The sequence below is a fragment of the Flavobacteriales bacterium genome, from assembly GCA_025210295.1.
Lineage (GTDB): Bacteria > Bacteroidota > Bacteroidia > Flavobacteriales_D > Parvicellaceae > S010-51.
The window spans coordinates 57672-173014 of sequence record JAOASC010000048.1 but is presented as its reverse complement, the minus strand read 5'-3'; the positions used below and the strand labels follow the sequence as shown (position 1 = coordinate 173014).

The 115343-nt window shown below is 34.1% G+C and carries 101 protein-coding genes and 3 pseudogenes (2 of these 104 cut by a window edge); 58 read left to right on the top strand and 46 right to left on the bottom strand.

All coding sequences use genetic code 11. The annotated features are described in order from the left end of the window. The 6 genes from N4A35_16995 to N4A35_16970 form a co-directional block, all read left to right on the top strand. Positions 1-648 carry the 3' portion of an ATP-binding protein gene (locus N4A35_16995; protein ID MCT4583111.1) on the top strand. The gene continues 237 nt to the left of window position 1, outside the view, so 648 of the gene's 885 nt are visible here — the last part of the coding sequence; the start codon falls outside the window, past its left edge; it ends in the stop codon at positions 646-648. Continuing rightward, positions 645-1466 carry a hypothetical protein gene (locus N4A35_16990; GenBank protein ID MCT4583110.1) on the top strand — a complete coding sequence of 274 codons (822 nt, stop codon included), beginning with the start codon at positions 645-647 and terminating at the stop codon, positions 1464-1466. The genes N4A35_16995 and N4A35_16990 overlap by 4 nt, the downstream gene beginning before the upstream one ends. A gap of 138 nt (positions 1467-1604) precedes the next feature. Further along, entirely contained in the window at positions 1605-2159 is a 555-nt protein-coding gene (locus N4A35_16985) for a hypothetical protein (protein MCT4583109.1), read from the top strand. A 3-nt stretch (positions 2160-2162) separates the two neighbouring features. Beyond that, on the top strand, positions 2163-2702 hold the full coding sequence (locus N4A35_16980) for a hypothetical protein (protein ID MCT4583108.1): 540 nt from the start codon (positions 2163-2165) through the stop codon (positions 2700-2702). A gap of 367 nt (positions 2703-3069) precedes the next feature. Further along, positions 3070-3372, top strand: coding sequence for a S24 family peptidase (locus N4A35_16975; GenBank protein ID MCT4583107.1), 303 nt, complete (start codon positions 3070-3072; stop codon positions 3370-3372). A gap of 98 nt (positions 3373-3470) precedes the next feature. Further along, complete coding sequence (locus N4A35_16970) at positions 3471-4232, top strand: hypothetical protein (protein MCT4583106.1); 762 nt, start codon at positions 3471-3473, stop codon at positions 4230-4232. Between the two features lie 188 nt (positions 4233-4420). Here the strand turns inward: N4A35_16970 and N4A35_16965 are convergent, their stop codons facing one another. Further along, positions 4421-4609 carry a hypothetical protein gene (locus N4A35_16965; protein MCT4583105.1) on the bottom strand — a complete coding sequence of 63 codons (189 nt, stop codon included), beginning with the start codon at positions 4607-4609 and terminating at the stop codon, positions 4421-4423. 361 nt (positions 4610-4970) lie between these two features. Between N4A35_16965 and N4A35_16960 the strand changes: the two genes are divergently transcribed. After that, positions 4971-6125, top strand: a complete 1155-nt coding sequence (locus tag N4A35_16960; protein MCT4583104.1) for a DNA adenine methylase — start codon at positions 4971-4973, stop codon at positions 6123-6125. Here N4A35_16960 and N4A35_16955 read toward each other — a convergent pair. From N4A35_16955 to N4A35_16900, 12 genes are all read right to left on the bottom strand, one after another. Then, on the bottom strand, positions 6122-6712 hold the full coding sequence (locus tag N4A35_16955; protein MCT4583103.1) for a hypothetical protein: 591 nt from the start codon (positions 6710-6712) through the stop codon (positions 6122-6124). The two genes, N4A35_16960 and N4A35_16955, sit on opposite strands and share 4 nt — an antisense overlap. Next, positions 6699-6926: a helix-turn-helix transcriptional regulator gene (locus N4A35_16950; protein MCT4583102.1), complete on the bottom strand. Its 228-nt coding sequence runs from the start codon at positions 6924-6926 to the stop codon at positions 6699-6701. The genes N4A35_16955 and N4A35_16950 overlap by 14 nt, the downstream gene beginning before the upstream one ends. A gap of 271 nt (positions 6927-7197) precedes the next feature. After that, positions 7198-7890, bottom strand: coding sequence for a hypothetical protein (locus N4A35_16945; GenBank protein MCT4583101.1), 693 nt, complete (start codon positions 7888-7890; stop codon positions 7198-7200). Positions 7891-8306: 416 nt separating this feature from the next. Continuing rightward, entirely contained in the window at positions 8307-9032 is a 726-nt protein-coding gene (locus N4A35_16940) for an SMI1/KNR4 family protein (GenBank protein ID MCT4583100.1), read from the bottom strand. Positions 9033-9125: 93 nt separating this feature from the next. After that, positions 9126-10100: a hypothetical protein gene (locus tag N4A35_16935; GenBank protein MCT4583099.1), complete on the bottom strand. Its 975-nt coding sequence runs from the start codon at positions 10098-10100 to the stop codon at positions 9126-9128. A gap of 411 nt (positions 10101-10511) precedes the next feature. Next, positions 10512-11459, bottom strand: a complete 948-nt coding sequence (locus N4A35_16930) for a hypothetical protein (protein MCT4583098.1) — start codon at positions 11457-11459, stop codon at positions 10512-10514. A gap of 278 nt (positions 11460-11737) precedes the next feature. Next, on the bottom strand, positions 11738-12310 hold the full coding sequence (locus tag N4A35_16925) for a cytochrome c oxidase assembly factor 1 family protein (protein MCT4583097.1): 573 nt from the start codon (positions 12308-12310) through the stop codon (positions 11738-11740). An 81-nt stretch (positions 12311-12391) separates the two neighbouring features. After that, a complete protein-coding gene (locus N4A35_16920) occupies positions 12392-12802 on the bottom strand; it encodes a hypothetical protein (GenBank protein ID MCT4583096.1) in 411 nt (136 codons plus the stop codon). 300 nt (positions 12803-13102) lie between these two features. Beyond that, complete coding sequence (locus N4A35_16915; protein MCT4583095.1) at positions 13103-13570, bottom strand: GNAT family N-acetyltransferase; 468 nt, start codon at positions 13568-13570, stop codon at positions 13103-13105. 56 nt (positions 13571-13626) lie between these two features. Next, positions 13627-15387, bottom strand: coding sequence for a hypothetical protein (locus N4A35_16910; GenBank protein ID MCT4583094.1), 1761 nt, complete (start codon positions 15385-15387; stop codon positions 13627-13629). 58 nt (positions 15388-15445) lie between these two features. Then, on the bottom strand, positions 15446-16207 hold the full coding sequence (locus N4A35_16905) for a hypothetical protein (protein ID MCT4583093.1): 762 nt from the start codon (positions 16205-16207) through the stop codon (positions 15446-15448). 73 nt (positions 16208-16280) lie between these two features. Next, positions 16281-16742, bottom strand: a complete 462-nt coding sequence (locus N4A35_16900) for a nuclear transport factor 2 family protein (protein MCT4583092.1) — start codon at positions 16740-16742, stop codon at positions 16281-16283. 281 nt (positions 16743-17023) lie between these two features. Here N4A35_16900 and N4A35_16895 point away from each other — a divergent pair, with 281 nt between their 5' ends. From N4A35_16895 to N4A35_16870, 6 genes are all read left to right on the top strand, one after another. Then, complete coding sequence (locus tag N4A35_16895; GenBank protein ID MCT4583091.1) at positions 17024-17401, top strand: hypothetical protein; 378 nt, start codon at positions 17024-17026, stop codon at positions 17399-17401. A 273-nt stretch (positions 17402-17674) separates the two neighbouring features. Next, on the top strand, positions 17675-20167 hold the full coding sequence (locus N4A35_16890; GenBank protein MCT4583090.1) for a DNA cytosine methyltransferase: 2493 nt from the start codon (positions 17675-17677) through the stop codon (positions 20165-20167). An 8-nt stretch (positions 20168-20175) separates the two neighbouring features. After that, positions 20176-21378, top strand: a complete 1203-nt coding sequence (locus N4A35_16885; protein ID MCT4583089.1) for a hypothetical protein — start codon at positions 20176-20178, stop codon at positions 21376-21378. Between the two features lie 167 nt (positions 21379-21545). Next, positions 21546-22751, top strand: a complete 1206-nt coding sequence (locus N4A35_16880) for a GTP-binding protein (protein ID MCT4583088.1) — start codon at positions 21546-21548, stop codon at positions 22749-22751. Positions 22752-22773: 22 nt separating this feature from the next. Beyond that, complete coding sequence (locus N4A35_16875; GenBank protein ID MCT4583087.1) at positions 22774-23235, top strand: hypothetical protein; 462 nt, start codon at positions 22774-22776, stop codon at positions 23233-23235. An 11-nt stretch (positions 23236-23246) separates the two neighbouring features. After that, entirely contained in the window at positions 23247-23744 is a 498-nt protein-coding gene (locus N4A35_16870) for a hypothetical protein (GenBank protein MCT4583086.1), read from the top strand. A 25-nt stretch (positions 23745-23769) separates the two neighbouring features. Here the strand turns inward: N4A35_16870 and N4A35_16865 are convergent, their stop codons facing one another. The 7 genes from N4A35_16865 to prfB all read right to left on the bottom strand — a co-directional run bounded on the left by N4A35_16865 (position 23770) and on the right by prfB (position 30176). Then, entirely contained in the window at positions 23770-24642 is an 873-nt protein-coding gene (locus N4A35_16865) for an SDR family oxidoreductase (protein ID MCT4583085.1), read from the bottom strand. A gap of 272 nt (positions 24643-24914) precedes the next feature. Then, positions 24915-25487 carry a Crp/Fnr family transcriptional regulator gene (locus N4A35_16860; GenBank protein ID MCT4583084.1) on the bottom strand — a complete coding sequence of 191 codons (573 nt, stop codon included), beginning with the start codon at positions 25485-25487 and terminating at the stop codon, positions 24915-24917. A gap of 5 nt (positions 25488-25492) precedes the next feature. Continuing rightward, the gene (locus tag N4A35_16855; protein MCT4583083.1) at positions 25493-26761 is read right to left on the bottom strand and encodes a DUF819 family protein; all 1269 of its coding nucleotides are present in this window, start codon (positions 26759-26761) and stop codon (positions 25493-25495) included. A gap of 394 nt (positions 26762-27155) precedes the next feature. Beyond that, entirely contained in the window at positions 27156-28178 is a 1023-nt protein-coding gene (locus tag N4A35_16850; protein MCT4583082.1) for a zinc-binding dehydrogenase, read from the bottom strand. Positions 28179-28198: 20 nt separating this feature from the next. Beyond that, positions 28199-28678 carry a ribonuclease HI gene (gene rnhA, locus N4A35_16845; GenBank protein ID MCT4583081.1) on the bottom strand — a complete coding sequence of 160 codons (480 nt, stop codon included), beginning with the start codon at positions 28676-28678 and terminating at the stop codon, positions 28199-28201. A 36-nt stretch (positions 28679-28714) separates the two neighbouring features. Then, a complete protein-coding gene (arsC, locus tag N4A35_16840; GenBank protein MCT4583080.1) occupies positions 28715-29056 on the bottom strand; it encodes an arsenate reductase (glutaredoxin) in 342 nt (113 codons plus the stop codon). Positions 29057-29093: 37 nt separating this feature from the next. Beyond that, on the bottom strand, positions 29094-30176 hold the full coding sequence (prfB, locus tag N4A35_16835; protein MCT4583079.1) for a peptide chain release factor 2: 1083 nt from the start codon (positions 30174-30176) through the stop codon (positions 29094-29096). Positions 30177-30453: 277 nt separating this feature from the next. On the opposite strand from prfB, the gene N4A35_16830 reads away from it, so the two are divergent. From N4A35_16830 to N4A35_16805, 6 genes are all read left to right on the top strand, one after another. Then, the gene (locus N4A35_16830) at positions 30454-31047 is read left to right on the top strand and encodes an LON peptidase substrate-binding domain-containing protein (GenBank protein ID MCT4583078.1); all 594 of its coding nucleotides are present in this window, start codon (positions 30454-30456) and stop codon (positions 31045-31047) included. Positions 31048-31096: 49 nt separating this feature from the next. Continuing rightward, positions 31097-31984: a hypothetical protein gene (locus tag N4A35_16825; GenBank protein MCT4583077.1), complete on the top strand. Its 888-nt coding sequence runs from the start codon at positions 31097-31099 to the stop codon at positions 31982-31984. An 84-nt stretch (positions 31985-32068) separates the two neighbouring features. Further along, the gene (locus tag N4A35_16820; protein MCT4583076.1) at positions 32069-32584 is read left to right on the top strand and encodes a ferritin; all 516 of its coding nucleotides are present in this window, start codon (positions 32069-32071) and stop codon (positions 32582-32584) included. 485 nt (positions 32585-33069) lie between these two features. Next, positions 33070-33594, top strand: coding sequence for a YfiR family protein (locus N4A35_16815; GenBank protein ID MCT4583075.1), 525 nt, complete (start codon positions 33070-33072; stop codon positions 33592-33594). A gap of 4 nt (positions 33595-33598) precedes the next feature. Next, positions 33599-34528 carry a hypothetical protein gene (locus N4A35_16810; GenBank protein MCT4583074.1) on the top strand — a complete coding sequence of 310 codons (930 nt, stop codon included), beginning with the start codon at positions 33599-33601 and terminating at the stop codon, positions 34526-34528. Between the two features lie 9 nt (positions 34529-34537). Then, a complete protein-coding gene (locus tag N4A35_16805) occupies positions 34538-36370 on the top strand; it encodes a SpoIIE family protein phosphatase (protein MCT4583073.1) in 1833 nt (610 codons plus the stop codon). 115 nt (positions 36371-36485) lie between these two features. On the opposite strand, the gene N4A35_16800 is transcribed toward N4A35_16805, so the two are convergent. Continuing rightward, positions 36486-39155 (bottom strand): gliding motility-associated C-terminal domain-containing protein, encoded by a 2670-nt coding sequence (locus N4A35_16800; protein ID MCT4583072.1) that lies wholly within the window; start codon positions 39153-39155, stop codon positions 36486-36488. Positions 39156-39217: 62 nt separating this feature from the next. After that, positions 39218-39775, bottom strand: a complete 558-nt coding sequence (locus N4A35_16795) for a hypothetical protein (protein ID MCT4583071.1) — start codon at positions 39773-39775, stop codon at positions 39218-39220. Between the two features lie 154 nt (positions 39776-39929). Between N4A35_16795 and N4A35_16790 the strand changes: the two genes are divergently transcribed. The 4 genes from N4A35_16790 to N4A35_16775 are packed head-to-tail and all read left to right on the top strand — an operon-like array spanning position 39930 to position 48985. Continuing rightward, a complete protein-coding gene (locus N4A35_16790) occupies positions 39930-40412 on the top strand; it encodes a hypothetical protein (GenBank protein ID MCT4583070.1) in 483 nt (160 codons plus the stop codon). 9 nt (positions 40413-40421) lie between these two features. Next, positions 40422-44936 (top strand): gliding motility-associated C-terminal domain-containing protein, encoded by a 4515-nt coding sequence (locus N4A35_16785; GenBank protein ID MCT4583069.1) that lies wholly within the window; start codon positions 40422-40424, stop codon positions 44934-44936. Beyond that, positions 44936-48049, top strand: a complete 3114-nt coding sequence (locus N4A35_16780; protein MCT4583068.1) for a gliding motility-associated C-terminal domain-containing protein — start codon at positions 44936-44938, stop codon at positions 48047-48049. The genes N4A35_16785 and N4A35_16780 overlap by 1 nt, the downstream gene beginning before the upstream one ends. Positions 48050-48052: 3 nt before the next feature. Further along, complete coding sequence (locus tag N4A35_16775; GenBank protein ID MCT4583067.1) at positions 48053-48985, top strand: type IX secretion system membrane protein PorP/SprF; 933 nt, start codon at positions 48053-48055, stop codon at positions 48983-48985. Positions 48986-49095: 110 nt separating this feature from the next. Here N4A35_16775 and N4A35_16770 read toward each other — a convergent pair whose 3' ends face one another. Further along, complete coding sequence (locus tag N4A35_16770; protein MCT4583066.1) at positions 49096-49761, bottom strand: YceI family protein; 666 nt, start codon at positions 49759-49761, stop codon at positions 49096-49098. A 214-nt stretch (positions 49762-49975) separates the two neighbouring features. On the opposite strand from N4A35_16770, the gene N4A35_16765 reads away from it, so the two are divergent. The 4 genes from N4A35_16765 to N4A35_16750 are packed head-to-tail and all read left to right on the top strand — an operon-like array spanning position 49976 to position 55294. Beyond that, entirely contained in the window at positions 49976-53116 is a 3141-nt protein-coding gene (locus tag N4A35_16765; GenBank protein MCT4583065.1) for a tetratricopeptide repeat protein, read from the top strand. A gap of 10 nt (positions 53117-53126) precedes the next feature. Next, positions 53127-54878: a hypothetical protein gene (locus N4A35_16760; GenBank protein MCT4583064.1), complete on the top strand. Its 1752-nt coding sequence runs from the start codon at positions 53127-53129 to the stop codon at positions 54876-54878. An 11-nt stretch (positions 54879-54889) separates the two neighbouring features. After that, positions 54890-55117: a YgjV family protein gene (locus N4A35_16755; protein MCT4583063.1), complete on the top strand. Its 228-nt coding sequence runs from the start codon at positions 54890-54892 to the stop codon at positions 55115-55117. A 9-nt stretch (positions 55118-55126) separates the two neighbouring features. Continuing rightward, entirely contained in the window at positions 55127-55294 is a 168-nt protein-coding gene (locus N4A35_16750; GenBank protein MCT4583062.1) for a hypothetical protein, read from the top strand. Here N4A35_16750 and N4A35_16745 read toward each other — a convergent pair. The 3 genes from N4A35_16745 to N4A35_16735 all read right to left on the bottom strand — a co-directional run bounded on the left by N4A35_16745 (position 55291) and on the right by N4A35_16735 (position 59329). Then, positions 55291-56112: a hypothetical protein gene (locus N4A35_16745; protein MCT4583061.1), complete on the bottom strand. Its 822-nt coding sequence runs from the start codon at positions 56110-56112 to the stop codon at positions 55291-55293. The two genes, N4A35_16750 and N4A35_16745, sit on opposite strands and share 4 nt — an antisense overlap. A 31-nt stretch (positions 56113-56143) precedes the next feature. Then, positions 56144-56617 carry a hypothetical protein gene (locus tag N4A35_16740; protein ID MCT4583060.1) on the bottom strand — a complete coding sequence of 158 codons (474 nt, stop codon included), beginning with the start codon at positions 56615-56617 and terminating at the stop codon, positions 56144-56146. Positions 56618-56695: 78 nt separating this feature from the next. Next, a complete protein-coding gene (locus N4A35_16735; GenBank protein MCT4583059.1) occupies positions 56696-59329 on the bottom strand; it encodes a T9SS type A sorting domain-containing protein in 2634 nt (877 codons plus the stop codon). Between the two features lie 152 nt (positions 59330-59481). Here N4A35_16735 and N4A35_16730 point away from each other — a divergent pair, with 152 nt between their 5' ends. The 14 genes from N4A35_16730 (at position 59482) to N4A35_16665 (ending at position 81482) form a co-directional block, all read left to right on the top strand. Further along, positions 59482-60411, top strand: a complete 930-nt coding sequence (locus N4A35_16730; GenBank protein MCT4583058.1) for a succinylglutamate desuccinylase/aspartoacylase family protein — start codon at positions 59482-59484, stop codon at positions 60409-60411. A gap of 76 nt (positions 60412-60487) precedes the next feature. Then, entirely contained in the window at positions 60488-62425 is a 1938-nt protein-coding gene (locus tag N4A35_16725) for a glycosyltransferase (GenBank protein MCT4583057.1), read from the top strand. Between the two features lie 117 nt (positions 62426-62542). Further along, positions 62543-63859, top strand: a complete 1317-nt coding sequence (locus tag N4A35_16720; GenBank protein ID MCT4583056.1) for a 2-oxo acid dehydrogenase subunit E2 — start codon at positions 62543-62545, stop codon at positions 63857-63859. Positions 63860-64101: 242 nt separating this feature from the next. Beyond that, positions 64102-66525: a hypothetical protein gene (locus N4A35_16715; GenBank protein ID MCT4583055.1), complete on the top strand. Its 2424-nt coding sequence runs from the start codon at positions 64102-64104 to the stop codon at positions 66523-66525. Between the two features lie 9 nt (positions 66526-66534). After that, positions 66535-70041 (top strand): OmpA family protein, encoded by a 3507-nt coding sequence (locus N4A35_16710; protein MCT4583054.1) that lies wholly within the window; start codon positions 66535-66537, stop codon positions 70039-70041. A gap of 125 nt (positions 70042-70166) precedes the next feature. Continuing rightward, entirely contained in the window at positions 70167-71690 is a 1524-nt protein-coding gene (locus N4A35_16705; GenBank protein ID MCT4583053.1) for a tetratricopeptide repeat protein, read from the top strand. A gap of 62 nt (positions 71691-71752) precedes the next feature. Beyond that, the gene (locus N4A35_16700) at positions 71753-72523 is read left to right on the top strand and encodes an exonuclease domain-containing protein (protein ID MCT4583052.1); all 771 of its coding nucleotides are present in this window, start codon (positions 71753-71755) and stop codon (positions 72521-72523) included. 56 nt (positions 72524-72579) lie between these two features. Beyond that, positions 72580-74355: a hypothetical protein gene (locus tag N4A35_16695; protein MCT4583051.1), complete on the top strand. Its 1776-nt coding sequence runs from the start codon at positions 72580-72582 to the stop codon at positions 74353-74355. 58 nt (positions 74356-74413) lie between these two features. Then, positions 74414-75211: a hypothetical protein gene (locus N4A35_16690; GenBank protein ID MCT4583050.1), complete on the top strand. Its 798-nt coding sequence runs from the start codon at positions 74414-74416 to the stop codon at positions 75209-75211. 95 nt (positions 75212-75306) lie between these two features. Then, the gene (locus N4A35_16685; protein ID MCT4583049.1) at positions 75307-76347 is read left to right on the top strand and encodes a cytochrome-c peroxidase; all 1041 of its coding nucleotides are present in this window, start codon (positions 75307-75309) and stop codon (positions 76345-76347) included. Positions 76348-76486: 139 nt separating this feature from the next. Continuing rightward, the gene (gene rseP / locus N4A35_16680; GenBank protein ID MCT4583048.1) at positions 76487-77818 is read left to right on the top strand and encodes an RIP metalloprotease RseP; all 1332 of its coding nucleotides are present in this window, start codon (positions 76487-76489) and stop codon (positions 77816-77818) included. Positions 77819-77955: 137 nt separating this feature from the next. Next, positions 77956-79389, top strand: a complete 1434-nt coding sequence (locus N4A35_16675; protein ID MCT4583047.1) for a hypothetical protein — start codon at positions 77956-77958, stop codon at positions 79387-79389. After that, positions 79364-79852 (top strand): gliding motility lipoprotein GldH, encoded by a 489-nt coding sequence (locus tag N4A35_16670; protein ID MCT4583046.1) that lies wholly within the window; start codon positions 79364-79366, stop codon positions 79850-79852. Before N4A35_16675 ends, N4A35_16670 begins: the two co-directional genes overlap by 26 nt. 28 nt (positions 79853-79880) lie before the next feature. Further along, the gene (locus N4A35_16665; protein ID MCT4583045.1) at positions 79881-81482 is read left to right on the top strand and encodes a hypothetical protein; all 1602 of its coding nucleotides are present in this window, start codon (positions 79881-79883) and stop codon (positions 81480-81482) included. On the opposite strand, the gene N4A35_16660 is transcribed toward N4A35_16665, so the two are convergent. The 8 genes from N4A35_16660 to N4A35_16625 all read right to left on the bottom strand — a co-directional run bounded on the left by N4A35_16660 (position 81479) and on the right by N4A35_16625 (position 89934). Continuing rightward, positions 81479-82222, bottom strand: coding sequence for a hypothetical protein (locus tag N4A35_16660; protein MCT4583044.1), 744 nt, complete (start codon positions 82220-82222; stop codon positions 81479-81481). The genes N4A35_16665 and N4A35_16660 overlap by 4 nt on opposite strands. A 10-nt stretch (positions 82223-82232) precedes the next feature. Continuing rightward, a complete protein-coding gene (locus tag N4A35_16655; GenBank protein MCT4583043.1) occupies positions 82233-83156 on the bottom strand; it encodes an SPFH domain-containing protein in 924 nt (307 codons plus the stop codon). A gap of 35 nt (positions 83157-83191) precedes the next feature. After that, a complete protein-coding gene (locus N4A35_16650; GenBank protein MCT4583042.1) occupies positions 83192-84220 on the bottom strand; it encodes a hypothetical protein in 1029 nt (342 codons plus the stop codon). Between the two features lie 4 nt (positions 84221-84224). Next, positions 84225-84830, bottom strand: coding sequence for a hypothetical protein (locus N4A35_16645; GenBank protein MCT4583041.1), 606 nt, complete (start codon positions 84828-84830; stop codon positions 84225-84227). Between the two features lie 175 nt (positions 84831-85005). Continuing rightward, positions 85006-87195 carry a glutamine synthetase III gene (locus N4A35_16640; GenBank protein MCT4583040.1) on the bottom strand — a complete coding sequence of 730 codons (2190 nt, stop codon included), beginning with the start codon at positions 87193-87195 and terminating at the stop codon, positions 85006-85008. Between the two features lie 169 nt (positions 87196-87364). Next, the gene (locus N4A35_16635; GenBank protein MCT4583039.1) at positions 87365-88243 is read right to left on the bottom strand and encodes a RimK family alpha-L-glutamate ligase; all 879 of its coding nucleotides are present in this window, start codon (positions 88241-88243) and stop codon (positions 87365-87367) included. Between the two features lie 93 nt (positions 88244-88336). Next, positions 88337-89266 carry a DUF2167 domain-containing protein gene (locus N4A35_16630; protein ID MCT4583038.1) on the bottom strand — a complete coding sequence of 310 codons (930 nt, stop codon included), beginning with the start codon at positions 89264-89266 and terminating at the stop codon, positions 88337-88339. 128 nt (positions 89267-89394) lie between these two features. Continuing rightward, positions 89395-89934 carry a hypothetical protein gene (locus N4A35_16625; protein ID MCT4583037.1) on the bottom strand — a complete coding sequence of 180 codons (540 nt, stop codon included), beginning with the start codon at positions 89932-89934 and terminating at the stop codon, positions 89395-89397. Between the two features lie 109 nt (positions 89935-90043). Here N4A35_16625 and N4A35_16620 point away from each other — a divergent pair, with 109 nt between their 5' ends. The 15 genes and pseudogenes from N4A35_16620 to N4A35_16550 all read left to right on the top strand — a co-directional run bounded on the left by N4A35_16620 (position 90044) and on the right by N4A35_16550 (position 102876). Continuing rightward, positions 90044-90868, top strand: a complete 825-nt coding sequence (locus N4A35_16620) for a thymidylate synthase (protein MCT4583036.1) — start codon at positions 90044-90046, stop codon at positions 90866-90868. Continuing rightward, positions 90865-91371, top strand: a complete 507-nt coding sequence (locus N4A35_16615) for a dihydrofolate reductase (protein ID MCT4583035.1) — start codon at positions 90865-90867, stop codon at positions 91369-91371. Before N4A35_16620 ends, N4A35_16615 begins: the two co-directional genes overlap by 4 nt. A 55-nt stretch (positions 91372-91426) precedes the next feature. After that, the gene (locus N4A35_16610) at positions 91427-93109 is read left to right on the top strand and encodes a hypothetical protein (GenBank protein MCT4583034.1); all 1683 of its coding nucleotides are present in this window, start codon (positions 91427-91429) and stop codon (positions 93107-93109) included. A gap of 132 nt (positions 93110-93241) precedes the next feature. Beyond that, positions 93242-94450, top strand: a pseudogene (locus N4A35_16605) (DUF5723 family protein). Between the two features lie 132 nt (positions 94451-94582). Continuing rightward, positions 94583-94795: pseudogene (locus N4A35_16600) on the top strand (thrombospondin type 3 repeat-containing protein). An 81-nt stretch (positions 94796-94876) separates the two neighbouring features. Beyond that, complete coding sequence (locus N4A35_16595) at positions 94877-95614, top strand: OmpA family protein (GenBank protein MCT4583033.1); 738 nt, start codon at positions 94877-94879, stop codon at positions 95612-95614. Positions 95615-95651: 37 nt separating this feature from the next. Then, a complete protein-coding gene (locus N4A35_16590; GenBank protein MCT4583032.1) occupies positions 95652-96068 on the top strand; it encodes an IPExxxVDY family protein in 417 nt (138 codons plus the stop codon). Positions 96069-96188: 120 nt separating this feature from the next. Further along, positions 96189-97613, top strand: a complete 1425-nt coding sequence (gene pyk, locus N4A35_16585; protein ID MCT4583031.1) for a pyruvate kinase — start codon at positions 96189-96191, stop codon at positions 97611-97613. 14 nt (positions 97614-97627) lie between these two features. Next, complete coding sequence (locus N4A35_16580; GenBank protein ID MCT4583030.1) at positions 97628-98674, top strand: M42 family metallopeptidase; 1047 nt, start codon at positions 97628-97630, stop codon at positions 98672-98674. Between the two features lie 293 nt (positions 98675-98967). Further along, positions 98968-99573: an FKBP-type peptidyl-prolyl cis-trans isomerase gene (locus N4A35_16575; protein MCT4583029.1), complete on the top strand. Its 606-nt coding sequence runs from the start codon at positions 98968-98970 to the stop codon at positions 99571-99573. 48 nt (positions 99574-99621) lie between these two features. Then, a pseudogene (locus N4A35_16570) lies at positions 99622-99864 on the top strand (FKBP-type peptidyl-prolyl cis-trans isomerase N-terminal domain-containing protein). Then, positions 99862-100530: an FKBP-type peptidyl-prolyl cis-trans isomerase gene (locus N4A35_16565; GenBank protein MCT4583028.1), complete on the top strand. Its 669-nt coding sequence runs from the start codon at positions 99862-99864 to the stop codon at positions 100528-100530. Before N4A35_16570 ends, N4A35_16565 begins: the two are co-directional and overlap by 3 nt. Positions 100531-100598: 68 nt before the next feature. After that, positions 100599-101072: an FKBP-type peptidyl-prolyl cis-trans isomerase gene (locus N4A35_16560; GenBank protein ID MCT4583027.1), complete on the top strand. Its 474-nt coding sequence runs from the start codon at positions 100599-100601 to the stop codon at positions 101070-101072. Positions 101073-101123: 51 nt separating this feature from the next. Further along, positions 101124-102251 carry a radical SAM family heme chaperone HemW gene (gene hemW / locus N4A35_16555; GenBank protein ID MCT4583026.1) on the top strand — a complete coding sequence of 376 codons (1128 nt, stop codon included), beginning with the start codon at positions 101124-101126 and terminating at the stop codon, positions 102249-102251. A gap of 16 nt (positions 102252-102267) precedes the next feature. Beyond that, the gene (locus N4A35_16550) at positions 102268-102876 is read left to right on the top strand and encodes a trimeric intracellular cation channel family protein (protein ID MCT4583025.1); all 609 of its coding nucleotides are present in this window, start codon (positions 102268-102270) and stop codon (positions 102874-102876) included. A gap of 3 nt (positions 102877-102879) precedes the next feature. On the opposite strand, the gene N4A35_16545 is transcribed toward N4A35_16550, so the two are convergent. Then, positions 102880-104232 carry a cation:proton antiporter gene (locus tag N4A35_16545; GenBank protein MCT4583024.1) on the bottom strand — a complete coding sequence of 451 codons (1353 nt, stop codon included), beginning with the start codon at positions 104230-104232 and terminating at the stop codon, positions 102880-102882. A gap of 70 nt (positions 104233-104302) precedes the next feature. Then, positions 104303-104635 (bottom strand): helix-turn-helix transcriptional regulator, encoded by a 333-nt coding sequence (locus tag N4A35_16540; protein MCT4583023.1) that lies wholly within the window; start codon positions 104633-104635, stop codon positions 104303-104305. A gap of 147 nt (positions 104636-104782) precedes the next feature. On the opposite strand from N4A35_16540, the gene N4A35_16535 reads away from it, so the two are divergent. After that, complete coding sequence (locus N4A35_16535; protein ID MCT4583022.1) at positions 104783-105613, top strand: DNA alkylation repair protein; 831 nt, start codon at positions 104783-104785, stop codon at positions 105611-105613. A 13-nt stretch (positions 105614-105626) separates the two neighbouring features. On the opposite strand, the gene N4A35_16530 is transcribed toward N4A35_16535, so the two are convergent. From N4A35_16530 to lpdA, 7 genes are all read right to left on the bottom strand, one after another. Beyond that, the gene (locus N4A35_16530) at positions 105627-106097 is read right to left on the bottom strand and encodes a GNAT family N-acetyltransferase (GenBank protein ID MCT4583021.1); all 471 of its coding nucleotides are present in this window, start codon (positions 106095-106097) and stop codon (positions 105627-105629) included. Positions 106098-106144: 47 nt separating this feature from the next. Beyond that, the gene (locus N4A35_16525) at positions 106145-107506 is read right to left on the bottom strand and encodes a Mur ligase family protein (protein MCT4583020.1); all 1362 of its coding nucleotides are present in this window, start codon (positions 107504-107506) and stop codon (positions 106145-106147) included. 151 nt (positions 107507-107657) lie between these two features. Further along, the gene (locus N4A35_16520) at positions 107658-108494 is read right to left on the bottom strand and encodes a hypothetical protein (protein MCT4583019.1); all 837 of its coding nucleotides are present in this window, start codon (positions 108492-108494) and stop codon (positions 107658-107660) included. A gap of 2 nt (positions 108495-108496) precedes the next feature. Further along, positions 108497-109036, bottom strand: a complete 540-nt coding sequence (locus tag N4A35_16515) for a hypothetical protein (protein ID MCT4583018.1) — start codon at positions 109034-109036, stop codon at positions 108497-108499. A 106-nt stretch (positions 109037-109142) separates the two neighbouring features. Next, positions 109143-110045 (bottom strand): prolipoprotein diacylglyceryl transferase, encoded by a 903-nt coding sequence (locus N4A35_16510; protein ID MCT4583017.1) that lies wholly within the window; start codon positions 110043-110045, stop codon positions 109143-109145. A gap of 64 nt (positions 110046-110109) precedes the next feature. Further along, positions 110110-110532 carry a hypothetical protein gene (locus N4A35_16505; protein MCT4583016.1) on the bottom strand — a complete coding sequence of 141 codons (423 nt, stop codon included), beginning with the start codon at positions 110530-110532 and terminating at the stop codon, positions 110110-110112. 158 nt (positions 110533-110690) lie between these two features. Then, complete coding sequence (gene lpdA, locus N4A35_16500; protein ID MCT4583015.1) at positions 110691-112091, bottom strand: dihydrolipoyl dehydrogenase; 1401 nt, start codon at positions 112089-112091, stop codon at positions 110691-110693. Positions 112092-112299: 208 nt separating this feature from the next. Between lpdA and N4A35_16495 the strand changes: the two genes are divergently transcribed. Continuing rightward, complete coding sequence (locus tag N4A35_16495) at positions 112300-113367, top strand: Cj0069 family protein (protein ID MCT4583014.1); 1068 nt, start codon at positions 112300-112302, stop codon at positions 113365-113367. Between the two features lie 44 nt (positions 113368-113411). Here the strand turns inward: N4A35_16495 and N4A35_16490 are convergent, their stop codons facing one another. The 3 genes from N4A35_16490 to N4A35_16480 all read right to left on the bottom strand — a co-directional run. Continuing rightward, entirely contained in the window at positions 113412-113753 is a 342-nt protein-coding gene (locus N4A35_16490) for a hypothetical protein (protein MCT4583013.1), read from the bottom strand. An 18-nt stretch (positions 113754-113771) separates the two neighbouring features. Continuing rightward, complete coding sequence (locus tag N4A35_16485; GenBank protein MCT4583012.1) at positions 113772-114113, bottom strand: hypothetical protein; 342 nt, start codon at positions 114111-114113, stop codon at positions 113772-113774. Positions 114114-114250: 137 nt separating this feature from the next. Continuing rightward, positions 114251-115343, bottom strand: the 3' portion of a protein-coding gene (locus N4A35_16480) for a tetratricopeptide repeat protein (protein MCT4583011.1). 1043 nt of this gene lie beyond the right edge of the window; 1093 of the gene's 2136 nt are visible here — the last part of the coding sequence; its start codon lies beyond the right edge, outside the window; the stop codon is at positions 114251-114253.

Below are 115343 nucleotides of genomic sequence, written 5' to 3'. Positions count from 1 at the left end.
GGAAAAACAGTTTCAGCTGAATCAATTGCTGATAAAATGACAAGAGAACTTAAAAAGGAAGGTTTCTTTTTAAAACTGAGTACAAGAGTAAGAGGAGAAGGTCTTCACGGTCAAATGGGAAATTTAGTAAATGACGCTTTTGCAGAACTGAAAACACAAGCAGGAAAAAGACGAATAGCATTTTTACTAATAGACGAAGCTGATGCGATTGCATCAACACGTTCTACTGCCCAAATGCATCAAGAAGAAAAAGCAGCTGTAAATACATTAATACAAAAAATTGATGAGATTAGAGAGTTAAATGGTCGAGCAGTTGTCTTTATGTCAACAAATCGACTTCACTTTATTGATGAAGCCATCTTAAGAAGAGCTTCTATTATTTTAGAGTTTGAAAGACCAAATAAAGAAGAACGTAAAGAACTTTTTTCACAAAGTCTTAATGGTATAAAATTATCAGATAAAGAACTTGAAAAATTATCTGAATTAACAAGCCCAGAGGAAAACAACAATTTAGGACACTCTTTTTCTGATATTAGATTGAAAGTTTTACCAGAAGCTATTGCAAAAGCTTTTCCAGATAAACCATTAACATTCGAGTTACTTGTGGAAACAATATCATCAATAAAACCAAGCCCACAAATTATATGAAGCATTTAATAACTTTAGTTGTAGCTACAATTTTGATTTTAATCGGTTTGAATATTGAAGAAACAAAATTAATGTGGATTGGATTTTCACTAATTATAGGAACTTTAATACCATTTATTTATGAGTCAATTCAAAATAGAAAAAGGATTAAGTTAGCCTTACATTGTAAGTACTTAGCTTTAAAAAAACAAAACATTCGATTTTCAATGTCCTACTTGTATAGAATAAAAATAGAGGACAAATATTTATTAGTAAAAAATTCAAATTTCGGTCATTTTCAACTTGTAGGTGGCAAATATAAAAGACTTAAAGAATCTCAAAGCTTTTTAAAGAGTGAATTTAAAGCAATGGATGATTTGAAATTACCCAACAAAGGCTTAATGAAAGACGACTTTGCTATCTTTATTCCTGCATCAAAAGCTATTAATTTTTTAGATTGGTTCAACAAAAAAAAAGATAGAGAAATTTCTCATTGGAGAGAGTTTTATGAAGAATTAATAAAAACAAAAATATTAAGTCAAACTAATTTCCCTTACGTTAATTATAATTATGTGGGAACAGTTACAACTCCAATAAAAAGAACTTCAGGTTGGGATTGTTTTGAAATATTACAATATGACATACTGGATTTAATTCCAACTAAGGAACAAGAGATAGAATTAATTACGTTATTAGAAAATCAAGATTCTTCTGAATATAAATGGGCAGATGATGAACTAATTAAAAACTTAGGACACGACAATCATCAAAAAAAGAAACTCTATCAAATAGGTGAACATACTAAATGGGCATTAAATATGAAATGGAGTAAAGAATAAAAAAAGATAACAGTAAAATTGCAAATTTGGCTAAGTGTTAAACCCGGAAATTAGTGTATGTTTATCCCCTTACTACTCATACACAAACCGTTGGGCGTAATTCAAAAAAACAGATAAATATCTAATTAAAATACAAAAATGAATAAAACACAAACCGTTTTACCTGTATCTGAAATGAAGATTATAAAGAGAATTAACATTGTTTCTCAAAATTGGCATCCTGAAAATTTACCAATTGGATTTATAATATATGAAAGAAACTTTACGGAAGAATATAAAATTCTCCCAGAAGAGAAGGATAGTAATAATCTTTCAAATTTAATCTCTGGCTATCCTAAGCAAGAGAATTATCCTCACGATGAAATCGATGAATTAATCCTAAACACCGTAAAAACAGAATATCCAAAATCTTTTGTTCAAAATAAATTAGTATTTACTTCATCTGATATTGAATATTTTGACAATCTTATTAAAAGACCATTTGAGAAAGCACTATTTAGGATAAAACCTGATTTTTCAAATTTGGACTTATCATTATTATCTGGACAAGAATTTGAATGTATTAATCAGGAAATTAACGTTTATGTTGATCATTCATCAGAGCTAATTAAAAACATCTTCTTAGATGGCAATTGTGATTTTGATCATCACAAAGCTCTTTTCAGGGCTTTAAAAACAATAAAATTTTTGTAGACCATGATTATAGATTTTGAAATTGACCGAACGCTTACAATTAATCAATCATTCGATTTGGAAGATGAATTGGATGCACTCGAATCATCCACTGATGACAGAACATTAATTTTAGTTTCCGCAATAATCATTGAGAATCAAATTGAGGTTTTATTAAAAATACTATTTCCTGAATATAAAAATTTGACGGATAACAATTCAAAAGAGTTGACTTTCTCGCTGAAAACTAACTTGTTAAAATCTTTTCAGTTATGTGATAATGATTTGTTTGTGAAAATAAATGTAATTAGAAAGATACGAAATCGATTTGCACATGATTTAAGTTTTAGAGAATTAGAACTAATCGATAGCGGCACTAAGAGTAATATCAATCAAATGTTTCAAGAGTTGGAAACTGGATTTACAATTACTGATGTGCGTAGACAAGTTGAGTTTATAGTGAAAAATTTAGCTTGGGAAGTCTATCATTTAGCTCCTTATGCGAATAAATTAAGACAAATAGTTGAATGTGAAGAGACAAAAGTGAAATTAAGAAAAGCGTAGAACAATTTATATAGTGCATAAGGGGGGCGAGCATTTTCACCCACATCAGTTTTGGTGTATCTTGATAGGTTTATAATCCGCAATCTCTTACGCACCATATACTCAACGTTACAGGATATTCTTACTTGTAATCAATAAAACTGACTCAAAATCTTTCTTAAAAAAATTCGATACTTCCCCGCTTTGCACCACTTGTGTAAAACGCTCAATCCCTTATGGATTGGGCGTTTTTTGTTTGTATGCCCTTGTTTTGTTGGGGTTCTGGAAAATCAAACGGTTTATTTCGGGCTATAACGGTTTAATAAATAAACCGTTTAAAACCGTTTAATTTTAATTTTGTTGGTACATTTGTTTTACACTTTTTAGTATAAATTTATTTAAAGATTGTGATGCTGTTGTGCCAGCTTTTGGTGATAGTATGGTCCCTGTTGTACAAAGTGGGGATAAAATAGGTATAAAAAAGACTACGATAGACAAAATCCTATATGGTGAGATTTATGCGATTCTTACTGAGGATTGGAGAACAATTAAATATATAAGAAAAGCAAAGGATGATGATAAACTTCGTTTAATTCCTGAAAACAAAATAGACTTTGATGAGCAAGATATACTGAAAAGAGATGTGCTTGAAGTCTTTTTAGTGAAAGTTATTGCTAGAGAGAAGTGCTAGGATGAAGTCTTTATCAAACTTTAATATACTGTTGTCACGTTTGTTTTAATAACCTGTTAAATCCTCAATAGAACAGTCCGTATAATAAAGCAATGAAAATGAAAGCAAATAACGACCAAAATTGGGTAAAAAGTTCTGCAATAGCAGGAATAGCAGCAATGGTTTTATCCTTTATATTACTTTTCATGCCTTTTAATTGGGGTGTTATCGTTTTATTAGTTGGAATTCTTGTTTTTGTTATAGTTCTAGTAAGAAATCCAAAATATTATTATCGAAGAATGGCTTCTTATCTTATTGGAAGTTTAGTTGTATTAGGATCAATGCCGATAATTGAGGTTCAAGCATATTTTTCTGATGTCTCTTTTGCAAAATTTGCTGCTCAAGAAATTCAAACTGTACATTACATTGGTATTAGTTTTATAATTGTTGTTTTAATCACAGCCGATTTGATTTCCAACAACAAAATAACTAGTCGAAATAAGAACCTAAAAACAGAAAGAGATCAGGTCTTCGAAAAATTTGCTGAATTAGAAGTGTTCATGCGTCAAGTAGTTTTTAAGGAAATAAAATCAGGGCATTTTGACCCTAACAATTGGAGCAGAGTATTTGAATTAGAAAATTATTTACGAAAAAAATCAAGTAATCTATCTCAATCTTTCTACTCTAAATCAAACGATATTTTATTAACATTTCAAAAGGACGTAAATTCTATAGGGGATTATATGAGAGGGGTTAAAGAAAATATAGATAATGGTAAAATAGTAGACTTAACTGAATATGGAGAAAGTTTAACTGAACTTACAAACATTATGTATCAAAACTATCGGTCGGGTATAGATATTTTAAAAAACACTGAATAAATTAACGTATATAGAAAATATGTTATTTATTTAGCTTTGTTTTAAACTTATCTAAATTCTGTTTATGTTTTACAATGTTCTCTCTAATAATTTTGAAGCAAACTGCAACATTTGATTTTACTACTATTTTGCTTATTTTGTATATATGAGGTCTTTTTAGTGAAAGTTATTGGTAAGGTATTTTGGTATTAAACAATTGTTTGTGTCTTTATATCAAATTTTAATTTACTTTTATCACGTTTATATTTATTAACTGTTAACTCATTAATAGAGCCGTCTGTATTAAACTTTTTTAATGGAACTAAGTAAATTTTATCAGGGTTAGAAGGTGGGCCTCCAACTCCTAAAATTACAGAAACTTTTTGTTTTTCTTGCATTGCAAACTTCGTGTAGTTTTCCAGTTGTTTTGCACTAACGGTTAATGGTCTTGTATATGAAAAGTAGCGGATTTATAAGTACTAACTTTTCGGATTATTAGATGCTTTAAAAGTACGAAAACCACTTTGAAATAAGCACTTAAATCGCTTTTTTTATATACGTTGTTACCCACTGGCTTGTTCGTCCTATTTAACAGTCAGCGTTGGCTTGAAAGCTCTTTGCAACATCAGGAACACGAATTGCAATGTGTTTGAAAATAGATTTGAGGTTTTATTCAGTCGTTTGTTTAATTCATTTATTAATATTAGATTTGCATACTATAATTATCATTAAATGGAGGTTCTACATATCATAAAATATATGGGGTCAAAACGAAATATTTTAGATTTCGTAGTGGAGGCTATTGACGATGTTTTAGAGAATGAAAATCAAAGACTTTATGATGTGTTTGGAGGTTCAGCAGTAGTTAGTGGGGCATACAGAAATAAATTAAATGTAACATGTAATGACATCCAAACTTACACAAGTATACTTGCAGGAACTTACCTTAAAAATTATGATTGGAATAATTATTCTGTTAATTTATTAGATGAAATTATAACTGAGGCAGAAGCAAAAGTGTTAAGGTTCAAAAAGGCTAATAAAGATTTTAAATTTGATTATTCTAATTCACTGACATTTCAGGAAATTAAAAAGTTGGAAGAAAAGCAACAAAGTCTTCTAAACTTTGGGTTTAATGGTTTAGATCATTTATTTGCTAAAAATTTTAGTGGAACTTACTGGTCCTATGAACAATGTGTTTGGATTGATGCTCTTTCAGGAGTTGCTAGGAGTGAAAAATATAGAAATACATTTATCTATAATGCAATTATGTCTTCACTTATGTTTGCGATGTCTTACTGTACCCAAAGTACAGGACATTATGCTCAATATAGAGATGTAAACGAGTCTAATATGAAAGACATTCTATTCTATCGAAGAAAGGAAGTCCTTCCTTTGTTTAAACAAAAATTTAATTCTCTAAGAGAAACCTTTCATGAAAATAACCCAAATAGATTTGAGTTTGAAGCCACACAACTTGATTTCTCTGAATTATTAGATAATATTGAGGAAGGTTCAATTGTATATTCAGATCCTCCGTATCAATTTGTTCATTATAGTAGATTTTATCATGCATTAGAGACATTAGCTCGTTATGATTATCCCGAGGTCAAGTATAAGGGAAGATATAGAACCGATAGACATCAATCGCCATTTTGCATAAAAACTAAAGTTAAAAACGCTTTTGAGACAATGTTTGAAAAGGTATTTAATGCAAATAGTACTCTAATTTTAAGTTACAGTGATACTGGAATGATTAGTTTGGAAAAACTTTTGAGTATTGCAGAAACTATATTTTTAAATTATAATATAGAAATTAGAGAGATAGACTATAAGCACAGTACAATGGGGAGGCAAGGAGATAAAAGCCGAAATGTAAAAGAAGCTTTAATTATTTGCTCCCCAAATAATTAACTATTTGGGTCATATTTATTAGGATGTATTCCAAAAACAAGTAAAGGACATCCTCCGCCTGAACCACCATCTATTCTAGGAAGCAGTTTTCCTAAATGTGTTGTAGAAGAACCATAAGAATTACCTTTTCCTAGTTGTTTAAAAATTTGTTGAAGAGAAGAACATCTTGTAATTATTATAGCCATACTTATAGCACCCCTATCATGAAGTAATCTAAAGTTATTTAAGTCTCTATCATAAAAAGGGTCTTTATTATTCCATTCTACATCAAGTGCAATCCTATTCTTATAACAATCAATTTTGTGAGTAGGGGTATGATATTCAGTCCCATCAATTGTCAAAGTTGTATTGAAATTATGTTCCTTCCAATTTCGATCGTAAAGAAATTCGTCAAGCCTTGCTGCAATGGGACTTTTTCTACCCCCTGGCGCAAGAATTTCAGAACGTTTTAGTGTAAAGTTATTAAGAACGTCTATCAGGTCTTGATATTCATTTGGGAAGTCATTTTTTAGAATAGCAACTGCATGTTTGTATTCATGAACTTCATAATCGTTTAAAATGTTATGAGGGAGGTCAGTTAGTGCCATAATCAAATAAGTCTTTAACTTGAACCCCAAGAGCATCTGATATCTTTAAGATATTTACCAAAGTTATATTTTTCTCTGCTCTTTCAATCATACCAATATATGTTCTATGTAAATCAGCTTTATGAGCTAATTCTTCTTGAGAAAGACCATTTTCCTTTCGGATTTCTCGAACTCTTTCTCCAAATTTAATTAGTATGTTTTGTTTTGAATTCATTGCTAACTAAAGTATGCAAAGCTAATTTTAGTATTCAGCCTAAACAACAGACTATAGTTAGCATTATCTGTCAGAGGTGGGAAAAAAGTAATGTGTACGATATTATTTTTTGCTTTTGTGAGGTTGGTTTTCCAACTTGTGGGTAACGTTTCGTATAGGAATAGTAACCGATTGAGGGCTTCAAACCTGTCAAATGACACGAAGGTTGAAGTGGCCTCCCCTTTAAGTTACTGCTATCTCGGCTATTATTTTTATACATTGTTACCGTTAGTTATTGCTCTCTAAGCATTACTTTGTAAGTCCCTGTAGGATAATCTATTTCTTGTAAATAAATCTTATATTCTCTCCCCTTATCCTTAAATCCCCATGAAATACCAGGTTTTAAATTATAAAAGTCCTTTTGTGAGCTGTTGGGAAGATTATAATGACCGTCAACATCATTTAAAAAACTTATGTCCGTTACACATAACGAAGCTCCCGTAAGTTCATCTATAAATGCTTCGCCTTTTTCAAGTCGGTTAGAGTTAATGTGATATTTTTCATGGACGGTTTCTACTTTACTTGAATCTTCAATCAGTTGGTCAGCTTCATTTTCTTTCAATTTTGAAATTTTCTTTCTCATTGATGAATTTTCTTTCTCAAGATAAGCAAGTGTTTTGGGTGAGTTTGAAATCCATTCGTAGTATTTATAATTCTGTTCTCTCAGCGTCATATTTTCTTTTTCTAAAAAATCGACTCTTGCTAGTAGCTGACCTTCAATAACTTTATTACTATCAAGTTTGAAGTTCAATAATTCAATTTCTGTTTTATGCAGATTTTCTTTTCTATCGTCTAATAAAAAACCAAAAATTCCCCAAGTCACTACACCAATTGTAATAGTGTATAGAATAATACTTTTAGCGGGGTGCTTGTCAAACCACTTGAATCTAATTACTGTTTCGGATTGAGTCTTTTGTGATTCCATTTAAATTTTTCTTTTTGTATGATGGGTGAGGTTGTTTAATTAGGTTGTAACTATTATATCAACGGAAGTTACTAAAAAAACTATAGAGAACCGCCTGTGAGAAGAAGTTATTTATTGTTATTTATAAACAATAGTAATAGTGGTTTATATACCTTTTTAGATGGTTATAAGTAGTTTGATAAAAATTAAACACTTCAAGAAAAAGTTCTTTTGTTAGTTCAAACGTTGGTACAAATAGTTAGTGTGTCAATGAAATATGGTTTAGAGGAGCCCTTCAGGGCCCACTTGTGTTAAACGCTGTTAGTCTTTTGATTAACAGCGTTTTTTGTTTTGGGAAAGAGGAGAGGGGACTAACGGTTAACCTCAGAAGTAGGCGAGAACAAGCAATTACTTATAGCCACTGTTAGCAGTTGTTTTTATTTTCCAAAAAGTCTTGATAAAAAGCTTTTTTTCTTATTCTTAATTACCCATACCAATTCAGTCGGATGTCTTTCCGTAAACTGATTCGCTCCAAACTTTCCCCAAGCAAAACCATCTTTGTTTTTTCCAGTTCTCAAGTCAGCAATAGTCCATTCGTCTCCGTCAAATTTATTCAGAAAGTCTTTGAATTCAGGATTTTGATTTTCAAATTCGGTTTTAGGCGAACATAGGTCATTTTTATTCCAAATTGTCATTACGGTTTTCTCGTGAATTTCATTCAGATGACATTTGTCAGGGCTTTCGTAAAATTCTAATAAATGTTTTAAGTATTCATTCAGGTTTTGAGAATGAACAACAAATACAGCTGGGTCGTGGCAAGCAAAAAACACTTTGTTAGGTTTTCCGTTTTCATTTAAATCCAAAATCCAATGATTTCCATACCCATCGTGTCCAAGAGTAATGGAGTTTGCAGATAATTCCCAAAATCCGAATTGTCCAATAGAGTCAAAACAAACCATTTCAGGTCCATAACCGTCCCAACCTTCGGTCTCTTTCAGTATTTCAATTATTTCACTGTCAATATTGTTACTTGGGAATTGCTCTTTAAGCTGTTCAATTTCGGAATCAGTCAATCCATCTTGAAATTCAAGTTGATATTTTTCTCCATCTTCGTCTGTAAAAGTGGATTCTTTTAATTTCGTAATAATTTCAAGATTTGTCATATCGTTTTTTTTAAATAACCCATCAAATCGAAGATTTGGCGGAGCTGATTAAATGCTCCAAACTTCCGTAAACGACTGAACCACTTATGTTTTTTAAACATTGTTACCTGCTGCTTTTTCTATTGGAATATTCTTTTCTTGACAATATTTTTCAATTTCTGTATCATTTGTCATGTATTTATCACAAAAGTCAACCAATTCTCGTTCAGTCGATTTTACATATCTTTCCGATGCAGTTAATAGTTTTTCGACCTGTTCTATAAACCTGTCAAAATCCTTGTTGATTTTGCAGAGTTTATCAATTGTTTTAAAGTCAAGTTCTTTGTATTTCGATGGAAATAGAATCTTACTTTCAAATGGATTTGCTTTTAATTCAATTATTCCAATTCCAAATGACTGACTTAATCTTTCCATTTCTTCATTTAGGCTGTCACTAATTTCAAAAGCAACTAAATATCCATAATTTGCCCAACTTGAATTTGAAACTGCCTGAAAGAATGTTTTTTTCAATTCGTAATCAGTATTGATTTCTTTCTTTATTTCGTATGAATTGATTTTGAAAGTGTCTGCATTGTTTATGACTTTTAATAAAGTCTGCGTTGATTTTGACTGAAGATTTAAAAAATCTATCCCAACCATATCTGGATGAATCCATTTTTGGTGATTATCGTTTCCTGTAGATTTTTCGTGGAATATTGTTTTCGAATATAAGTCCTGGTGTTTTAGATAACTACTTAGAAGAAGATGTAAATCTCTCTCTTGGTAAGTCTTATCTTTTCTCTTTGTTTTGGTTTCAGTCGAGGGAATTACAACTTTTTCAACATCTAAATCTTTTTCAAATTTTGTCAGATAGTATGAAAAAGTTCCTCCTTTTCCTTTTAAACGCTTTACACGAGAATCACCAAGTCTAATAAAGTCACCAAGCAATGCAGAAATAGTTGCAGGTGGCGTTTTTGCATCTTTAAAGTCATAATAGTTATTCTTGATTATATGGTCATGAACTTCCATATAAGTCGCTATTTTTTTTAAATCTTCTAAACTCTGTAAAATTGCTTCTTTTATTGTCATGATGTCTCTATTTTAAAGTTACAGCTAACTATTATATAAACGGAAGTTACTAAAAAACTATAGATAACCACTTATGAAAATAAGTTATTCAATGTTTTTTACTATTGTTTATACATAAACGTAATAGTGGTTTTATGTTTGTTTTTTAGTTGGTACAGTTTGTAGTTTGATTAATGAAGGGAGATAAGAACCTTACAGAATCCACTTGTGTAAAGAGCTGTTAGTCTTTTGGTTAGCAGCGTTTTTTTTCGGAAAGAGGAGAGGAGACTAACGTTTAACGGCTATGTATATGAAACGTTTGGCATTTCGGAGAGCCGACCTGTCAAACCGTTACAGTTTTTATTAAATGTATAGACCTTAAAATTAGCACTTTCCGACAAATGTTTTATGTACTTTGTTAGTGGCTTTTCTTCATTCCTCTTCAACATTTACCACTGTTATTTTGCTATATCTTTTCAAGTCAAGATACTTATTAATATTGTGATTAATTTTCTTTGAGTACTTGAATATCATTTTCAATGCAATGTCTTTATCAGCATCGGTATAGTCACTAGAAGTATTATAGCTATATGAAGTAGAGTGAAGTAAAGCACTTGATAAATCATAAATCACCTTATACTCATTACTAAGATTTGCTTCTTCTGCTTTCTTTTTCCAAGAACGTCCATCCTTCAATTCTTTAAACACTCGACTATACTGATTTTTAAAATCAAATAACGTAGAAATTCGTTCTAGTTTTACAATACTTTTTGCTGTCTTTTGATTAGATTCTTCTATATCCTTTAATGCTTGCTCGTAATCTGGTAAAATCTTGTTCTTTAATAGATGTGCTGTAACTCCATAACCATTAGTCTTATAATCGGATGTAAACATTGTAAATTCTAAATCGGCTTTATCATCTAACTGTTTTTGCGCTTCATCATGTTCTTTCATTACTAGAGAAGAATCTTCTCCCTTAGCTATTCTATCTGTTACTATATCCATTAGTTTCTTATCTTCATTTTCATAAGATTCCATAATTTTTATTTCCTCATGGATTCGATTAATAAACTTCTGATACTTATCAATCTGATGGGTACATATTGAATAATATAGTTTAAAAGTATAGCTTGGTTCTTTCAATAACAATTCAGTTTGTATAAGTGTTTCTAAAACATATCTCACTGAAGCATAAGCCTCAATTAATGTGATATTGTCACTCAATGCTGATTCTTGGATTCGAATTAATTTATCAATTATGCTATTTGACAAATTTTGTTTTTCAACTTCTTGAAAACTCTTAAATAAGTCTGTCAATCCATTAATTCTTTCTTGAAGTTCTTTTTCCTTGATAATTAATGTTTCTATTTCTTTATGCATGATGGGTGTCTTTTTTGAATTGCCACTAACTATTATATAAACAGAAGTTACTAAAAAAAAACTATAGATAACCACCTGTGAAAAGAAGTTATTCAATGTTTTTTACTATTCATTTATAAATAAACGTAATAGTGGTTTTATGTGCTTTTTTAGATGGTGATGTGTAGTTGGATAAAATTTAAACTTTTTTTATTAAAAATAGGGCAAGAGGAAAATCGTGTATAGCGCTGTTAGTCTATTGATTAGCGGCTTTCTTTTGTTTGGGGAAGAAAAGTGGGCTAATGTTGCTTATATTTTATTTCTGTCACTTTTCCTCTTTCAAGTATCGCTTTCGCATTAATTGTTTCTTTATCTCCGATTATTGAAAAAGAGATGTCAGCATCTCCACTTGAAGAAATCGTCCCGCCAATAAGAAATCCATAGTATCTAATTTGTCCAATTCGTTCTATCAGTCGGCTGTCACTTTCAACATAATTTTTGGTTGTTGCAAACGCATTGGAATTTTTAAAAGCTGTTGTACCTAAAAAGGCAATTCCAATCCAAAATACTATGCAAAAAGTCCAAAAATGAAGTAGATAGGAGAACAAAAATTCAAACATTGCGAAATGATATTTCGGTAGTCCTTTGTGCTTTTTTAATATTCGGTTGAATGCTCTAATTGGATTAGGAAATTGACTCTTGGTATGTTTGTAGTTTATTATCCAACCAACTATACCCATTGTTAAAATTGGTGGGCCAACGTAAACTCCAATCAATGCGAAAGGGTAGATTGTCATAGCTGCCATAAAAAATCCCGAAACCCACAAAAGAACACCTGTTAGTATTAATATCTTATGTCGTTTGATAATCATTTTTTATATGTCAACTATTATACAAATGAAAGTTACGTATGCTGGATTTTTCTCATATTGTGGGCTACTATTGTATACAATTTATGGCTTATCTGGATTCATCTCAGCTATTAAATTTTGAATTAGAGCAGTCATAATGTAACTCCTTTCAAATTCTTCTGTCATTTGTATCCAATAATGAATTGTAAATTCATGGATTAAATAGTCTCTGATTAATATTGGTTTCGCTTTTTGCCAAAATGTTAAAAAATCAGATTCCGTTGGCTGGTCTGCAAGTGAATCTAATATCATTTCCATAAGAGTAAATTTTTTATCATCATTTTTTAATTGTAAATAATAATCAAGATACTCTTCTATATCATTAGGGTTTCCTGGTGTATATGATTTACCCACCATTGATTCCCAGTATGGATTTTTTTCTTTGAGGTTAAGCTCAATTTCTAATTCATTTAATGCTTCTTTTGTTGCGCATCTAAACGGTGGTTCATCCATTTTTTTATTTTTTTATGATAACTAGCTGAAAGTTACGACAAAACCAGTTTATGTTGTTATAATTTTAGCATTTTTGATTATAAAATCATTCCTAATCCTTTCTCTACTGGAATTAAGGAGCCTCTATGTAATTTCTTGCATCTTCATTTCATCTTTAAAAATAAAGGATAAATCCATTTGTAATAAAATTCTATTCTTTATGTTTTTATTTAGGTTTATGGTTGCCAACTGGCATTATAAACAAAAAGTATTAGAAGTTCCTCTTTAAAGTAAGTTATTGAGTATTGTAAATTTAGTATATTATTTCTCCATTTCGTATCGGTCTAAGGATTCGGAATAGAATTTAGGCTTGATGTTGGTTGTTTTAAAACCATATTTTTCAAAAAAGGGAGCAATGTTTTGTGTGGTTGCCAAAACTATTTTCTTGTCAGGGAAATGTTGTGAAATAGAATCGATTCTATATTTAAGCAGCTTTTTACCATAACCCAATTTTTGAAATCTACGATTAACCATTCCCCATGAGAGGTATATTTCATTAGTGTTTTTAACTAATAAATATCCTGCACAACCTATAATTTCGTCGTTGTCTTCTAACACGTAATAATATTCTTTTTCAGAAACTGCGTAGGCCAATAATCCTTTTTCTTGCGCTATCAACCATTCTTCAAAAAGAGGAATTTCCTCCATAGCGAAAAATTGAGGGGTATTACTTTTTAGTATTTCCATACATGCGGCATAATCTTCTTTTTGATATGTTCTGATGGTCATGTTAGTTGTGATTGAATGGTGTCTATAACGTTTTTGCGCTTCGTCAATTGCTACTTTTATTTGTTAAAGTTAAACTGTATTTGCCAAAGCCCCTCAGTTCTGTTGATATTTAATTCTCTTTCAATGGGAAGAATGGGATAGCCTTTACTGTCTAAGTAATTGAGGTTTTCAAATTCCTTAAGGTCGGATTTACTTGTTTTAATTGTTAGTTTAGATTGGTTCATTAACCTTAACGCTTTTTTCAGCATCCAAGTTTTATACTGTTTACCTTTTACTTCAATAGAGTCTATTACAGGTTTCATGTGAAAACTAATCTTGTCAGCTTCAGTATCAATTATTGGGGTTAGATGGAAACCGAAGTGATTAAATGGTAAATTAATCTGTGGTCGTATACCTAGAAACCGCCTTAAATGAACAGTTAATTTTAAATCGAAATAAATATTCCCATCCTTGTTCATTTTTAAGTCATTAATGTCTTTAATAAAAATATGAGAGTACCCCTCGTCGTAGCGTTTTATTTTCTTTGAGATGTTTATTTTCAACTCATCACTAGTTATCAAAGCCTCTTTTAACATTGATTTAAAAAAATAGTCTGTAAAATTGATCGAAATGGAATTGGATTCAAAGAGCATGGGAGAAACAGTAGAGTCTATAAAGGAGACACCTAAACCTTTTTCATCAATAAATAGTTGTTGGGTAAAGTTTTCTGTATTTAACAGTAGATGATCTAGACTAGCATTTTCGATTTCTAGAGGCAACTCCAAAGGGGTATTTAAATCTATATCCATATTGGCTGTAGGTAAAAATAAATCTGTTAATTGCCAAGCAATACTTTTATCTATAATTGGAGGAGAATTTTTGATGTCTAAATAATATAGGATGGGTTTAAGAGACAATACTCCAGAGGTATCTTTTATTGGTACAAGTTGTAGCTGCATTTCTTTTATAGATAATGTTAAAACTTTCAATCCTGCTTGAGTCATTTTAAGTTTAATATCTTGAATTTTTAATTCGAAAGTGTTGTTTTCTAAATTGTAGATGATGTCACTTGTACCTGGGGTTATGATTTCAAGGTTAGAATCTTCTTCTTTTACTTTTTGTTGGTTATTTAATAATAGCTGATTGAGTATTTTATCTAATGAAGAGAGAGGGATTTCAACACCAGCTATGCTTGGCTCACGATCATATTTTACATCACTCTTTTCTTTTTTGGGAAACCCATTAGATGATAGTATGAAGTATTTACCTAAATATTTCAATGTTTCTGAAGATATTTTACCGACACTTTTGTCAACTTCTAAAGCTTTTTGACGAAGTTGAATTAATTCTTCTAAAGCTATCTTTTCTTTATCGAGATAGGTCTCTAAACTTTTTAGATCATTGTCAGAGATGGGGAGGCCAATAGATTTTAACAAACGAAGATTTAATTTTTTGTCAATAGCAGAACAGCTTTCAATTTTACTCAGCAGGTTTAAAGCATTTAAACTTAGTTCTCCAAGAACTTGATGATTGTCAGATAATACTTCGATTGTGTTACCTGTAATTTGAAAAGATTCACCAATGGTTGCGGAAGAAAAGCTTTCGACTTCACTCTTTGTTATTTTCCCATCTTCAATAATGTCTTTGAGCTTTTCTGTTGGGGAAGGAATTATACCTTCCAAAGGGTTTAAAGGAATACTTGAGGTTGGATTAGAGCCTTTGGAGGAAAATATGCCAGCAGGATCATGAGCTTTTTTTAAAATTTTCAGTAGTTGAGCATCGTTTGCTTGATAAATTAAAAGAAACAAAAGGAGTAGTTGGATTTTCGGTTGATGCATTTCAATGAATTTGTATTGGTTAGTTATCACTGTTTTTTATAAAACAAACGGAGGACGTTCATTGTTTTTTAATCATCTCAATTTTAAAGTATTTAATGTCAACGCCAAAGTTTGAGTCTTCAGCTAAGTATAAAACATGGTCATTAATCCAAAAGGCATCTCCAATTACACAAAGTGACCTGTTGGTTGTTTTTTCAAAGGCTTCACCCAATAAAACTACTTTTTTGAAACTTTTATCAAAACGTTCTTGGATAAAATAAGTGTAGCATTGTTGCCCCCCGAAGTGACCATTTAGTCTATATTTTTTGGTGGGTGATGATTTAATAACTTCAGGATTACCTGTTTGTACTGTTCTTTCACCGTTTTTCAAGTTGAAACTTACATCTATTGAATGTCCCCCTTCACACAGTAATATATCCTCTTCGGGGTAATATGCAACGAAAGCGTAATAATCGTCTATTTTTATTGTTCTATTTCTTCTATCTCGTAATTTTAAAACGACAGGAGGTTCCATCGCTGTATCATCAAATTCAGCGATGTTTTTAAGTCGTTTTTTCGCTTCATAGAAGTCGGTAATTTTTAAAAAATCATCATTTTTATAACCACTTTTAGCCTTGGTAGAAAAAAAATGAAGAGAATCAATTGCTTCAATAATTAAGAGGTGTTTACCGTTTTTAGTAATTATGGTGTCCGTTTTTTTGATTATTACTTCAGAGGTAGAAGTTGTGTTTTTTTTATTTCCTAGTCCCGCATTACAACTAAGGAATAAGATAAAAGCCAAATTGATGAATAATATGTTAACGATTTTTTGTTTCAACATAGATGTTTGTTAATTGTTCTTTAGGGAACTATGGCAGACTATTATATCAACGAAAGTTAATAGAAAACTACTTTTACTCCTCACATCCTTTTCTTCTTCTGGTGTCTACCAAATAAGTAATTAACCAGCCTTTTTGGGTATCTCTAAATAGTTGAAAGTTGTTGACGCCGCAATGACTAAATTTTCCATCTACGTAGAATTTATAGTTGGTCCATACTGTTGCCATTGGGCCATCAATCATGATTTGGTAATCAATAAGCTGTTCTTTAATGTTAATAGAATCTGGGATGCTAACAAGGCTTTTAAAAAAGTCATTTACACTTTCAGTTTTAATCCTGGCATTTCCATTTTGATCAGTTCCCGTGGTTTGCATTTTGTTGTCAGGATGAAAACTTGAGCGTAAAGCAGTGGTGTCCTTATTGTGAAAGTGATGAAAGAAAGTGTCTATAGTCTTTTTTATTAGGTCTTTTTCAGAATTTTGAGCTTTTGTATAAGGGCTAAAAGCCAGGGTTAGGAGAATGATAAAATATTTCATGAGTAGCGATGTCAATTGTTGTGATGGCAAGATAACCAATTTCTGATTGGTAATGGGTAAGAAACTATTGCTTTTTATAGCGAAAATTTAGTGGGGAAGATAGAACATTAAAGCTTGGTTGGGTATAGAAGACGTGAGTTGGGGCTTTATACCTAGTGAGTTATGTTAAACTCTTATTCTTGATGTTTAAGCTTTAAATTAACTATCTTTATAGAGGAATACTTAATGTTAAATCAACACCCTCGTCAAAGTTTAAAATGGAGGAGTTTTAATTAAAAAAAATGGCACAATTAATATTTGGGAAAAATCAACAAATTGAATTTGCTTCAAATCAAGAGTTCTTTGAAGCTTTAGGTTTTTTATCTAAAAATGATGGCACGACATCAATACATTGGGAACATAATGAAAATCAAGGAGCATGGGGAAGTGAAGGAAGAATTCATTGTTATCGAAATATAGAGCGTTTTCCTCGAGCTTTTAGAGCAGCCTTTACAGCTGGTGTAGGTAAAATTATACATAGAGTTAATTGTAATGAATATATTCGCTATATAGTTGTTCATTATGGTTTTCAAATTGGAACTGAGCAGGATGTAGCTGAAATTAGGCAAGCTATCTCAAATGTAGATATTACTCATTTTGATAGAGGGTTGCAGTTGTGATATAAACATTTTTATTTTTCTTCTATAGTAGATTAAATAGGTTGAAAGTCGTTTAAATGATAGGAGAATAACGCTTGTTTTGTTTTTTACTCTTATTTGTTGTCTTTCCTTATTAGATTGTTTATAGTCAATCGACCGAAATCCAGTCGAATTAAATAATGTCTAAAGTTATTGTTGGTAGTAGGTTTCGATTATTAGTGATTGTATAGCGTTTGGAGCTAAAAAAACAATAGCCTTGGGATAAAACTCAATTTATGTTTACATTTGCTAAATATGAAAAAACCATTAACATACATAAGTCTGTTTAGCAGTGCAGGAGTAGGATGCTATGGTTTTAAACAAAATGGTTTTGAATGTATCGCAACGAATGAGTTGTTGGCAAAACGACTTAAAATTCAGGCTTTTAATAATAAGTGTCGATACGAAAGTGGTTACATAAGTGGAGATATTTCTAAAAGCGATGTTAAACAGCAGCTTTTAGCCGAATTAGAACTTTGGAAAACCAAACATAAAATTAGTGCACCAGATGTTTTAATTGCAACTCCTCCATGTCAGGGAATGTCTGTTGCCAACCATAAAAAAAATGATGAAAAGTCGAGAAACTCATTGGTGGTTGAATCGATTAAATTGACCAATAATATACTGCCGAAATTTTTTGTTTTTGAGAATGTTAGGGCATTTTTAACAACAACATGTACAGATGTAGACGGTGTTGATAAACCAATTCAGGAAGCTATTAGGGAGAACCTAGGTGGAACCTATAATATTCTTTCAAAAATAGTTAACTTCAAGGAATATGGAGCCAATTCAAGTAGGACTAGAACATTGGTGATTGGGGTAAGAAAGGATATTCTTAACATTACTCCTTATGATATTTTTCCTAAGAAACAAAAGTCAAAAACATTAAGGGAGTTGATAGGAGATTTACCGTCATTAACGAAAATGGGAGAGATTTCTGAGGATATTTATCATTCGTACAGAGCGTTTGATTTAAGGATGTTGCCTTGGATTGAAAACCTTAATGAGGGACAGTCGGCTTTCGAAAATGTTGAGCCAACTCGTATCCCCCATCGAGTAATTAATGGGGAGGTTGTATATAATAAAAGTAAAAACGGGAATAAGTATGCTCGTTGGTATTGGGATAAAGAAGGCCCTTGTGTACATACTAGAAACGATATTTTAGCAAGCCAAAACACCGTGCATCCGTCAGATAATAGAGTGTTTTCTATTAGAGAGTTAATGAGAATGCTGTCCATTCCAGAGTCATTTGAATGGTCTGACATTAAAGCAGCGACTCTTAATGAAATGACGGAGTTGGATAAAACAGCATTCTTAAAAAAAGAAGAATTGAATATTAGACATTGCTTAGGAGAAGCCGTACCTACAGGAGTTTTTAAAAGTATAGCTTCCAATATTAAGCAAGTAAGTAAGTATCAAAGTCTGTCGATTGCTCAAATTAATGCGCTAGAAGCAAAATATGAGCTCAATCAAACAGAGCATATCATTGCGTTCATTGAATCGAACTTTAAAAAATATTCTTTAGACAATATTTTCCTTATTGCAGAGCATTCCAATTCTGAAAGACTAAACACCAGTGCCTACTTTACAAGAAAAGACATTGCATACTCGGTTATTAAAGATTTGCCTCAACTTAAAAAGAAAAAGAAAATTAGAATTCTAGAACCATCTGTTGGTGTTGGTAATTTTATTCCGTTGTTGTTTCAAAAATATGAAGATAAAGAGGAGGTCATTCTTGATGTTTGTGACATTGATCGTAATTCTTTACAGATTCTAAAAACAATTCTAGCTAAAGTTAAAGTTCCTAGAAATTTTAAAATTAACTATAAACATACCGATTTCTTGGATTGGAATTGTAAGGTGAAATATGACATTGTAGTAGGAAATCCTCCTTATGGTAAGGTAACCAAAAATAAAGCATTACTAGAAAATTATAAACAGGGGGCTTACAATACCAATACTAATAATATTTTTTCTTTCTTTATTGAAAAATCATTGCGTTTAGGAGGCGTGGTGTCTTTAGTTGTACCAAAGAGCTTGTTAAATGCACCAGAGTTTGGTAAAACGAGAGAACTTTTAAAAAAGCATGATTTACAGAAAATATGTGATTATGGAGAAAAAGCATTTAAAGGAGTAAAGATAGAAACAATCAGCTTTTTATGTGCTTCTTCAGCTTCCGATAGCGATACTATTACCATAGAAAGTTATATTCAACAGACCTACCAAGAACAAAGTAAAAGTTATTTGTTGTCTGATGAATTTCCTTATTGGTTGATCTATAGAAATGATCAGTTTGATGAGGTTGTTGCTAAAATGCAACTCAATATTTTTAACAGTTTCAGAGATCGCCAAATAACGAAATCTCTGACCCAATCTAAAGGGAAAGTTAGGGTGTTAAAATCAAGAAATATTGGGAATAATGAGATTAAGGCAATTGAGGGGTATGATTGTTATGTGGATGAAATTGAAGAATTTGCAGTTTCAAAGTTTTACAATGAATCAGGAATCGTAATGGTTCCGAATTTAACTTATTATCCCAGAGCGAGCTTTTTACCCAAAAATGCCATAGCAGACGGTTCTGTAGCTTTGTTGACCTTGAAAAATGGAAGTCGCTTACCAACTCAAAAAGATTTGGAGTTTTATAGTACCAAAGAATTTGAAGATTATTATCGAGTAGCGAGAAATTTTGGAACACGGTCTTTAAATATAGATAATAACTCGGTGTTTTTCTTTGGGTTGTTAAAGTAGTTGAATAAATGATAGTTGAGATTCAAAAATACTTCCAACAATTTGATTTTGATGTCAGGAAAACTAAGGACGCCAGGTTTATGGACCAAAAGGTTACCCCTGATGTGTTGAGTATTATTGCAGATTGTGTATTGAATTTCGATGCTGATAGAGCTGTTGAGTTTACCAAAGACGATATCTGGAATGATGACTATTTTAATTTCAATGTTAAAGCTATTTTTAATAAGCCAGATGTACAAAATAAAACAACTCGTCAAGAGTATGATAAGTTTACATCACAACCCTTAAGAACATTAGCGTATGCTGGGGTGCTGTTCCTGCAAAAGAAAGGAAGAAAAAATTATTACCAGATTAAGAACAGGTCCATCCTTGAATTTATTGCAATGAAGGAAAGAAATGCCTATTTATTTCTCTATTATTATTTACACAAAGTACTTTCTGATAGCAAGGAATTGAAGCATTTTGAAGCATTTAAAGCTAAATGTATTGCTGGAACAGTTGATAACGAAAGCTTTGAAGTGTTAAAGTCGCGCTTTCAACGCTTTATTATAGGTAATACGCCTATTAATGGAACAACTGAGGTTAATCGTATTTTTCCTAAAATATTAAACGTATATGCTTGCCAAAACAATATTCAAGGAACTCAAAAAGGAAGACTTTCTTCTCATCAATTTTATTATACTGACTTGATGTATAACCGCCCAAATTGGCGAGATAAAGGGAAGAATAAGAGTACTTCAAGAAATGAGGTCATACAAGAGCACGAGGCATTGATGATGCAGCAAAGTGAAGCCTATTCAGATTATCAGGTCCAGAAAGTGATGAAAATGATACGTAAAATGTATCAGCAAAGTGAAGTTAAAGACCAATGGGCTAATGGAGAAGCTACTCAGGTGCATCATATCTTTCCTAAATCAGAATTTCCGGAGTTAGCACATTGCTTCGAAAATTTAATTAAACTAACCCCAACACAACATTTTACCAAAGCGCATCCTAATAACAAAACAAGCGTTGTAAATAAAGATTATCAGTTAGTATGTTTATTGGCAAAAGTTGATAGTATTGAGGAATCTTTAAAAAAAGGGGAGTTCATTTACAGAAAGGAATCCTTGATTTATGTCATCAATATTGGGCTCTCACAACAACTAGATTTACAATTGGATTTTAGAGCAATAAAGGAAGCGCTGAGCAATATTTATAATTCGATATAAGTTGATTGCTGGCTTTTTTGAGAGGTTTTCTTTTTCATTACAATATTAAATTAATAGCTTCCATTCTTATTCTTTTTTTTATATTTGCAACATTGTTGCAAGAGATGTATGTTCGTTAATAGGGGATGCATGAAATAAATTTAAAAGTAAATCGGTAGATAATGAGTATTAAAAAACTTCCAGTAACTGTTTTAAGTGGTTTTCTTGGAGCAGGAAAAACGACATTGCTTAATCATATTTTACACAATAAAAAAGGGCTAAAGGTAGCAGTGATTGTTAATGATATGAGTGAGGTAAATGTAGATGCAGATTTAGTGAAAAGTGAGCAGTCACTTTCAAGAACAGAAGAGAAGTTGGTGGAAATGAGTAATGGATGTATTTGCTGTACATTGAGGGAGGATCTAATGGTTGAAGTGGAGCGGTTGGCAAAAGAAGAGCGTTTCGACTATTTGTTAATAGAAAGTACAGGAATCAGTGAACCCGTGCCAGTAGCACAAACTTTTAGTTTTGTAGATGAGGAGAACGGAATTGACTTATCGAGGTTTAGTTATGTTGATACGATGGTTACTGTAGTCGACGCCTATAATTTTTTTAAAGATTTTGGAAGTCCTGAAACGTTGATGGATAGACAAATGACAGATATTGAGGGGGATTATCGGACAATTGTAAATTTATTGACTGATCAAATTGAGTTTGCAAATGTAATTGTAATTAATAAAGTAGATTTAGTTCCAAAAGACACGTTGGGAGTGTTGAAAGCATCCATCAAAAAGTTTAACCCATCAGCAAAAATTATTGAGTCAACTCATGGGAAAATAGCACCCGAAGAAATTTTAAATACAGGGCTTTTTGATTTTGAAGAAGCTGAGCAAAGTGCTGGTTGGATTGAAGAGCTAAAAAAAGATGAGCATACCCCGGAAACAGAGGAATATGGGATTAGTTCATTTGTATATAGAAGTAAAGAGCCATTTGATCCAGAAAAATTTTGGCGATATGTTCAACATCAATTTCCCAATACCATAATCAGAAGTAAAGGCTTATTCTGGCTTGCATCTCGCCCTAATCAAGCGCTGGTTTGGGGACAAGCTGGAGGTTCTTTACGAGCCGATAGTGCAGGAGTATGGTGGAGTAGTATGCCTTTTGAACGAAGAACACAGTTTGTTTCGTATTTGGAAAATAGACAAGAGATAGAGGGGAGTTGGGATAGTACCTTTGGTGATCGTAAAAATGAAATTGTATTTATTGGTCAGTCAATGAATGAAGAACAGATTAGAGCTGATTTAAATGCTTGTTTGATCAGTAAAAATGACTTGGTTTCAAATGATTGGAAAAGAGGTTATGGAGACGAATGGCCAATTGAAAAAGTATATTAAATAACTGATAAAAAAAGAAAATATGATTACAAAAGAACAAGTGATAGAAGCTCAAGAGCAATGGGGAAGAGGGGTTGTTAAAATAGGAGCTTTAAAAGAGGATAGGCTAGCATGTGAAAAGTATACAGAGGAGTTTTTAGACAAACAATATGCATTTGAATTAGGAGAGGTGTTGTTTAAACCAACGAAGTGTGCGTTAGAGCAGTTTAGACCAACAAAGCAAAAAGCAAAATCTTATTTTATTGCTGGAGAAGATAGAAGTTGTGAAGAGGATAAAGGCTTTGCAATTCAACCATGGTTAAAAGTAAGATTTGAAAATTCAGGAATTATTTTAGAGGCGTCAAGGGCAATAGCTATGGGGAACTATTTCTTTTCAGATGTTAATGGTGAAGAAGTCAAAGTAGAGTATACTTTTGGGTATCAGTTAGTCGATGGGAATTTAAAAATAGATTTGCACCACTCATCATTTCCATATCAACAATAAGTTAAAAAGGAATGAAAAAGCATTTATATTTTGTTTGTCCAACAGACTATTTAGAAGCAAAAATTGAAGACTTTTATAATGAAGAAAGCTATTACTATACTTCATTGGGAAACTCATTAGACCTTAAAGGGGAAAATATAAATGAGTTAATTCATTTGATAGAGGTAAAAGGTATAGATGAAATCATTTTTGTGTTGTCCAATGAAAATGAAGTTGTGCGTCAAATTGTAAATAAGGAATATTATACTTTTTTTAAAGGTTTTAATAGGCTTTATTATAAGGTGAATAAGTATAATTCTACCATGGCTAAATTATGGGAAAGTTATGATGAGAAAGATTTAATAGCTGCTTTTTTAAGCACTCGGATTAAAGAAATGCAAGCAATGCTTCAAACGCAAATGGGAGGAAAAAATATAAAAGTAGATGGTAAGATTTTCGATAGGGTGAATAATCAATTCCAAGCCATTCAACCGTGTTTGTTTAAGCGGAAGTTGTATGATTTAAATTAAAGTGCTTATGTTTAAAACGCTCAATCTATTTAGGTTGAGCGTTTTTTTGTGCAACAATATTCCTAAAAAAGTCTAGTAGTTTTTTAGAGCCGTACTGAGGAGCAATATTGTCATTAGCCATGGCAGTTAAAAAGAATTCAATAGGGCCATAGGTTTTAGAAGAGGTAAAGGTACGTAAAGTCCAAATCAAAAATAACCTTGTCCAATTGGGGAAGTATGTGATTTTTATTGGTTTATCCCAGACTGTTAAAGCTAATTTTGCTATGTCATTTTGACTAAGTATTTCTGGACCTCCTATGGAAGCTTCAGTATTGTTGGACTCCATCATATTTACGCAAGCTGTTGCTAAGTCTTCACCATGTATGGGGTTGAGTTGGAAGTTGCCATTTCCAAATAGATATACTCGTCCTCCCTTAGCCATGTATAGAAAATCTTGCATGTCAGAGAAAAAACCATTAGGTCGAATGATAGATGAATGAATGTTGGCGGCTTGTAAAGCGTCAACAAACTTTTCTTTTGCTTCAAATATTTTAAGGTGCCTGAGTAGGTGACCATTAATTGCAGAAATGTATTGAAAAGACTCTACATGGTGTTGAAGAGCATCAGAAAGCAAATTCATATTCCCTTGGAAGTCTACATCCATGTATGTTAGGTTGTCTTTTTGTCTCGTAATCCCTATGGTTGAAAACACCCAGTCTATACCTGAGGTAATGTTTGCTATAGTTGCTGGCTGAGTAATTGTCCCAATAAAAATATCATCAACATCCTCAAATAGCTCTTGTTGAGATTTTTTACGGATTAATACACGAACCCAATACCCTCGTTTTTTTAATTCCTTTACCAAATATTGTCCAAGGTAACCAGTTGCTCCAGCAACCAAAACTTTTTTCGTATTCATCTTTTTTTTATGCAAAGCTAGAGGTATGAAAATGACTTCTTCTTGACGAACGTCAAGAAAGTATTGGTTAGCTACTATTGATGCTAAATTTCAAGAAGTGAATGGTCCTCTAATTATAGATGGCCTAATGTTAAAAATTAAATTAAAGAATAAAAATAGAGAGTGTTGGAGCATACGTTACTCCATGGACTAAGATGTTTCTTGAATTAAAAAGAAAAACTTATTGTTGAAGTGCTCAATGAAATAGAGTGATAAAAGATAAAATAGTGATACTACTTTTTAAATATACGTGCTTTTATACGACTTAAGGTTTCTGGAGATACCCCTAAAAAAGAAGCAATGTATTGTTGAGGGACGCGTTGAAATAATGCTCCTTGTTGTTCTGATAAAGCCCTGTATCGCTCTTCAGGTGATTGGGTAACAAAAGATGCGATTATTTTTTGACAAGTAATCAATTCGTTTTCAGTAGCAACTCTTGCTATAATTTCGAACTTTGGAAGTTGTTGTAATAATAAATCTGTTTTATTTTTTTTAAAGATGATTACTTCTGTGGGTTCAATAGCTTGATAGTTCTCTCGAGCTGGAATGTTAAAGGTGTAGCTTTCGCCAGCGCAAATAAACTGATTTTCAGTATAGAAAAAAGCGGTCTTTTCGTTGCCATTTACATTGTAAAACAAACGAATACAGCCCTGTGTTACAAAGTATATTTCATCAGAAATTTTACCCTCAGATAAAAGTAACTCATTTTTAGTTAGTGTCCGTATAGTAATGGCGTTACTTAGTAATTGCTCTTCAGTGGGAGTCAGGTCAATGTATGGTTGTATTGATTTTAGTAACTGTTGCATGGTTATTAGCCTCCAATTTGAATGCTTTGCATAAGGACAGCACAAAGCCAAGCTCCTCCAGTTCCTACGGCATAACCCATAACAGCAAGCAGTACGCCAACAGGAGCTAAGGATGGACTAAAAGCAGAAGCGACAACTGGTGCAGATGCTGCTCCACCAACATTGGCTTGGCTACCAACGGCAACAAAGAAGAAAGGAGCTTTAATGAGTTTGGCAACAAGCAACATTAAAATGGCATGAATAGACATCCAGATAAAACCAACTAAAAATAATCCAGGGCTTTCAGCTATTGCAAAAATATCCATGTGTGTACCTATGGTTGCAACTAAAACATAGAGAAATAAACTACCAACTTTAGAAGCTCCTGCACCCTCGTATTTTCTTAGGTTAGTAAATGATAAGCCAACCCCAATAAATGTGGCAAGTACAATTAACCAGAAAAAACCACTGGTTAAAGAAGAAAGGCCAATACTTGCTAAGAAGTCTTTACTTTCTTTTAGTAGCGGAGCAATAATGTCGGCTCCAAAATGGGCTAAGCCGGTTCCTGCTAAACCGATAGCGGAAATAATCATTAGGTCTGTAGTAGATGGGATTTTAGCAATTTTTTTTGCTAATGTTTCCATCTTGTTTTTTAAAGCATTAATTGCCGAAGAATCAGCTTTTAGTTTTTGATCAATCTTATTTGAAATACCTGTGCCGTATAATAGAATAGCCATCCAAACATTGGCAACAATAACGTCTACCACTACCATTTTAGAAAAAATATCATTAGGCGTTTCAAATATTTCTTTCATAGCGGTTTGGTTGGCCCCACCACCAATCCAGCTTCCTGCTACAGTTGCTAAGCCTCTCCAGACTTCTCCAGCATCAGCCCCCAGAATATTAGGAGCTATTGATGCGATAATAAGCAGAGCAATTGGACCTCCAATGATAATACCTAGTGTTCCCGTAAAGAACATGACCAAGGCTCTCCATCCTAATTTAGCAATACCTTTTAAATCAATACTTAAGCACAATAAAACTAAACTAGCAGGTAGTAAATAACGAGAAGCAACAAAGTATAATCGACTATACTCTCCTGAAATAATGTTTAAGGAATTAAACAAAGCAGGAATAAAATAACAGAGTAAAAGTCCTGGGATAATTTTATAAAATCCTTGAAAACTAGAAAGTGTTTCAGAGTAAAAGATTCCTCCTAAAATTAAAATAAGTATACCTAAAACTACAGCATCATTCTTGATTAAAGGAGCTTTTTCGATAAGGTGTAGCCCCATTTTAGCTTGGTTGACAACTTGATTGTTGTAAAGTAAAGTTACCTCAATGTCATGCTCTCCTTTAGTGAGCCCTTCAATAAAAAAAGGCTTTAATGCATCAAACTGGAGCGTGTCAGCATTAAGTGTAAAACGTACAACATCATAAGGCTTGTTGACCAGAAAATGACAGTCAATCAAAAACAGATTGGTTTCATCTAAAAAATAATTTCCCCCTCCTTGAGAGTTAGTAATGAGCGTATAGCTTTCTAGTGATTCAATGTTTTGCTCTTCAAGTGGAGTTACAGTTGTTTTTCCAATAGATTGAGGGCTGCTATTGCTGAATATGTTGAGCGCACTAAAGAGCGCAATCAAAAATAAAATGTATTTCATGTCATAAATTTAATAAACGAGATTTCTACCACTCCACAATGATTTTACCTTTAGATTTTCTACTCTCGAGTAGAGCATGTGCATCACCAATGTTTTCATATTTAAAAGTGCCACCAACGTAAGGCTTTAAAGTGCCTTCTTCGGTAAGTTTCACTACGGCGTCTAAACAACGTTTAATTACTTGCGGTTTTTCGTCTGCAATATGAAGCATGTTTACTCCAATAATAGCCTGTGAATGTAGTAACATCTGAATAGGAGAATAAATTCCAAATTTCCAAGCTAAATCTAATGTTGGTAACATCCCTTTCCCTTTTCCAGATCGTTCAGCTACTCCATATAAAACAGAGCGTCCTCCTTTTTGGAGTAAGCGCGCATCTTTTTTAAACGTAGATCCTCCAACAGAGTTAAAGGCAACGTCTAATTTGTTACCGCCTAATATCTTTCGAATTTCGGATTCGTAATTGGTTGTTGTATGGTTGATAGGGTGGTGGACACCATTACTTTTGAGGTATTCAAATTTTTCATCACTACTAGTTAGACCAAAAATGGTACAGCCTCTTAGTGTCAACAGTTGGGCCAGAGCTGTTCCTACTCCACCAGCTGCTGCATGCATCAATACATTGTCTCCTTCAAAAACAGAAACACACTCATAAGCCATAAAATAGGCCGTGCTGTATTGAGTAGCGAGTGCTAGCGCTTCTCCAGCTGGTAAGTTGTTAGAAATTTCTGCCACTCCTGCGGCTTTAGTTTTGGCATATTCAGCATAACCTCCAAAGCGGGTCATAGAAACAACGCGTTTTCCGATTAAGTGGCTGTTAGTTTCGTTGGCAACTTCTTCAATAACCCCAACAACATCATAACCTAAGATACTCGGTAGTGCTGGTGCTTCTTTGTAGAGGCCTTGTCTAGCCATTACGTCGGCAAAGTTTAATCCAAAAGCTTCTACTTTTATTAAAACTTCATCTTGGGCTAGAGTAGGTTTGTCAACTGTTCTAATCTCAAATGCTTGGTGGGCTTCCCCATGTTTTGTTAATACTGCTGCTTTCATGACTGTTTGTATCTTGATCACTAAAATAGTGAGTTTTCTCCTCGTTGTTCTTTTTCAAACCATTCGTCAATTAAATGGTTTTCTTTGTTATTGGCTGCTTTTACTGCAAGTTGATCACAGACTTCATTGTACTTGTTACCAGCATGCCCTTTTACCCAAGTAAAGGAAACTTGATGTTTAGGATATATCCTTAAAAAACGTTTCCAAAGGTCAGCGTTTTTCTTCCCTTTAAATCCTTTTTTTACCCATCCAAAGACCCATTTTTTTTCAATGGCATCAATTACGTACTTAGAGTCAGAATATATTTTGACCAAATGGCCATCACCTTTTAGCTGTTCTAGCGCTGTAATAACAGCCAAAAGTTCCATCCTGTTGTTCGTTGTCATACGGTATCCCTGATTGACTTCTTTGTAAAATTTTCCAGCCATAAAAACAATTCCATAACCTCCTGGTCCTGGGTTTCCTAAGGCAGATCCATCCGTATATATTGTAATGTTCATGTATAATCGCGAAGTGTATGCAGTAGTTGGAGTAAATTATTGGATTAAGTCAATTACATTTTCTATTGGACGCCCAATCACAGCTTTGTCTCCTTTTACAATAATTGGACGTTCGATTAATTTAGGATAGGTAAGCATAGCGTCTATCCATTCCTCTTCAGAAAGTTCTTTGCCCTTAAAATGCTCTTTAAAATCTTTTTCTCCTTTTCTAATTAGCGCTTGAGCAGGGATATTTAATTGTTTGAGAATGGTCTTTAACTCGGTTTTGGTTAAAGGTGTTTTAAGGTATTCTATTGTTTCAAATTCAAGCCCTCGTTCCGTTAATAGATTAAAACTATTTCTACTTTTCGAACATCTAGGATTGTGATATATTTTCATGTCTTATGTGTGATTAAAATTTTGTTTCAGCTGTTTTTTATCCTCCAAACTCCATCAGATAAGCTTTAAGGAAAGCATCAATTTCGCCGTTCAATACCGCTTCTGTATTGCTGGTTTGGTGGTTCGTTCTGTGGTCTTTAACACGTCGATCATCCAAAACATAGCTTCTAATTTGAGAGCCCCATTCAATGTTCTTTTTTTCAGATTCTATTGCATTACGAGCAGCTTGTTGTTTTCGTTGTTCAATCTCAAACAATTGAGATTTTAATAACTGCATGGCTTTTTCTTTGTTCCCTAACTGAGATCGAGTTTCTGTATTTTCAATAATGATTCCAGAAGGCTTATGTCGAAGTCTAACCCCTGTTTCTACTTTGTTTACGTTTTGCCCTCCTGCACCACCAGAACGGAATGTCTCCCATGTGATGTCGCCAGGGTTAACTTTAATTTCTATAGAATCGTCTACTAATGGGTAAATATACGCAGAGACAAAAGAAGTGTGTCGTTTAGCGTTAGAATCAAAGGGAGAAACTCTTACCAGTCGGTGCACTCCATTTTCACCTTTTAAATAACCAAAAGCAAAATCACCTTCAATCTCCAAGGTAACTGTTTTTACTCCAGCAACATCACCTGCTTGGTAGTTGATTTCTTTGACTTTCATATCGTTCTTTTCTGCCCACATGATGTACATACGCATTAGCATACTTGCCCAATCACAACTTTCTGTACCTCCTGCACCAGCAGTCAGTTGAAGAACAGCATTTAAAGAATCTTCTTCAGCACTCAACATGTTTTTGAATTCTAATTCTTCTACTTTTTCTAAAAGTGTATCATAAGCTTCCTGTACTTCTTCTTCAGTAGCTTCTCCATCTTTGCAAAAGTCAAAAAGTACTTCCAAATCATCGCATTCTTCTCGAACAGCCTCATAAGCAGCAACCCAATATTTCTTGTGCTTTAATTTTTTCAATAAAGCTTCAGCCTCTTTGGGCTTATTCCAAAAATCAGGATCTTGCGTTCTAAGGTCTTCCTCTTCTATTTGCATTTTCTTTTCCCCAATCTCTAAGTAGCCATGTAAAGCATCTAATCTTTTTGAAATGTCTTTTAGTTGTTCCTGTGTAATCATTGTTATTCGTTAAAGAGAATGAATGACTACGAAGTTAAAAGAATTCTATTCAAATAGAATGATAATGTTAAAAAAGTAAGGAGGATAATTGATTGTGGAGTTGTTTTTAGTTGTTTTAAAGTGTTGACTGTTAGGTTTTTGAGGTGTTTTAGTTAAAGTAATTCATAGTTGGGTGTGAATATCCTTTGAAGGAGAGTCTTGAAAGGACGAAAAAAATAAAGAATCTTTGTAGTGTAATTAGAAATTGAGTAACAATCGGGGTGATTACAGATAAAGTATGAGGTATAATAATGAAGTAATAGGGCTCTTTCCTTTGAGGTTGTTTTTGCTACATCAAGAACAGACAACTTTGCATGTTAATGAGCCAAAGTTCTTGCAGTTAGTCAACGATTGTTTATATCAGGAGGCGTATTTTGGAATTCCATTTCAATCAAAAACAAAATTACATGAATATGGTTGTGTAGTCAAAATTGTAGAAGTGACTAAACAATACAGTAATGGTAATCTTGATATTGTTGTAGAGTGTGTACAAAATTTTAAGCTGAATTCATTTGTAGCGCAGAAAGAGAATAGCCTGTATCCTGATGGTCAGCTAACATTGATTGATAATTCTTTGATTACTCCTAATGATGAGTTGATTGAATTGGCTAATAATTATAACCAATTGTTGTTTGAAACAGAATTGTCTCATTCTCCTTATGTCGATATTCAGCATATCGTTAGTTTGTTAAGTTTAGCGGATGAAGAAAAATTGAAGCTGTTCAAATACAAACCCTTAAAGAAAATTCAGTTTTTAATTCATAAGTTGAAGTTTATGTCTATTTTGGTTCGTCAAGAGCGATTAGTAGAACACCAATATCATTTGAATTAACTTGGCATTGTCTTTGGCAAGATGGAAGAATAACCTAAGATTTATAGTTGTGAGATTGATTCTTGTTTTTTTGATTGTATTCCCGTTCGTTTCTAAAGCTCAGTTGCTTGATAATCGAGAGTGCTTAGTTTTTTCTGATGCACCATTCTTTTATACTAAATTCATCCAACAAAACCAGATTAAACAAATTACTGGTGTTATTTCTACAAAGAAAAACTTGCAAGTCATAGAGCAACGCAATTTAGTGAATACGTATGTTTTTGATCAAAAAGGACGTTTGAGTAAACAGTACCGTTCTTTTAATGGCTCTAATTCAAAAGATACCACTTTTATTACTTATCACTATAATGAAAATGATGTGGTAGAAGTGCAAAGAACAAGTGATAGTTATGGTTTTTTTTCTAATAATTATACCTTTAATGAAGCAGGAGATGTGTTAAGTAAAACCTATTGTAGAGATGAGAATTTGAGTCGTAGGAATAACTTCAAATTAGGGAAACAACACATTATTGTTCAAGAAACGTTTAGTTATGAAAAAAGTGATTCTACCTTAAGCAAAAGTACTTACAACAGTCATGGTAAAAAATATCAAACAATTACAAGTTTTTATAATGAACATGGACTGAAATATAAGGAAGAAAAAAAACTGCTGATTAATAAGAAAAAGAGCATTACGAATTATCAGTATGATGATAAAGGAAATGTTAGTGAGAAGACAGTTTACCCAGATTTTAATAAGTCTTATCATACGACCACAAAATATCAGTATGATGTGTTGGGGAATCTAGAATATATTGATGAGTACAAAAACGATACACATGTTACGCACAAAGAAATTATTTACAATAAATCAACATTGTTAATGAAAGCATTGTTGATTCAAGATATTGAAACAAACTATATCAAAATTATAAAATATTCTTATCAATACTGGTAGTCAAAGCTGTTAACAAATAAATTGTTTTTATTACTTCATTAATCAACGTATTTTAAATAGATTTGGGGTAGAAAAACGAATATTATGTTAAAAGAAAAAATACAAACAGCATTAAACAAGCAAATAGAGTTGGAACAGTCGTCGTCGCAGTTTTATTTGGCAATGGCATCTTGGTCAGAATCTTTAGGACTTACAGGTACGTCTAATTTTTTATACAAGCATAGTGATGAAGAGCGTTTTCATATGCTTAAATTAATTCGTTTTGTTAATGAACGAGGAGGGAATGCCTTGATTCCTGGTTTGAGCCAACCACCAAAAGAATTTGATTCACTTTCAAATATTTTTGAATTGTTATTAGAACATGAGCTCAATGTAACTGAAAGTATCAATAATATTGTGGATTTGTGTTTGAGCGAAAAAGACTACACAACCTATAATTTTATGCAATGGTATGTCTCTGAACAAATGGAAGAAGAAGCTTTGGCAAGAACCATTTTAGATAAATTACAAATGATAGGTACTGATAAAGGAGGGTTGTATATGTTTGATAGAGATTTGGAAACTATGGCACAAAGCTTGTCGATAGAAGGAAACGAATAAACAAACCATAAAAGCCATAAGTTTTTAGTTATCAATAAGATTTTAATTATATTATTTTTACTTTTTGTAGGAGGTGTTGTTAACAGTTCTTATGGGCAGTATCGGGATCCTTCTTCTAAAAAGAAAAGAAAGAAGAAACGTCCCAAGGGAAAGCCTTTATTTCAAAAGAAAAATAAGCCATTAAAAGCTGGGGCAAATCCATTTAGTGGTAGACCTCAAAAATCATATCGAACAGATGTAAACTTAAGTCCTTTTGCAACTAAATCTAGAAAGAAGCACCAGAGAAAGGTGAAGAAAAGAAGTAAAAGGCAAGGCCAAATTAGTGATAAAAGGAGGGCAAATAAGAAAGTCCCCAAAAAAACATTTGGTAAAAATAAATAGCGCTTTTAGTGAAAATAGTGTAATGGCATAATTTTGGTAATGCTTAAAATTGTCTGTAAATTTTTATTATATTGCATACTGGTAATGTAATTTCCAAAGAGATTGTGAAATATCTATTATACATATTGGTTTTTATTATATACAGTTTTTCTACTGTGTATGGGCAGTCTAGTGCTGAAAAAACAAATAATAAAATTAAGGGCATTTACGTCTATCAGTTTGCAAAAAATGTAGATTGGCCCCAAAAGTATAAAACAGGTAGTTTTACAATAGGGGTTTTAGGAGATAAAAGTTTTTACGAACAATTGAAAGGAGCTTATACAGGAAAACAAGTTGGAGGACAAAAAATTGAAGTGGTTTTTTACGCTTCAATAGAAAAAGTACAGAGCCCCCATTTATTGTATGTTTCACCGTATAATAAAGAAACAGCAATAGCATTAGCAAAAAAATTGAAGAAAGATAAAACGTTAATAATAGGAGAAGAGAAAGGACTGTTAAATAATGGTATTATTATTAATTTTTTATCTAAAGATAATAAGTTGGCTTTTGAAATAAGTAAATCCAACGCTAAAAAGAAAGAATTGGTTATTAGCCAAACGTTAACGCGTTTAGCTGTAGATGTGCTATAAGAAAATGAAAGTTAAAAACTACATATCATTTTTATTAGCTACAGTTTTTGTAGGTTTATCTAGCTATGGGCAGAACTATAATAAGTACTGTTTGTATACCGATTATTCTGTTAAAGCTTATGAAAAGGGAGCGTACAAAAAAGCAATAGCTTTAATGGATTCTGCAATTATTAATTGTAAAGAAGAAAATGATAATGCAGTAAATTGGTATAACTTATCGTTGTATTATAAGGCTTATTATAAACAATCAAAAGATCTGTCTTTGAGAGAAAAAATTCTTGAAATAACGCTAAAAGCTCAGGAGAAAGATGTGAATAATGAGTTGGAGCCTCAATTGAAGTCTTCGCTTAGGAACTTAGCAAATACCTATAAGAATGAACTGAACCTTTATCTTAATGATACCTCAGGAGTTTTTCTAGCTAAAGCTGTAGAGAAACATGGAGAGTATAAGTCTGTTTATCGATTGGCAGATCAAGAAAAAGATTTTACAAAAGAAGATGTTTTAGTTTTTAATATTTTAGGAAGTAGATATGATACTAAATACAGTAACAACAAAGAGAAGTATAGAGCATATTTAGATTCTTCAATTTTGTACTATTCTAAATCCATTGAACTGGATTCTAATCAGGCAGAAATATATAATGCGATAGGTTTAATTTATTTTAATCAGGCGGTAGATATTATCAACGCATTAGATTATGAAGCTGACTTGCAAATGGTGATGGAGTCTGATGCCAAGAAAGCAGATTTAGCGATGAAAGGATTGCCTTATTTTGAAAAAGCATTAAATGCCGATCCTAATAATGGTGAAATTATATATGCACTTGCAGGTTGTTATAAGATTCTCAATTTTGATGAAAAATATAGAACTTATCTAGAGATGCTTAAAGAGAAAGCCCCTGATTATTATAATGCAGTATATACATTTGATTAATGAACTAACATGAGGTTTACGGTAGGTAAAAAAATAGGGTTAGGGTTTACATTAATAGGAGTGTTGTTATTGGCTATTTTTGGGGTTACCCTTTCAGTTCTTAAGGGGGCAGAGGAAACACTCAAACAAAGTATTCACAACAATAAAGAATATACAGAAATAGGTCAGCCTACTGTAGATGAATTGTTGGATTTAAAGTTTGGTTTAAATAATAGTCTTAAGTACATCCAACACATTACTTATCAACAAACCAAACCTGATGCTGTAGAAAGAACAAACTTAGATGAGATTCTTAAGGATAAAATTCCAGAAAATCTTCTTGTTTTAGATGCATTGCAAAAAGAATGGTCCAGTTCTCAAAATAAAGAAAATAGAGCTTTGTTGGCAGCAATTATCCAAGACGTTCGATCAGCAACAACACTTTATTATGAGACAATAGGGGATGTGTTAACTGGTTTTGAAGCTTATGAAGTAGAATTGTTTGCCTTGGGAGCAAGCACTAGTTATGAGTTGGATGTTGAACCAATGTTTCAGAAGATAATAAAGGATGTAGAGCAATTGTTGTTGATTAAAAATAAAGATTTAGCACAGCAAAAAGAGGAAAGTTCGCAATCTTTTTCGGATACCAATAAAGAGTTTAACCTTTTGTTTTGGGGGATACTAATAGCTGGAGGTGTATTGGTTGTAGGAACAATAATTATTGCAACATTTACTACATTAAGTATTACAAAACCAGTACAGGAGTTAAAAACATTTTTGATTGCTTTAGGGAAAGGTATTATTCCAGATCAACATATTAATCCTAGTAATGATGAGGTAGGTGAGATGGCAGTGGCTATGAATAACCTTGTTGATGGTTTAGAGCGCACCACAACTTTTGCCAATGAGGTAGGAAAAAGTAATTTTAACTATCCGTATAATCCATTAAGTGAAAAAGATACTTTGGGACATGCTTTGTTAGTCATGAAAGATGAATTGGCTGAAAGCGAAAGAGTGTTAGAGCAAAAGGTGGTAGAAAGAACGCAAGAGGTCGTTCGTCAAAAAGAAGAGATAGAACATCAAAGCGAACGTTTAGAGGTGTTGTATAAAGATATAACAGCTAGTATTCGATATGCAAAACGACTACAAGATTCGATCTTGCCTCAGCATGAATATATTCAGTCTTTATTGCCAGAGTCCTTTGTGTTGTTTAAACCAAAAGATATCGTTAGTGGTGATTTCTATTGGGTTCAACATACGAAACAAAAAGTGCTTTTTTCTGCTGTAGATTGTACAGGTCATGGTGTTCCAGGGGCTTTTATGAGTTTGATTGGAGCTAATGCATTAACTCGTATTGTAGGAGAAAATGGTGTGGAAAAGCCAGCTGTTATTTTGGATGAGTTAAACCGTTTGTCTTCTGAAGCCTTAAACAAATCAACAGAGGGGAATGAGGTAAGAGATGGAATGGATGCTGCAATTTGTAGTTTTGATAAGTCAACGAATGTCTTAGAATATGCTGGAGCAAATAATCCATTGTATTTAATTCGTAATGAAGAAGTGATTCAAATAAAGCCTGATAAATTTGCAATCGCAAGTTTTGCACCTAACTCAAAGAATTATACTAATCATGAAATTCAGATAGAGAAAGGAGATGTTATTTATTTGTTCTCAGATGGGTATGCTGACCAGTTTGGAGGTGAGCGTGGAAAAAAGTTTATGTATAAGCAGTTTAGAAAGTTGTTGCTAGATATTAAAGACAAATCACCTATTGAGCAAAAAAGTATTCTAAATGCTACGATAGAGGATTGGAGAGGTGTGCACGAACAAGTAGATGATATTCTAATTGTAGGGGTGAAGTTTTAGATCATCTTCATTCTAGCCTCAGGTCGTTTTCTAAAGATTATGATTTAGGTCTTATAAAAGGGATGGATTGGCTATCGTTTAGTTAATTTGTTTGATATCCAGATGATGTGTGTGTTTACTCACTGTCATGGTCTCTAAACAGATGGAAATATCCCTTTAGCTCTATAGGGTCAATTCCAGAAAGACGAATGGTATTGACTGTGCAAACATAGTAGTAAACCCCACTTGGTACAGGTTCTCCTGAGTCTTTGTGTATACCATTCCAATTGATAGCAGGGTCTGTACTCGTATAGACAATTTGCCCCCAGCGGTTAAAGATTTTTAAGTCAATGCTCTCTATATATCTGTAAGGTGCTAAGGGAGAAAAGTATTCGTTTTTCCCATCATTGTTAGGTGAAAAGACATTGGGAAGCCAATAAATTGGACAGTTGTCGTAGCACACAACGTTGCTGGAGTCACTTTCGTTGTTGTATTGAATAGAATCTAGCGAGGTAATGTAATAACATCCAGCTACTGAGCCATTGTTGTTGTGGTAAAAAATAGTGTCGTCAGCTGAGTTAATTGTGGCAATTAATTCCATGCTATCACCTTCTACAGCTGTATAATAGATGTTGTACCTAGTAACATCATCAGCGCAGTCGTTGTTGGGGTTGTTCCAGGTCAGCTTATTGGTTCCAATAGCACAGTCTCCGTCAATACTAAGAATAGGAGGGCAAGGAGGAGTTTTGTCAATAGGTGCATCACAAACCTCTTGAGAGAGGTTTTCAATAGGACTGATAATGTCAGGAGAAGAATAGTAGCCAATACTTTTTACGTAATAACAATATGTTTGTCCATTAGTGAGGTTTGTATCTGTGTATGTTTGAGCATTTGTTTGTCCAATCTGGGTGTAGTTACCCCCTATGCTATTTCCTCTGTAAATGATGTATGCAGTATCTATCCATGGTACATTTTCAGACCAATTTAAAGTAATTTGGTTGTCATTTGGAGTTGTCGTCAGGAAAACTGATCCTGCATTGTTTGAAGAGCCAACAATGCTATCATTTCCGTTGTGGTTATAAAATAGTTCTACACGATAATAATTAGGTGTGCTTACTGTGTTAATGTTGTTATGAACAAAAATAGTATCAGTATTGTATAGAAAGTTAGAGCTGTTGGTTTGTCCAATAAGGTTGTTAATGCTGTTAATCGTTGATCCATGGTATATTTTATAGTGATATGGACCAGGATAGATGTTAGTGTCCAGTTCTGATGGTTTTGACCACATGATGGAGTCTATACCTGTACTGCTATTGGTGTTGTTTACAGTGACGTGGGTCATGATAGGTACCTCTTTTTTAAGTCGAGCGCAGCTAGGTTCGGATGGGCAGCTTTCTACTTGTCCAGAACTATAAAATGCAGTAATAATATAACAATAGTCAATTCCTAAAGTTAAACTGGTGTTGTCAAAGAAATCGGTGTTGTTGGCTCCAAAAATTTCACCAACCTGAATAAAGCCATGGTTTGTTGGAACGGGGTTGTCGCAACAGTCTGGGAGAGTGAAGTTAGGGTTTGTTGTACGATAAATTCTATAACCTTCTGTGTTGTTGCAGTTAGATGGGGTCCAGCTAACGTTTACACCATTACCAAAAGGTGTAGCTGTTAGGCCTGTCACTTTTGGCGGGATAATTTTGATGCTTGTTTGTTGGTAGTCAGAAAATATAGGGTTGCCATCATCTTGTGCAGCAAATAGAATTTGGTAAGTGCCATTTTTAATATGAGAACAGTCAGTGGTCCATGAGAAATTTCCAGAAACTGGGTTGTTGCCATTGGTATTGAAAGTTGCAGAGCTTACGGTGTTAGAAAATGGCTGGCCAGAAGCTGTTAAGCTGATAACATCCCCAGCGTTAGGGTCATTGGCGTTAACGGTAAATTGTATAGTTTCTCCTGCGATAACACAAATGTCAGGAACAGGAGTGATGACTGGAGGGTCGTTGTTGCAATTGCTTTGCACAGTTAATTGAACATCTCTAATAACGTATCCAACTTCATATCCATTTCTCCATTCAGTTATTTTTATCGTAAAATTAAATTCTCCAATCATGTGGGGGCTATCCCAACACATCGTGCCTGTTTCAGGATCTATAGATAGTGTTCCTCCCCCTGAGTTCACTTGATGGGGAAAGAGATAGACAGTAGGTATTGGAAGTGCTTGCGCATTGAGCCCTAAGGGAGCTACTAGTTCATAAGATAAACTGTCTCCGTCTGGATCAACAGCTTGTGGGTTATAGCAATATGTTTTTCCAACACAAGCTATTGCTGGGCAAGGACAGTCATCAAAAATAAGAGAGTTGTTGGCTCCTCCATTGCCTAAAAAGGGGTTGATGACAAGTTTAGATTGTAGAGCAAAAACAACATTGTCAGAAGTTCCTCCCCCGTTAGGGTAAATGTTAAGAATGTTCGCATTTCTGTTGGGGTCTTCTACTTTAATAAAATAAGAACCGGATGTAACATAGGTGTGTGTCCCAATATATACGTTTTTTTGATGGTCAGGAAACCCTTGTATGGCGGTTACAGGAACAACTCTTGGTATGGTGTCACCCTCTCCATCTCCAAAGTCTATGTACAATTCCGAACGGTCAGCTTGAGCTGCAGAACTAATGTCTGTACAAGTTGTAATGGTAAAGCGATAGGTTAATCCAGAAACATGCTCATAAGTTATTTCACCCCCTCTATTATGTGTAGCAAAGGAAACAAGTGGCCCTAAAGCCAAAATGAATGATAATATTTTTTTTAATCGATGCATTCTTGATTTAATAACTATAAAGATACATAAATAGTTGCTTAAATGAATTGCGAATTGTGGGGTTATTTAAAATACTCAAGTTTGTTTAAAAATTCTACAATAAGCCTTTGTTGTTCTTCATTACAGTTTTTGCAATTGGAAATAGCAGCATTAGCGACACTGTTAATGGTAATGTCTTCAGGTGATGTTGCAGATTGTACGCCTTTATTAAGAATCAGCATCCAGTTTTCAATGTTGTCAAACCCCTCGTTGTTGAGGTGGTGTATCAATTCATTAGGGTAGTGAATAAAGAAAGAAAAAAGTTTGTTTTCAATAAAGGTTTTGTCATTTCCATCATAAACTTCATTGAGAATGATGTTTAGGGATTTTAGGTGTTTTTTTCTCCAAATAGAATCAGTTGTTTCTAGACTGTCAATAATGTCTAAACGGATGTTGTAGTCGATGCTGTCTTTATTACCCTCCATAATATAGAGGTATGCTTTTTTGGGGTTCATTTCGCCTTCCATTGTGTTGAGGTAATCTTCTCCGTCTATTTTAGAGAGCAACACCTCGGGTTCTTCCTCAAAAAAATGACATGCGTTAAATAAAAGAATGGTGGCAATAAAAAAACTCCATCTCATTTTAGTTTGTTTTAGTGTTGTGTTTTACTGTTGTTGTAGTATTTTTTTTGGTTTTGGTAGGGCGTAATAATTGATTTACTAAAAAATTAAAGTTAAATTTACACATTTATTATAGATTAGCCCTGTTAAAATTTATTAAAAATAATACTGACCTATGAAGAATATATTTTTCATTATAGCTGTTTTTTTTGTGACAATTTCTTATTCACAACTAAAACTAGATAGTAAAAAAACGATCACGAACGGGGAGCCTGTCTTTTTGAAGTATGTTAACGCGACAATTACCCCGCCTAAGGGCTATGTTTTTCTTGAAGAATACACCTCTTTTTTAAATGAATTTACCCATTCTTCTATTAGTGTAGTTAGGGATACAGCAGTTTCCTATAAGATGATGGTTGATGATTTGTTGGGGAGGAACTATGAAAGAAGTAAGGTTAAATTATTGGAAGAAAAACAAATGCAAGATGGACATTTCTTTGTGTTGTTGTTTGAGATCAATAATCAGCCGGTTGAAAGAATTTTGTATGTTGTAGGAAATGAGGAAGAGTCATTGTATGCTATGGCAAATTATAAACAAGCAGAAAAAGAAAAGTATTACTCCATATTGTTAGCATCTATTTTATCAATAAAATACTAGTTTTTTGATATGAGGTATTTATTATTTTTTCTTGTTTTTATTTGGTCGGTTTGTGGCTATGGCCAAACAACAACGATTAGCCAACCTGCCAATTTTTCGTCTACTAATCAGGGAATGTTTGGACCAAATAGTAATTTTAATCTAAACTTTGAGCTCCCATTATTTAATATACCTTGGAGTAATACTTTTAATCAGGATCAAACAGTAAGTACAATTGTAGGGACCTATGGTTATCAAGTCTCTGGAGGTACAAGTGGGCACTTTGGTGCGAAGTTCTATTCAAGGAATTGGAATGATGGGAACATAGATGTGAATTATCCTGTAAATATTTTGTTGACTTACCCTAGTAATAATAATTTTGAAAGAGGTGAAACCATTACGATTCAAACGGATTATACTGTAGATCCTTCAGCGCAGTTACTGACCACATTCCCTCAAACTGGAAATGTAGGATTAGAATTAGATTTTAGTTTACGTTTTTACTTAACACCTTTGTTGTGTTTTGTCTCATGTACGCAGGTTGGAGCCTTTGATACAGGAAATCTTTCAACCACTTTAACCATATTTGATGTTTCTCAAAGTCAAGTGCAATATGCCTGTCTTTCTCCAACATTAACTTGTTATACGTCGCTTTTGCCAGCAGAAGTAGATGCTGGATTTGGGATAAAAGGGACTTTTGATATCCCTAATGTACAAACAACATCAACGTTAAGAGCAGACAAATGTTTAGAAGCTAATGGAGAAGATGATTACGCTAGAGTGCAGTTAGAGATTTTTAAGTTATTGGGAGCAATGCAAATTCCAGGAATTAGTAATGTGCTAAGAAATTTATCTAGAGGAGAAACCTGCTTTTTTGAAAATGAAATAGATAATAATGGAGATACTATTCGTAAAGAATATAATGTTTGTTATGAGTACACTTTATTAAGTGCAGCATTTGGAATGGATGTAGTCAATAAACAAGATTTTGTTTTTTGTCCTGAAATTTATACCTCAATTAAGTTCCCAGTTCCTGTTCAATATACAGTAACTGATCCTTCTGCAGGGAACTCTATAGTGGAAGGTCCTAGCCAGAGTGATTCAATTACTGTTAAAGTTGGAAACAATATCAACTTTACTTATCCCTGTAACTATGAATATATGGACCTCACTCCCTTTCATGACATCACCAATACAATCAGTAATCATACCTACGATGAGTTACAATTTGGCTTTACGATGAAAGCACTATCATTTTCAATTAAAGTAGATGGGTTCGGGAATGGTGAAAATGTCGATGATTCCACCTCCTCAGTTGATGATTGGAGTTGGTCAATAGGACCTTTATATCAGAATACTATTCCGCTTGGTACTTTAAATGGTTTTGAATGGTTTAATGATTCATGGGAGTTGCCAGGTTTTGATAGTATTGTAGGTACACCATTTCGTTTAGTTCCTAATGAATATTATGCAAATGCCAATAACACCACAAATGTTGATTGCTATGGAGAAAATACAGGTGGGTTTACAGCAAATGTTACCAACGGAACAGCTCCATATACCTATAATTGGAGTGATGGAACTGCAAATACTTCTTCTTCAACTTCGCTTTCAAATACTTCATTAACAACAGGTAATCACCATGTTGTGATAGAAGATGCCAACGGTTGTATGTCTTACGCTAGTTATAATGTAACTGGTCCAACTGAAGCATTGCAGATTGGCGCTAGTACTATCGCTGGAGTGAGTTGTAATGGAAATAATGATGGGACCATCAATTTGGCAGTTTTCGGAGGAACAGCACCTTATTCGTATAGCTGGAGTAGCGGAGCAGGTAATAGCTCAATTAGTAATATTGGAGGTGGAACGCAAGCAGTAACAGTTACTGATGCTAATGGGTGTACACTCAATCAGTCTTTTAATGTTCCTGAACCTAACGTGTTAACTGCAAGTTTTGAAATTAAAGCAGTTAATTGTTTTGGAGGAGCAGATGGAGAAGTCGAAGTGATTCCTTCAGGAGGAACAGCACCTTATAGCTACAGTTGGTCAAATGGAGCATCTACTAAGATAACCAATGGATGGAGTGCAGGAAGTCATACAGTTACCATAACAGATATCAAAGGATGCTCAAATACGGTAAGCTTTACTGTGAGTCAGCCCTCATCAGCGATAGCTACAACAGCAAGTGTGAATCATGTTAGCTGTTATGAGGGGACTAATGGTTCTTTAAATGCTTCTACAACAGGAGGAACTCCACCATATTCTTACCAGTGGGCAGATGTCAACTATAATTCTCATTCAAGTTATAACAGTTCAGCAACCAATGTTTATGCTAGTGATTGGACAGCTATAGTTACAGATGCAAATGGTTGTGTAGAAAGAACAACTTTTGCTGTCACACAACCTTCAGCGCCATTAAATGTTGGCATTACACCATCACATGTTTCTTGTAAAAGTGGAAATGATGGAAGAATAGACTTAACTGTTTCTGGAGGGACTCCAGGTTATTCGTATAGTTGGAGTAATGGCCAGTCTGGACAAAGTGCAACCAATTTAGTTGCAGGAGCATATAATTTAGTGGTAACAGATGCTAATGGTTGTTCTTTCGATTCTACCATTGCTATTACCGAGCCAACCAATAGATTAGAGGCTAGAATAGAACAAAAAGATGTGACTTGTTTTGGAGATGATAATGGACAAGCAGAAATAGAGCATACAGGAGGAAATCCACCATATAGTTATAGTTGGACCACTGGAGAGACCTCGGCAATTATTTATCAGTTAGATGGAGGAAGTTACACAGGAACGATCACAGATGGGAATGGTTGTGTGATAGCTATTCCTTTTACGATAATTGAAGCTCAAGCGCCTATTTCAATTACAGGAACAACTACGCATATCGATTGTAAAGGGAATGGCAATGGAGCTATTAATACTGTTGTTTTAGGAGGAATTCAACCTTATCGATATGAGTGGCATGATTCCTATTACGCTCATCTGTATAATAATGCTCCAACAATTAATAGTTTAGAACCAGATACTTATACATTAGTAGCAACAGATACCAACGGTTGTTCAACAGAACTTTCTTTTGAAGTAACAGAACCAGCATTGCCGCTTTCATTAGATGATACAGTTAAACAAGTATCTTGTAGGTATGGTTCAGACGCTTACATTGATTTAACACCTTTTGGAGGAACAGCTCCTTATACATTTAGCTGGAGTAATGGAATGGTGACAGAGGATATTCAAAACTTAGCAGCAGGACAGTATAGTGTTGTAATTACAGATGCTAATGGGTGTCAATTAACAAGAGCTTATACGATCACCCAACCAGAATCTAGCTTAAGAATAATCGACTTTGAACAACTCAATGTAAAATGTAAGAATGGAAATGATGGGTATGCTAAGGTTGTCGTTTATGGAGGAACTCCAGACTATACTTACTCATGGTCAAATGGAGTAACTACTGATACTAATTATCATTTAGTCGCAGGAGTCTATCAAGTGAGTATTACTGATAGTAACCAATGTACAATAGACACGACTATTACCATTACAGAGCCAGATTATTTATTAATAACAAGCGTTGTAGATAGTGTAAGGTGCCATAGTTTTTCAGATGGAAAGATCACAGCTACTGTAACAGGAGGAACTCTTCCTTATAGAATCGCTTTTGGAGATTCAACTTATTCTATGATGAATACAGGGAATAGTTTGGTAGCAGATAGTTTAATTGCAGGGCAGTATTATATTTCTGTGTTGGACAGTAATCTTTGTCAATTTACCCAAGCTGTAGAAGTGTATGAACCAGATACGTTAGTTTGGAAAATAAATGCATATCCTGTTTCTTGTTATGATGGTAGTGACGGAAGAGGAAACTTAACAATTACAGGAGGTATTATCCCGTATCAAGTCGAATGGAGCGATGGAAGTACTGATGAAGATTTAACCAATGTGACAGCAGGAGAATATAGCGTAACCATAACAGATCGAAACAATTGTGTGGTAGAAGGAACTACGGTAATCACTCAACCAGACTCGATAACACTTAATAGTCGTATCCAAGGAACAACTTGTATTGATAATCACGATGGAAGCATCGATATTTTTATAGATGGAGGTGTAGGAGATTATAGTTACCTGTGGTCGAATGATGCTATTACTCAAGATATTTATAATTTACCTGGAGGAGAATATTATTTGCAATTGATGGATCAAAATGGTTGTATGCGAGTGGATACGTTTTTTGTGAATATTGCTAGAATTGACTGTATTGACCCTCCTAATGCTTTTACTCCAGATGGTGATGGGTATAACGATACTTGGGTGTTGGAAAATATTCAAAATTATGAGGGGGCAACCATACAGATTTTTAATAAATGGGGAACTTTAATCTTTGAAAGTGATCACAACTATGAACCTTGGGATGGAACTTATGAGGGGAATCCTTTACCTTCTGCAACCTATTACTATGTTATCGATTTACATCGAGAGTCAGCTCCATATACAGGTCCATTAACTATTGTAAAGAAAAATAAGTGATGAGAATTATCATATTCATTTTATTGTTGTTTGTTGGGTATTCAAGTTGGGCTTGTCCAACAATAAATATTTCCAGCACAGATGTGAATTGTTATTTAGGAACTAATGGAGCAGCAACAGCTACTATATCAGGACCTGATGCGCCATTTACAGCAACTTGGTCAACAGGTCAGAGTACAACAGTAGCTAATGGCGGGACCACATCTATTTCTAATTTGCCAGCTGGAGTGTATACATTGTATGTTGTAGATCAGCTAGGATGTACTTCTACTCATGTCGTTTCAGTAGAAGAGCCGTCTCCTGTTTCTGGAGTGATTAGTAATACCGCTGATGTAAGTTGTAATGGAGGTTCTGATGGTAGTATTGATTTAGATCCAGTGGGGGGAACACCTTCGTATACTTATAGTTGGAGTAACGGATCAAGTAGTCAAGACCCTAGTGGATTGTCTGCGGGTAATTATTCTGTAACAATAACTGATGCTAATGGGTGTACATCGAATTCAATTACAGCAATCATTGGAGAGCCAGCGGCACCGTTGACATCAACAATAGCAGTAGTTGATGCAAAATGTTTTGGTGAGAATAGTGGAGTAATTGATTTGTCGCCATCAGGAGGAACTTCACCTTATACTTTTGCTTGGAATAATGGAGCAACAAGTGAAGATTTGAATAATGTTGCCTCTGGAACTTATAATGTCACCATTACTGATAATAATGGATGTACTGCCACCAATAATGCGACAATAAATCAACCAACAGCAATACAATCTTCTCTAACTAAAGTAGATGTGTTGTGTTATGGAGGTTCTGATGGAGATATTAATTTAACAGTGAGCGGAGGGACTCCGTCTTATACCTATCATTGGGCTAATGCAAGTTCTATTTTAGTAGCAACAACAGAAGATTTGGTGAATTATCCTGCAAGTACATACTTTGTTACGATTACAGATGCCAATGGGTGTGAGCATATTGATAATATAGCGATCAATGAACCACCGTTATTAACCACTTTTTTAATTCCTACTCATATCAAATGCTTTGGGGATAATACTGGAGCCGTTCAAAATAATGTGGGTGGAGGAACACTGCCATATTCATATAACTGGAATACAGGGGCTAGTTCTCAACATTTAATCAACCAACCTGCAGGAAATTATAGTGTTACCATTACAGATGCTAATGGGTGTACGGTTTCAGATAATACAGTATTAACACAACCAGATGCACCTTTAGCAACCTCTTATGCTGTTACCAATGTGACCTGTTTTGGTTTTTCTGATGGATTAATAGACTATAATGTTACTGGAGGTACAACTCCATACAGTTTTGATTGGAATAATGGACAGTATATTACAGAAGATTTAGATTATGTGCCAGCTGGTTTATATACTGTTTTAGTAACAGATGATAATAATTGTACAATATCCAATAGTATAACAATTACTGAACCGCCAGCATTAGTTTCTAATACTGTAGCTACAAATGTATTGTGTTATGCAGATACGAATGGAATGATCGATTTAACAGTAACAGGAGGAACCTTGCCTTATGAGTATCAGTGGGGAAATACAAGCTCTGTATTGATTGATACCAATCAGGATTTAACCAATTATCCTGCGAATACTTATTATGTTAAAATTATTGATAGTTTAGGATGTGTGTTGTTTGATGAAGATTCTATTACCCAGCCAGATGAGTTGATCTCGGAATTAATTCCTACTCATGTTTTATGCCATGGAGATACAACTGGTGCTGTAGCTACAACAATAACAGGAGGTGTTCAGCCTTATACTTTTGATTGGAATAATGGACAGTTTGCTATTGAAGATTTAGTCAATTTACCTTATGGTGGCTATGGTTTGCAATTAACAGATGCTAATGGGTGTCCTTTAAGTGATTCAACTTATTTGGAACAACCTCATGAACCGCTTTATGCTTTTTACGATATTATAAGGCCTTCTTGTTTTGGCTATGATGATGGGCAAGTCTCTTATACGGTAGAGGGAGGAACTGCTCCTTATGATTACTTATGGAGTAGAGGAGATACAGTGTTAACGCTATTTGATGTTGTGGCAGATACCTTGATTTGTACCACTACAGATGACCATAATTGTGTTTTGATCGATACGGTTATTGTAACACAACCTGATCAGTTAATGATCGATTCTGTAGTGACGGATGTTTCGTGTTTTGAGCTTTCAGACGGAGCTATAGATGTTACAGTAACAGGGGGGACAATAGGGTATGATTATTCTTGGACAAATTCTACTTATGAGTTGAGTGTCAATACTGAAGATTTAGTGAACTATCCAGCAGATGAATATATTGTACAAGTGATAGATTCTAATGCTTGTGAAGCATACAGAACTATAGTAATTAGTGAGCCGCCATTGTTAGAGGGAGAATTAGATGTACAAGATGTAACTTGTTATGGCGAAAACGACGGGAGAATAGAGGCTATTATTACAGGAGGAAATAGTGGGGGGTATTTTTACCCATGGAATAATGGAGACACGACTCAAATTATTGAAAATCTACCTCCTGGTGTTTATGAAGCAACCGTTTATGATACCAAAGGGTGTGAAGTTTATGTAAGAGGTGTGGTGCATGAGCCAGAACCAATTGTGATTCATTATGAGTTATTCCCTTTGAGTTGTAGAGATATTGCAGATGCCGCAATTGAGACTGAACCAACAGGAGGAAATGGTGGCTTTGCTTTTGATTGGGATTATAACAATGAAACAGGGCCTAATATCTATGATTTGTATAGTGGAGATTACACCCTAACAGTTACCGATATTCTAAATTGTACTAAAGACACTACAATAGTAGTGCCCGTTAATGAGCAGCCATGTTTAACCCCGCCTTCTGCTTTTACTCCAGAAGGAGATGGGTATAATGACACATGGTATTTAGAGCATATAGAACTCTACCCTGAGTGTGAAGTGATAATATATAACAAATGGGGTAAAGTGGTGTTTGAATCTATAGGATATTCCGCTCCTTGGGATGGAATGTTTAATGGAAAGCATTTACCTGCCGCAACCTATTATTATTCAATAAGAATTATTGATGATGCTGTTTATACAGGTCCTGTAACAATTGTACGATAAACTATGAAATATCTATTTTTAATATCATTATTTGCCTCTTTTGTAAGTTTTGGACAACAATTGGCTTTGCAAAGTCAGTATATGTTTGATAAGTTTACTATTAATCCAGCTTTTGCTGGTACGCAAAAAGGAATTCCTGTTCACATAGGAGTGCGCAGACAATGGTCAGCAATCAAAGAGGCGCCAGCAACACAGTATTTGTCTACTAATATGAATATATTTGGTGGTTTAGGTGCAGGAATTACGCTTTATAATGAAGCAGCAGGGCCAACTCGAAGAACTGGATTAGGTTTAGCTGGAGCGTATCAGTTTTCATTGTTTAAATCTGGTGAGAATCATCATCAGCTGTCATTAGGACTGTCAGGTACTTTGAGTCAACACGCTTTGGATAAAAAGAAATTAGAGACGTATTTACCAGATGATCCTACAATAATAGCAGCTTATGATAATCAATTGTTGCCAGATGCAACTTTTGGAGCTTATTATCATAATGCAGATAAATACTTTGTCGCGCTATCTATTGTTAACCTTATTCAAACTCAAACTGATATTTATAATATAGCTAATGATGTTAAGAATAATTTTGTGAGGAACTATTACCTAATGGGAGGGGTAAATATTGATGCAAGTGATGTGTTGACAATTCAACCAGGTTTTTTAGTGCAAGCGATAGAAGCATTACCGATGCAGTTTGATATTAGTTCTAGATTTATTTATGAAAATAAGTATTGGGTAGGGGCTTCATATAGGCATCAAGATGCAATTGTGGCGATGTTTGGTTTTAACTATTCAGGAGTTGAGTTTGGGTATTCTTACGATGTAACGACATCTAATATTAAGACGTATAGTAACGGTTCGCACGAACTACATCTAACCTACAGAATTGCGCCTAGAAATGGATTAAAAGGGGGGAAAAGAGGAGCTAGATATTTTTAAACGTATTTTGATAGTATATAAATAAGGAAAATAAAAAGAGGGCGTTTAGCCCTCTTTTTTTAACCAATTAATATATGATTAGTGAGTGTTTAGATTACTCACATCAAAACTTACTTTCCAATAGAAGTTTCTATGGTCAGTGTGATATCATTGCTAATGATATAATCAGCAGGAACTCCTTCAGCTCCTTCTTTGTTGTACTCATTCCCCCATTGTGTTCTATCGATTGTAAATGTTTGAGAGTTAATGGTTACTTCATTATCAGCAATGTCAATTTTAGCATCAAAAGAAATGCTTCTTTCAACTCCTAATAAAGATAAGTTTCCAGTTATTTTTGAGTTAAAATCACCTTCTTCAAGAGGAGTAACTTCTGTTAATTCAAATGTAGCATTAGTAAATTTAGCAACATTAAAAAAGTCTTCATTTTCTAAGTGCCCAACTAGTTTTCCGTAATCTTCAGAGTCTTTTTCTAAATCTTCAACATGAATAGTTGACATATCAATAGAAAACTTTCCATTGGCCAATTTTCCATCAGTAACTGTAAGTTCTCCTTCAGAAACAGAAACGGTTCCATTATGAGCTCCTACACCTCCAATATGAGATCCCATCCACTTCACAACACTTCCTTCTTGAATAGTAGTGTACTTAACAGAAGTTTCTTTTACTTCTTCATGTTTTACTTCTTTTGCTTCGTGCGATTCAATCTTGTTTTCTGCTTCACCACATGAGCTTAAAAGTGCAGCGAAAGCAAAACCTGTAATAAATATTTTTTTCATGGTTTATAATTGTTTTTTGCAAAGATATGGATAAATAGAAAGCTATTCGTTAATATAGGTTAATTTCGAAAAGGGATTTTAATGTAACAAAATAAACACTTATGCGTTAACAAAATATTCTTGATCCCCAAGAAACCGAAAACCACCTTATTATCTTTGATAAATTAGAAAAGTTTCACTTTGTTGAAGCTTTTTAAATAATAAATAAAGTCGTATGATGTTTATCAATAATATAAGAGTGAAAGCGTTTTTGCTGTTTCTTTTTCTGATCGTTACGTTGTTTGGTTGGGCTCAAAAAACTGGAGTTTATACCGATGAGTATGTGGCTTATAGAGAGGCGCAAGAACTCTTTGATAAAGAAAAATTTAGTCCAGCTCAGGAAAAGTTTTTAGAGGTTATTAATGCAATTAAAACACCTCAAAATGAGACCAAAATAAATGCAGAGTACTATTATGCTATTTGCGCGTTAGAATTATTTCATCAAGATGCAGAATATTTATTGAGTCGTTTTGCCGTCGAACATCCAGAACATTCTAAAGCTCAAACGGTCTATTTTCAGTTAGGTTTACAAAAATATAGATTAAAAAAGTTTAAATCAGTTATTGAGTATTTTGAGCAAGTGGATCCTTATTATTTGTCCGATAACGAAAAAACAGAATATGAATTCAAATTAGGATACAGTTATTTTTATGTAAAGAAGTATTCAGAAGCTAAAGTACATTTTGCAGCAATTAAAGATGAATCTTCAAGTTATCAAACACCAGCGCTTTATTACTACAGCCATATTGCTTATACTGAAAAAAACTACCAAACAGCATTAAATGGTTTTAAGCAAATTTCTGATTCGGAAATGTTTAAAAATATAGTGCCTTATTACGTGGCGCAAATTTATCATAAACAAAAGAAGTATGAGGAACTCATTGATTATGCACCGCAGTATTTTGAAACAATTAGTAAAAAACGAAGAGCAGAATATGCGAAGTTGATAGGAGATGCTTATTATTTTGAAAAAAGGTATAAGGAGGCCATTCCTTATTTAAAAGAGTTTAAAAAAGGAGCAAAATCAACAAGAATATCCAATTATCAATTAGCATACGCATATTATCAAACAAAAGATTATCAGAATGCAGTTAATAATTATAAAAGAGTTTCTTCTAGGAGAGATACGCTTTCTCAAATAGCAATGTATCAATTGGGAGATTGTTTTTTACAGTTTGATAACCGATTGGAGGCTAGAATAGCGTTTAAGGCAGCAAGTAAATTACATTTTGATCCAGAAATTCAAGAGAATGCTTTATTCAATTATGCAAAACTAGCTTATCAAATAGATGGTCCATACAGTGAATCAACAGAAGCATTTTTAGAATATATAGATAAATATCCAAAGTCAGAACAGTTGGACGAGGCTTATGAATTTTTAATTAAAGGTTATATGACGACTAAGAAATATGATGAAGCTTTAGCGTCTATAGAAAAAATAAAACGAAAAGATAATCGAATAAAACAAGCATATCAAAATATCGCTTTTAACAGAGGAATAGAGTTGTTTCAAAATAATCAATACGATGAGGCTATTGTACGTTTTAAACAAGTAGAGAAGTATCCTTTTGATAAAAAGACGAATGCGGCAAGTTTATATTGGACTGGTGAAGCTTATTATAAAAAGAAAGATTACGAACAAGCTATTGATAAATTTGTTGAGTTTAGGTTAGAGCCAGGAGCAGCTTTAACTAATGTTTTTAGAGAAGCTGATTATAGTGTTGCTTATGCATATTTTATGAAAGCACACCCATTTAAGGATGGTGAATTGAATGTGAGTAGTGAGAACCGAGCAGCTAGAAAGTCGAATTTAGAAAAATCGATTACAGCATTTAGAAACTTTATTCAGTTAAAGGATCGTGTTGATGCTAAAAAACTTGAAGATGCCTATTTAAGATTAGCCGATTGCTATTACTTACTTCCAGATGATAAGTTGGCGGTAGCTAATTATTCCAAAGCAATAAATATAGGTCAAGGGAATATGGCGTACGCTTATTTTCAAAAGGCAAAATCACAAGGTTTATTGGGGGATATTAAAGGAAAAGCAAAAACTCTTAAAGCTTTAACAGATAAATATCCAAAATCGACTTATCAAGTACTTTCACTTAGAGAATTAGCCCAAGCATACCAGCAGCAAGGGAATAATGATAAAGCAATTAAGGTGTATAAAGATTTCATTAAAGACTATCCGAATAATCGATATGTTCCTGAAATGATGGTCAATTTAGGTGGTATTTATGTGAGAGAGAAAAACTATAATGAGGCTGAAGTTTATTTGTTAAGAGTGCTGGATGAATATCCTTCTGCTACCATTGAAAAAGAGTCTGCTATTGCGCAAATGAAGAGTGTTTTTATTGGGAGAGATGATTTGCCAGGGTATTATGATTGGTTGAAACGTAGAGGGGTTAGTGTAGAATCGGCAGAAGTAGATTCTGCATTGTGGGAACCAGTATACATGGCGTGGAATAAAGGGGATTGTAATTTGATAGAGCGAGAGAGTCAGACTTACTTGCAAAAAGTGCCTAATGGAGTACATCAAATAAGTGCTCATTTTTACCTAGCAACATGTTATTATACAACCGACCAGAACAAGTCTTTGGAACATTATAATTTTGTGATTAGTAAGCCAAATAATGAGTATTATGAAGAAGCCTTACAGTATGGTTCTCAAATTAGCTATGCTAATGGAGATTATGAAACAGCCAAAACGAACTATAATAAGTTGGAGTCTGTTGCCGCCAATACAGATAATATAACCACAGCAATTATCCAGCAAATGTGGTGTAATTGGAAATTGAATGATTATCCTAATGCAATTGCTTATGCAGATAAAGTGTTGGCGCTTTCTGGATTAGAGGACGTAACAGAGGTAGAAGCTTTAAGGATTAAAGGGCTTTCTTTAAGAGAGACCAGAGATTACGAAAATGCCAAAGCTGTATTGAGAGCGTGTAATAATAAAACGAAGAGTATAAAAGGAGCAGAAGCAAAGTATTATGTAGCCGAAATTTTATATGAAGAAGCTAATTATGAGGAGTGTGAATTAGAGATTATGGAGTTGGTGAATCAGAAACCAAGTTACGACTACTGGATAGCAAAAGCAATCTTGTTGTTGGGAGAAAACTTTATTGCGCTTGAAGACTATTATAATGCACGATCTAGTTTACAAAGTGTTATTGATAATTACGAGGGAAAAGATGATGTAGAAATTAAGCAAAAAGCCCAAGATCGAATTGATTATATCGATGCTTTGGAAAGTCAGAACCAAAATAAAAGTGGTGAAGAAGATATTGAGGAATTAGATTTAAATAATGATTAAAAAAACAATTATGAGAAAGGTTAAACTAACTATCGTTACTGTCGTAGTTGTTTTGTTTACAACTACTTGGTTTTATGCTCAGGGAAATAATGAGCATATCGCTGTGGATGATTATCAGCGTACCATTACCAAATCAGAAAAAGTAAATACATTACCTCAATTAAATGATTCTGTAATAGAAATCCCTGAAGTAAAGTATTATATCGAGCCCACTTATCATGAAGTTACTTTTGAGACAAAGCCGATAAAAGCCGCTAAGTTGAAAATTAGTCAACCATTAGATAAACTATATAATGGATATGTGAAAGTAGGTTTGGGAACTTACACCATGCCGTTTTTAGATGCTTATTATAGCTCGAATCGTTCAAAAAGAAATTCATGGGGGGTAAATGTTAAGCACCATAGTTCATTAACTAACCTTAAAAATGTAGGAGCAAACCTGTTTAGTGATAATGAGTTTGGGGGATATTATAAGCACTTTTTTAAAAAATATACCTTCGATAATCGCATTAATTATGAACGTAATAAATATCATTATTATGGATTCTCAAGTTCAGATACTTTAATTCCAGAAGTTTATCGCACAAACGATGATACGACTAAACAAGTGTACCAAACGATTCGTTATTCTGGGACTTTAAAGAGTATGCATAAAGATAGTGCTAAGGTAAGTCATACCTCTCATGTCGATTATTATTATTTGAATGGGCAAACAGGAATTGCTGAAAATAATTTTAAAATAAAATCGAATATCTATAAATATGTAGGTAGAGAAGAAGCAGGTGCAGACGTAAGTTTAGGTATTAATCATCTCCAACAGCCTGTTTTTAGTCCGATAAATACGGTGGTTCTTTCTCCTGATACCCAAACGAAATACGGAAATGCGGTTTTCAAAATCAATCCCTTTATAAAAACAAGAAGAGGGAAGTTGCTAGCAAAGGCAGGAGTTGGAGTTCACATGGAGGTGACTAGTGAAGCACGTTTTTTCTTTTATCCAGATTTGAGTGCTAGCTATAGTTTGTTCAATGATATTTTAGTTCCTTATGCAGGGATTACAGGAGGGCTGCAACAAAATAGTTTTAATGTTTTTAGAAAGGTAAATCCTTATGTTCTAGAAAGTGTTTCTACCAATTATTTAGGTCAAACAGTTGGGTTTAGAAATACCAACCAACGCATTAATTTATATGGTGGGTTCAAAGGGTCGGTTAGTGCTACAGTTTCATTTAACTTAAAAGCTCAATACGAAAAATTAGGAAATGTTGCTTTGTTTGTTAATGATACAATGTTTAGTTACGAAAATAAGTTTAACGTAGAATATGACTCTATAGATAAAACAACTTTATCAGCACAATTAGGGTACCATCTTCACGAAAAAATCAAGCTGTATTTAAAAGGAGATTATTACAATTATTCTACCCTTAAAGAGGCGCATGCTTGGAATCTGCCCAATTATGAAGTGGCTATTTTGGGAATGTACGATTTAGCAGATAAGATTGTTGCAAAAGCTAATTTTAGATTGGTAGGGAGTAGAAAAGTTTATAGTTTAAATCCAATAGAAGGAGTCACTCCAAATTCAGAAGGAAAATACATTACGGATTTAAAACCTTATTTTGATGCAAATTTAGGTATTGAATACCGTTATAATAAGAGGCTGTCGGCTTTCTTAGATTTAAATAACATCGTTGGTCAAAAATACCAGCATTGGTTAGAATACCCTGTTTATACATTTAATTTGTTAGGAGGGGTAACATATAGTTTTTAAAAAATAAAAAAATGGAAATATTTGGAATTACACTAACAGAGTGGGTAGGTTATGCGGCTTCTCTGGGGGTGTTAGTGTCTTTTTTAATGAAAGACATTAAGGTGTTGAGAGTTGTGAATTCTGTGGGATGCGCTTTGTTTGTGGCGTATGGTTTTATGTTGGGGTCGATTCCAATTATAGTAACCAATGTAGCGATATTGGTTGTTAATGCTTATTACTTATTGAAAAAGGAAGCTTAGCTTATGCAAGTGCCTACATATTTCCTAATAGTAGGTTTAGGAATGGCTTTAGTATTGGCGTTAATTTCTGCTAACTACCAGAAAAACCAAGGGCATTCCTTTTTTCAAACATTTTTATTTGGTTGGATCGGAATGTCTGGTTTAATACTGGGGCTTTGGAGTTATTTGTTTTTTTAATTGTTGACGATTAGTTTAGGTAAGGCTCCATTAAGTGTGTAGCGTTCACTAATTTCTTTGTCTAGAGCTAAGTAAATGTTTTCAAAATAATCATTGATTAAGGCCTGCTCATCACTAATGTTAGATTCGTCAGCGCTCTTACCATTTATATAGTATTTGTTATTTTGTATTTCTGTACTGCTTTTGGCTTCAAAAACAAAATTATCAATTACAGTTTTACTATCGATATCTATCAAAGCTGCATGGCCTTTGTAATAGCCTTCAGTAAACATGCTGTCTTGAAGTTGTGGTGCTTTAACCTCCAGGTCAGATTGTATTAAAGCGTATTTAGCATTTACAAACGTTTTGCAGTTTTGTTTAAATGCATTAAAATTTTCTTTTGAATAATTGATGTCTGTTTGATCAGCCTGAAAAGGATAGGTTCCTTGTTGGGTAAAATGGGTGATTAAATCAAATGTTTTAGAGTCAAAATTATTAATAGTTCTAGGTGAGTTCAGTTCAAATATAGAGTTGTGGTAAAAAAGAATGTTCTTGTTTTTGGTAGTAGCATCAAGGATCAATTCTTTTTTTATGGTTTTTGGAGTAGTGTTGGTTAAAGCATTGAATATATCAGCTAATTCTAAAATTCTATTTTGGCCTTTAGTAAGTATTTCAAGGCTGTCTTTTTGGAAACTATGAGTTAATTCCGTTAGTACTCTATCATGTTCTTCCGCTTCTTTTTTAGCAAGTTCATCATATTTCTTAATTTCTTCTTCAACAGATGGTCCGCAACTAATAACGATGTAGGAGAGGAATAAAAATATTGTATTGACTTTCATAAGAATTGTGTTTATAAACGTAAATGTAATTTTACTTCTTTACAAATTTACTGTGATTACTATAAAATAATTGAATGCCCTTTTTGTTTTTACCCAGTTTTTGAACGAAAGATTTCCACCCTACTTTTCTTGTTGTTTCATTAGTGTATACCCCGCTTCCTAACCAAGAGGCTGTGACTTTTAGTTGTTCAATACCTTCGTTTAGATTCTGAATCAGGGCAGAGGGCATTTCTTTTGAAAATTCAGTAAGCATATAAGTTTCAAAATCTTTTACATTTAAAGCTTTTTCATGGAGTTTATCGATAAGAAAATCTTCAATACTTTTACCATCAAAATAGTTGGTTGTGGTTGTGATTGCTCTCATAGAGTGTTCCTCTTCTTTTGATGGAATATAAAATAGGTAGTTTTTTGTTCCAATAAACGTTCCTTTGTTTACTGTAGCTAGCCCAGCCTGCCCAGCTGAAGTAGCATTTTGAGCAATTACGTAGTCGATGTTTTCTTGCATGATTTAAGTTTTTAAGATAAAAAAATAGCTGGCTAGCATTTATGTTTTGTGTAAAGTATAGCTAGCCAGCATGGGGGACTAATGTTTAACAATTGTATAGTTGTTGGTAGAATTGTTGTCTATGATGTTTAAAATATAGGTTCCTCTTGTTATTGGAGTAGGTCTAATGTTAATCTCTTGCTCTGTTGTGATTTTAGAGAAAACAATTTTACCATTGAGATCATACAATGTGATTGTTCTTTCTTCTGCGGCTTCAAAAGAAATATTAAAGTCCGTTTGGAAAGGTTGAGGGAATATGTTTATAGCCTTATTGATCTCATGAATAGAAGTGTTCAAAACGGTGTAACAACTACTAGTATCGACGCAACCTTCAAGGGTGGTGATCTCCACCGCATAGTTCCCGCTAGTAGTTGGGGTAAAGCTGATGTTCGTTTCTCCCATTAGAGCAGTGGAGTTATTACATTCGAACCATTGATATTGTGCGCCACTAGCATTTGCTGTTAACGTTAAGTTGTTTTGGGTAACAGAGGTGTCAACGTTATGTATCGTTAGATTCAAAGTAATTATGGAGTCACATCCCGCAGTGTTTGTTGTGGTATATGTAGCAGAGTTGTTGTTCGTAGTATAAGTGTTACCATCAACCCAAGTATAGCTTCCACAAGCGGTTTGGGTATCAGTAGACGTTGTGCTATTTAAAATAGTTAAGTCAAGCGTGATTATGGAGTCACACCCAGCGGCATTGGTGGTGGTATAAGTAGCAGAGTTGTTGTTTGTAGTGTAAATATTGCCGTCTAACCAAGTGAAACTTCCACAAGCGGTTTGGGTATCAGTAGACGTTGTGTTATTTAAAATAGTCAAGTCAAGCGTGATTATGGAGTCACACCCAGCGGCATTGGTGGTGGTATAAGTAGCAGAGTTGTTGTTTGTAGTGTAAATATTGCCATCTAACCAAGTGAAACTTCCACAAGCGGTTTGGGTATCAGTAGACGTTGAACTGTTTAAGATAGTTAAGTCAAGCGTGATTATGGAGTCACACCCTGCAGCATTGGTGGTGGTATAAATAGCAGTGTTATTACTGGTGGTATAAGTATTGCCGTCAATCCAAGTATAGCTTCCACAAGCAGATTGAATGTCGGTAGATGTAGAGCTGTTGTTAATTGTTAAATTGATAGTGATTACAGAATCGCATCCAGATATGTTGGTTAAGGTGTCAAAATAAGTTCCAGAACTATTCCATGTGTAATTGCCGCTTGGAGAGCTATATGACTCACAAGCTGTTTGAGTAATGGTTGTATTAGTTGGAGTACATATTTGGTATTTTGTAAAGAAAACACTTCCTCCGTCAGAGTATAGAATGGGGGTGGAGTTGCCCTCAGGATTACCTTCTATTGAACTACTTTGAAAAAAACCATATAAGATAAAACTTGAGTCTTTAAAAACGTTGATTTCATAAGTATCATCACTACTGGAGTTTCCTATTGTGAATGATTGTTCGAAGTTTCCAGCAGTGTCAATTTTCACACAGTAAATATCATCTCCTCCATTGGATGTTTTTATATCTGTTCCTGAGCTGTAGTCGAAGTCTACTGTTCCTGAAAATAAACCGTTTACTAATAGTTTGTCATTGTTTATTGAGAGTCTTTTAGGGGTGCACCCGTCTAGGGATTTAGTCCAGTTCCAACTTCCGTCTTCATTTGTTTTTTGAACGAAAACTTGGTTTTGAATGGAGTTGTTTATGTTGTGAGTGTTAGAAGAAGGGTCGAAGTCTATAGTTCCACCAAATCCACCTTGTATGTATACATTGTTGTTGTTATCTAATTCTATGTCGTATGGGTATTCGTTTCCGCTACTTCCTATACTGTTACTCCAAATGTAGTTCCCGTTTTCATCAATTTTGCTGATGTATAGATCGTAAAAACCATTAGAGTTTATGTTGGTTGTTGAAGAAGATGGGTCTAAATCAATAGATCCTTGAAATTTTCCTAATGTTATTATATTGTTATTGTTGTCGATTTTTATTTGTTCACCATAGGAAAAAGAACTACAGTTGAATGTATTTACCCATGTGAAGTTTCCTCCAGAAGTCAATTTAAGGATGTAGGGATTGTATGTTGATGCAGTAAGTTGGTGAGCGGAGTTCGCTTGATCAAAATAAACACTGTTTTTGAATGTTCCTGTAATGTAGACATTGTTAGAGTTGTCAATGTCTATTGAATTTCCCTCGTCATATTCAGTTCCTCCTAGTGTTTTAATCCATGTCAAATCTCCAGAAGAATTTAATTTAAGTATAAAAACATCTGTTCCTCCGTTTGATGCTCTGTTGTATATGTTGTTTGAAGGGTCAAAATCTAATGTGCCGCTAAAGCTACCAGTGATATAAATGTATCCGAGGTTGTCAATAACAATGTCTTCTGCAAAGTCTTGACCAGCACTTCCAAATGTTTTAACCCAGATTAAATTTCCAAGGTTATCTGTTTTTTGGATAAAAAAGTCATTTTGTCCATTGGATGAGTAATTATTTGAATTGGCTCCAGGTTCTAAGTCTGGATTAATAGAATAATGACCAATATGATAAAGGTTTCCATTGGCATCTTCAGTCGTTTGGGTGATGGTTAGTCGATTTAATTGTTGATGCCACTGATAATAATAGCCTTGTCCAAATAAATAATTAAGACTAATTATTGTGAGAACAATAAGTAATAGTTTTTTCATAATATTTAGTTTTATTTCTGGTGCTAAATTCCGTCAAAACGAATGTTTTTTTATCATCAATATTGATGATTTTTGGTGGTAACCTCAATAAAAATGCTACTTTTAGAGTCGTTAAGTGATGATGAAGTGTTTTTGATTGTAAATTGGATTCTATGGAAATAAATGGAGAAAAAATAAAAAAAGGAACGTATAAATGTGTTCAAATTCCAATTTCAACCTTGCCTTCAGGTACGAGTTTGACGATTGATGTGCATGTTTTTTTAGCAAAAGAAAATGGACCAACTGTTTTGTTTGCTGGTGGATTGCATGGTGATGAAATTAATGGGGTAGAAATTGTAAGGCAAGCAATAGAAAAAAAGAGTTTTTCTAACCTAAAAAAAGGGGCGGTCATTGCTATCCCCTTAATTAATACATTGGGGTTTATAAATTACGCTCGAGAAACAAGTGGGAAAGATGTTAATCGTAGTTTTCCAGGTTCAAAATCAGGGTCTTTAGCTTCGTTGATTGCTTATGAAATCACTAACGAAATATTGCCGTGGGTTGATTTTGGAGTGGACTTCCATACGGGAGGAGCAAGTCTGTATAATTACCCTCAGTTAAGAGTCACCAAAGAAGATGAAGAGGCGCTAGCCCTAGCTAAGGCTTCTGGAGTACCACTGATAATTAAAAAGAATGCAATAGCAAAATCACACCGTAAACAGGCGTTGCTTAACGATAAACCTTTGGTGGTGTATGAAGGAGGGGAGTCATTAAGGTTAGACAATTTTTCAATAGCAGAGGGACTTAAAATTATCAATAATATACTGATGCACTATGGAGTGATAGAGGGGAAGCTTATTAAAGATGAGTCTGAAGTTTTTGAAGAGTCTAAGTGGATGAGAAGTCCTTCTTCAGGAGTGTTTTTATTATTGAAGAAAGCAGGAGATTACGTGGAAAAGGGAGAAGTGTTAGGAGAAGTTAATCAAATAAATAGCTCAAAAAAAGAAATAATTCGTTCAAAATACAAAGGTAAATTAATAGGGCATCGTAATAATCCTGTAGTTGTAAAAGGGGATGCGTTATTTCATGTGGCTATAAAATAACCGAGGAATATACTATAATAAAATATTATTCGTTTTTTTGTAGTCTATTTTGAAAAAAGTAGGTAAAAAAGAGACCATGAAACTAACAGTCGTTATAGTCAATTATAATGTAGAGCACTTCCTAGAGCAGTGCTTGTTATCTGTTAGGCAGGCATCCCAAAATGTAGCAACTGAAGTTTATGTGGTAGATAACATCTCTATAGATGGTTCTGTAGAAATGGTCAAAGAGAAGTTTCCTGAGGTTATTTTGATTGAGAACAAACAAAATGTAGGTTTTTCAAAAGCAAATAATCAGGCAATAAGAGTTTCAAAAGGAGAGTATGTATTGTTGTTAAACCCTGATACTGTTGTTGAAGAAGATACTTTCGAAAAAGTAGTTGCCTTTATGGATGAGCATAAAGATGCTGGAGGCCTTGGGGTAAAAATGATTGATGGAAAAGGAGTGTTTTTACCAGAGTCAAAAAGGGGATTGCCGACTCCAAATGTCGCGTTTTATAAAATTTTTGGACTTTCCAATTTGTTTCCTAAATCAAAGAAGTTTGGGAGGTATCACTTAGGGTATTTAGATAAAGATGAAGTGAATGAAATTGAGGTTTTATCTGGGGCTTTTATGTTGATGAGGAGGAAAACCCTCGATAAAGTAGGCTTGCTTGATGAAGATTTCTTTATGTATGGAGAAGATATAGATTTATCCTATCGAATCATATTAGGAGGGTATAAAAATTATTATTATCCCAAAACTAAAATAATACATTACAAAGGAGAAAGTACCAAAAAAAGTTCAGTGAACTATGTGTTTGTATTTTATAATGCGATGATCATTTTTGCGAAAAAACACTTTTCTTCATCTCATGCAAATACGTTTTCTTTTTTGATTAAAATAGCCATTTATTTTCGAGCTTCTATTGCTATTCTGAATCGAATTGTAAAAAAACTAAGTTTACCTTTGTTTGATTATGCACTTTCTGTTGCGTTGTTGTTTGTGGTCGCTTACTTTTATCAAGAAGTTAAGCCTGTCGAGCTTAAGCAGTCCTTGCTAAATATAGCATTGCCCATCTATGGGTTGGTTTGGTTGTTAGCAATGTTCTTTATGGGGGGGTATGATAAACCTGTAAAATTACTAAAGATATTAAAAGGAGGGGTGGTTGGAACAGCTGTAATATTAATGGTTTATGGTTTGTTGCCTAAAACGGTACAGTTTTCTCGGTTGATCATTATTGTAGGGTTTTTAACGACCGTTTTTGCTTATATAGGGACAAGAGGTTTGTTACATCTCTTTAAGGTCAAAGGATTTGACTTAAGCGCAGAAACAAAAAAAAGGTTTGTGATTGTCGGTAGTGTCGAAGAAACAGAACGTGTAAAAACAATATTGGAGCAAACATCGAATATTGGTTATTTAGCCAATATATCTCCGACTAATCAGAATCAGGACGCTCAATATGACGGAATCATTAATCAACTAGAGGATTTTATTCATATCAATAAAATTAATGAAGTTATTTTTTGTGCAAAAGACATGACTGCACAACAAATTATTCACCAAATGTCTAATGTTAGTGTTGAAGAAAATGTCGACTTCAAAATAGCGCAACCCAATAGTTTGTTTTTAATTGGGAGTAACTCGATCCACACCTCAGGAGATATTTATTTATTGGATTTAAATAATATTACAAAACCAGAAAATGTTAGGAATAAAAGGGTGTTTGATATGCTTGTTTCAGCTTTTCTGTTTGTTCTTTTTCCAGTAGTGATGTTGATTCAAAGAAAACCCATAGGTTTTGTTTTAAATTGCTTTCAGGTATTTGTTGGTAAAAGGACATGGGTAGGTTTTAATGTTACAGGAGAGGATTTAAAGTTGCCAAAAATCAAAGAGGGAGTGCTTAAAATAACAACCCGTGAAAAGGAGCAATCTCCAGAAAGGCTTTATAAATTGAATATGATTTATGCCAAAGATTATAATGTTTCAACAGATTTAAAGATAGTATTAGGGAATCTAAGGTTTTTGGGAGGTTAAGTCGTTTGGTTTTAGCGAGATATTTGTTTCTGTTTTAGTTGTTAAGTCATAAAAAAAAGACTATTTTTGCGAGACTAGTTTAAGTTAAGAATATAACAAATAATAAGAGATAAAAAAATGGCAAACATTGATGTTTTACTACCTAAAATGGGAGAAAGTGTTGCTGAAGCAACAATTACCACTTGGTTGAAAGAAGTTGGAGATAAAATAGAGGAGGATGAGCCAATTGTAGAAATTGCTACAGATAAAGTTGACTCTGAAGTTCCTGCACCAGTTTCGGGAATTCTAGTAGAGAAAAAATATAATGAGGGAGATGTTGTTGAGGTTGGAGCTGTGTTTGCTATTATTGGAGCTGAAGGAGAAGAAACAGTAGTGAATGTTGCGCCTCAGGAAACTGTAGTGGAAGAAAAGGTCGAGGAAGAATTAATGGCACCAATTGCTTCAAATGATACAATTGCTAAAAGTGGAAGTAATGGACAGTTCTTTTCTCCATTAGTAAGGAGTATCGCTCAAAAAGAGGGGGTTTCACAAACAGAACTAGAACAAATTCAAGGAACAGGACAAGGGAATAGAGTGACAAAGAGAGATATCCTAAGTTATTTAGAGAATCGTTCTGATGTTCAAGTTCAAAAAGTAGAGTCTAAGCCTGCTGCTCAACCTAAAGCAGAAGCTGCGCCAGCACCTAAACCTCAAGTAGCCAATAAATATCCAGTTAAAGCAGGTCCAAATGATGAAATCGTTGAAATGGACCGAATGAGGAAGTTAATCGCTACACACATGGTTGACTCTGTTCAAACATCGCCACATGTTACTTCATTTGTCGAAGCTGATGTGACCAATATCGTGATGTGGAGGAATAAAATGAAAGATGAGTTCTTAAAGAGGGAAGGTGAAAAGTTAACATTCACTCCATTGTTTATGGAAGCTGTAATAAAAGCTTTAAAAGATTTCCCAATGGTGAACTCAGCATTGGATGGAGATCATATCGTGATTAAAAAAGATATTAATTTAGGAATGGCTACAGCTCTTCCGTCTGGAAATTTAATTGTTCCAGTAATTCATAATGCAGATCAGTTGAATTTAACAGGTCTAGCTAAGAAAGTAAATGGGTTGGCAAATAATGCCAGAAACAATAAGCTTTCTCCAGATGAAATTCAAGGAGGTACCTATACTGTAACTAATGTAGGAACATTCGGAAATGTAATGGGGACACCAATTATCAATCAACCTCAAAGTGCAATTTTAGCTTTAGGGGCGATACGCAAGAAACCAGCAGTAATCGAAACGCCTCAAGGTGATACTATAGGAATTCGACACATGATGTTCTTATCTCATTCTTATGATCATAGAATTGTAGATGGAGCTTTAGGTGGTAGCTTTGTAAAAAGAGTAGCCGATTATTTAGAGCAATTTGACATCAATCGAGAACTTTAGTCAAAAAAATCAACCGAGAAAAACAGCTGTTGTAAATAATAGCTGTTTTTCTCGTTATATAGGGCTACTAACTTACCTCTAACGCCTCAATTATAAAAGAAAAAACAGGTTTTACAACAATTAACTGTTGAAAATCCAAACCATAACCTCTTGTAATCAAAAAATCAATCTCTAATTTTGAATCTGATTAGAAGTCTGAAACTGAAATTGATTTAGAAGCACAAGACAAAAATTAAAGTATAATGAAAACTTACATTTTAAACATCTTAACACTATTAGCACTATTTTTTGGTGTTATCTCTAATTCTACAGCTCAGGATTTCGATCCAGAAAAACTAGAGAAATCTTTAGAATCAGCAAATTATAAAGAAAAGTTTGAAACAGCCAGTAGGTTGATGTCTGAAAATTTGTATGTATATGCAGCAAAAATATGGACCAATATCATAGAAAGCGGAGAGGGGAATGGAAATGTGAATTATAAGGCAGGGTTGTGTTACTTAAACATCGCGAACGAAAGAGAAAAAGCATTGCCATATTTACAAGATGCAGAAAAAGATATTTCAAAATCATACGATCCTTTTTCTTTTATGGAGAAAAAAGCTCCAGTTGAAACTTACTATTACTTAGGTAAAGCTTATCACATTAACCAACAATTAGATAAAGCTTTGGAAACTTATGCTATTTATCAAAAGACAGCACACAGCAAACATGTGTTGCAACCAGAAGCAGCTTTAGGGGTTGCTCAAGCTCAAATTGCTAAGAAAATGGTTGGGGATCCTAAAAACTTTAAGATAGAGTTAATACAAGATGGTTTAAATTCAAAATATGATGAGTATAGTCCTGTAGTTACATTAGATGAAAGTGCGATGTTCTTTACAACACGTAGATTAAGAAAGGATTCTACAAACCTTGGCTTGTACAGTTATCAAGATGGTAAATATTTTGAAGATGTTTATGTTTCTTACAAAGATTTAAAAACAGGAAAATGGATGGAGCCTGAGATACTAGGCGAAATTAGTAGAGACAGAAAACCTGAAACAAACGAAGCTACAATTAGTGTGTCAGGAGATGGGCAACAATTGTTTATTTACAAAGGATCTGTTGGTAATGGAGATATCTATGTGTCTCAAAGAGAAGGTGATGGATATTCAGTGCCTGTTTCTATGGGGAAAGGAGAAATGCACTCAGATATAAATACCGATAGCTGGGAAACACATGCTACAATATCAGCAGATGGAAGAACATTATATTTTGTAAGTGACCGACCAGGAGGAATGGGAGGAAGAGATATTTATAGAAGTGTTAAATTGCCAACAGGTGAATGGAGTAAAGCATTAAATATTGGAGCTCCAATTAATACACCTTATGATGAGGACGCACCATTCTTCCACCCAGATGGAAAAACACTATACTTTAGTTCTAATGGTAAAAACAGTATGGGAGGGTTTGATATCTTCTATTCAATCAACATAGAAGGAGATAAATGGTCTACTCCATTCAATATAGGATACCCATTAAATTCAGTTAATGATGATATCTTTTTTACAACAACAGCAGATGGGCAAAGAGGATATTTTTCATCAGCTAAGTCTGGAGGTATTGGAGAAAAAGATATTTATACCATTGATTTAAAAAGAAAAGAACAGCCACAAGTTGCCATTTTGAAAGGTTATATCGATGCGGGAACAGAGGGGCAGATTCCTGATGGAATTGTGATTTGGGTAACAGATATTACCGAAGATGGCGATCCAATTGAATATAAGCCTAATAGAAGAAACGGAGCCTATGTGTTTAACTTAACACCTTGTCATGAGTATTTTGTAGAGTATACTAGGGATGAAAAAACATTCTATGAGACAGAAATGAAAGTGCCTTGTGGATCAGGGTACCAAGAAATTAATAAAGTTATTTCTTTAGATGGGGTTGCGTTAGATCAAATTAACAAGCCAAATAATACAGATATTGTAGACGTTGTTGATAAAACAAAAGTTCCTGTAAATGAATTGGAAACAACTAGTAAATTTAAATACCAGTTGTTCGTAAATGATCAACCATATACGAATAAAGGTAGAGTGAATTTCTTAGATGGAGATAAGGTCGTATTTTATCAAGTATTGGATGAGAATGGATTCTTTGCAGACAAAGCATTGCCATCAGGAAATGAGCCTGCTTTTGAAGCTGATTTAAAAGATAATTCTGCTTGTGGAAATTTAATAATTAAAAAGTTAGATGAATCAGGTAAGGTGGTAAGTACTTATACTAAGCCAATACCATGTGTTGAAGATGTTGTAGTACAAAAAGTTTCTTTCCAAAAGTTCTATGGTTATAACGAAAAAGGAATTGGAACAGAAGAGCAAAGATTTAAAGCTTTCGTTAAAGGAGTGGAAGATATTATCGCTAAAAGAGGTTATGCGAATGTAGAAGTAGAAGGAAGTGCATCTACCGTTCCTACAAGAACATTCAAAAACAATAACTTATTGGCAAAGAAAAGAAGTGAAGAAGCAAAAGAAATTTTATTAAAAGTATTGAAAGATAATGGCGTAGACCTGTCAAAGGTTAAATTGTTGTCAGTGAATTCAGTGGTTCAAGGGCCAAAGTATTCAATGGACTTCAAAAAGACAGAAAAGTATGCCAAATTTCAATACATCATGATCAAGGCATTCTAAAAACTAATTATGAAATTATTATCTAACTACAGTTTATTAATTTTAATTTTTGTTATGTTGAGCAGTGGGATATTTGCTCAATCATCAGAAGAAAAAAAAATATTGAAAAAAGCAAGAAAGGAGTTAACGCAGGGGAACTACGAAAATGCAAAACTTGCTTATTCAAACTTAATAAAGTTAGATGGTAAACAATCTTTGTACTATTTTGAGTCAGGGTTAGCGCATTATAACTCATACTACCAAAGAGAAAAAGCTTTGGAGATGTTTAATAATGCGTTAGCTTACTCTAAGAAAGATACCATTTCTGAAATTTTTCTCTATTTGGGGAAAACACACCAGTATTTAAATAATTTTTCTACAGCAATAGAGCATTACAATACCTTTAAAAAGTTTACAAAATTAAATAGAGAAGGTTCTTTTATTTTGTTAGAAGTAGACCATTTAATTGAAATGTGTAATAATGGGGTTGCGCTTCAAGAAACTAAGGCAAACGAACACATTACGGCAGAAAATATTGGAGGTAGAATTAATTCTAGATATGCCGAATATGGTCAGATTGTAAATTCTAAAAGTGATGCTTTGCTATTTACAACAAGAGATCGTGAGAATACAGGAGACCAATTGTATCACGATAATAAAAAATATGAGGACATTTATATCAGTACTAAAAAGGATAGAAAATGGGTCGATAAAGTAAATGTTGATTCAGCGAATCATTTCTTTTCAAGTAAAATTAATACCAAAAAACATGATGGAGTAATTGGATTTTCAGATAACGATGAAAAATTATATATCTATCAAAATAATGGAGTATTAGTCTCTACCAAAAAAGATGGAAAGTATGGAAAGCCAGTTGAGCTAAAGACCGTAAATTCTACAGGAAGAGAGCCAAGTGCGTTTTTAACTAAAGATGGGAAAACTATTTTCTTCTCAAGTTCTCGTAAAGGAGGAAAAGGAGGTTTGGACTTGTATTATGCAACTCAACAAACAGATGGCAGCTGGTCTGAACCTGTTAATATGAGTACTTTAAATACAGCGTTGAACGAAGATGCACCTTATTTGTCTAACGATGGGAAAGAGTTATTCTTTGCCTCTCAAGGACACAACTCGGTTGGTGGATATGATATTTTTAAATCCACTCAAATGGAGAACGGAAAGTGGTCTAAACCAGAAAATGTAGGTCTTACATACAACTCTGGGGGAGATGATATTTACTATATTCAAGACAGTGTAGACAATGTAGGTTACTTTTCTTCAAGTAGAGCGAATGGATATGGTGATGTTGATATTTATAAGTTTTATCCAACTCCTGCAAGAAATGAAATGCAGCTGTTTGCTGGATTAGGTAAACCTGCTTATAAAGTTAAGAACGATGCTGTTTATTTAGATAAAGCTACAGGTGATATTTATGAAAGTAAAGATGGAGTCTGGGCAGTCAAAAAACAAAGAATTGCATCAGGAGCTGGGGTTCCTGTAGAACCTCCAGTAATACCAGCAAATATTTATATTAATACTGATAACGCGAATATTTTTGCTAGACAAGAAGATAATCAATGGAAAGATTATGGAGGCGGAATTGATTACGGGAGTGGTTTACCAGTCAAAGAAGGAAGAAGTGGTGATATCTATGTCGATAAGGAAACAGGAAAAACTTATGTCTATGAATTAGGAAATTGGAAGCCGCAAAAAGGCGATGTAACCATTGGTCGAGGTATTCCTAATGAAATCGCAGATAAAGGTTCTGTATTCGTAAATGTAAGAACAGGGAACACCTACGTTTTTGATGGGAAGAGATGGCAAAATAAAAAAGGAGGATTAGAAGAAGGAGAGGGGACACCTGAAACAGCTGGAAGAAGTGGAGACTTGTACTTAAATTCATTAAATGGAGATATGTATATTAGTGATGGCTCAGCTTGGAAAGTTGTAGATAAAGGGTTGCTAGAAACAAAAGGGCCTCCAAAAGAAATTGCAGCTAAAGGAACAATTTATTACGATAAGTCAGGAGATGATATTTACGTTTCTGATGGACAGAAATGGGTGAAACATGGAGATCAATTTCCAGATGATTGTGATAATATTGCCAATACAGAGATTAGAGGTTTAGCGTATGTTGGAGAATTTAATCAGCCAGTTTTTGTTACAATCAAGGCTTATGATGCAAAAACAGGAATGGAAGTGGGGCAATGGGAGTCAGATCGTAGATCAGGAAAATACTTGATGGTATTGCCGCCTAATAATACTTACTATTTAGAAATTACCAATCCAGATTGGGATTTGAGTAGACCATTTAGAGATACCATAGAGATACCAAAACAATGTGAGGTATACCAATTGTTCCAAGAAGTACACTTTAATGATGTCAATGAGCAAGAACAATTAGTTGCTAAAGAAGCTGTTTTCCAAAATGCAATGTTTGATGTAAAAGCAGAAACAATGCGAACTTTTGGGTTGACTAATTTTGAAGAAGGAATTACAGCTCAAAAAGCTAACGCTAATAAGGGGATTTATGGAAAATTAGTTCATAATGATGTCCTAACAACAGCTGATGTTGAAGTATCTTTGGTAAATGCACAAAATGAAATTGTACAGATTACAAGAACAGATAAAGATGGTGGTTTTAGCTTTAGTCAGCTTGAAGAAACAAGTGGTTATGGACTATTAATCAATGAAAAAGATTTAAAGATGAGCTATTATGGAAACCAGCCTAATAACTCTGAAAATAGTGTGATGGCTAAAGGAATATTATTGGGGAAAACAGTAGAGAGTGGTTCGGTTGTTAGTGAAGAAAAATTAACCGGTATAGAAGCAATGTTAGTCAATGATAAAAAAGAAATGGTTGCAACAGTAGTCTCAAATGAAGAGGGAGAGTTTGTGATAGATAATGTGTCTTCTGAAGATGGAAAAGAAGAACGTACCTTTACTTATCAAGTGAAATTAACTGACGAAGATGAATTGTATTCAGATTATTTAAGTACAATAGATACCAGTGAAAATGAGTTTTATACCATTGTTAGAGACTTATTGAATATTGAAGAAGCAGCAGTAGTGGCTGTAACTGAGGCAGAAACAGAAACTGAGACAGAAACAGAAACGTCAAAAGAGAAGACTGATGTAGCAGAAGTTAGTACGACTAATTTTGAATTGAACCCAATATACTTCGATTTTGATGAGTTCTTCTTAAGGTTAAATTCTAAAGATGTATTAGATAAAATTTATGACTACATGTCGTCTCATCCAGATTTCTCATTAGAGATTGTTGGGCATACCGATTGGATCGGAACAGAAGATTATAACATGCAACTTTCTAAGAAAAGAGCACTAAGTGCGTTTAATTATTTGAAAAAGAAAGGGATAAGTGAGAATGATCTAGTTATTAAATGGTATGGAGAATCTCAACCTAAGGTTCCTAATGCAAACCCAGATGGATCAGATAATGAAGAAAATAGACAGTTAAACAGAAGATGTGAGTTTAGCTTTCAATCTAATGAAACAGCCTACACAATAACGATTATGTAGTGTTTTTATTGAAAAAATTGTATATTTAAAACCTCTAGCTTCGCCTAGGGGTTTTTTTGTAAATAAAATTTTGGTATCTTAATTGCAATAAACCATTTATTATTTACCCATAAAAACAGAGCATTGTGAAAAAAGAAATACTATATATCGTCTTCATTGTTTTTTCTAGTTTTTCTATGATTCGTGGTCAGGTAGACCCACGTTTAGCTGATGACTTGTTTAAAACAACGAATTATTTAGATGCGATTCCGCAATATAAAAAGCTGTTGAAAGTTGATCCGACCAATGGGAAGTATCTGTTTAATCTTGCGCTTTGTTATTTGAGAACAGAGATCGATAGGAGTAGAGCAGTGCATTACTTAGAAAAATTGGGGAAGTTAAAGAAGAAAGATAAAGAATATTATTATTACCTAGCGCAAGCATATACCCATCGTTATGAATACGATAAGTCAATTGCTGCATTGAAAGAATATAAAAAGTCACCAGGTGAATTTGGGGATAAGGTAGAAAGTTTAATTTTTGGATATGAATTAGCTAAGGAGTTGTACGAAAATCCAATCCCAGTAAAATTTGAAAATATGGGAGAGAAAATTAATTCAGAATATCCAGATTATTTTCCATTTGTATCTAAAGATGAAAAGATTTTAGTGTTTACCTCGCGTCGAAAAGAAAGTAAAGGAGGAAAAGAGTTTGATGGATATTACCCTTCAGATATTTTTATGACTAAGTTTAATGGGTTTAGTTTCTCACCAGCTAAGCCTGTGACATCATTAAATACAAGTTATGATGAGCAATGTGTTAGTCTTTCTGATGATGGTCAACACATGTTTATTTATTTCGATAATATTGAAGATGCAGGAGATATTTATGAGTCTAAAAAGAGTGGAGCCAACTATGCTCGTAAAAAGAAAATAAAAGAAGGGGTAAATACAAAGGCTGTTGAAACAGCTTCATCTTTATCTGCTGATGGAAATACGTTGCTTTTTGCAAGTAATAAGCCAGGTGGTAAAGGAGGGTTAGATCTGTTTATGACCAGGAAATTACCAGATGGGTCTTGGGCAGAATCTCAACCAATAAACTCATTAAATACAGACGGGAATGAAGATTTTCCTTTCTTATCTAAAGATGGTAAAACGCTTTATTTTGCCTCTAACGGATATCCTGGTCTTGGAGGGTATGATGTTTATAAAACCGAATGGGATCCCAAAACTAATCGTTGGAAGTCTCCACAAAATTTAGGGTATCCTTTAAACTCCTCATACGATGATAAAGTCATCCAATTTTCAGACGATATGAAACATGCTTACCTTACTGCTGTTAGACCAGAGGGGTATGGAGATAGAGATATTTATCGTGTTACATTAGAAGAGGTTGAAAAAAAACCTGCATTGTTTATCTTTAATGTGAAAGATGCAACGTCTAGCGCAGCAATTAAAGATGGTTTTATCATAATTTTTGATAAAAATGATGAAATTGTAGGAGAATACAAAGCAAGCCCAAATGGAAGCTTTACAGTGATTTTAGAACCAGGAGTTTATTCGCTTGAAATAGAAGCAGCAGGATATCAATTAGGAACACAAACACTTAAAGTTTCTGAATTTGATAGCGACAAAGGGATGAATATGAAAACATTTACCTTGAGTAAATAAGGGAAAGAATAACCTTGCTAATTTCCTAAAAAAATAGACCTTTGTTGTAAATATTAAAACGAATGAATTTACAACTTCAAAAACCAATTGTTTTTTTCGATTTAGAGGCAACTGGGTTGAATATAGCACAAGATAGAATTGTAGAAATCGGTATTGTAAAGGTTTATCCAAGTGGCGAAAAAGAAACTTACGTCAAAAAAATAAACCCAACAATTCCTATTCCCCTTGAAGTTTCTGAAATACACGGAATTTATGATGTTGATGTGATTAATGCACCAACATTTAAAGAAATAGGGCAAGAACTAATTGACTTTATCGCAAATGCTGATTTGGCAGGGTACAACTCCAATCGATTTGATATACCATTGCTGTTGGAAGAGTTTTACAGAGCTGGATTTGAGTTTGAAATGAAGAATAGAAAAACAGTTGATGTTCAAAATGTTTTTTATAAAATGGAACAAAGAACATTATCTGCTGCTTACAAATTTTATTGCGAAAAAGAAATCGAGAATGCCCATTCAGCTGAAGCTGATATCTTAGCTACAGTAGAAGTTTTAGAAGCACAACTGGAGCGTTATTCTGAACTAGAAAATAATGTAGATTTTTTAAGTGAATTTACTCAAATGGGCAATAAAACGTTAGATTTTGCACAACGTATTGCTTTAGATGAACAGAATAACCCTATTGTTAATTTTGGGAAACATAAAGGTAAGTTAGTAACAGAGGTGTTTAAACAAGAGCCAGGGTACTATGGTTGGCTAATGAATGCTGATTTTTCCTATGAAACAAAAAAGCATTTTACAACAATTTGGAAGTCGTTAAAGTCTCAATAAGGTGAAAAGGAATGGGATTTGTAACCTTATCTTTAAAATACAGTTATACAACTCATATGAAATTAGTAAGTTTAATAGCATTTTTGGTTATTCACCTGTTGGTCATTAATTTTTATGCCCAAACAGATAAAGATTTTACTAAAGGAGGACTAGAACGTACATTAGTCACTACTTTTTGGGATAGAGATAGTACGATGCTAAGAAGTCGAGGACATTATAATGTGAGTGGTTTTTCGGGAGTAGGTCAAAAAACAGGGCGATGGACTTATTGGTATAAAAATGGGGCGGTAGAAGAATCATCAATTTATGTCAATGGAAAATACCATGGTAAAGTAACTCAGTTGTATCCCAATGAGAAAATAAAACATGTAGGTTACTTTAAGTTTGGAATTCAAGACAGTGTTTTTACAAGTTATTACGAGAACGGACAAGTTCAAGAAAAAGGAGCGTTTGCCCAATTGCCCGATAGTATTTTACTGCAACCATATAAATATTGGGGACAGTTAGCGTATATAGAACCAGAGAAAATAGGTCAATGGAAATATTTTCATGCAGATGGTAGACCTAAAATGACATTGGAGTATAAAAAAAATGATGCAAGAGAGTATTTATTAAGCTATTGGGATAAAGAGGGAAAACAAACCGTAATTGGAGGAAACGGAAGTATAAAAGAAGTGTATACCTCAAAAAGGCCAAAAGTTGAAAAGAACTACAAAAATGGATTGTTAAATGGGAAGTATGTAGAATGGAATGCCAATGGAACTGTTAGGCTAGAGGGAGCGTATGTCAATGGGTTAAAAGATGGAGAATGGAAAATGTGGAACTTTGTGTCACATACATTGTATCAAATTACGACCTATAAAGAGGGAGAGAAAGATGGCGTATTTAAAGAATATAATCCCAATGAAGTACTGGTAATTGATGGAATCTATAAAGAAGGGGAAAAACATGGAGTATGGAGTTATTATTTTAACGATGGAAACAAAGATATGATAGGCCCTTTTCAAGATGGAGAACAACATGGGCATTGGGATTATTGGTATCCTAATGGGCAATTGTACTACAAAGGAGATTATGAGAATGGAAAAAAAACAGGCGAGTGGAATTTCTTTTATAATAATGGAGAGCCATGGAAAACTGGGACTTATGAAAATGATTTTAAGGAAGGTTTGTGGACTTCGTGGTTTGAAAACGGCCAAGAAGCTTTTGAGGGGAAGTATACCTTAGGACTAGAGCAAGGAGTTTGGACTTCGTGGTATGAAAATGGAATCATGAAAGATCGAGGTTCTTATGATAAAGGTAAGATGACTGCTACTTGGACAGGGTGGTATCCTAATGATAAAAAAAGGTACGAGGGGAGCTACAAAGAGGATATGAAAGATGGAAAGTGGTTGTTTTGGACCGATAAAGGAGTGTTGAAAGATGAAGGGGTATATGCCGCTCTAAAAAAGCCAAAGAAAAAGAATACGATTGTAATTGCCAATTCAAGTCCTGCCGTACAAAGTTATAAACATGGGAAATGGTTGTCTTATGATCCTCAAGGTGGAGCTTTAGCTAGTGAAGGTGTATATAGCTATGGAAAGCAAAATGGAGTTTGGAAGTTTTATTATCCAGGGGGAAAGATTGTTGCTACAGAAAATAGCTTTAAAGATGGAAAGCTAGATGGAGTTTCGAAAACTTATACAAGAAGAGGTAAAAATCAAACAGAAATTGGCTACAAAGAGGGAAAAAAGCATGGGGAAATGAAAGTCTATGATTCAAAAGGCCGTAAGCTCATCGCTCACAAACTATATAAAAACGGAAGCCTTAAAAAGAACCTTTTAGAGTATTAAGTCAAAAGGTAGGAGCGTACCAATTGAACTTTATTGAATTAGCATAATAAATTATTTTATGATGTTAGTTAAGGTATTGCTCTCGATTTTGATTCCATTCAACCTTTATTCATGTTCCGATTTTTATAATAGTCCACAATTCGTTGGTAAAAATCAAGCAGGTATATTAAGTCTTCAGCAAAGAGGAGTAATCGACTCGACGGCATCTGGATTAGTATTTAGTACAGAGTCTACTTATTCAAGAGCAAAGCGTAAAGCCGTTCAAATTAGAGACAGCTTAAAAGCAGTTTATCTAGGAATAAAAGACTCAGTGGCTAAAGAACAATTTTTAGACACTGTTTCAGAGATTTTTAGCCAAGTCTTATTAAATAACATTGTTCCGCATTGGTATGGAACCAAATGGGGTTTTGAGGGGCATACTGCTGTGCCTCAACAAGGGAGTATTGCGTGTGGTTACTTTGTGTCTACAACGTTAAAACATATGGGAATAAAACTAAATCGTTATTGGCTAGCACAACAGGGCCCCTATAATGAAGCCAAAAGCCTAGCAATAGATACAACTTTAGTCGTTGCAATAGAACGTGATACTCAACCAATAAAATGGTCGTTTTTCTTAGATTTCTCAGATGGATTGTATTTTGTTGGTTTAGACGCGCATGTGGGGTATTTATATGTAAAGGAGGGAAATGCTTTTTTCTTGCATTCGAATTATCTAGAAAATCGAGTCATGTTGGAGCCAATTCAAGATGCAGAAGCTTTTATTAGTTATAGCTATTATCTTACAAAAATAACAGGAAACAGTGCTTTAGCACTCGATTGGTTGTTGAATAAAGAAGTGGAGGTTTATAAGAAATAACGTTATAAAAAATATTTATAGTATTATAAAAACTATCTATTTGATTGATTGCTTTGTCTGTCATAATTTTGTCATGTAAGAAAAAATAAAAACAGATGAAAAAGATAATTTTAATACTAGGAGTAGCTTTAGGTTTGGTGAGTTGTGGAGAAGAAAGTGCTATTACAGCTGTCAGCCCTCATTTAGCCTATGATTTGTCAGCAAGAAAATATACCGAAAATTTTGAGGAGCTTCCTACTCAGTCAATCAATACAGAAAATAAAAGAACAACGAATAAAGTTGAATTAGGTCATCATTTGTATTTTGATACAAGGTTGTCTTTGGAGGGGAATAACAGTTGTAATTCATGTCATAATCTAGCAACCTATGGTGTCGATAATAAGGCTACATCAACTGGTGATGCAGGGGGGAATGGAGATCGAAATTCTCCAACAGTCTTAAATGCAGCACTTCATGCCAGTCAGTTTTGGGATGGTAGAGCTAAAGATGTGGAAGAACAAGCGGGGATGCCAATATTGAACCCTGTTGAGATGGCGATTCCTAATGAGGAGTTTTTAGTTACTCGATTAAAAGGAATTCCAGCCTATGTTAAAGCCTTTGAAGCAGCATATCCAAAAGAGGAAGAAGCGTTGACCTATCAAAACCTTCAAAAGGCAATAGGAGTGTTTGAGAGAGAGCTCATTACTCCCTCTCGTTTTGATGAGTTCTTGGCAGGAAATGACAGTGCATTATCTTTACAGGAAAAGAAAGGGTTTATTTCTTTTAACTTAGTAGGATGTGTTTCTTGTCATTCAGGGGCTGTTTTAGGTGGGCAGCAGTTGCAAAAGTTTGGATTGTTTGAAGAGTATGTTTCCCTAACTGGGAGTGAGCATGTAGATTATGGAAAGTACCAAAGTTCAGGTGAAGAAAAAGATAAGTTTATCTTTAAAGTTCCGTCTCTTAGAAATATTGAAAAGACAGCTCCTTACTTTCATGATGGTAGCGTTGATCAATTAGAAGATGCAGTCCAAATAATGGCAAGAACACAATTAGGGAAAACATTATCTTCTTCGGAAATCGAAAATATAACAGCTTTTTTAAACTCGTTAACTGGTGAGGTTCCAGCAAAATATAAGCAAGCACCTAAAATGTATTAAAAAGCGAGCAAAATAATTATAAAGCCGTTGTTTGATCTTGTCAACAACGGCTTTTTTATGAATTAAAAAAACTTAACAAATTATCTAATGGATTAAAGTTATATTTGCTCTTCTTTTTTGTGAAGAGTAAGTTTAGAATATGGATTTTTGGATAAAAGCAGCTCAATTAATATTGAGCTTATCAATATTAGTAATATTACATGAGCTAGGACATTTTATACCTGCTCGCCTATTTAAAATAAAGGTTGAAAAGTTTTATTTATTTTTTGATGCAGGTTTTTCTCTGTTTAAGTTTAAAAAGGGAGATACAGAATACGGAATAGGTTGGTTACCACTTGGAGGTTATGTAAAAATAGCGGGAATGATAGATGAGAGTATGGATACAGATCACTTATCGAAACCAGCCGAAGATTGGGAGTTTCGCTCAAAGCCTGCCTGGCAAAGGTTAATTGTAATGTCTGGAGGTGTAGTTGTTAATTTTATTTTGGCTATTGTCCTCTATGCGATGTTATTGTTTGTTTGGGGGGAAGATTATATTGCAAACGATGACTTAACACATGGGATGACGGTTCATGAAGAATTTGAACAATATGGATTTAGAGATGGGGATAAAATTTTAAAGGTTGATGGAGAAGCGCTGTTATCTGTGCTAGATGTCAATAAACATTTGTTTCTTAGAGGAGCTAGAGTGTTAGAGGTAGAACATGAAAATGGAAATGTAGAAACGATTGTTTTACCCGAGAATACCGATCAAATGATGTTTCAAAAAGATATACAAATGCCTTTTATGCCTCGTTACCGTAGTGCAATAGCTATTGTTGTGGATAGTCTTCCAGCTGCAAAAGCAGGTCTTAAACAAGGAGATGAGATTGTGGCGATAAATGATACTCCGATCAATTATTGGAGTGACATTCGTAAAAACCTAAAGGATAAAAAAAATGAAGAAGTAGCTATTAAGGTTAAAAGAGGAGCGCAAATAGAGTTGTTAACGATACAACCTGATTCTTTAGGGAGGATAGGAGTTTTGCCAACAGATGTACTCGATAAATTTCAAGTACATAATAAAAATTATACCCTCATGGAAAGTCTTTCAGGAGGGGTAAGTCAAGCTTACTGGACTTTGAAAGATTATATCGCTCAATTTAAGTTTGTTTTTACAAAGAAAGGTTCTACTGCTGTAGGAGGTTTTGCCTCAGTAGGAAGGCTGTTTCCAGCAGAATGGCATTGGGATGCTTTTTGGAGTATAACAGCCTTTTTATCAATAATGTTGGCTTTTCTTAATTTGTTACCTATACCAATGTTGGATGGAGGGCATATTGTCTTTTTGACTTATGAAATGATTGCAGGAAGACCACCAAGTGAGAAGTTTTTAATGAATGCTCAAATGGTGGGCTTGGTAATTGTGTTGGGGCTGTTTCTGTATTCGAATGGATTGGATATTTTGAAAGTCCTAGGAATAATTGCAGAATAAATGTTTAACTTAGCAAATCATCTCAGGTTGAAGAGATGATGTTTAAATGTATGATTGTTTTGTAATAAAAACAATGACGTTATTTTACTGAAACTATTAATTTTAAATAGCTTTAGTATAAAAGAGAGATAATAATCATGGGATGTAGTTCATGTTCAAATAATAAAACGGCAGATGGAGTGCCAAATGGATGTAAAAGCAATGGAAATTGCTCATCTGGAGGCTGTGAAAGAATGTCGGTGTTTAATTGGTTGGCTGATTTGCCAGCGCCAAATGGGAAAAAGGGGTTCGATGTTGTAGAAGTAAGCTTTAAGAATGGAAGAAAAGGCTTCTATAGAAATGATAAATCTTTTTTGCTATACAAAGGAGACTCTGTGGTTGTTGAAGGAGCTCCAGGAGTAGATGTAGGAGTGGTTATGACCACAGGTGAGTTGGTGCGCCACCAAATGAAACGTAAAAAAGAAAAAACTCAATATAGAGAACTAAAAAAGATTTATCGAAAACCTACCGAACAAGATCTTAGTGCTTGGAAAGAAGCAAGAGGAAGAGAATACGAAACAATGCACGAAACAAGAGAAATGGCCATCAAGCTAGGTCTCGAGATGAAAATTAGTGACGTAGAGTATCAAGCTGATGGTAAGAAAGCAACATTTTTCTATACAGCCGATCAACGTGTAGACTTTAGAGAGTTGATAAAAGTAATCGCCGATCGCTTTAAAGTAAGAGTAGAAATGAAGCAAATCGGAGCAAGGCAAGAAGCAGGTCGTTTAGGTGGGATCGGTTCTTGTGGTAGAGAGTTGTGTTGTTCTACTTGGTTAACTGATTTTAGAACGGTTTCTACGAGTGCAGCTCGTTATCAACAGCTGTCTTTAAATCCTCAGAAGTTAGCAGGTCAGTGCGGAAAGTTAAAGTGTTGCTTAAATTTTGAGCTAGATCAATATGCAGATGCTTTAAAAATGTTTCCTGATACCCGTAAACAAATTAAAACGAAAAATGGTAATGCAGTTCATATAAAAACAGATGTTTTTAGAAGAATGATGTGGTACTTGGTTCAAACTGAAAAAGGACAAAATAATATCGTGCCATTAGAGGTTGATCGTGTAACTGAATTGTTAGAACTGAATAAAAAAGGAACAATTCCAAAAGACTTAAAAAGCTTTGCTGTAGTTGAAGCTGTTGAAGTAGAACCAGCTTATGAAAATGTGGTCGGACAAGATGATTTGACACGTTTTGATAAGCAGTTTGCTAAGAAAAAGAGAAATAATAGAAACACTAAAAATAGAAATAACAAGCGTAGGGCAGAGGCTGGGAATAAAAATCAAAATTCTAAAGACAGACAAGATAAGCCCAAGGCCAATAACTCAAACAGAAAACCAAAAGCGAATAACTCAAATAAGTCAAGGAATAATAATAAACCTAAAGGAGGTAATCCTAGAAAAGAAGGTGGGCAAGCTCAAAATGGAGCAAAGAAAAATGCTAGACCTAATAACAGGAATCGTAAACCAAACCAGAATAGAAATAATAACAAACCTAAAGGAAATGCAAATGCTTCAGGAGATAAAAAAAGTTAATGTATTTCTATTAGCTGTACTCTCTGTTTTGTCACATTCTTGTGGAGAATCAGGGGTGCTGTTTAATCAGAGTAAAACGATCCAGCATTCAACATGGGGAGAGGCAGATACTTTGCATTTCGAATTTGAGATTCAGGATACGATTAATTATTATGATTTTTCTGTTTTGGTAAGAAATACCGAAAACTATCAATGGAGTAATATTTATTTATTTTCTGACTTAACCTTCCCAAATGGAAAAACACGTAGAGATACATTGGAGGTGCAGTTAGCAGATGAATACGGCTATTGGTTAGGAAAAAACTCAGGAACTATTATTACTACCACATCAACTTTTATGCAGCATCGAAAATTCCCTGTAAGTGGGAGTTATAAAGTGTCTTTAACGCATGGAATGCGTAAGCCTATTTTAGAGGAAGTTACTGATGTAGGGCTTAAGTTGAAAAAGTGGGAAGAGAAGTGATTGTATTTTTGTTGAATTTATAGAAAAGATGAAAAAGATATTATTAGGTTTAATTTTAATTCTTTCGTTAATGGATTTAGGGGCTCAAGGCCACTTTACATCTAGTTTCGGTGAGCTGTCAGAGACAAAAAGCTTTATGTTAGGACGGGTACTGTCTGCGTCTGACTGCTTCTATACAGTACGTCCTTATTCTCTTAGTGTTGTTCAACCTAAAAAAGTTATTGTTAACAAGTATGACCTGCAAGGTTCGTTAATTTTTTTTAAAGAATTAAGTCTTCCCAAATTAGAAGGCAAGGATACTTATTATTTTGGAACTGAAATTATAGAAAAAAAACTAAATATATTCGCATACAGTTATGAAAAGAAAAGTAAGGCCTTAAAAATTATCGCTTTTATTGTAAGTGATGATGGAGGGATAAGTGAAAAAGACAGTAAATTGATAACTACTTTTAATGGGCTCTATAAGTTTATGGGGGAAATAACATTTCAGTGCAAATATGCTGTTTCAGATGACAAATCAAAAATTGTGTTTTATAGGACAAACTTTTCTACAAAAAAGGTTTATGCAAAAAACTTTCCATCTCCTAAGTTTGAATATGCGGTTACAGATAATAAACTTAATCAATTGTGGAAAAAAGAGTCTGTATTTCCAATTCAATCAGGACTTATGAAAGTTAAAAAATGTGTATTGCCAAATAATGGGAATAGTTTGCATTTTATTATTACTCAATATGGAGGTGTTGATCAAGGTTACTCTATGGAAGAACGATTTAGCTTATTTTCTTGTTATAAAGGAAAGTCTAAATCAAAAATATTAGATTTAAATTTTCCTAACAATAATAAGATACACGAAGTTGAACTATATACAGAACATGATGATCTATTATTTTTTGGAACAACCTCTAATTCATCAGGTATAGGGATTGTAGATTCTTACAATAGTATTCTTAAAGTCAGATTTTTCTTTTTTCTTAGGGTTAACCAGTTTACTCATGATGTTGAGAATAAAGAAGCAGAAGAAGTATCTAAAGATGTTATAGTACAAAATTTAGGGCAAAAAAGATATGAAAATGGATTTGGTATTCATGATTTTAATATAACAAATGTTTTTACTAGCAATACAAAAGATTGTTACTATGTGGTAGGTCAAATTTTATCAGCTTGCGTAAGACCTCATACATATAGTAGTTATGACTATGCTTGTGAGAAACATACAGGTGGTATGTATGGGGACGTAAATTCTATGCATAATATAATTGTAATTAAGTTGTCAAAAGAAGGTAAAATATTGTGGGATAGAACAATAGAGAAGCATCAGTCCAGTTTTTCAATTTTAAGTGATTTGGTAAATCAAGAATTTTATTTTGTTTTTAACGAAAATGAAAAAAATAATGGAAAAACAATTAAACAAGCAAAAGAAACGACAAATAATCCAGACTCTAAAGTTTACTCTGTTAAATTAGACGCTGAAGGTAACATAGATAAACGATATTTAATGCCTATTGTTGGTGTAGATGAAGTGAAAATTAGACATAAGCCATTGTCGTATTTCCAAAAAGAAGACAATCTGTATATTATGGGTGCTAAAGGGAAAAAACGAAAATGGGCTAAGTTGACATTAAATGATTAAAATGCAATTCCGATTTTAAATCCAAATGTTATTAATGGAAGCAGAGTTGAAACATCATTTTGTATGTAGGTATATGTTTGCGGGTAAGTGTCAATTTCAGAAAAGAATTGTTCTCTGCTTTTTCTTAAACCTGCAGCTACATTAGCATTCCAAAAAAAATGTTTATCTGAATAGTAAATATACCCTAACTCAACTTTAAAATCAGTTATTGATCTGTTATTAACATTATATTCATCAGTAAAATCATAATCGTCTTTGTAACTTCCATTAAGACGTTTGTATGCTTTTGCTTTATATTCTGCAATGCTAATTACTGGAGAGATATATGTTCCATAAAATGAAGTTTTTAAGTATCTTTTTATTCCAAAAGAATACATATAGCCAAGGGTGGCTCTATGGGATGCTTCACCGTCTAAAAAGTCATAGCTATATTCATAAATAGATTCTGCATTAGACATGTTGTAAATTAAATCTTCTTTCGTATATCCTGCAGAAAAGTTAATGGCTAAATATTTTGTTATAAGTCTATCATAAGATATTTTCCTTTCTCCCCATGTTATGCCTAGTAGGTCATATGAAAAAACATTTTTAAAAGGTTTAGGTACTCTATTGACTAAGAATACTTCGGTTGTGTCACTATTTTCAGAAAAAAGAGATTTTCTTACTATGGTGTCTGTTTGAGAAAAGGTAATAAGGTTGTAAATGAATATTAAACTAATAGTTATGTTAAATCGTTTCATTTTTTTATTTTTAATCATCGTCATCAGAAGCTTCTTGTAGCTTTTTTCCAATCAAGGTTCCCTCTACTATTTGTTGTTGGAAGTCTTTCATTGCACTTGGCGAATGAGGGACCAAAATAGAGGTGTTTTTCCCATTTTGACCGATGTTGTTTAAGGTGTCAAAATACTGTGTTAACAATACAAATTGCATGACTTCCTCGTGAGTAATGTTTTTCAATGTCTTTTGGAAGTCTTCTACAGAATCTTTAAATCCTCTTACTATTTCTAATCGTTGTTGAGCAATACCTTCCCCAGATAAACGTTTAGATTCAGCATCAGCCTCAGCCGCTTTGACAACTCTAATTTTTTGAGCTTCAGCTTCCTCAATAGCTGCTTCTTTTTCTCTCTTAGCAGCATTAATCTTATTCATCGATTCTTTTACGTTTGCATCAGGATCAATATCTGTAATAAGTGCTTTTACAATGATGTATCCATATTCATGCATTGAGTCAGAAAGATTTTTTCTAACCGCATCAGCAATATCATCTTTTTTAGCAAATACATCATCTAATTCCATTTTAGGAACTTCCGCTCGAACATCATCAAAGATGTAAGAAGAAATTTGATGGCGTGGATTGTCTAGAGAATAGTAGGCATCCCAAAGTTTATCTTGCATTACTTGGTATTGGACAGAAACCCTAAGGTGAACAAAAACATCATCTTGGGTCTTGGTTTCAATATCAACATCTAATTGCTGAATTCGCATGTTAAGAATTCCAACTTTAGAATCGATAAAGGGAATAATGATTCCAAAACCAGCTCCAGCCATTCGGTTAAACTTACCTAATCGTTGAATGACGTAAAAGGTCTTTTCATCGACAATGATGACTGCCTTGTAAATAAGTAGGGCTAGGATGAGGATCCCAACTCCGTAGGAGGTGTATAACTCTTGCATAATTTAAGTTTTAACAGTAAATGTAACGAAAATTATTATTTTCTCCATGGACTGTCACCAAAAGAAAGTCCAACATTAAAACCAAAGTAAGTTGCTCCGCTAGTATTACTGCTGCCTGATTTATGATCCATTGTTTTGTTGGCGTTATATCCAAAGCCAGAGGAGGTAAAAGTTGGGGTTATTCCAGCAACGAGACCTACTGTTGCTGCAATACCTGTATTTCGCATTCCTATGCTGTGTGATACACCAATTCTAAAACCAACTCTAGTTTCCTTTAAGTCGGAGATGTTTGAGGTAACATCTGTATAGGTGTATGCTGTCTCACCATCAGGTTGCTTGATCTCATCTTGTCGGTATATGTTGTATTTATTGGCCAAAGCGTAAGTTAAATAAGTGTAAAACGTTGTTGTTCGAAAGTAGGAGAACCGTTCACCGTCGCTAATCACTTGATAGCTTCTCGATTTGAATATGCTTGCACCAACTTGTAGGCTTGATGCTAGTATAGGTCCACCAACGTAATAGTTGGAGAGAGTATCTCTTTCAGAGTAAAGGGCATTAGTGGCAAGTTTTCCAAAACCTCCATCAACTCTATAGGCTGTGTTTTTAATAACAGGTAATTCAATTTTATAAATAACATTGCCAGATTCATAATCGCCAGAACTAGCGTAATCGTAGCCTACAGGAATCATTTTGTTCTCTTTTGATATTTTGTTGGCAAAAGTATAATGTCCCATTAAGCTAAAATCATAAGTTTTGGTAGAGAAGTCATATCTTCCCGACATTTCATTCATGTCGTCAGTATAGTCTGAAATAAAGTGACCATCAAAGCTTAGGATTTCATTAACTCTAAATCGAGGTTCTATTTTGTAACCGAATACTACTCTTGGCATAGAAGTAATGGTAAAAGGGCTAAAGCCTACCTCGAATTTTGGTAGACGATATGGATCATCAAAATATTGTATTTCTTTTTCTTCACCATTGGTGAATTTTGCTAAAATCGTCTCTTGTCCAGTTAAAGTGCTTCCGATAACAAGAAAGAAGAGTGGTAAAAAATAGTGTTTCATCTTCTTAAAATTTGACATTAAAACTTAAACCTAAAAGGCTTGTGCTAGATCCAATAGCACAACTATAAGTAGCTGGTTGTTTTCTTATGGTACTTGATTTCGATAATTCGTCATTATAGGCTTTTGCAGACTTTTTTAAAGTGTTCAAGCCTTTCGTTTTAAAGATCGTTCCAACAGCTGCGCCCCCAACAGCTAAAGCGATTCCCGAAATGGTTAGAGGGTTTAAAAAAGAAGGTTTGTTGCTTTGTGTACTTGATTCAGGTTCAATAAATGAACCAACAAAAGTCATCGTTATCCCAGTATAAACCGCTCCTGTACCAATTAGTCCTATTTTAAATTGTTTTTTTGATTGTGTTAAGTATTGATTGGAAGATTCATATTTTGATAAATAATCACTAACTCCAGGAAGACCTGGGCGTTTTGCGATTTTCCATTTTTCACCTTCAAAACGCCAGGTTATTGATGTCTTGCTAGTGTTAGATGTTGTTCTCTCAGTCGCGTCTCGTCGCTCTGAATTTGTTGTTTTTGTTCCGACTTCAATCTTTTTAGAGTTTTGAGCAAATAAGGCTGTTGTAGCCATTAGTGAAAAAAGTAAAGTTTTTAATTTCATTGTTGGTATAATATGATTTAATGCAACAAAGTTCGCTATTGTAGTTTTCTGGAGGGTGAGAGCTGTGTTTTTATTGTATGAACGGTAGTTTTAGATGTTGTTTTGTGCTTTTTTTATAAATAAAAAGGCCTTTAGCTATTAAGCTAAAGGCCTTGGTATAAAAAGTATGGTTTATTTATTTGGTAAACAGCAATTCTCTTAATTTAGGAAGAGGCCAATAAGAGTCGTCTACTAATTGCTCTAGCTTGTCTGTGTGGTAACGAATGTCTTCAATAAAAGGTTTGACGTTATCACAGTATGCGAAAGCTTTTTCTTCAGTATCTTCAATTTTGTTAGCTTTCTTTCGTTCTTCTACCATTTTATCAACATCAGTTTTAATCACTTCCAGGTGTTTGCTGATGTCTTTGATGATTTCTATTTGAACTTTTCCAGCTTTTTTAGCTTCACTAGCGCCCAAAACATCTTGTAGACCTTTTACGTTATCTAGTAACTCTGTTTGGTATCTGATAACAGCTGGAGTAATATAGGTTTTACAAAGGTCACCTAAAATACGTGCCTCAATCTGGATTTTCATGGTGTATGCTTCCAATTCTATATCATGCCTTGCTTCAATTTCACGTTTAGTTAAAACGCCTTGACTCTCAAATAAATCAACATAGTCTTTGGTTTTCATTGGAGTTAAAGCTCTTGGTGTATCTTTAAGGTTAGATAGTCCACGCTTTTCAGCTTCTTTAACCCATTCCTCACCATATCCATTCCCCTCAAAGCGTATTTTTTTAGAGGCTTTGATTAAGTCTTGAAGCTCTTTTAAGATAGCTTCATCCTTTTTCGTCCCTTTAGCTATTCTGGCATCAACAGATTTTTTAAATGCTTTTAATTGTTTAGCCATGATAGTATTTATAGCTATCATTGCTTGAGAACAATTCGCAGTTGAACCAACTGCCCTAAACTCAAATTTGTTTCCTGTAAAAGCAAAAGGAGAAGTTCTGTTACGGTCTGTGTTGTCTAGCATCAATTGAGGTATTTTCCCAATATCCAGTTTTAATGCTGTTTTGTCTTCTGGAGTCATTTTTCCAGCTTTAATAGATTGCTCGATTTTGTCTAGCATCTCAGAAAGTTGAGAACCAATAAAAACAGACATGATAGCAGGAGGAGCTTCGTTTGCTCCAAGCCTATGATCGTTAGATGCAGAAGCGATACTTGAACGTAATACATCTGCATAATCATGAATACCTTTGATGGTGTTTACCAAGAAAGTTAAAAATCTTAAGTTGGTTTTTGGATTTTTTCCTGGTTGTAATAAATTAACACCAGTATTGGTCCCTAAAGACCAGTTGTTGTGCTTTCCAGAGCCGTTGAGTCCAGCAAAAGGCTTTTCGTGTAATAAAACTTCAAAGTGATGTCTAGCGGCAACTTTTTCTAATAAGTCCATTAGTAATAAGTTGTGATCAACTGCTAGATCAGCTTCTTCAAACATCGGAGCACATTCAAATTGATTAGGAGCTACTTCGTTGTGTCTTGTCGTTACTGGAATTCCTAATCGGTATGCTTCTGTCTCAAAATCTTGCATAAAAGCAGTTGCTCGTTCAGGAATAGATCCAAAGTAGTGATCGTCCAATTGCTGTCCTTTTGCAGGAGAGTGTCCTACTAATGCTCGTCCAGATAAAATTAAATCAGGTCTGGCATTAAATAAGGCTGTGTCAACTAAAAAATATTCTTGTTCCCATCCAAGAGTAGCGCGAACCCTTGAGATGTTCTTGTCAAAGTATTGGCAAACATCTGTAGCGGCTTCGTCAATAGCATCTAAAGCTTTTAACAAAGGAGCTTTATAATCTAAAGCTTCTCCTGTATAAGAAATAAAGATAGTCGGTATACACAAGGTGCGTCCCATAATAAATGCTGGTGACGTTGGATCCCATGCTGTATATCCTCTAGCTTCAAAAGTGTTTCGGATACCTCCATTTGGGAATGAAGAGGCATCAGGCTCTTGTTGAATCAATAGTTTTCCCTCGAATTGTTCTATTGCTCGACCTTCTTCAGTTGGAGTAAAGAAAGCATCATGTTTTTCAGCGGTAGAACCTGTTAGAGGTTGGAACCAGTGAGTATAGTGGGTTACTTTTTTAGACATGGCCCAATCTTTCATTGCAGTTGCAATTTGATCAGCAATGTTTCGTTCAATTCTATGTCCTTCTAACATAGCTTTTTTTACACTTTTATAAGCAGCTTCTGTTAAGTAAGAACGCATCTTACCAATATCAAAAACATTTTCTCCAAAGTAATCAGATATTTTATCCGATGGGTAGTTTACTGTTTGCGGTTGTCTCTTTTGAGAAGCTTCTAAAGCTTTAAATCGATTAGTTGACATTTTTATGGTGTTTTTTTGCAAATATATAAAAACACAAGGGGGTGAGTGTTAATTTAATGTAAAATATTTTGCTTTAGGATTAAAAGCGAGGGGGTGTTGTGTCGAAAAAGTGTGTTTATTTTGATTGAGCTGTGAGAAAAAGTGGGGTAGCTTGTAAAAAAAAAGATTTTTATTGGTTTTTGACTAGTGTTTCGGTAGCTAAAATAATCTCTTTAGCAATATTATGTACTGAGTTTTGTTCTATACCTTCTAAACCAGGAGAAGAATTTACCTCCATAATTAATGGCCCTTTTCTGCTTTGTAAAAGGTCTACTCCTGCAATATTGAGTCCTAGAGCTTTAACTGCTTCAAGAGCTATTCGCTGTTCTTTAATTGTTAGAGAAACAGGAACACCAGTTGCGCCTCTGTGTAAATTCGAACGAAACCCTGTATTGGCTGAGCGTTTCATGGCTCCCAATATTTTACCGTTAACAATAAATACTCTAATATCTGTGGCTTTACTTTCTTGAATAAACTCCTGAACAATAACTTTGGAATTTAATTTGGTTAGGGCTTCTATAGTCGATTCTGCAGCATCTAATGTGTCAGATAATATTACACCTATACCTTGTGTTCCCTCAGGTATCTTGATTATCCATGGGGGAGTTCCCAGCGCTTTTTCAATTGTTTTTAAGTGGGTAAGCTTATTAATAAAACAGGTGTTGGGAATTCCAATGTTTTGACTGGCTAATAGTTGTAATGACTTAATTTTATTTCTAGAGTTTATTAAGCTAGCAGAAGGAAGTGTAGAGGGAATTCCCATGCTTTCAAATTGATGAATTACAGCAGCACCAATATCGGTAACATTGGCTCCAATCCTAGGGATAACGACATCTATGTCTTTAATTTTTAAATCTTGAAAATAGATTTTTGGACGGTTGTTTTCAACAACCATACAGCATTGTGTATGGTCAATTACAAACATTTTGTGTCCGCGTTCTCTCCCTTCTTGAATTAATCGATAAGTGGAGTATATGTTGGCGTCTCTAGAAAGTATGGCGATATTCATGTCTTTTAGCTCTACTGTTCAGACCGAATATAAATACTATTTTAGGAATTAAAAATAATCTTGGTAGAATATCCACCAATAAGCGGCATAACTTTAGTCTTCTTTTTTGCCAAAAAACTTTTTAATACCAGCTATTAACCCTACAACTCCTACAGCAATAATTTTCCAAAATTTAGCTAAAAGAATACCTAACTTAGCAAAAATCCCTACTTTGGCTATTGCTTTTCCTGCAATTAAAGCCCCAATACCATAAGCAGCAACCTTATCATAATCTGGGTTAAAGTCGTCGTATTGATTGCCTTCAGTAAAATTAACACTACTTAAAATTACATCATTTTCTCTTTTTACTTCTTCAAGGACATTCATGTTACCAATAACATTAAGTTGTAAATAACCTTTTCTTCCTAAGATTCTGATGTTGTAATTTAAGGTGTGCTCTTCGTAATCTCCAAATTGAAGCTCTTTTGCCCAATGTAATTTTTTGTTTTTTTCGTCGTAAAAAGGGGGAGAAGCCCAACCTATCAAATATATGGCTTCATACCCACGCTCTTTACGATAAGGATTTGCATTTTCACAATCTTCTTGCATTGTAGTGAGGAGTTCATCGTAATCGATGTTCTTAGCATCTTCATCATCTACGTAACCGTCTTCTGTATAAGTAATATTAATGGCATAACTAGAGTCGATAAAAGGAGAAGCATTTTGGGGAAATAATAACCCTAATGAACGATCTTGAAAATCACTAGGAGGATTCCCCCAAATATCGGTAAGAATCATCTCGCTATCTTTTCCATTTAAGTATTTAAAACCTTGGGGAACAACAATTTTAGCAATTCCATTTTTTAAGAGGATCTCTCCATGTTCATAGTTAAGCGTGGCTTCTATACTATCGTAATAGTGTTGAAGGTATAAAAGTTCTTCTAATTCTGATTCTAATAAAGTAGAATCTGAAGGTGATTCAGCAAAGGAGCTGTTGTTGAGTAATAATAGGGATAAGAAAAATATGAAAATGTTATTGTTCATCAAATTAAGTTTATTGTTGAACAAACTTAAAAGTCATCCCAAATTAAAGCATAATATAAATGGATTTATTATTTAAAGGTCATTTTTAATGCAGTTTTGTGTCTTGTATAGCAGGGGAAGTAATGTTTTTAGGGTTTTAAAGGTATATAGTGGTTGCTAATATATTCAAATCCAGATCCTTTTTCATACATCCAATCAGGAAAATAAATATCTGTAATTTTAGTCTGGGAGATCGTCCATTTATTGTCTTTTTTGACCAGTTGACAATCTACTTTTATTACTGTTGTGTTGTTATAGTTAGGGTAAGAAGTGCCGTTGAATTGAACAAGCCAATTAGGGAAGAATGTATAAGCGATTTGGGCTTGCGTTGAACCAAAGCTAAGCTTTGAAAAAATAAAATTATAGGACGGCGACATTCTGTTAATGGGATCGGTAATGTCATAGTATTCCAATTGCTTTTGGTTAAAAGTATATTGCTCTTGGTAAATGAGACTACTGTCAAGATATATCGTTAGAGGTTTGTCTTTGTTAAATGCAGTTTGTTGGTTGTAGTGCGTTACAAATTGTGGAGCATTTAACGCTTGTTGAATTAAATCAAATCGAATACGCTGTGCAGAGAAGTTCAAAAATAAAGTGGTTAGAATTAGGCTAAGTATAACTTTGAACATTTTGTTGAAATTTATTTTTTTATTAAAGGTAGTTGAAATCTCTTGTTTAAACAAGTTCAATAATTGTTAAAATGGTGTTACCTTAGCACTCGAAAATAGAAAAACAGTCATGCAACAATATTTAGATTTATTAGACCATATTTTAAAAAATGGTACTGCAAAAGGAGATCGAACAGGAACGGGAACTATCAGTTGTTTTGGATATCAAATGCGCTTTGATTTATCAGAAGGTTTTCCTGTGTTAACGACAAAGAAACTGCATTTAAAATCAATTATTCATGAGTTGTTGTGGTTTTTAAAGGGAGATACGAATATTCAATATTTAAAAGAAAATGGCGTCCGTATTTGGGATGAATGGGCAGATGAAAATGGGGATTTGGGACCTATATATGGACATCAATGGAGAAATTGGAATAGCGAAGATTTAGATCAAATCCAAGAGGTTATTGATACCATTAAGAATAATCCAAATAGTCGAAGAATGTTAGTTTCAGCTTGGAATCCAAGTGTGTTGCCACAAGGAGGAGTTTCTTTTGCTGAAAACGTTAAAAACGGAAAAGCTGCTTTGCCACCTTGTCATGCCTTTTTTCAATTTTATGTTGCAGATGGGAAATTGTCTTGTCAGTTATACCAAAGAAGTGCAGATACCTTTTTAGGAGTGCCGTTTAATATCGCTTCTTATGCATTGTTAACCATGATGATTGCACAGGTTTGCGAATTAGAACCAGGAGATTTTGTACATACATTTGGAGATGTTCATTTATATAATAATCACATAGAACAGGCTAAAATACAATTGAAAAGAACGCCTAAACAATTGCCTGAAATGAAGATCAATCCAGAAGTAAAAAGTATTTTTGATTTTAAATTTGAGGATTTTGAATTGGTAGGTTACGATCCTGATCCACATATAAAAGCTGCCGTTTCAATATGATAGTTTCTTTAATTGTAGCCGTTGCAGCTAATAATGTTATCGGTAAAGACAACGATTTAATTTGGCATTTGCCAAAAGATATGGCTTTCTTCAAATCGACCACTTTGAACCATTGTATAGTTACTGGTCGAAAAAATTACGAATCTATACCGCCTAAATACAGGCCTTTAAAAGATCGGGTGAACGTTGTGGTAACACGTCAAAAGAATTATGCTGAAGAGGGAGTTGTGGTTAAAGACGCTATCGAAAAAGCATTTCAAGAAGCTAAGGATAGAGGAGAACAAGAATGTTTTGTAATTGGAGGAGGGCAGATTTATCAATATGTTATGGAACATCAATTGATCGACCAGATGTACATTACTCATGTTCATGAAACCTTTGATGGAGATACTTTTTTCCCAGAATTCGATAGAGAAGAATGGAGGGAAGAAGTGTTGATAACCCACCTTAAGGACGAAAAAAATAAACACAGTTTTACTGTAAAAAAATACACGAAAAAGTAGCGTTTAGTTCTTAAGTGTTTGAAATACACTATATTCGTGTTTAAAATAGACTTCAATGAAAAAAATAGTTTTTGTATTGACTACGCTTTCTTTAATCATAGGAGGGTGTAAGAAGAAAGAGATTGCTTTAGAAAATCTGAAAGCACCAGTGTTGGATCCTAGTTTTGCTCTTCCTATTGGTTATGCTAATTTAAACTTAGGAGATATCGAAAGAGAGCTTGATGTCAACAATTTTGTTTATAACGACAATTCAAACCTTTTTGAAATCATTTATAGAGACCGAATTTTTGAACTATCTGCAAATGATGTTATTCAAATTCCTACACAGAATTACAGTACCACTTATACCATGCCAGTAGCAAATCAAACAGCATTAGTTGGTGGGGGAGCTGGTTTTACAACCAGTTATACCCAACAGTCTGCTATTACTTTTAATGTTGCTAACGGAGCGCAGTTAGATAGTGTAATTATTCAAAGCGGGAGCTTAACAATAGATTTAAGTTCCGATTTTATGCATTCAGCAACCGTAAACCTTACAATCCCTAGTTTAATGCTGAACGGAACTCCATTACAACAAACGCTAAATGTGAATTATGCAGGAAGTACTCCAGTTTTGGATAACGCAAATATTGATTTAGCAGGGTATACAATTGACTTAACCAATGGAGGGATGACCAATAATTCATTTAATGTTACGGTTAATTTTCAAGTGACTAGTAGTGGAAACCCAATTGCTGGTACAGAACAAATGGTTTTGGATATGCAGTTGGATGTCAATGCATTTGATGCTATATGGGGATACCTAGGACAAGTAACCAATATTTTAAGTCAAGATACCTCTAATATCACAATGTTCGATGATTTAGCTGGGGGGCAAGTGCACTTTGAAGACCCAAGAATTCATTTAACGATAGGAAATACTGCTGGACTGGAAGTTCAAACACAATTTTCAGCTGTTTTTGCTCCAGATAATAGTACCAATGTTAATCTAGGAGGAGCTGGATTAACCAGTTTACCTTTAATAACTCGCGCAAATAACCCTGGCGACACCACGATAACGTACCATACTATTGATAATAATAATACTTCTCCAACATTATCAGATGTTTTAGATGAAGGACCAGGAGAAATTGTGTATACCTCTTCAGCAACCTCTAATCCATCTGGGTTTGCAAATAATTTTGTTCTAGGAGATGCGCTAGTTTGGTGTGAAGCAGAGGTGGTTTTACCCATTTTTGGATGGGCTCGTGATTTTACTCTAGCCGATACTACAGATTTAGATGTCGCTGATGCTTTGGGGATAGATAGTACATCTAACTTAACTGTTGAAGATGTGGAGCAAGCTTTATTGAGAATAATAGTTGATAATGGATTGCCAGTAGATGCAGGTTTACAACTGTATTTTGCAGATACTAATTTTGTAGTAATCGACTCTTTGTTTAATGTTCCTGGAGGAATAGAAAATGTATTTGAGCATGGAATTGTTGATTTTACATTGCCATTAACAGATCCTAATCATGGAAAAGTGACACAGTCCACTCGAACAATTACTGATGTAGCGGTTTCTCAAGCCTTAATAAAAAAGCTAATCAATGGAAATGCTAAGAAGTTGATCTATAAAACAAGAGGGCTCACGAATGATGCTTATTCTGGTCAGAATGTTAAAATATTTCCAGAATATGATGTCGATATTAAAGTCTCAGCAAAGATCGATTTTAATATCGATTTAGAAGACTAAAATTACCCCCAAGATTTGATACAAAATTATTAAGTACATAAGAACAGTTACATGTTATATTTAAAAAATATATTCCTTATCGTTTTAACAGCTACAGCTTTATTAGGGGTAGCTCAACAAGATTTAACATTGATGAATTTAGACAATGTTCAACAAATTCAATATGTAAATCCAGCATTAAGACCACAAGCTAGAATTAATATCGGTTTTCCAGGTCTATCTTCTTTTTATTTTAATCATTATAACCATGTTTTTACTCCTAAAGATTTCTTTGAGGTGAGTGGAAATACTACTACTCTAAGGGTGGATCATTTGAAAAAAATGTGGAAGAAAAAAAATCATATCAGCTTATCAAGTAAATATGATCTTTTACATTTTGGATTTGCTGTAAAAAAGAACTATTTCAGCTTTAATGTAACCGAAAATCTTTTTTCTAGGTTAACATTGCCGGGCGATATGTTGCGTTTTCCTTTTACAGGAAATGCTAGTTCTGAATTAGAGGATGGAACATTAGATTTTTCTGGGTTTGGAGTGGAGTTTAATCATTACAGAGAGTACGTATTAGGATTTCAAAGAGCGTGGAGTGATAAATTGAATGTTGGAGGGAAATTGAAATATATCTATGGTATGGAAAATATACAGACCAAACAAAGCGATATCACTTGGCAAACTGATCCTGAAACATTTGATTGGACTATCAATGGGCAGTTTGCTGTGAATACTTCTGGAGTGTATGCTTTAACAGATACAATTGAGGGAAATACAGATATAGAATCAGAAGCTATTTCTGATTATTTATTAAAACGTAAGAATAGAGGTTTAGGAATTGATCTGGGGGCAACTTACAATTTGTCAGATAAATTAACTGTTGCAGCAAGTGTAGTTGATTTAGGTTTTGTTCGTTGGAAAAATGATAATAAAAATATCGTTTCAAATGATGGAAGTTTTGTGTTTACAGGAGTGGATTTCTCTAATGCAATTTTTACAGCAGATTCTGTTCAGCAGGATTCAATAGATGCTGCCTTTGAACAACTCCAACAAGATGCAGAAAACTCTTTTTCTGTAACCAACAATACCCAAGCCTATACCACTTCGTTGTTGAGTCGTTTCTATTTAAGTGGTTCCTATAAACTATACGAAACCAAGAAGTTTAGCGGAAAAGCTGGAGCATTGCTACATGGAGAGTTATTTAAGGGAAGTATCCGTCCATCTTTAACACTTTCTTATACTCAAAACTTGGGGAAAGTATTACAAGCTACAACTTCTTACTCGATGACGAATAGAGGGTATAATAACCTCGGATTAGGGATGAGCTTAAACTTAGGGTTTTTACAGTTTTATATCGTCACCGATAATATTATGGCAGCACGTTTGGCAAATATTACAGTCGATGGAGATGGAGCACCTTATCCTTATAATGCAAAAAATATACATGTGAGAACAGGGGTTAACCTAACATTTGGAAGAAAAAATAAAGATAAAGATGGTGATGGTATCAAAGATAAAAACGATGATTGTCCAGAAGTAGCAGGTTTACCAGTTTTTAATGGATGTCCTGATACTGATAAAGACAGTATACCAGATAATAGAGATTTATGCCCAAGCCAGCCTGGTGTTGCGATGTTTAAAGGTTGTCCAGATACAGATTTAGATGGGGTAAAAGACAGTAAAGATGCTTGCCCAACAGAGAAAGGAAGTGTAGAGAATGGAGGTTGTCCAGATAAAGATGAGGATGGTATTATCGATAAAGATGATGCTTGTCCAGATGTGAAAGGTATTGAAGCATTTAAAGGTTGTCCAGATACTGATGGAGATGGAATTCAAGATAGTGAAGATGAATGCCCAGAAAAAGTAGGAGCAAAAGATATGAGAGGTTGCCCAGATTCAGATTCAGACAATATCCCTGATCATAAAGATGCTTGTCCATTAGAAGCAGGAGCAAAAGAAAATAATGGTTGCCCGTGGGGGGACCGCGATAACGATGGGGTAAAAGATAATGTCGACAAATGTCCTTCAACTCCTGGAGTAAGAGAAAAAGACGGTTGTCCTTTGGATGATGCAGATTCAGATGGTGTTCCTGATGATAAAGATAAATGTCCAACTACACCAGGATTGGTCGAAAATGATGGTTGTCCAGAGATTAAAAAAGAAGAGCAGGAAATCTTAAATACTGCATTTGATAATCTAGAGTTTGAATCGGCAAAAGCAATTATTAAAGATGTTTCTTATCCTTCATTGCAAGCATTGGCAGAATTACTAGAAAAGAAGCCAACTTGGAGGTTAAAAATATCAGGTCATACCGATAGTGATGGGAGTGCTTCTTCTAATTTGAGGTTGTCAAAAAATAGAGCTCAAGCAGTTGCAAACTATCTAAAAGCCAAAGGGATAGACGAAAGTCGTTTTACAGTAGAAGGCTTTGGAGAAACACAACCAATAGCAGACAATAAAACAGCAGCGGGAAAACAAAAGAATAGAAGGGTAGAGATGAAAGTGGAGTTTGACTAATCACGTTAATACTGAGCTTTAGTAGGGTTATTATAAAATGAAGTACCTTTTAGAAGATGATTTTGAATACGATTTCCAACTTGTTGGAATTAGTTGTCACGAGAGAGATTATCGTGTTTGCTGGGGAGTGAATCACTCCCTAGCTTTGGCACTTTCAAAACAAGAGAAAGTAATAGAAGTATTTCATAAAAAAAACAATCGCCATAGTAGACATACCCTATTCTCTATTGTTGATTTTGATTCAGAACAAGAAGTCCACTTAATAGCCAATAGGAGTAAGTCAGGGTATTTGGTGCCAGAGCAAAAACATGCAGATTATCTTTTGTTGATCAAAGGCGATGATATTATTTCCTCAACTGAGGCAGTTGCTAAGCTCAAAAGAATTAGTTTTGTTTTAACAGCTTTTTCAATTGAGGTCTCTCAATTAAAATCAAAGGAAAACCTAATCTTTTAATCACCTTTTGTAAGGTCTGTAGCTATTTTTTTACATTAAATTAATGAGATAACAAAAACCATTGGTTATATTTGTTGAGATGCACTTTTGCATACACTACTACACTCAAAATAAACAAGCATGAAAAGAAGAACGAAAGTTGTTGCGACTATAGGACCAGCATCTTCTAGTAAAGAAATGTTGAAAAACTTAATTCAAGAAGGTGTTGATGTGTGTCGTTTGAATTTCTCTCACGGTGCTCATGAAGATCACGTAAAAGTGATTAAAACGATTCGTGAGATTATCTCTGAGATCAATTACCCAATAGCTATACTAGCCGATTTACAAGGTCCAAAAATTAGAGTAGGAACAGTAAAAGATAACGGTGTTGAGTTGGTTGAAGGAAAAGAACTAGTTATGACAACTCAACAAGTTGAAGGTACGGCAAAAAAGGTGTCGATAACTTATGAAACTTTTCCTCAAGATGTAAAAGCAGGGGAGAAAGTGTTGGTTGATGATGGGAAGTTGGTGCTTGAAGTGGTTTCCTCTAACTACAAAGATGAGGTCGTGTTAAAAGTATTACATGGAGGAATTTTATCTTCTAAAAAAGGGGTGAATTTACCCAATACATCTATTTCTCAGCCAAGTTTAACGGTCAAAGATAGAAAGGATTTGGAATTGGCTTTACAACATGATATTGATTGGGTGGCGTTATCATTTGTACGTTCGGCAAGAGATATTATTGAATTAAAGCATCTCATCAAGAATTCAGGAAAATCAACTCGAGTAATAGCTAAAATTGAAAAACCTGAAGCAATTGAAGATTTAGATGATATCATCAAACAAGCAGATGGTATTATGGTAGCAAGAGGAGATCTTGGTGTTGAAATTCCAATGGAGAATGTACCGTTAATTCAAAAGCAAATAATAAATAAATCGATAGAACATGCTAAGCCAGTGATTGTTGCAACACAAATGATGGAAAGCATGATTGAAAATATTTCGCCAACAAGAGCAGAAGTCAATGACGTAGCAAATGCTGTTATGGATGGAGCAGATGCTGTAATGTTGAGTGGAGAAACTTCAGTTGGAAAGCATCCAAGAGCTGTAATAGATGCGATGAATAAAATTATCATGCGTATCGAAGATCAATTTGATGAATTGTACTCAAAAGATATTGAGCCGGTAAAAAATCAAACGCGTTTTATTACTGATTCTATTTGTTTTGATGCCTGTCGTTTGTCAAAAAGAGTGGATGCAAAAGCAATTGTAACGATGACAAATTCTGGGTATACAGCGTTTAAAATTTCAAGTCAAAGACCTAAAGCTAGAATCTTTGTGTATTCAGGGAATAAAAAACTGCTAACCACCCTAAGTTTGGTATGGGGAGTAAAAACATTCTTTTACGATAAAATGGTAAGTACCGATCATACGATTGAAGATATCAAGTACATGCTAAAAAAAGAAGGGTACCTCTCTCAAGGAGATTTGATTATTAACACAGCGAGTATGCCAATTGAAGAGTTGGGGAGTACGAATATGTTAAAACTAAGTTCAATAGACTAAATTAAATAAGGAAAATGATAGATGTAAAATTATTAGCTGAAATTTGTGAAGTAGCTGGTGCGCCAGGTTTTGAGCAAAGAGTAAGAGAAATTGTCTTAAGAGAGGTAACTCCTTTAGTGGATAGCGTTTCAATAGATAATATGGGGAATGTTGTTGCGGTAAAAAAAGGAAAAGATTCGTCTAAAAAAGTAATGATAGGAGCCCACATGGATGAAATAGGCTTTATTGTTACACATATCGATGATAATGGGTTTGTGCGTTTCCATACTTTAGGAGGTTTTGATCCAAAAACATTAACTGCTCAGCGTGTGATTATTCATGGAAAGAAAGATTTAATTGGAGTAATGGGATCTAAACCTATTCACGTGATGACGCCAGAGGAAAGAAATAAAGTTCCAAAAACAACAGATTACTTCATCGATATGGGAATGCCTAAAGAAGAGGTGGAAAAGTATATTGCTGTAGGAGACCCAATTACAAGAGATCGAGAGTTGATAGAAATGGGAGATTGTGTAAACTGTAAGTCAATTGATAACAGAGTTTCTGTTTTTATCTTAATTGAAATGTTCAGACAATTAGAGTCTGCAGCTTACGATGTTTATGGAGTATTTACTGTTCAAGAAGAGGTTGGAATTAGAGGAGCTTCTGTAGCTGCTCAACAAATTCAGCCTGATTTTGGATTTGGATTAGATACAACAATTGCGTTTGATGTACCAGGGGCAGCAGGGCATGAAAAAGTAACAGAGTTAGGAAAGGGAACAGCCATAAAAATCATGGATTCAAGAACTATTTGTGACTATAGAATGGTGAATTACATGAAAGAAACAGCAGATAAGAATAATATTGAATGGCAACCCGAAATATTAACTGCTGGAGGAACTGACACCATGGGGATCCAACAAATGACTGCTGGAGGTTCGATAGCAGGAGCTGTATCAATACCTACACGTCATATCCATCAAGTGATTGAAATGGCACACAAAAAAGATATTAGAAATAGTATAGATTTACTACAAAAGTGTGTAGAGAATTTAGACCAATACGATTGGAGCTTTAAATAAAGCAAAGCATTAAACTGATCATAGAAAAGGCCCAGAACAAATATAGTTCTAGGCCTTTTTGTTTGTTGTAAAATTAACAAAATTTAGAGTCTTTTAATCTTGAATCTGTTGGTCTTGAGTCTAAAAAACATATATTTGTATGCTTATTGTATGTCGGTTAAGTGATTTAACCAAACGAATGAATTATGAAGAAAATAGCAATATCAGCTTTATTATTAACTTCTTTTTTAGCCTTTGATGGAATGGCACAGGAGAAGTGTTGTAAAAAGAAAAAATGTAAGAATAACAAAACAATGGAATTAAAAACAGAATTAGATTCAATTAGTTACGGATTGGGGGTTAGTATCGCTCAAAACTTAAAAGGACAAGGTATTACTGAGTTAGATGCAGCTGCATTAACGAAAGGTGTAGAGGATGTGTTTAGTGGAAACGATTTAAAGTTACAAGAGTCTGAGATTGGCGCAATGTTAAACGCTTATATGCAGAAAAAAGCTGAGGAAAAAGCAAAAGGTGTCATTGAAGAAGGGAAAAAGTTCTTAGAAGAAAATGGAAAAAGAGCAGAAGTAACAACTTTACCAAGTGGGTTACAGTATGAAATCATTGAGAAAGGTACAGGAGCAATCCCAACTGCTTCAGATCAAGTTACAACACATTATACAGGAAAGTTAATTGATGGAACTGTTTTCGATAGTTCTGTAGAAAGAGGTCAACCAGCTACATTTCCAGTTGGAGGTGTGATCAAAGGTTGGACAGAAGCTTTACAATTAATGCCAGTAGGTTCAAAGTGGAAATTATATATTCCTTATGACTTGGCTTATGGAGAAAGAGGAGCAGGAGCTCAAATAGGACCTTATTCGACATTGGTTTTTGATATCGAATTAATCGAAATTGCTAAATAATAGAACATGAAGTTACAATGGATTTTGGGAGGTGCCTTAGCACTTTCGATGGTAAGCTGTGGAGGAGAGGAAAAGAAAGAAGAAGCAGAGGTTCACGAAGCTCCAGTAGCTTTAGCTTCTGAGATTGATTCTGTTAGTTATGCGTTAGGAATTAATATTTCTGAAGGGTTTTCTAAACAGAAAATAGAAGGGATTTCTACAGCGGAAATGACAAAAGGGTTTAATGATTTTTTAGCAGGATCTAACGCTATTCAAGGAACAGAATGTGTTAATTACATTCAAGATTTTATGAGAACGCATCAGTTAAGTGCTTTAGATACATTAAACCAACCTAACTATAGCCAAGGAAAGTTAGATTCTTTAAGTTATGCATTAGGAGTTAATATCTCTGAAACATTTAAAATGCAAGGGGTTGATGGTTTAAATGGAAGCATTTTAGCAAGAGGTTTTGCTGATTTTAGCGCAAATACAACTTCAATAGATGGAGCAAAAGCGTTAAATATCTTACAGAGCTTTATGCAAAAACAACAAGCTATTGCAGCAGAAAAGAATAAAGCAAACTTTGCTGAAGTAATTGCAGAGGGAGAACAATTCTTAGCTGAAAATGGAAAGCGCCCTGAAGTTACGACTTTACCTAGTGGTTTACAATATGAAATTATCAAAGAAGGAAATGGAGAGAAACCTACAATGATGAATTCAGTATTGGCACATTATCATGGAACGTTAATCAATGGAACTGTATTCGATAGTTCTGTAGATAGAGGTGAGCCAACAGAATTCCCTGTTAGTGGAGTAATTAGTGGTTGGACAGAAGCATTGCAGTTGATGCCAGTAGGTTCAAAATGGAAATTGTATGTTCCTTACAATTTAGCTTATGGAGAAAGAGGAGCAGGAGCTCAAATTGGTCCATATTCAACGTTGATTTTCGACGTAGAATTGTTAGAAATAACAAAGTAAGAAGAACGTAAAATAACTTTAGAAAGGCTTCAATTAATTGAAGCCTTTTTTTGTACCTTAGATTTATGATGAAAAAGATAGTTGGACTAAGCATCCTTTTGTTATTGTTTGTAGGATTGGGCTATGGACAAAGCAAAAAGAAAAGAGCTCAAAATGAAGCAAGAATGATTCAAGGAATGCAGTTTCTTAGTGATAATGGAAAGCGTCCTGAAGTTACGACCTTGCTTAGTGGTTTGCAATATGAAGTGTTACAGGAAGGAGATGGACCCAAACCGACACTAACGAGTCGAGTAACAACACATTACCATGGAACATTAATTGATGGTTCAGTGTTCGATAGTTCTGTAGATAGAGGTATGCCAGCTACATTTCCTGTAAATGGAGTCATAAAAGGTTGGACAGAAGCTTTACAATTAATGCCAGTAGGTTCAAAATGGAAATTGTTTATCCCTTACCACTTAGCCTATGGAGAAAAAGGGAATAGTAGTATTAAGCCTTTTACCACACTAATCTTTGAGGTAGAGTTATTGGATATAAGGTAAAAACAAAATGTATAACTTAATACATTGTACAAAGCATATTGTACATTAATTATGGCTGGAATCTACATTCATATTCCTTTTTGTAAAAAAGCATGTCATTATTGCGATTTTCATTTTTCAACATCTCTAAGATTTAAAGCGGAGTTATTAAACGCTTTGTCAAAAGAAATAGAACAGCAAGTAGCTTACCTTGAAGATGAAGAGATTGAAACAATTTATTTTGGAGGTGGTACCCCAAGTTTATTGCTTAAAGATGAATTAAAAGAGTTGTTAAACCAAGTTCGAGATAATTATCAAGTTGTAGAATGTCCTGAAATAACTTTAGAAGCTAACCCTGATGATTTAACTCGAGAAAAGCTATTAGAGTTAAAAGAAATAGGAATCAACCGATTAAGTATTGGTGTACAATCTTTTTTTGATGAACATCTAGAATGGATGAATAGAGCGCATTCTAGTTCAGAAAGTGAGACATGTATCAAAACAGCAACAGAATTAGGATTTAAAAACATTACCTTAGATTTAATTTACGGAATGCCTAACCTTTCAAATGAGGAATGGGAGATGAACATTCAAAAAGCAATAGCTTTAGGAGTTGGGCATATTTCTGCTTATAACCTAACAATGGAAGAACAAACGGCCTATGCACATTTTGTCAAGAAAGGTGTTTATCAAGCTCCATCTGATGAAAAAGGAGCGGAACAGTTTTCGATGTTAATAGCTATTTTAGAAAAGGCGGGATACCAACAGTATGAAACATCGAACTTTGCAAAAGAAGAAGCCTATTCTAAACATAATTCCGCTTATTGGAGAGGAAAAAAATATTTGGGAATAGGACCTTCAGCTCATTCGTATAATGGGATTTCCAGACAGTGGAATATCGCCAATAATAAACGTTATATCGATGCAGTTAACAATGGTAATTCCTATTTTGAACAGGAGGAATTAACAAATATTGATCGAGTGAATGAGCATTTGTTAATTGGTCTACGAACCGTTTGGGGATGTGATTTAAAAGTTATTCAGAGACAATTAGAGGGGCGTTTTTATCAAGGTTTTCTTAAAGAATTGGAACATCAAAAACTACTGGGAATGATCCATTTAAACAACAATAAATTTTACCTTACTCCTCAAGGAAAACTTTTTGCAGATCGTGTCGCAAGTGATTTATTTGTAGAGTAGTAATCAATAATAGGATATGAATTGGATTTATTTTGTTGATTTATTTGGAACAAGTGTTTTTGCAATCTCTGGAGTGTTAACAGCTATGCAGAAGAAATTTGATATCGTAGGAACTTTAATCATAGGTTTTGTTACTGCTATAGGAGGAGGGACAATAAGAGATTTATTGATTGGAAGAGTTCCTGTAGGATGGTTGCAAAATAGAAGTTACCTTATCGCCATAGTGATAGGGTATGTTGTCGCTTATAGCTTTAAAAACAAGATTATTCAATGGAAACGAAGTATGTTTTTATTTGATACCATAGGTATAGGTTTGTTTACAATATTGGGGATAGAAATAGCGTTAGACTATGATTTAAGTATAGAGTATAGTATTATATTGGGGGTGATTTCAGCATGTTTTGGAGGTGTGACTAGAGATGTGTTGACCAATGAAATCCCACTGATTTTTAGAAAAGAGATTTACGCTACTGCTTGCTTTGCAGGAGGATTAGTTTATGTGCTCTTGACTAATGTAAGTACATTCACGAACCTCAATATCGTTGTTGCAATTGCTACAGTTATTGTTATTAGATATTTAGCTATTCGAAACGAGTGGTCGCTCAATTTTTATAAAGAAGAGTAGGGACTACTCTTCTTCTAAGTTTTCTTTTGGTTCATGTCCGTCTGCTAACGAGCCTTCGATTTGATCAACGATATTGTTGTCGTTTGGTTTCATTTTAATCGAATCAAGTAATACATCTGTAACCTTATCACCTCTATTCATAATCAGAGAAACAGTCATGATTACACTGGTAATTAGAATCGTAAACAACAAGATTCCTTGATCAAACTGTCGGATGGTAAAATCCATGTGTGGATCGTAAGCATCTAGCATTTCTCCATGAGAATCTACCATTCCATTGGGTATGGCAAAGAATAATAGTACAGTAATCAACCCTCTAGGAGCAATCCAAAGTTGAGGGATGATATCCTCTCGAACAAAGAGTTTTAAGAAAATAAAACGAACACCAAATAATAAGCCTACAATAGCAATACTAATTAGCCCCAGCTTCCAATCAATTAATGAAGCTAAAGATATCGTAATACCAAAAATAACGAAGAAGAATGTTCGCAATACAAATGCAGTTTCCAGTGTGATAACGTGCAGTTCATGTAACGATTCTTTCATCATAGATTTATCACCGTATTTTGTTAAAGGGCCTCTAAAAAAGATTTGACTATTGTTAAGCACAAGTCCAAAGAATAGAATAATTAATAAAGAAGATAAGTGGAATGATTTTCCAACTGCATATAACAATAATAGTACAGCAAACATTAAGAAATATTTAGCGTGCATTTGTAATTGTTGAAATAAAATAACAAGTAAATAACTGGCTACAATCGCAATTAAAACTGTGATGGCAATATTTCCTGTAACGCCCATAAAAACTTCTTGTGTACTTGAGGCATGTGCATTTCCTTTTAAGAAATAAAAGAACATAATACCTAAGATGTCGGAGAAGGTACTTTCGTAAATCATAAACTCCTTTTTGTGTTCTTTCAATGAACTCACACTAGGAATAATAATTGCGCTACTCATAATTGAAAGCGGTACAGCATACATTAGAGCGTTAAATAAGCTAACTTTCCATAGGAGCATAAAGAGTCCAGCTATGGAGAAAGAGGAGGCGAGTAAGGCCACAAGAGCAACGATAAAACTTTTGGTAATTAGTCCAGCTTTTTCCCGTTTTAATTCAAGGTCTAAAGCAGCTTCTAAAACGATAAAAATTAAACCTACATTACCCAATACTTCAAGAAGAGTCATCAAATCTTTGTCCTCGCCTTTTAAATCAGGAGCCCAAAAAGTAGTTTGTATGACTACACCTAATAAAATGAGCATTAGAACACTTGGTATATTGGTCTTCTTTGCTAATACATTGAATAAAAAACTCAAGATAATAATCGAAGAGGCTGCTATAATTAAAGTATATGGATTCATGGCGGTAAATTTACATAAAGTACTTTTTGAGAAGCCTTTATTTCTGTTAAAAAATATTGAATTATAATTTTTATGGGATTTCAGTTAATGACTTTCCCCATTCGTTAAGCTCCCAAAGTATTTTAACAAGACCATGTCCACGTTTGGTTAATTCGTATTCTACTCTTGGAGGAACTTCGTTGTATGTTTGTTTAGTGAGTAGGCCATCTTTTACCATTTCGGAGAGTTGTTGATTTAATACTCTACGATCAACTTTGCCTATACCTTTCAAAAACTCACTAGGGCGTTTTTTTCCTTCGTTGATTTGCCAGATAATCGCAATTTTCCATTTTCCACTAATCGTATTTACGGCTTTTTCTAATGGGCAAACTTTTTTCTGAACTGTTGAGGCCTTAGTATTCATAATATTGACTTTTTTCTCCCATAGTGACCAATTTATGCGGTATTGTTTAGTTAAATAAGCTTGTATAAATTTGCCCTAATTACTAAGGGCTAAAAATAGTAATAATTTAAGAATAAGAACATCATATTAACTGAACAACATAAAGAGATGGTAACAGAAGAAATTAAACAAAGAAAAGGAGCTAGAAAGCAACAAGATATTCCAGAAGAGGTATTGATGTTACTGAATAGCGGGAAAATTGAAACAGTTAATCTAACAGAATGGTTAGCTGTAGACCATGTTCGGCTGATCAGCAATGTTTTTCCTGAACTTAAGATCTCGGAAGCTATAGAGGAAGCTATAATTGGTGTGATTTCAGAGGAGAAGAAACGGTCAACAATGAATGTGATTCAACTTATTGGAACGCAGTTGTTTGCATGCTATAAAAAGGATCAAAAGTTTTCAGTTCTTATAGAAGTTTTTTCGAAACATTTGTCGGATTCAGTACGTTGTTATGTTCCTTATTTATTAGCGTTAGACGAAAGTTTGAGTGTTGAAGAAAAATTAGAGAAATCGAAACACTTAGCCGCTGATCATCATTTTGGGGTTAGAGAAGTTGTTTGGATGGCGTTGAGGCCTGAAATTGAAAAAGAGTTAGAGTTAGCTATTTCTTTTTTGAGTAGTTGGTCAAAAAATAAAGACGAAAATATTCGGAGGTTTGCAACAGAAGTAATAAGACCAAGGGGAGTTTGGTGTAAGCACATTCAACAATTAAAAGAGACTCCTGAACTTGCTTTGCCAATATTAGAACCATTGAAAGCTGATCCATCTAGGTATGTTCAAAATAGTGTAGGGAATTGGCTCAATGATGCAAGTAAGTCACGTCCTGATTTTGTGATAGAGCTTTGTGAAAGATGGGAGAAAGAGTCTCCAGTTTCATCAACACAGTATATCATTAAACGAGCAAAAAGGACGATAGTAAAAACGAAGAAGAAATAGTATCCAATACCTTTTAATCTAAAAACTGAAAATTCTCAATTGCTGTTTTATCAAAATCGCAGTTATACCATTCTTGATCAATCGTAGCGTTAATTTTTTGATAGAATTGAATTGCGTTGGTGTTCCAGTCTAAGACTTGCCAACGTACGCGTTCAACATCTTTTTCTTGAGCTAATTCAAAGACTTTGTTGATTAATTGTCCGCCAATTTTATTTCCGCGATATTGCTCTTTTACGATTAAATCTTCTAAAAATAAATAGTTTCCAACCCAAGTAGAATAAGCATAAAAGCAAAGCGCAATTCCAACAATTTCTTTAGTTTCTAATTCCGCAACAAAGCACTCGAAATGAGCTTGCTCTTGCCGCATTTTTTCCACAGTGTTGGTTACTTTTTCGCCTGCTTTTTCAAAAACAGCTAGTTCTTTGATTAATGCTAAAACTTGGGGGAAGTCTTCTTCAGTCGCTTTTCTGTAAGTAATGTTCATTTTTTTCTTTTTTTATAAGCTTGTTATGGGATAATAAAAGCTAGTTATTACGCTAATAACTCCTCAGCTAATACATTAAAATCAACTCCGTTAAAGTTTCCGCTACTCATCATCAATAAATTTTTATCCTCCCAACTCATGGCTTTTAAATCATTGATTAATGCTGCTGACTCAGTATAAACAGTTACATTTTTTGTTCCAAAAGCAGTTTTAACTTCTTCAGGAGTAATTGTAGCCAATTTTTTATGTGCTAAGGTTTTAGGACTAAAATAAACAAAAGCTTTATCGGCAGTAGCCATGGCGCCATTGTATTGCGCTAAAAATTCTTTATTCAAACTACTAAAGGTATGCAACTCCATACAAGCAATAAGTGTTCGATCTCCAAATTGATCTTTAACCGCTTTAGTGGTAGCTTTTAATTTAGATGGCGAGTGTGCAAAATCTTTGTACATGGCAAAGTTTGATGTACGTTTAACCAGCTCAAGTCGCTTAGAAGCTCCCTTGAAGCTTTGTATGGCGGTATAAAAATCTTGAGTACTAACACTTAATGCTTTACAAACGAGTTGAGCTCCATTTAAGTTTTGTAAATTGTGTTCTCCAAATATTTCTAAAGGATATTGTTGTCCTTCTATTTCAACAGCAGTAATGCCATTGGAGATGCTGTATTTTGGAGTTGAATAAGGGACTTGATGAACATCTGGTCTAGCTTTTTCAGAAACAGCTTTTACATTTTCATCCCCCTCAAAATAAACAATACTTCCATTTGGTTCAATCTTATTGATGAAGATTTCAAATTGTTCAACATAGTTTTCGAATGTAGGAAACACGTTGATATGATCCCATGCTATTCCACTTAGTAGAGCAATATTAGGCTGATATAAATGAAACTTAGGTCTTCGATCTATTGGGGAACTCAAGTATTCATCACCTTCTAAAACGGCAATTTCAGCACCTTTAGAAAGTTTAACCATACATTCAAACCCTTCTAGTTGTGCGCCAACCATATAGTCGTGATCAATACCTAAATGATTCAATACATGAAGAAGCATAGAGGTAATGGAAGTTTTTCCATGACTTCCTCCAATTACAACCCTGGTCTTGTTTTTGGTTTGTTCGTAGATGTATTCTGGGTAAGAATAGATCTTTAATCCTAATTCTTGAGCTTTTAATAATTCTGGGTTGTCAGCTCTAGCATGCATTCCTACTATTACAGCATCTAATTCAGAAGAGATATTAGCGACATCCCATCCTATTTTAGAAGGCAGTAACCCATATTTTTCTAATCTTCCTTTAGAAGGGTTAAAAATTTCATCATCACTCCCCGTTACATGATAGTTCTTTAGTTTTAATGCAATTGCTAGGTTGTGCATGGCACTCCCTCCTATAGCTATAAAGTGTACTTTTTTCATTGTTATTTAGACTCAAGATGTAAGGCGTCAAGGTTTTAAGACGCTATTTGAAACTAAAGATATTGAAATTAGACCACGTTATTTTTATGGCTATTTTGTTTTTTCAACGAAAGAACGCGAATAACTTTGAAAACACTTCTGAAATTATCAATTAGAAGTGAAGCAAGACAGTACCTTTGATATTTCCAGATTCTTTAATGAGATCTCCAAAATTAGGACTGTCGCTATGGTTAACTCTATCTTTGTCGTAGGCGTTGGTGTCCCAATCATCATATAACATAGCTGCAGTACCTTCAAAAATAAGTTCTACTGTTTGGGGATCTATTTGATAAGCTTCAATTTTACCTGTTTTTACTTGTAGTTCATATTCTAAGTTTTCTCCTTTCTCATTTTTGTAGGGGATGTAAAAAGTAAGGTTAAAATAAGGAGTATGATCGTCTTCTGGAGTTACTTTAACAGTTGTGACACTACTCTGTTCAACAGCATTTGCTAATTCATTCGTTAATTGCTCTAATTCTTTAAGCGCATTTTGATCACCTTGAGCGATTAATAGCGCCAATTCTTGCATTCGCTCTGTTTTAGCTTCAACTTTTTGATTTAATGCATCAGACTGCTGTTTCAAGGTTTGGTATTCGTCAGATTTAGCGGCTTTTTCATGCTGCGCATAGGCTTGTTTTTCGCGTTCCCATGCCGTACGATCGAGTATAAGTGTGTCTCCTTTCTTTAGTGGAGTTACAGCTTCATGATTGTCAATTGAAAAGATGAATCGAAACCCTTTTTTTTGTTGTTTGCCATCCGAAACTAGCTCAGCTTGGGGAATCTTTAATTCAAATGCACTGATAAGTAGTTCTGCAGAATTAGAATATTTTTTCTCAAGGAAGACCTGCTTGTCGTAGACTTTTCCGTTAAAATTAACCGTGATTTTATCTTGCCCAAAGCAAAGGTTACCAAGAAATAAAAGAGAAGCGAGAAGACTTGTTTTTAGCATAATTAGTTCATTTTACTCAAAAGCTCCTTAGCAATTTCTTTTGCTAGTGCTTCTCTTCCTGTGTTTTTTAAGCCATCTGAACAATTAACATGAATTAAATTACCTGATTGATAGAGAGAAATCTGTCCTAATTTAGGTATATAATAAGCTTTTTCTCCAAAGCCTTCAAGTGCTGTTTTGTCCATTTTTATAAAAGACATGCTGGTTTCAAGCATAGATACATCTCCAACTGCTCTAGCTATTGTAAGTCCTATAGTATAATGCTCTCCATTCTCTTGAAAAATATAAGAACAAGTAGGGTAGGGACTATCCGATGAATGAGGTTTAATATTTTCAGCATTTGGGAACTTAGATCGGATGTACTCCTCAGAAAGATAGTCGCACGCATGTCCGTTGGAGTTGGATGATTGCGCTGTTTCAGAATTTTCTACAGTTGTCTCCTCTCCTTTATGGGAATCAGCTGTTTTGTTCTCTGTTGTTTCACCGCAACTCGTAAATACAAGGACGATACTGGTCATCAATATTAATTTGGCTAATTTCATAATTATAATTTTTCTTAAAAGTAATGCTTTTAGTAAGTTAAACTCTAAAAATAGTAGTTTTTTTGGTTTTAAGAACAGTTTAAAACTGGTATATGTTCGATTTTATTTAACTGCTGCTGGATGTGGAGTGGTGTTTTTTTAACCAAAAGTACCCTGTAATTCCAATAAGCATAAAGAGAACAGCAATGATTTCTGCTTGAGTAATGGAAAAACCAGCTAGATTATACACGGCATTAACTCTGATTTTTTCAATAAAAAAACGTTCTAGACCATTGAGTGTTAAATAAACAAAGAAGAGTTGACCTGCTATTTTGATTTTAGTTCTTAAGTTCCATAAAATCAAAAATAAGATAAGGGCAGCAAAAGCTTCATATAGAGGAGTAGGATAAACAGGTTCGGCGAGTTGAAAGCAATAATCGTTATAGATACAATTGGGAATAGCTATCCCCTCATTAAGTACGTTGTTGGGATAGTTGTATTTCCATAACCATTCAGGAAACCAAGATGGTGTTGGGGAGTTGTTGACAATTCCCCAATCACCATCTCCACTAATATGACAACCAAGGCGTCCAATTCCATAAGAAAGCATGAGTCCTGGAGCTACAGCGTCCATAAAATGCAATAAGGGCATTTTATACTTTCTTAAATAAATTACAGCAGCAAGAAAAGCAGTAATTAAACCTCCGTATATGGTTAATCCGCTAAAGGGGTCGGAAAAGAATACATCCAATGGTACAGGATCTTCGAGCCATGCAAACAACTTAGCTCCGATAAAACCAAAAATGATAGCAATTAAGGTCAGCATGCTCACATGCTCTTTGGGAGTTGTTTTTCCTTCTTCGTTTGGGATCAACCCCTCCTTTTCTTTACGAAGAACTTCTTTGGTAAAAAAATAATTGGCTCCCAAGAAAGCAAAAGCAACCAATAAACCAAACATGTTGAAATGATTGAAGAAATGAATTTCAATTCCGAAAATATCGTAGACTAGGTGATAGAGGGTTGGATACATTGATTTAGGTTTTAAACGTTGTGTTTGTCATGGGGATTAAATTATTATTGTTGTTCAAAAATAACTAATCAATATTCTTAGTTTTTAGAAGTTGACGAGCAATATGGTCATAGTAGGTAATAAATAGATAGCCAATTACTGTTTTAAGGAAAGTGACTAACCAATTAAAATTGAAATGTTTAGGTGGATTTCCGCCATGTGTTCTAATTTCTAGAGCCGATAAAATACTTTTTAGAAAAAGAGGCAGGTTATCAATTAATAGAAGTCCACCTAGAATCAAAATGGAGATTTTTAAAATGGTTTTAGCATCCAAGTTTCCTAGGTTAATTGTTTTTGTATCAAAACCTTTATCCAATTTTAAGAGTTGGACGATGTTGTCTGCTTTAAAAATTAGTAAAAGAAATAATCCAATTGGTATTAAGATAGACAAGGTAGCAGAGAGTATAATAAATGGTTGTTGAATTTCCCATAAAAAGGCAAAATTCATAGGGATTATATTAAACAAAATACCGATCAGGGTATAAAGCCCAAACAACCGAATAATAATGATAAAAAAATCTTTTTTGGTCATAATGTTATATACTAAAAAGGCACAACCTAAATTCGGATTGTGCCTTTAAAAATATTAGTTGTGATATGCTCTAATTAAATATGTAATGGTTTTCCCATCCAAGCTCCTAAAGCAGCTTCTTTTACAGCTTCACTATAAGTAGGGTGTGGGTGACAAATACGAGCAATATCTTCGGCAGATGCTCTGTATTCCATTGCAACAACAGCTTCCATAATTAAGTCAGCTGCACGAGGAGCAATCATATGTACTCCTAAAACTTCATCTGTTTCTTCATCAGCAATTACCTTAACAACCCCCATTATGTCCATACTTGCTCTAGCTCTTCCCAACGCTTTAATTGGAAATTGCCCTACTTTATAAGCTTTACCAGAAGCTTTAATTTGCTCTTCTGTTTTTCCTACAGCAGCCACTTCAGGCCAAGTATAAACGACACCAGGAATTAAATCGTAATTGATATGTGGTTTTTGTCCCGCTAATAGTTCAGCTACAAAAACACCTTCTTCTTCGGCTTTGTGTGCTAACATTGCTCCTTTTACAACATCTCCTATGGCATAAACTCCATCAACATTGGTCTGCAAATGATCATTGGTTTCAATCATTCCTCGGTCAGTAACCTTAACGCCTATGTTTTCTAATCCTAATCCCTCGGTATATGGCTTTCTTCCAACAGCAACTAAACAATAGTCTCCCTCAAAAGTAACATCTTCTCCTTTTTTATTTTTAGCGACAACCTTTACAGCATCTCCTTCATTGGTTACATTTTGTACAGCATGATTAAAGTTGAATTTAAATCCTTCTTTTTTCAATACTTTTTGTAATTCTTTTGACATTGTCTTATCCATCGTAGGAATAATGGTATCAGCAAATTCTACAACAGTAACTTTAGCCCCTAGTCTAGCGTAAACACTTCCTAACTCTAACCCAATAACACCTCCACCAATTACGATTAAGTGTTTAGGTACTTCTTTCATTTCTAAAGCTTCAGTAGAAGTGATAATACGTTTTTTGTCAGGTTCCATTCCTGGGAAGTAATTAGGTTTAGAACCTGTTGCGATAATCGTTTTGTCCGTTTGGATGGTTTGTTCACCATCTTTACCTGTTACTTTAATGTTGTTTTTATCGACAAATGATCCAACCCCCTCATAAACATCAATTTTATTTTTGTCCATAAGGTATTTTACCCCATCACAAGTTTGAGAAACAACGGCACGTTTACGTTCAATCATGGTTGCTAAGTCAAACGATAAATCTCCAGTTGTAATTCCATGTTTACTAAATGAGTGTTGTGCATCGTGATAGTGGTGAGAAGAATCTAGCAAAGCTTTAGAAGGGATACACCCTACATTTAAACAGGTACCACCTAACGTTGAATATTTTTCAATGATCGCTGTTTTTAACCCTAATTGTGCACATTTAATAGCTGCAACATATCCTCCTGGACCAGAACCTATAATTGTAACGTCGTATTTACTCATTATAATTGTGTTTTATTTTACAGTAATTACTTACTGATTGATTGTAATATTTTGAACGGTAAAGTTACAAATTTAATCTCGAATAGAAATGAAAATTTTATGGTTCGTTATAATCATTTTTTTTTCTGATTTAGGTCATGATTTTGAGGGTGTTTTATGCCGAAATTTATATAGAATTATTAATCTAAAACACATAAAAAAATCAAAAATGAAAAAACACGTAGTAATTTTCGAAGCTAGAGGAGGAACGGACAAAGGGGAGTATGGATTTAGAAGAGATTCAAAGCCAATTATCGACTCTTTACAAGCGCGTGGATGGACAGCTGAAATTATTTTTTACACCGATGAAAACAGAGGTGAAATTTATCGTCACACTATTAAAAAGGCTAGTGCATATATTAGCCGTGTAAATCCAGGTAATTTACCAAGTGAAGTAGGATATTTTCAGATGTTAAGAGAATTAGTTAGGAATGGAGTAGAGGGGCTGCCTCATCCAGATGCAATGACTGCCTATGGAGCAAAAAATGCCGTTGAAAAGTTAAAAGGTACTGCTTTGGTTCCGAGTGATGTTTATACTTATTACGATTTTGATGCATTGAAAGAAAATTTTCCTAAAACACTGAGTAAAGGTGTTCGAGTATTGAAACAAAATAGAGGGTCTGCTGGAGAAGGTATTTGGAGAGTTGAGGTAATGGAGCCAGAGAAATACAAATCAAAGGTAGCATTAGATGCTAAGGTAAAACTAACAGAAGCAAAGGATAATCATACTGAGGAAAAAACATTACAAGAGTTTTTAGAGTTTTGTATTCAATATTTAGATGGGGAAAATGGAATGTTGTTAGATATGCCATTCCTTGAAAGAATAACAGAGGGGGAAATTAGAGTGTTAATGTTACGAGATAAGATTGTAAATATTGTACATAAAAAACCAGCAGAAACACCAGATGCTTTCTCTGCAACATTATTCTCTGGTGCAAAATATCGTTATGATAAACCAGAACAATGGCCAGAATTAGGAGATATTATTAAAAAGAGTATAGCTGTTTTACGCCAAAGGTTAGGGAATTATGATTTACCATTAATTTGGACTGCAGATTTTATCTTAGATACCGATAAAAAGACTGGAGAAGACAAGTATGTCTTGGGAGAGATTAATGCGTCATGTGTCGGTTTTACCACTCATCTAGAATTGAGTGATAACATAGCAGATGAGGTCTTGAGCTTAATGGATGCTGAGTCTGTAGTGAATGATAAGTGGGGGGCTTTTGAGCGCTAACAAACAAAAAAAGAAAAAAGGAGGGGTAGTCCCTCCTTTTTGTTTTAGTGATTATCGTTGTTTTCTTCTAATGCTTCTTGAAGTGCATTGTCAAAAGTTCCATCTTCTATAGATTTGTTGAGTTCTTCTCCAACTTTTTCCCAAGCTTTCATTGCGCTGTATCCCCAATAAGAGCCCAGTAGCGATAATACAATACCGATAATGGCAGCTATCATCTTCCCGTTTTGCTTAGTGGCCATAACAATAGATCCAACTCCTAATAGAAGCCCTAAAATAGAAGTGTAAAGACCAATTGTTCCAACTAAGCTTAGTATTACTCCCATTACACCAAAAATGATTGATAATATTCCTAGGAGTTTCCATGTTTTTTTGTTTTCTGTTGACATTGTATATAATTTAAAATATTAATAAGTTACGGTTACTGATTTGACTTTGTCTTTTTCCCAACATACCTCACAGTCGCTGTCGATAAGTCCATGTTTAACATTCATTAGGTAGCATTTTAATCCGTCTTTTTCTGAAACAGACTTTACTGTAGGCTCCTTTAATTCATATAAATCTACATCTGTTTCTAAGTTGGGATTTGCTCCAAATTCTTCCATAGCATCCATCATACTTTTTGATGCTTCTATTTTAGACATAAAAGCTTTCATGTTGGTATCAACCTCTATTTTTTCAGCTCCTCCACATGAAGCAAAAAATAAAACGCTACCCAATGTAACTAAGCTTAAAATTGCTCTTTTCATAATTAATTGTTTTTTTATTCGAGGGCAAATCTATAGGATGTATAGAGAATAATAAGCTAACACTTACAAGACGGCGTGTTTGAGTTACAAGTTGGTATGATAGGAAGAAAAAATGGTTAGGAACAATCGTAGCTTATCTATTGTTGAGGAATAGCAAAAGAAACAAGGACCCCAGAATGCTGAGGGTGATTAGTTATTTTTAGTGCAGCACTATTTTTAGTAAATAATTGTAGCCTATTGGTCGTTATAGAAATGGCTAGAGATTGATGGTCACGCTCTTTTTTAGGCATAGAAAGTCCAACTCCATTATCTATTATTTCAAAGAGAATTTGATTGTTTTTAGCCTTTATATTGATGCTAATCAAACCTTTATGCTCTTCTGTCTTTTCAATAAAGCCATGAAGAATGGCATTTTCAATAAATGGTTGGAAAATAGTAGGAGGGAGCATTACCGTTTCCGTTTCAATTTGATCAGCTATCGTTATGCTGTACTCGAAGTTTCTATGCTGAAGTTTTTCAATCTCCATATAGTTTTTGGTAAAAATGAGCTCCTCTTCTAAGGAAATTAATTCTTGCTGTACATTTTCAAGTGAAGAACGCATTACTTTGGAAAATTTAGCTAAATATTGTTTAGCAATAAAAGGTTGGTTAGACCCTATATAGTTACTGATAGCGTTTAAAGCATTAAAGAAAAAATGTGGGTTAATTTGAAGTTGCAGTGTTTGGTGTTTAAGTTTTAAAATCTTTTGAGCACTCTTATTTCGTTGAATAATTGAGTAGATTAAGATGACCAGTATAATAAAGGTAGCAAGACTAATGTAAAGAATTTTTTGACTGCTGTTTTTTGCTGCTTGTGTTTTAAATTTTTCTACGTTTAGTCGCTCCTTTTCTATTGCTTTGAGGCTGTCGATGAGTTGTTTTTGCTCGTATTTAAATCGGGCACTTCTATTGGCCGCTTCAGATATTAAGTTGGCATTTACCATGCTGTCTTTCATTTGTGTAGAAAGGTGTAACATTTCATAACCTTTTTTATAATCCCCTTTATTAATATAAATCTGAGACATTAAGTAGGTTATCATATTGGAGAGTTTGGGAGAGTTAAGCTTGTTTAATAATAACATCCCTTTTTGAGCATATTGTTCCGCTTTATTAAAATCGTTATTGTTGAAGTAAAGTTGTCCCAGATGATAATATGAAAAGCCCAAGTTCTCGCTTGGGATATATTGATAC

Excerpts from the sequence above, each read along its gene's own strand:
- N4A35_16540 (MCT4583023.1), bottom strand. The coding sequence starts at position 104,635 with ATGAATACTAAGGCCTCAACAGTTCAGAAAAAAGTTTGCCCATTAGAA.
- N4A35_16515 (MCT4583018.1), bottom strand. The coding sequence starts at position 109,036 with ATGAAATTAGCCAAATTAATATTGATGACCAGTATCGTCCTTGTATTT.
- N4A35_16485 (MCT4583012.1), bottom strand. The coding sequence starts at position 114,113 with ATGAAAAGAGCAATTTTAAGCTTAGTTACATTGGGTAGCGTTTTATTT.
- N4A35_16870 (MCT4583086.1), top strand. The coding sequence starts at position 23,247 with ATGAAAAAGCATTTATATTTTGTTTGTCCAACAGACTATTTAGAAGCA.
- N4A35_16910 (MCT4583094.1), bottom strand. The coding sequence starts at position 15,387 with ATGCATCAACCGAAAATCCAACTACTCCTTTTGTTTCTTTTAATTTAT.
- N4A35_16930 (MCT4583098.1), bottom strand. The coding sequence starts at position 11,459 with ATGCATAAAGAAATAGAAACATTAATTATCAAGGAAAAAGAACTTCAA.
- N4A35_16865 (MCT4583085.1), bottom strand. The coding sequence starts at position 24,642 with ATGAATACGAAAAAAGTTTTGGTTGCTGGAGCAACTGGTTACCTTGGA.
- N4A35_16935 (MCT4583099.1), bottom strand. The coding sequence starts at position 10,100 with ATGACAATAAAAGAAGCAATTTTACAGAGTTTAGAAGATTTAAAAAAA.
- N4A35_16915 (MCT4583095.1), bottom strand. The coding sequence starts at position 13,570 with ATGACCATCAGAACATATCAAAAAGAAGATTATGCCGCATGTATGGAA.
- N4A35_16990 (MCT4583110.1), top strand. The coding sequence starts at position 645 with ATGAAGCATTTAATAACTTTAGTTGTAGCTACAATTTTGATTTTAATC.
- N4A35_16730 (MCT4583058.1), top strand. The coding sequence starts at position 59,482 with ATGGAAATAAATGGAGAAAAAATAAAAAAAGGAACGTATAAATGTGTT.
- N4A35_16755 (MCT4583063.1), top strand. The coding sequence starts at position 54,890 with ATGGAAATATTTGGAATTACACTAACAGAGTGGGTAGGTTATGCGGCT.
- N4A35_16765 (MCT4583065.1), top strand. The coding sequence starts at position 49,976 with ATGATGTTTATCAATAATATAAGAGTGAAAGCGTTTTTGCTGTTTCTT.
- rnhA (MCT4583081.1), bottom strand. The coding sequence starts at position 28,678 with ATGAACATTACAATATATACGGATGGATCTGCCTTAGGAAACCCAGGA.
- N4A35_16670 (MCT4583046.1), top strand. The coding sequence starts at position 79,364 with ATGCTTCAGGAGATAAAAAAAGTTAATGTATTTCTATTAGCTGTACTC.
- N4A35_16875 (MCT4583087.1), top strand. The coding sequence starts at position 22,774 with ATGATTACAAAAGAACAAGTGATAGAAGCTCAAGAGCAATGGGGAAGA.
- N4A35_16720 (MCT4583056.1), top strand. The coding sequence starts at position 62,543 with ATGGCAAACATTGATGTTTTACTACCTAAAATGGGAGAAAGTGTTGCT.
- N4A35_16665 (MCT4583045.1), top strand. The coding sequence starts at position 79,881 with ATGAAAAAGATATTATTAGGTTTAATTTTAATTCTTTCGTTAATGGAT.
- N4A35_16740 (MCT4583060.1), bottom strand. The coding sequence starts at position 56,617 with ATGCAAGAAAACATCGACTACGTAATTGCTCAAAATGCTACTTCAGCT.
- N4A35_16760 (MCT4583064.1), top strand. The coding sequence starts at position 53,127 with ATGAGAAAGGTTAAACTAACTATCGTTACTGTCGTAGTTGTTTTGTTT.
- N4A35_16565 (MCT4583028.1), top strand. The coding sequence starts at position 99,862 with ATGAGAACGCATCAGTTAAGTGCTTTAGATACATTAAACCAACCTAAC.
- prfB (MCT4583079.1), bottom strand. The coding sequence starts at position 30,176 with ATGATTACACAGGAACAACTAAAAGACATTTCAAAAAGATTAGATGCT.
- N4A35_16615 (MCT4583035.1), top strand. The coding sequence starts at position 90,865 with ATGATAGTTTCTTTAATTGTAGCCGTTGCAGCTAATAATGTTATCGGT.
- N4A35_16635 (MCT4583039.1), bottom strand. The coding sequence starts at position 88,243 with ATGAATATCGCCATACTTTCTAGAGACGCCAACATATACTCCACTTAT.
- N4A35_16590 (MCT4583032.1), top strand. The coding sequence starts at position 95,652 with ATGAAGTACCTTTTAGAAGATGATTTTGAATACGATTTCCAACTTGTT.
- N4A35_16965 (MCT4583105.1), bottom strand. The coding sequence starts at position 4,609 with ATGCAAGAAAAACAAAAAGTTTCTGTAATTTTAGGAGTTGGAGGCCCA.
- N4A35_16855 (MCT4583083.1), bottom strand. The coding sequence starts at position 26,761 with ATGGGGCTACACCTTATCGAAAAAGCTCCTTTAATCAAGAATGATGCT.
- N4A35_16960 (MCT4583104.1), top strand. The coding sequence starts at position 4,971 with ATGGGGTCAAAACGAAATATTTTAGATTTCGTAGTGGAGGCTATTGAC.
- lpdA (MCT4583015.1), bottom strand. The coding sequence starts at position 112,091 with ATGAGTAAATACGACGTTACAATTATAGGTTCTGGTCCAGGAGGATAT.
- N4A35_16850 (MCT4583082.1), bottom strand. The coding sequence starts at position 28,178 with ATGAAAGCAGCAGTATTAACAAAACATGGGGAAGCCCACCAAGCATTT.
- N4A35_16715 (MCT4583055.1), top strand. The coding sequence starts at position 64,102 with ATGAAAACTTACATTTTAAACATCTTAACACTATTAGCACTATTTTTT.
- N4A35_16630 (MCT4583038.1), bottom strand. The coding sequence starts at position 89,266 with ATGAACAATAACATTTTCATATTTTTCTTATCCCTATTATTACTCAAC.
- N4A35_16640 (MCT4583040.1), bottom strand. The coding sequence starts at position 87,195 with ATGTCAACTAATCGATTTAAAGCTTTAGAAGCTTCTCAAAAGAGACAA.
- N4A35_16780 (MCT4583068.1), top strand. The coding sequence starts at position 44,936 with ATGAGAATTATCATATTCATTTTATTGTTGTTTGTTGGGTATTCAAGT.
- N4A35_16710 (MCT4583054.1), top strand. The coding sequence starts at position 66,535 with ATGAAATTATTATCTAACTACAGTTTATTAATTTTAATTTTTGTTATG.
- rseP (MCT4583048.1), top strand. The coding sequence starts at position 76,487 with ATGGATTTTTGGATAAAAGCAGCTCAATTAATATTGAGCTTATCAATA.
- N4A35_16970 (MCT4583106.1), top strand. The coding sequence starts at position 3,471 with ATGAAAGCAAATAACGACCAAAATTGGGTAAAAAGTTCTGCAATAGCA.
- N4A35_16535 (MCT4583022.1), top strand. The coding sequence starts at position 104,783 with ATGGTAACAGAAGAAATTAAACAAAGAAAAGGAGCTAGAAAGCAACAA.
- N4A35_16795 (MCT4583071.1), bottom strand. The coding sequence starts at position 39,775 with ATGAGATGGAGTTTTTTTATTGCCACCATTCTTTTATTTAACGCATGT.
- N4A35_16890 (MCT4583090.1), top strand. The coding sequence starts at position 17,675 with ATGAAAAAACCATTAACATACATAAGTCTGTTTAGCAGTGCAGGAGTA.
- N4A35_16950 (MCT4583102.1), bottom strand. The coding sequence starts at position 6,926 with ATGAATTCAAAACAAAACATACTAATTAAATTTGGAGAAAGAGTTCGA.
- N4A35_16700 (MCT4583052.1), top strand. The coding sequence starts at position 71,753 with ATGAATTTACAACTTCAAAAACCAATTGTTTTTTTCGATTTAGAGGCA.
- N4A35_16675 (MCT4583047.1), top strand. The coding sequence starts at position 77,956 with ATGGGATGTAGTTCATGTTCAAATAATAAAACGGCAGATGGAGTGCCA.
- N4A35_16735 (MCT4583059.1), bottom strand. The coding sequence starts at position 59,329 with ATGAAAAAACTATTACTTATTGTTCTCACAATAATTAGTCTTAATTAT.
- N4A35_16885 (MCT4583089.1), top strand. The coding sequence starts at position 20,176 with ATGATAGTTGAGATTCAAAAATACTTCCAACAATTTGATTTTGATGTC.
- N4A35_16490 (MCT4583013.1), bottom strand. The coding sequence starts at position 113,753 with ATGTCAACAGAAAACAAAAAAACATGGAAACTCCTAGGAATATTATCA.
- N4A35_16645 (MCT4583041.1), bottom strand. The coding sequence starts at position 84,830 with ATGAAATTAAAAACTTTACTTTTTTCACTAATGGCTACAACAGCCTTA.
- N4A35_16620 (MCT4583036.1), top strand. The coding sequence starts at position 90,044 with ATGCAACAATATTTAGATTTATTAGACCATATTTTAAAAAATGGTACT.
- N4A35_16830 (MCT4583078.1), top strand. The coding sequence starts at position 30,454 with ATGAGGTATAATAATGAAGTAATAGGGCTCTTTCCTTTGAGGTTGTTT.
- N4A35_16775 (MCT4583067.1), top strand. The coding sequence starts at position 48,053 with ATGAAATATCTATTTTTAATATCATTATTTGCCTCTTTTGTAAGTTTT.
- N4A35_16575 (MCT4583029.1), top strand. The coding sequence starts at position 98,968 with ATGGAATTAAAAACAGAATTAGATTCAATTAGTTACGGATTGGGGGTT.
- N4A35_16800 (MCT4583072.1), bottom strand. The coding sequence starts at position 39,155 with ATGCATCGATTAAAAAAAATATTATCATTCATTTTGGCTTTAGGGCCA.
- N4A35_16925 (MCT4583097.1), bottom strand. The coding sequence starts at position 12,310 with ATGATTATCAAACGACATAAGATATTAATACTAACAGGTGTTCTTTTG.
- N4A35_16905 (MCT4583093.1), bottom strand. The coding sequence starts at position 16,207 with ATGTTGAAACAAAAAATCGTTAACATATTATTCATCAATTTGGCTTTT.
- N4A35_16895 (MCT4583091.1), top strand. The coding sequence starts at position 17,024 with ATGGCACAATTAATATTTGGGAAAAATCAACAAATTGAATTTGCTTCA.
- N4A35_16655 (MCT4583043.1), bottom strand. The coding sequence starts at position 83,156 with ATGCAAGAGTTATACACCTCCTACGGAGTTGGGATCCTCATCCTAGCC.
- N4A35_16920 (MCT4583096.1), bottom strand. The coding sequence starts at position 12,802 with ATGGATGAACCACCGTTTAGATGCGCAACAAAAGAAGCATTAAATGAA.
- N4A35_16820 (MCT4583076.1), top strand. The coding sequence starts at position 32,069 with ATGTTAAAAGAAAAAATACAAACAGCATTAAACAAGCAAATAGAGTTG.
- pyk (MCT4583031.1), top strand. The coding sequence starts at position 96,189 with ATGAAAAGAAGAACGAAAGTTGTTGCGACTATAGGACCAGCATCTTCT.
- N4A35_16900 (MCT4583092.1), bottom strand. The coding sequence starts at position 16,742 with ATGAAATATTTTATCATTCTCCTAACCCTGGCTTTTAGCCCTTATACA.
- N4A35_16980 (MCT4583108.1), top strand. The coding sequence starts at position 2,163 with ATGATTATAGATTTTGAAATTGACCGAACGCTTACAATTAATCAATCA.
- N4A35_16560 (MCT4583027.1), top strand. The coding sequence starts at position 100,599 with ATGAAAAAGATAGTTGGACTAAGCATCCTTTTGTTATTGTTTGTAGGA.
- N4A35_16545 (MCT4583024.1), bottom strand. The coding sequence starts at position 104,232 with ATGAATCCATATACTTTAATTATAGCAGCCTCTTCGATTATTATCTTG.
- N4A35_16955 (MCT4583103.1), bottom strand. The coding sequence starts at position 6,712 with ATGGCACTAACTGACCTCCCTCATAACATTTTAAACGATTATGAAGTT.
- N4A35_16785 (MCT4583069.1), top strand. The coding sequence starts at position 40,422 with ATGAGGTATTTATTATTTTTTCTTGTTTTTATTTGGTCGGTTTGTGGC.
- N4A35_16940 (MCT4583100.1), bottom strand. The coding sequence starts at position 9,032 with ATGACAAATCTTGAAATTATTACGAAATTAAAAGAATCCACTTTTACA.
- N4A35_16805 (MCT4583073.1), top strand. The coding sequence starts at position 34,538 with ATGAGGTTTACGGTAGGTAAAAAAATAGGGTTAGGGTTTACATTAATA.
- N4A35_16660 (MCT4583044.1), bottom strand. The coding sequence starts at position 82,222 with ATGAAACGATTTAACATAACTATTAGTTTAATATTCATTTACAACCTT.
- N4A35_16520 (MCT4583019.1), bottom strand. The coding sequence starts at position 108,494 with ATGCTAAAAACAAGTCTTCTCGCTTCTCTTTTATTTCTTGGTAACCTT.
- N4A35_16495 (MCT4583014.1), top strand. The coding sequence starts at position 112,300 with ATGAAAAAACACGTAGTAATTTTCGAAGCTAGAGGAGGAACGGACAAA.
- N4A35_16945 (MCT4583101.1), bottom strand. The coding sequence starts at position 7,890 with ATGGAATCACAAAAGACTCAATCCGAAACAGTAATTAGATTCAAGTGG.
- N4A35_16525 (MCT4583020.1), bottom strand. The coding sequence starts at position 107,506 with ATGAAAAAAGTACACTTTATAGCTATAGGAGGGAGTGCCATGCACAAC.
- N4A35_16650 (MCT4583042.1), bottom strand. The coding sequence starts at position 84,220 with ATGAAACACTATTTTTTACCACTCTTCTTTCTTGTTATCGGAAGCACT.
- N4A35_16810 (MCT4583074.1), top strand. The coding sequence starts at position 33,599 with ATGAAAGTTAAAAACTACATATCATTTTTATTAGCTACAGTTTTTGTA.
- N4A35_16770 (MCT4583066.1), bottom strand. The coding sequence starts at position 49,761 with ATGAAAAAAATATTTATTACAGGTTTTGCTTTCGCTGCACTTTTAAGC.
- N4A35_16695 (MCT4583051.1), top strand. The coding sequence starts at position 72,580 with ATGAAATTAGTAAGTTTAATAGCATTTTTGGTTATTCACCTGTTGGTC.
- N4A35_16610 (MCT4583034.1), top strand. The coding sequence starts at position 91,427 with ATGAAAAAAATAGTTTTTGTATTGACTACGCTTTCTTTAATCATAGGA.
- arsC (MCT4583080.1), bottom strand. The coding sequence starts at position 29,056 with ATGAAAATATATCACAATCCTAGATGTTCGAAAAGTAGAAATAGTTTT.
- N4A35_16690 (MCT4583050.1), top strand. The coding sequence starts at position 74,414 with ATGATGTTAGTTAAGGTATTGCTCTCGATTTTGATTCCATTCAACCTT.
- N4A35_16745 (MCT4583061.1), bottom strand. The coding sequence starts at position 56,112 with ATGAAAGTCAATACAATATTTTTATTCCTCTCCTACATCGTTATTAGT.
- hemW (MCT4583026.1), top strand. The coding sequence starts at position 101,124 with ATGGCTGGAATCTACATTCATATTCCTTTTTGTAAAAAAGCATGTCAT.
- N4A35_16860 (MCT4583084.1), bottom strand. The coding sequence starts at position 25,487 with ATGCAACAGTTACTAAAATCAATACAACCATACATTGACCTGACTCCC.
- N4A35_16550 (MCT4583025.1), top strand. The coding sequence starts at position 102,268 with ATGAATTGGATTTATTTTGTTGATTTATTTGGAACAAGTGTTTTTGCA.
- N4A35_16505 (MCT4583016.1), bottom strand. The coding sequence starts at position 110,532 with ATGAATTTTGCCTTTTTATGGGAAATTCAACAACCATTTATTATACTC.
- N4A35_16510 (MCT4583017.1), bottom strand. The coding sequence starts at position 110,045 with ATGTATCCAACCCTCTATCACCTAGTCTACGATATTTTCGGAATTGAA.
- N4A35_16790 (MCT4583070.1), top strand. The coding sequence starts at position 39,930 with ATGAAGAATATATTTTTCATTATAGCTGTTTTTTTTGTGACAATTTCT.
- N4A35_16725 (MCT4583057.1), top strand. The coding sequence starts at position 60,488 with ATGAAACTAACAGTCGTTATAGTCAATTATAATGTAGAGCACTTCCTA.
- N4A35_16625 (MCT4583037.1), bottom strand. The coding sequence starts at position 89,934 with ATGTTCAAAGTTATACTTAGCCTAATTCTAACCACTTTATTTTTGAAC.
- N4A35_16530 (MCT4583021.1), bottom strand. The coding sequence starts at position 106,097 with ATGAACATTACTTACAGAAAAGCGACTGAAGAAGACTTCCCCCAAGTT.
- N4A35_16985 (MCT4583109.1), top strand. The coding sequence starts at position 1,605 with ATGAATAAAACACAAACCGTTTTACCTGTATCTGAAATGAAGATTATA.
- N4A35_16580 (MCT4583030.1), top strand. The coding sequence starts at position 97,628 with ATGATAGATGTAAAATTATTAGCTGAAATTTGTGAAGTAGCTGGTGCG.
- N4A35_16685 (MCT4583049.1), top strand. The coding sequence starts at position 75,307 with ATGAAAAAGATAATTTTAATACTAGGAGTAGCTTTAGGTTTGGTGAGT.